The 113,646-nt window shown below is 54.7% G+C and carries 110 protein-coding genes, 2 tRNA genes, 1 other RNA gene, 1 pseudogene and 1 other annotated feature (2 of these 115 running past the window's edge); of the genes and pseudogenes, 67 read left to right on the top strand and 47 right to left on the bottom strand.

From position 1 onward, the window contains the following. Both E0L16_RS11820 and E0L16_RS11815 read left to right on the top strand, forming a co-directional pair. Nucleotides 1-1,268, top strand: the 3' portion of a protein-coding gene (locus tag E0L16_RS11820) for a nitrate reductase (RefSeq protein ID WP_131636986.1). It extends 1,210 nt beyond the left edge of the window; the window shows 1,268 of its 2,478 coding nt (coding positions 1,211-2,478); the start codon falls outside the window, past its left edge; it ends in the stop codon at nucleotides 1,266-1,268. Nucleotides 1,269-1,449: 181 nt separating this feature from the next. Further along, the gene (locus E0L16_RS11815) at nucleotides 1,450-2,868 is read left to right on the top strand and encodes a YchO/YchP family invasin (protein ID WP_131636985.1); all 1,419 of its coding nucleotides are present in this window, start codon (nucleotides 1,450-1,452) and stop codon (nucleotides 2,866-2,868) included. 1 nt (nucleotide 2,869) lies between these two features. On the opposite strand, the gene narL is transcribed toward E0L16_RS11815, so the two are convergent. After that, complete coding sequence (gene narL, locus E0L16_RS11810) at nucleotides 2,870-3,520, bottom strand: two-component system response regulator NarL (protein WP_003856701.1); 651 nt, start codon at nucleotides 3,518-3,520, stop codon at nucleotides 2,870-2,872. After that, nucleotides 3,513-5,309, bottom strand: a complete 1,797-nt coding sequence (gene narX, locus E0L16_RS11805; RefSeq protein WP_107535489.1) for a nitrate/nitrite two-component system sensor histidine kinase NarX — start codon at nucleotides 5,307-5,309, stop codon at nucleotides 3,513-3,515. Before narX ends, narL begins: the two co-directional genes overlap by 8 nt. 309 nt (nucleotides 5,310-5,618) lie before the next feature. Here narX and E0L16_RS11800 point away from each other — a divergent pair, with 309 nt between their 5' ends. From E0L16_RS11800 to narI, 5 genes are all read left to right on the top strand, one after another. Then, the gene (locus tag E0L16_RS11800) at nucleotides 5,619-7,016 is read left to right on the top strand and encodes a NarK family nitrate/nitrite MFS transporter (protein WP_063452236.1); all 1,398 of its coding nucleotides are present in this window, start codon (nucleotides 5,619-5,621) and stop codon (nucleotides 7,014-7,016) included. Nucleotides 7,017-7,397: 381 nt separating this feature from the next. Then, nucleotides 7,398-11,141: a nitrate reductase subunit alpha gene (locus tag E0L16_RS11795; protein WP_131636984.1), complete on the top strand. Its 3,744-nt coding sequence runs from the start codon at nucleotides 7,398-7,400 to the stop codon at nucleotides 11,139-11,141. Next, nucleotides 11,138-12,673 (top strand): nitrate reductase subunit beta, encoded by a 1,536-nt coding sequence (narH, locus tag E0L16_RS11790; protein WP_063452238.1) that lies wholly within the window; start codon nucleotides 11,138-11,140, stop codon nucleotides 12,671-12,673. The genes E0L16_RS11795 and narH overlap by 4 nt, the downstream gene beginning before the upstream one ends. Then, nucleotides 12,670-13,380: a nitrate reductase molybdenum cofactor assembly chaperone gene (gene narJ, locus E0L16_RS11785; protein WP_063866535.1), complete on the top strand. Its 711-nt coding sequence runs from the start codon at nucleotides 12,670-12,672 to the stop codon at nucleotides 13,378-13,380. The genes narH and narJ overlap by 4 nt, the downstream gene beginning before the upstream one ends. Beyond that, a complete protein-coding gene (narI, locus tag E0L16_RS11780) occupies nucleotides 13,380-14,057 on the top strand; it encodes a respiratory nitrate reductase subunit gamma (RefSeq protein ID WP_063452240.1) in 678 nt (225 codons plus the stop codon). The genes narJ and narI overlap by 1 nt, the downstream gene beginning before the upstream one ends. Nucleotides 14,058-14,296: 239 nt before the next feature. On the opposite strand, the gene E0L16_RS11775 is transcribed toward narI, so the two are convergent. From E0L16_RS11775 to E0L16_RS11755, 5 genes are all read right to left on the bottom strand, one after another. Next, a non-coding RNA gene (locus E0L16_RS11775) (RtT sRNA) lies at nucleotides 14,297-14,427 on the bottom strand. A 45-nt stretch (nucleotides 14,428-14,472) separates the two neighbouring features. After that, nucleotides 14,473-14,557: transfer RNA gene (locus E0L16_RS11770), tRNA-Tyr, on the bottom strand. A gap of 34 nt (nucleotides 14,558-14,591) precedes the next feature. Beyond that, nucleotides 14,592-14,676 (bottom strand) — tRNA-Tyr (locus E0L16_RS11765). Between the two features lie 157 nt (nucleotides 14,677-14,833). Then, nucleotides 14,834-15,676 (bottom strand): formyltetrahydrofolate deformylase, encoded by an 843-nt coding sequence (gene purU / locus E0L16_RS11760; protein ID WP_063452241.1) that lies wholly within the window; start codon nucleotides 15,674-15,676, stop codon nucleotides 14,834-14,836. Between the two features lie 41 nt (nucleotides 15,677-15,717). Further along, entirely contained in the window at nucleotides 15,718-16,182 is a 465-nt protein-coding gene (locus tag E0L16_RS11755) for a YchJ family protein (protein ID WP_063866536.1), read from the bottom strand. A 113-nt stretch (nucleotides 16,183-16,295) separates the two neighbouring features. On the opposite strand from E0L16_RS11755, the gene rssA reads away from it, so the two are divergent. The 3 genes from rssA to galU all read left to right on the top strand — a co-directional run bounded on the left by rssA (nucleotide 16,296) and on the right by galU (nucleotide 19,406). Then, on the top strand, nucleotides 16,296-17,198 hold the full coding sequence (rssA, locus tag E0L16_RS11750) for a patatin-like phospholipase RssA (RefSeq protein ID WP_063866537.1): 903 nt from the start codon (nucleotides 16,296-16,298) through the stop codon (nucleotides 17,196-17,198). Nucleotides 17,199-17,287: 89 nt separating this feature from the next. Beyond that, the gene (gene rssB / locus E0L16_RS11745) at nucleotides 17,288-18,301 is read left to right on the top strand and encodes a two-component system response regulator RssB (RefSeq protein ID WP_063866538.1); all 1,014 of its coding nucleotides are present in this window, start codon (nucleotides 17,288-17,290) and stop codon (nucleotides 18,299-18,301) included. A 199-nt stretch (nucleotides 18,302-18,500) separates the two neighbouring features. Continuing rightward, nucleotides 18,501-19,406: a UTP--glucose-1-phosphate uridylyltransferase GalU gene (gene galU / locus E0L16_RS11740; protein ID WP_063452245.1), complete on the top strand. Its 906-nt coding sequence runs from the start codon at nucleotides 18,501-18,503 to the stop codon at nucleotides 19,404-19,406. A gap of 202 nt (nucleotides 19,407-19,608) precedes the next feature. On the opposite strand, the gene hns is transcribed toward galU, so the two are convergent. After that, complete coding sequence (gene hns / locus E0L16_RS11735; protein WP_003856724.1) at nucleotides 19,609-20,022, bottom strand: histone-like nucleoid-structuring protein H-NS; 414 nt, start codon at nucleotides 20,020-20,022, stop codon at nucleotides 19,609-19,611. Between the two features lie 320 nt (nucleotides 20,023-20,342). Here hns and E0L16_RS22050 point away from each other — a divergent pair, with 320 nt between their 5' ends. Both E0L16_RS22050 and tdk read left to right on the top strand, forming a co-directional pair. Beyond that, complete coding sequence (locus tag E0L16_RS22050; RefSeq protein WP_165498412.1) at nucleotides 20,343-20,531, top strand: hypothetical protein; 189 nt, start codon at nucleotides 20,343-20,345, stop codon at nucleotides 20,529-20,531. Nucleotides 20,532-20,572: 41 nt separating this feature from the next. After that, nucleotides 20,573-21,187: a thymidine kinase gene (gene tdk / locus E0L16_RS11730; protein ID WP_063452325.1), complete on the top strand. Its 615-nt coding sequence runs from the start codon at nucleotides 20,573-20,575 to the stop codon at nucleotides 21,185-21,187. Between the two features lie 70 nt (nucleotides 21,188-21,257). On the opposite strand, the gene adhE is transcribed toward tdk, so the two are convergent. After that, nucleotides 21,258-23,939, bottom strand: coding sequence for a bifunctional acetaldehyde-CoA/alcohol dehydrogenase (gene adhE, locus E0L16_RS11725; protein WP_131636983.1), 2,682 nt, complete (start codon nucleotides 23,937-23,939; stop codon nucleotides 21,258-21,260). Nucleotides 23,940-24,419: 480 nt separating this feature from the next. On the opposite strand from adhE, the gene E0L16_RS11720 reads away from it, so the two are divergent. Next, nucleotides 24,420-25,067: a YchE family NAAT transporter gene (locus E0L16_RS11720; protein ID WP_063452247.1), complete on the top strand. Its 648-nt coding sequence runs from the start codon at nucleotides 24,420-24,422 to the stop codon at nucleotides 25,065-25,067. 38 nt (nucleotides 25,068-25,105) lie between these two features. Here the strand turns inward: E0L16_RS11720 and E0L16_RS11715 are convergent, their stop codons facing one another. Continuing rightward, nucleotides 25,106-25,390 (bottom strand): hypothetical protein, encoded by a 285-nt coding sequence (locus E0L16_RS11715; RefSeq protein WP_131636982.1) that lies wholly within the window; start codon nucleotides 25,388-25,390, stop codon nucleotides 25,106-25,108. Between the two features lie 446 nt (nucleotides 25,391-25,836). On the opposite strand from E0L16_RS11715, the gene oppA reads away from it, so the two are divergent. The 6 genes from oppA (at nucleotide 25,837) to E0L16_RS11685 (ending at nucleotide 32,299) form a co-directional block, all read left to right on the top strand. After that, the gene (oppA, locus tag E0L16_RS11710; protein WP_131636981.1) at nucleotides 25,837-27,468 is read left to right on the top strand and encodes an oligopeptide ABC transporter substrate-binding protein OppA; all 1,632 of its coding nucleotides are present in this window, start codon (nucleotides 25,837-25,839) and stop codon (nucleotides 27,466-27,468) included. Between the two features lie 82 nt (nucleotides 27,469-27,550). Continuing rightward, nucleotides 27,551-28,471: an oligopeptide ABC transporter permease OppB gene (oppB, locus tag E0L16_RS11705; protein WP_063452249.1), complete on the top strand. Its 921-nt coding sequence runs from the start codon at nucleotides 27,551-27,553 to the stop codon at nucleotides 28,469-28,471. A gap of 12 nt (nucleotides 28,472-28,483) precedes the next feature. Continuing rightward, nucleotides 28,484-29,392 (top strand): oligopeptide ABC transporter permease OppC, encoded by a 909-nt coding sequence (oppC, locus tag E0L16_RS11700; RefSeq protein ID WP_003856740.1) that lies wholly within the window; start codon nucleotides 28,484-28,486, stop codon nucleotides 29,390-29,392. 11 nt (nucleotides 29,393-29,403) lie between these two features. Then, nucleotides 29,404-30,417 (top strand): ABC transporter ATP-binding protein, encoded by a 1,014-nt coding sequence (gene oppD / locus E0L16_RS11695; RefSeq protein ID WP_131636980.1) that lies wholly within the window; start codon nucleotides 29,404-29,406, stop codon nucleotides 30,415-30,417. Next, nucleotides 30,414-31,418 carry a murein tripeptide/oligopeptide ABC transporter ATP-binding protein OppF gene (oppF, locus tag E0L16_RS11690; protein WP_003856743.1) on the top strand — a complete coding sequence of 335 codons (1,005 nt, stop codon included), beginning with the start codon at nucleotides 30,414-30,416 and terminating at the stop codon, nucleotides 31,416-31,418. The genes oppD and oppF overlap by 4 nt, the downstream gene beginning before the upstream one ends. 14 nt (nucleotides 31,419-31,432) lie before the next feature. Beyond that, nucleotides 31,433-32,299 (top strand): ion transporter, encoded by an 867-nt coding sequence (locus tag E0L16_RS11685; RefSeq protein ID WP_207388504.1) that lies wholly within the window; start codon nucleotides 31,433-31,435, stop codon nucleotides 32,297-32,299. Nucleotides 32,300-32,330: 31 nt separating this feature from the next. Here E0L16_RS11685 and E0L16_RS11680 read toward each other — a convergent pair whose 3' ends face one another. Both E0L16_RS11680 and cls read right to left on the bottom strand, forming a co-directional pair. Continuing rightward, nucleotides 32,331-32,660 carry an HI1450 family dsDNA-mimic protein gene (locus E0L16_RS11680; RefSeq protein ID WP_006810881.1) on the bottom strand — a complete coding sequence of 110 codons (330 nt, stop codon included), beginning with the start codon at nucleotides 32,658-32,660 and terminating at the stop codon, nucleotides 32,331-32,333. A 33-nt stretch (nucleotides 32,661-32,693) separates the two neighbouring features. Further along, the gene (gene cls, locus E0L16_RS11675; RefSeq protein ID WP_063452252.1) at nucleotides 32,694-34,154 is read right to left on the bottom strand and encodes a cardiolipin synthase; all 1,461 of its coding nucleotides are present in this window, start codon (nucleotides 34,152-34,154) and stop codon (nucleotides 32,694-32,696) included. A gap of 143 nt (nucleotides 34,155-34,297) precedes the next feature. Between cls and E0L16_RS11670 the strand changes: the two genes are divergently transcribed. Further along, a complete protein-coding gene (locus tag E0L16_RS11670; RefSeq protein ID WP_017384232.1) occupies nucleotides 34,298-34,471 on the top strand; it encodes a YciY family protein in 174 nt (57 codons plus the stop codon). Between the two features lie 134 nt (nucleotides 34,472-34,605). Then, nucleotides 34,606-35,241, top strand: a complete 636-nt coding sequence (gene leuE, locus E0L16_RS11665; RefSeq protein ID WP_063866543.1) for a leucine efflux protein LeuE — start codon at nucleotides 34,606-34,608, stop codon at nucleotides 35,239-35,241. 32 nt (nucleotides 35,242-35,273) lie between these two features. On the opposite strand, the gene E0L16_RS11660 is transcribed toward leuE, so the two are convergent. Continuing rightward, a complete protein-coding gene (locus tag E0L16_RS11660; RefSeq protein WP_063452254.1) occupies nucleotides 35,274-35,570 on the bottom strand; it encodes a YciI family protein in 297 nt (98 codons plus the stop codon). Nucleotides 35,571-35,791: 221 nt separating this feature from the next. Between E0L16_RS11660 and tonB the strand changes: the two genes are divergently transcribed. Continuing rightward, nucleotides 35,792-36,520, top strand: a complete 729-nt coding sequence (tonB, locus tag E0L16_RS11655) for a TonB system transport protein TonB (protein WP_074177750.1) — start codon at nucleotides 35,792-35,794, stop codon at nucleotides 36,518-36,520. A 46-nt stretch (nucleotides 36,521-36,566) separates the two neighbouring features. On the opposite strand, the gene yciA is transcribed toward tonB, so the two are convergent. From yciA to E0L16_RS11630, 5 genes and pseudogenes are all read right to left on the bottom strand, one after another. Next, nucleotides 36,567-36,962 (bottom strand): acyl-CoA thioester hydrolase YciA, encoded by a 396-nt coding sequence (gene yciA, locus E0L16_RS11650; protein ID WP_063866544.1) that lies wholly within the window; start codon nucleotides 36,960-36,962, stop codon nucleotides 36,567-36,569. Nucleotides 36,963-37,060: 98 nt separating this feature from the next. Beyond that, nucleotides 37,061-39,247, bottom strand: coding sequence for a TonB-dependent siderophore receptor (locus E0L16_RS11645; RefSeq protein WP_107535484.1), 2,187 nt, complete (start codon nucleotides 39,245-39,247; stop codon nucleotides 37,061-37,063). Between the two features lie 179 nt (nucleotides 39,248-39,426). Next, entirely contained in the window at nucleotides 39,427-39,966 is a 540-nt protein-coding gene (locus E0L16_RS11640) for a septation protein A (protein WP_063452258.1), read from the bottom strand. A 13-nt stretch (nucleotides 39,967-39,979) separates the two neighbouring features. Further along, the gene (locus tag E0L16_RS11635; RefSeq protein ID WP_045347760.1) at nucleotides 39,980-40,723 is read right to left on the bottom strand and encodes a YciC family protein; all 744 of its coding nucleotides are present in this window, start codon (nucleotides 40,721-40,723) and stop codon (nucleotides 39,980-39,982) included. Nucleotides 40,724-40,748: 25 nt separating this feature from the next. Next, a pseudogene (locus E0L16_RS11630) lies at nucleotides 40,749-40,829 on the bottom strand (YkgJ family cysteine cluster protein); the annotation flags it as partial. A 275-nt stretch (nucleotides 40,830-41,104) separates the two neighbouring features. On the opposite strand from E0L16_RS11630, the gene ompW reads away from it, so the two are divergent. Continuing rightward, nucleotides 41,105-41,737: an outer membrane protein OmpW gene (ompW, locus tag E0L16_RS11625; RefSeq protein WP_063866546.1), complete on the top strand. Its 633-nt coding sequence runs from the start codon at nucleotides 41,105-41,107 to the stop codon at nucleotides 41,735-41,737. Between the two features lie 39 nt (nucleotides 41,738-41,776). Here the strand turns inward: ompW and E0L16_RS11620 are convergent, their stop codons facing one another. Further along, nucleotides 41,777-42,058 (bottom strand): hypothetical protein, encoded by a 282-nt coding sequence (locus E0L16_RS11620; protein ID WP_370551720.1) that lies wholly within the window; start codon nucleotides 42,056-42,058, stop codon nucleotides 41,777-41,779. A gap of 217 nt (nucleotides 42,059-42,275) precedes the next feature. Between E0L16_RS11620 and ymcF the strand changes: the two genes are divergently transcribed. Continuing rightward, complete coding sequence (ymcF, locus tag E0L16_RS22375; protein WP_486599011.1) at nucleotides 42,276-42,497, top strand: cold shock small protein YmcF; 222 nt, start codon at nucleotides 42,276-42,278, stop codon at nucleotides 42,495-42,497. Nucleotides 42,498-42,536: 39 nt separating this feature from the next. On the opposite strand, the gene yedF is transcribed toward ymcF, so the two are convergent. From yedF to trpL, 8 genes are all read right to left on the bottom strand, one after another. Beyond that, nucleotides 42,537-42,770, bottom strand: coding sequence for a sulfurtransferase-like selenium metabolism protein YedF (gene yedF / locus E0L16_RS11615; RefSeq protein ID WP_003856774.1), 234 nt, complete (start codon nucleotides 42,768-42,770; stop codon nucleotides 42,537-42,539). Then, nucleotides 42,767-43,978 carry a selenium metabolism membrane protein YedE/FdhT gene (gene yedE, locus E0L16_RS11610; RefSeq protein ID WP_131636977.1) on the bottom strand — a complete coding sequence of 404 codons (1,212 nt, stop codon included), beginning with the start codon at nucleotides 43,976-43,978 and terminating at the stop codon, nucleotides 42,767-42,769. Before yedE ends, yedF begins: the two co-directional genes overlap by 4 nt. A 174-nt stretch (nucleotides 43,979-44,152) precedes the next feature. Beyond that, nucleotides 44,153-44,962: a tryptophan synthase subunit alpha gene (trpA, locus tag E0L16_RS11605; protein ID WP_063452263.1), complete on the bottom strand. Its 810-nt coding sequence runs from the start codon at nucleotides 44,960-44,962 to the stop codon at nucleotides 44,153-44,155. Further along, complete coding sequence (gene trpB, locus E0L16_RS11600; RefSeq protein WP_131636976.1) at nucleotides 44,962-46,155, bottom strand: tryptophan synthase subunit beta; 1,194 nt, start codon at nucleotides 46,153-46,155, stop codon at nucleotides 44,962-44,964. Before trpB ends, trpA begins: the two co-directional genes overlap by 1 nt. 10 nt (nucleotides 46,156-46,165) lie before the next feature. Then, nucleotides 46,166-47,524 (bottom strand): bifunctional indole-3-glycerol-phosphate synthase TrpC/phosphoribosylanthranilate isomerase TrpF, encoded by a 1,359-nt coding sequence (gene trpCF / locus E0L16_RS11595; protein WP_131636975.1) that lies wholly within the window; start codon nucleotides 47,522-47,524, stop codon nucleotides 46,166-46,168. Nucleotides 47,525-47,527: 3 nt separating this feature from the next. After that, nucleotides 47,528-49,123: a bifunctional anthranilate synthase glutamate amidotransferase component TrpG/anthranilate phosphoribosyltransferase TrpD gene (gene trpD / locus E0L16_RS11590; protein WP_063452266.1), complete on the bottom strand. Its 1,596-nt coding sequence runs from the start codon at nucleotides 49,121-49,123 to the stop codon at nucleotides 47,528-47,530. Next, nucleotides 49,123-50,685: an anthranilate synthase component 1 gene (locus tag E0L16_RS11585; RefSeq protein WP_131636974.1), complete on the bottom strand. Its 1,563-nt coding sequence runs from the start codon at nucleotides 50,683-50,685 to the stop codon at nucleotides 49,123-49,125. Before E0L16_RS11585 ends, trpD begins: the two co-directional genes overlap by 1 nt. A gap of 23 nt (nucleotides 50,686-50,708) precedes the next feature. Further along, nucleotides 50,709-50,802, bottom strand: a sequence feature (Trp leader region). After that, a complete protein-coding gene (trpL, locus tag E0L16_RS11580) occupies nucleotides 50,779-50,823 on the bottom strand; it encodes a trp operon leader peptide (protein ID WP_071524153.1) in 45 nt (14 codons plus the stop codon). Its footprint overlaps the feature before it by 24 nt. Nucleotides 50,824-50,950: 127 nt before the next feature. On the opposite strand from trpL, the gene rnm reads away from it, so the two are divergent. From rnm to rluB, 3 genes are all read left to right on the top strand, one after another. Beyond that, a complete protein-coding gene (gene rnm / locus E0L16_RS11575) occupies nucleotides 50,951-51,844 on the top strand; it encodes an RNase RNM (protein ID WP_131636973.1) in 894 nt (297 codons plus the stop codon). Continuing rightward, the gene (locus tag E0L16_RS11570) at nucleotides 51,841-52,461 is read left to right on the top strand and encodes an L-threonylcarbamoyladenylate synthase (protein WP_003856793.1); all 621 of its coding nucleotides are present in this window, start codon (nucleotides 51,841-51,843) and stop codon (nucleotides 52,459-52,461) included. The genes rnm and E0L16_RS11570 overlap by 4 nt, the downstream gene beginning before the upstream one ends. A gap of 97 nt (nucleotides 52,462-52,558) precedes the next feature. After that, nucleotides 52,559-53,434 carry a 23S rRNA pseudouridine(2605) synthase RluB gene (gene rluB, locus E0L16_RS11565; protein ID WP_003856794.1) on the top strand — a complete coding sequence of 292 codons (876 nt, stop codon included), beginning with the start codon at nucleotides 52,559-52,561 and terminating at the stop codon, nucleotides 53,432-53,434. 35 nt (nucleotides 53,435-53,469) lie between these two features. Here the strand turns inward: rluB and cobO are convergent, their stop codons facing one another. After that, complete coding sequence (cobO, locus tag E0L16_RS11560; protein ID WP_063866556.1) at nucleotides 53,470-54,060, bottom strand: cob(I)yrinic acid a,c-diamide adenosyltransferase; 591 nt, start codon at nucleotides 54,058-54,060, stop codon at nucleotides 53,470-53,472. Next, nucleotides 54,057-54,818, bottom strand: coding sequence for a YciK family oxidoreductase (locus E0L16_RS11555; RefSeq protein WP_112791786.1), 762 nt, complete (start codon nucleotides 54,816-54,818; stop codon nucleotides 54,057-54,059). The genes cobO and E0L16_RS11555 overlap by 4 nt, the downstream gene beginning before the upstream one ends. Nucleotides 54,819-55,069: 251 nt before the next feature. On the opposite strand from E0L16_RS11555, the gene sohB reads away from it, so the two are divergent. Further along, a complete protein-coding gene (sohB, locus tag E0L16_RS11550) occupies nucleotides 55,070-56,116 on the top strand; it encodes a protease SohB (RefSeq protein ID WP_063452271.1) in 1,047 nt (348 codons plus the stop codon). A gap of 36 nt (nucleotides 56,117-56,152) precedes the next feature. On the opposite strand, the gene E0L16_RS11545 is transcribed toward sohB, so the two are convergent. Further along, entirely contained in the window at nucleotides 56,153-56,404 is a 252-nt protein-coding gene (locus E0L16_RS11545; RefSeq protein ID WP_063452272.1) for a YciN family protein, read from the bottom strand. Between the two features lie 398 nt (nucleotides 56,405-56,802). Between E0L16_RS11545 and topA the strand changes: the two genes are divergently transcribed. From topA to acnA, 6 genes are all read left to right on the top strand, one after another. After that, a complete protein-coding gene (gene topA / locus E0L16_RS11540; protein ID WP_063866559.1) occupies nucleotides 56,803-59,400 on the top strand; it encodes a type I DNA topoisomerase in 2,598 nt (865 codons plus the stop codon). 186 nt (nucleotides 59,401-59,586) lie between these two features. Then, complete coding sequence (cysB, locus tag E0L16_RS11535) at nucleotides 59,587-60,561, top strand: HTH-type transcriptional regulator CysB (RefSeq protein WP_006810844.1); 975 nt, start codon at nucleotides 59,587-59,589, stop codon at nucleotides 60,559-60,561. A gap of 336 nt (nucleotides 60,562-60,897) precedes the next feature. Next, nucleotides 60,898-61,038, top strand: coding sequence for a YmiA family putative membrane protein (locus tag E0L16_RS11530; RefSeq protein WP_216636322.1), 141 nt, complete (start codon nucleotides 60,898-60,900; stop codon nucleotides 61,036-61,038). A 2-nt stretch (nucleotides 61,039-61,040) separates the two neighbouring features. Then, nucleotides 61,041-61,211 (top strand): hypothetical protein, encoded by a 171-nt coding sequence (locus E0L16_RS22045; RefSeq protein ID WP_165498411.1) that lies wholly within the window; start codon nucleotides 61,041-61,043, stop codon nucleotides 61,209-61,211. Nucleotides 61,212-61,345: 134 nt separating this feature from the next. Then, a complete protein-coding gene (gene ymiC / locus E0L16_RS22215; RefSeq protein ID WP_063452276.1) occupies nucleotides 61,346-61,447 on the top strand; it encodes a small membrane protein YmiC in 102 nt (33 codons plus the stop codon). Nucleotides 61,448-61,612: 165 nt separating this feature from the next. Beyond that, a complete protein-coding gene (gene acnA / locus E0L16_RS11525) occupies nucleotides 61,613-64,288 on the top strand; it encodes an aconitate hydratase AcnA (RefSeq protein WP_131636972.1) in 2,676 nt (891 codons plus the stop codon). A gap of 37 nt (nucleotides 64,289-64,325) precedes the next feature. On the opposite strand, the gene ribA is transcribed toward acnA, so the two are convergent. Next, nucleotides 64,326-64,916, bottom strand: a complete 591-nt coding sequence (ribA, locus tag E0L16_RS11520; protein ID WP_013096372.1) for a GTP cyclohydrolase II — start codon at nucleotides 64,914-64,916, stop codon at nucleotides 64,326-64,328. A gap of 197 nt (nucleotides 64,917-65,113) precedes the next feature. Here ribA and pgpB point away from each other — a divergent pair, with 197 nt between their 5' ends. From pgpB to yciH, 5 genes are all read left to right on the top strand, one after another. Further along, entirely contained in the window at nucleotides 65,114-65,881 is a 768-nt protein-coding gene (pgpB, locus tag E0L16_RS11515; protein ID WP_063866562.1) for a phosphatidylglycerophosphatase B, read from the top strand. Nucleotides 65,882-66,029: 148 nt separating this feature from the next. After that, nucleotides 66,030-66,338 (top strand): LapA family protein, encoded by a 309-nt coding sequence (locus E0L16_RS11510; RefSeq protein WP_006810839.1) that lies wholly within the window; start codon nucleotides 66,030-66,032, stop codon nucleotides 66,336-66,338. Nucleotides 66,339-66,344: 6 nt separating this feature from the next. Beyond that, nucleotides 66,345-67,514 carry a lipopolysaccharide assembly protein LapB gene (gene lapB / locus E0L16_RS11505; RefSeq protein WP_063452279.1) on the top strand — a complete coding sequence of 390 codons (1,170 nt, stop codon included), beginning with the start codon at nucleotides 66,345-66,347 and terminating at the stop codon, nucleotides 67,512-67,514. Nucleotides 67,515-67,699: 185 nt separating this feature from the next. Further along, the gene (pyrF, locus tag E0L16_RS11500) at nucleotides 67,700-68,437 is read left to right on the top strand and encodes an orotidine-5'-phosphate decarboxylase (RefSeq protein WP_131636971.1); all 738 of its coding nucleotides are present in this window, start codon (nucleotides 67,700-67,702) and stop codon (nucleotides 68,435-68,437) included. Next, nucleotides 68,437-68,763 carry a stress response translation initiation inhibitor YciH gene (gene yciH / locus E0L16_RS11495; protein ID WP_063866564.1) on the top strand — a complete coding sequence of 109 codons (327 nt, stop codon included), beginning with the start codon at nucleotides 68,437-68,439 and terminating at the stop codon, nucleotides 68,761-68,763. The genes pyrF and yciH overlap by 1 nt, the downstream gene beginning before the upstream one ends. Before the next feature lie 105 nt (nucleotides 68,764-68,868). Here the strand turns inward: yciH and osmB are convergent, their stop codons facing one another. The 7 genes from osmB to E0L16_RS11455 all read right to left on the bottom strand — a co-directional run bounded on the left by osmB (nucleotide 68,869) and on the right by E0L16_RS11455 (nucleotide 75,368). Beyond that, nucleotides 68,869-69,087 carry an osmotically-inducible lipoprotein OsmB gene (osmB, locus tag E0L16_RS11490; protein ID WP_017384212.1) on the bottom strand — a complete coding sequence of 73 codons (219 nt, stop codon included), beginning with the start codon at nucleotides 69,085-69,087 and terminating at the stop codon, nucleotides 68,869-68,871. A 262-nt stretch (nucleotides 69,088-69,349) separates the two neighbouring features. Next, nucleotides 69,350-70,102, bottom strand: a complete 753-nt coding sequence (gene yciT, locus E0L16_RS11485) for a DNA-binding transcriptional regulator YciT (protein ID WP_107535470.1) — start codon at nucleotides 70,100-70,102, stop codon at nucleotides 69,350-69,352. A gap of 37 nt (nucleotides 70,103-70,139) precedes the next feature. Next, nucleotides 70,140-70,322, bottom strand: a complete 183-nt coding sequence (locus E0L16_RS11480; protein ID WP_165498410.1) for a YciZ family protein — start codon at nucleotides 70,320-70,322, stop codon at nucleotides 70,140-70,142. Between the two features lie 418 nt (nucleotides 70,323-70,740). Next, nucleotides 70,741-72,675 carry an exoribonuclease II gene (locus tag E0L16_RS11470; RefSeq protein ID WP_063866567.1) on the bottom strand — a complete coding sequence of 645 codons (1,935 nt, stop codon included), beginning with the start codon at nucleotides 72,673-72,675 and terminating at the stop codon, nucleotides 70,741-70,743. Between the two features lie 88 nt (nucleotides 72,676-72,763). Next, the gene (locus tag E0L16_RS11465) at nucleotides 72,764-73,750 is read right to left on the bottom strand and encodes a CMD domain-containing protein (protein WP_131636968.1); all 987 of its coding nucleotides are present in this window, start codon (nucleotides 73,748-73,750) and stop codon (nucleotides 72,764-72,766) included. 152 nt (nucleotides 73,751-73,902) lie between these two features. Further along, entirely contained in the window at nucleotides 73,903-74,691 is a 789-nt protein-coding gene (fabI, locus tag E0L16_RS11460; protein WP_003856831.1) for an enoyl-ACP reductase FabI, read from the bottom strand. A 260-nt stretch (nucleotides 74,692-74,951) separates the two neighbouring features. After that, nucleotides 74,952-75,368 (bottom strand): RidA family protein, encoded by a 417-nt coding sequence (locus E0L16_RS11455; protein ID WP_063866569.1) that lies wholly within the window; start codon nucleotides 75,366-75,368, stop codon nucleotides 74,952-74,954. 133 nt (nucleotides 75,369-75,501) lie between these two features. On the opposite strand from E0L16_RS11455, the gene E0L16_RS11450 reads away from it, so the two are divergent. Further along, nucleotides 75,502-76,092, top strand: a complete 591-nt coding sequence (locus E0L16_RS11450) for a TetR/AcrR family transcriptional regulator (protein WP_063866570.1) — start codon at nucleotides 75,502-75,504, stop codon at nucleotides 76,090-76,092. Here the strand turns inward: E0L16_RS11450 and sapF are convergent. From sapF to pspF, 6 genes are all read right to left on the bottom strand, one after another. Then, nucleotides 76,089-76,895 (bottom strand): putrescine export ABC transporter ATP-binding protein SapF, encoded by an 807-nt coding sequence (gene sapF, locus E0L16_RS11445; protein ID WP_003856838.1) that lies wholly within the window; start codon nucleotides 76,893-76,895, stop codon nucleotides 76,089-76,091. The genes E0L16_RS11450 and sapF overlap by 4 nt on opposite strands. A gap of 1 nt (nucleotide 76,896) precedes the next feature. Further along, entirely contained in the window at nucleotides 76,897-77,889 is a 993-nt protein-coding gene (gene sapD, locus E0L16_RS11440; protein WP_063866571.1) for a putrescine export ABC transporter ATP-binding protein SapD, read from the bottom strand. Continuing rightward, nucleotides 77,889-78,779, bottom strand: coding sequence for a putrescine export ABC transporter permease SapC (gene sapC, locus E0L16_RS11435; protein WP_063452289.1), 891 nt, complete (start codon nucleotides 78,777-78,779; stop codon nucleotides 77,889-77,891). Before sapC ends, sapD begins: the two co-directional genes overlap by 1 nt. Further along, the gene (gene sapB / locus E0L16_RS11430) at nucleotides 78,766-79,731 is read right to left on the bottom strand and encodes a putrescine export ABC transporter permease SapB (protein ID WP_063452290.1); all 966 of its coding nucleotides are present in this window, start codon (nucleotides 79,729-79,731) and stop codon (nucleotides 78,766-78,768) included. Before sapB ends, sapC begins: the two co-directional genes overlap by 14 nt. Then, nucleotides 79,728-81,368 carry an ABC transporter substrate-binding protein SapA gene (gene sapA / locus E0L16_RS11425; RefSeq protein ID WP_107535465.1) on the bottom strand — a complete coding sequence of 547 codons (1,641 nt, stop codon included), beginning with the start codon at nucleotides 81,366-81,368 and terminating at the stop codon, nucleotides 79,728-79,730. The genes sapB and sapA overlap by 4 nt, the downstream gene beginning before the upstream one ends. 88 nt (nucleotides 81,369-81,456) lie before the next feature. Beyond that, complete coding sequence (gene pspF / locus E0L16_RS11420; RefSeq protein WP_131636967.1) at nucleotides 81,457-82,434, bottom strand: phage shock protein operon transcriptional activator; 978 nt, start codon at nucleotides 82,432-82,434, stop codon at nucleotides 81,457-81,459. Nucleotides 82,435-82,600: 166 nt separating this feature from the next. On the opposite strand from pspF, the gene pspA reads away from it, so the two are divergent. The 15 genes from pspA (at nucleotide 82,601) to E0L16_RS11345 (ending at nucleotide 97,021) form a co-directional block, all read left to right on the top strand. Continuing rightward, nucleotides 82,601-83,269 (top strand): phage shock protein PspA, encoded by a 669-nt coding sequence (gene pspA, locus E0L16_RS11415; RefSeq protein WP_131636966.1) that lies wholly within the window; start codon nucleotides 82,601-82,603, stop codon nucleotides 83,267-83,269. A gap of 49 nt (nucleotides 83,270-83,318) precedes the next feature. Further along, nucleotides 83,319-83,543: an envelope stress response membrane protein PspB gene (pspB, locus tag E0L16_RS11410; RefSeq protein ID WP_063452294.1), complete on the top strand. Its 225-nt coding sequence runs from the start codon at nucleotides 83,319-83,321 to the stop codon at nucleotides 83,541-83,543. After that, nucleotides 83,543-83,902: an envelope stress response membrane protein PspC gene (gene pspC, locus E0L16_RS11405; RefSeq protein ID WP_063452295.1), complete on the top strand. Its 360-nt coding sequence runs from the start codon at nucleotides 83,543-83,545 to the stop codon at nucleotides 83,900-83,902. Before pspB ends, pspC begins: the two co-directional genes overlap by 1 nt. 12 nt (nucleotides 83,903-83,914) lie before the next feature. Further along, nucleotides 83,915-84,139 (top strand): phage shock protein PspD, encoded by a 225-nt coding sequence (gene pspD / locus E0L16_RS11400; RefSeq protein ID WP_063866575.1) that lies wholly within the window; start codon nucleotides 83,915-83,917, stop codon nucleotides 84,137-84,139. A 184-nt stretch (nucleotides 84,140-84,323) separates the two neighbouring features. Next, nucleotides 84,324-86,021 carry a sugar phosphorylase gene (locus E0L16_RS11395; protein ID WP_131636965.1) on the top strand — a complete coding sequence of 566 codons (1,698 nt, stop codon included), beginning with the start codon at nucleotides 84,324-84,326 and terminating at the stop codon, nucleotides 86,019-86,021. A 13-nt stretch (nucleotides 86,022-86,034) separates the two neighbouring features. Further along, complete coding sequence (locus E0L16_RS11390) at nucleotides 86,035-87,327, top strand: ABC transporter substrate-binding protein (RefSeq protein ID WP_112791799.1); 1,293 nt, start codon at nucleotides 86,035-86,037, stop codon at nucleotides 87,325-87,327. A 21-nt stretch (nucleotides 87,328-87,348) separates the two neighbouring features. Next, nucleotides 87,349-88,230, top strand: coding sequence for a carbohydrate ABC transporter permease (locus tag E0L16_RS11385; RefSeq protein ID WP_102750156.1), 882 nt, complete (start codon nucleotides 87,349-87,351; stop codon nucleotides 88,228-88,230). After that, nucleotides 88,217-89,059: a carbohydrate ABC transporter permease gene (locus E0L16_RS11380; protein WP_063866579.1), complete on the top strand. Its 843-nt coding sequence runs from the start codon at nucleotides 88,217-88,219 to the stop codon at nucleotides 89,057-89,059. Before E0L16_RS11385 ends, E0L16_RS11380 begins: the two co-directional genes overlap by 14 nt. Before the next feature lie 28 nt (nucleotides 89,060-89,087). Further along, a complete protein-coding gene (gene ycjQ, locus E0L16_RS11375; protein WP_063866580.1) occupies nucleotides 89,088-90,140 on the top strand; it encodes a D-guloside 3-dehydrogenase in 1,053 nt (350 codons plus the stop codon). 17 nt (nucleotides 90,141-90,157) lie between these two features. Then, the gene (gene ycjR, locus E0L16_RS11370; protein WP_131636964.1) at nucleotides 90,158-90,946 is read left to right on the top strand and encodes a 3-dehydro-D-guloside 4-epimerase; all 789 of its coding nucleotides are present in this window, start codon (nucleotides 90,158-90,160) and stop codon (nucleotides 90,944-90,946) included. 11 nt (nucleotides 90,947-90,957) lie between these two features. Next, entirely contained in the window at nucleotides 90,958-92,016 is a 1,059-nt protein-coding gene (gene ycjS / locus E0L16_RS11365; protein ID WP_131636963.1) for a D-glucoside 3-dehydrogenase, read from the top strand. Next, nucleotides 92,010-94,289: a glycoside hydrolase family 65 protein gene (locus tag E0L16_RS11360; RefSeq protein WP_131636962.1), complete on the top strand. Its 2,280-nt coding sequence runs from the start codon at nucleotides 92,010-92,012 to the stop codon at nucleotides 94,287-94,289. The genes ycjS and E0L16_RS11360 overlap by 7 nt, the downstream gene beginning before the upstream one ends. Then, a complete protein-coding gene (pgmB, locus tag E0L16_RS11355; protein WP_131636961.1) occupies nucleotides 94,279-94,944 on the top strand; it encodes a beta-phosphoglucomutase in 666 nt (221 codons plus the stop codon). The genes E0L16_RS11360 and pgmB overlap by 11 nt, the downstream gene beginning before the upstream one ends. Nucleotides 94,945-94,957: 13 nt before the next feature. Beyond that, the gene (locus tag E0L16_RS11350; RefSeq protein ID WP_063866585.1) at nucleotides 94,958-96,040 is read left to right on the top strand and encodes an ABC transporter ATP-binding protein; all 1,083 of its coding nucleotides are present in this window, start codon (nucleotides 94,958-94,960) and stop codon (nucleotides 96,038-96,040) included. Nucleotides 96,041-96,106: 66 nt separating this feature from the next. Beyond that, nucleotides 96,107-97,021, top strand: coding sequence for an OmpG family monomeric porin (locus tag E0L16_RS11345; protein ID WP_063866586.1), 915 nt, complete (start codon nucleotides 96,107-96,109; stop codon nucleotides 97,019-97,021). A gap of 33 nt (nucleotides 97,022-97,054) precedes the next feature. Here the strand turns inward: E0L16_RS11345 and E0L16_RS11340 are convergent, their stop codons facing one another. Further along, entirely contained in the window at nucleotides 97,055-98,065 is a 1,011-nt protein-coding gene (locus E0L16_RS11340) for a LacI family DNA-binding transcriptional regulator (RefSeq protein WP_131636960.1), read from the bottom strand. Between the two features lie 155 nt (nucleotides 98,066-98,220). On the opposite strand from E0L16_RS11340, the gene E0L16_RS11335 reads away from it, so the two are divergent. From E0L16_RS11335 to tyrR, 3 genes are all read left to right on the top strand, one after another. Next, on the top strand, nucleotides 98,221-99,618 hold the full coding sequence (locus E0L16_RS11335; protein WP_131636959.1) for a YcjX family GTP-binding protein: 1,398 nt from the start codon (nucleotides 98,221-98,223) through the stop codon (nucleotides 99,616-99,618). Beyond that, on the top strand, nucleotides 99,615-100,667 hold the full coding sequence (locus E0L16_RS11330; protein ID WP_131636958.1) for a YcjF family protein: 1,053 nt from the start codon (nucleotides 99,615-99,617) through the stop codon (nucleotides 100,665-100,667). The genes E0L16_RS11335 and E0L16_RS11330 overlap by 4 nt, the downstream gene beginning before the upstream one ends. 111 nt (nucleotides 100,668-100,778) lie before the next feature. Further along, nucleotides 100,779-102,320, top strand: a complete 1,542-nt coding sequence (tyrR, locus tag E0L16_RS11325) for a transcriptional regulator TyrR (protein ID WP_131636957.1) — start codon at nucleotides 100,779-100,781, stop codon at nucleotides 102,318-102,320. A gap of 34 nt (nucleotides 102,321-102,354) precedes the next feature. On the opposite strand, the gene tpx is transcribed toward tyrR, so the two are convergent. Beyond that, entirely contained in the window at nucleotides 102,355-102,861 is a 507-nt protein-coding gene (gene tpx, locus E0L16_RS11320) for a thiol peroxidase (RefSeq protein WP_063452311.1), read from the bottom strand. A gap of 106 nt (nucleotides 102,862-102,967) precedes the next feature. Here tpx and ycjG point away from each other — a divergent pair, with 106 nt between their 5' ends. Further along, nucleotides 102,968-103,933, top strand: coding sequence for an L-Ala-D/L-Glu epimerase (ycjG, locus tag E0L16_RS11315; protein ID WP_131636956.1), 966 nt, complete (start codon nucleotides 102,968-102,970; stop codon nucleotides 103,931-103,933). Here ycjG and mpaA read toward each other — a convergent pair. Then, nucleotides 103,924-104,637 carry a murein tripeptide amidase MpaA gene (gene mpaA / locus E0L16_RS11310; protein WP_131636955.1) on the bottom strand — a complete coding sequence of 238 codons (714 nt, stop codon included), beginning with the start codon at nucleotides 104,635-104,637 and terminating at the stop codon, nucleotides 103,924-103,926. The two genes, ycjG and mpaA, sit on opposite strands and share 10 nt — an antisense overlap. A 183-nt stretch (nucleotides 104,638-104,820) precedes the next feature. On the opposite strand from mpaA, the gene E0L16_RS11305 reads away from it, so the two are divergent. The 8 genes from E0L16_RS11305 to tssH all read left to right on the top strand — a co-directional run. Then, on the top strand, nucleotides 104,821-106,437 hold the full coding sequence (locus tag E0L16_RS11305) for a peptide ABC transporter substrate-binding protein (RefSeq protein WP_131636954.1): 1,617 nt from the start codon (nucleotides 104,821-104,823) through the stop codon (nucleotides 106,435-106,437). Nucleotides 106,438-107,047: 610 nt separating this feature from the next. Further along, nucleotides 107,048-107,539, top strand: coding sequence for a type VI secretion system contractile sheath small subunit (tssB, locus tag E0L16_RS11300; RefSeq protein WP_063452315.1), 492 nt, complete (start codon nucleotides 107,048-107,050; stop codon nucleotides 107,537-107,539). Nucleotides 107,540-107,579: 40 nt separating this feature from the next. After that, complete coding sequence (gene tssC / locus E0L16_RS11295; protein WP_131636953.1) at nucleotides 107,580-109,115, top strand: type VI secretion system contractile sheath large subunit; 1,536 nt, start codon at nucleotides 107,580-107,582, stop codon at nucleotides 109,113-109,115. A 15-nt stretch (nucleotides 109,116-109,130) separates the two neighbouring features. Beyond that, complete coding sequence (gene tssK / locus E0L16_RS11290; RefSeq protein ID WP_131636952.1) at nucleotides 109,131-110,471, top strand: type VI secretion system baseplate subunit TssK; 1,341 nt, start codon at nucleotides 109,131-109,133, stop codon at nucleotides 110,469-110,471. Next, entirely contained in the window at nucleotides 110,468-111,160 is a 693-nt protein-coding gene (gene tssL / locus E0L16_RS11285) for a type VI secretion system protein TssL, short form (RefSeq protein ID WP_131636951.1), read from the top strand. Before tssK ends, tssL begins: the two co-directional genes overlap by 4 nt. Then, nucleotides 111,157-112,863 (top strand): OmpA family protein, encoded by a 1,707-nt coding sequence (locus E0L16_RS11280; protein WP_131636950.1) that lies wholly within the window; start codon nucleotides 111,157-111,159, stop codon nucleotides 112,861-112,863. Before tssL ends, E0L16_RS11280 begins: the two co-directional genes overlap by 4 nt. Before the next feature lie 5 nt (nucleotides 112,864-112,868). Continuing rightward, on the top strand, nucleotides 112,869-113,360 hold the full coding sequence (gene hcp / locus E0L16_RS11275) for a type VI secretion system effector Hcp (RefSeq protein ID WP_009653685.1): 492 nt from the start codon (nucleotides 112,869-112,871) through the stop codon (nucleotides 113,358-113,360). A gap of 172 nt (nucleotides 113,361-113,532) precedes the next feature. After that, a protein-coding gene (gene tssH / locus E0L16_RS11270; RefSeq protein WP_131636949.1) for a type VI secretion system ATPase TssH crosses the window boundary here: on the top strand, nucleotides 113,533-113,646 show its beginning. Its footprint extends 2,532 nt past the window's final position; only the first 114 of its 2,646 coding nucleotides appear in the window; it begins with the start codon at nucleotides 113,533-113,535; the stop codon falls past the right edge of the window.

Raw genomic sequence — 113,646 nt, 5'->3', positions numbered from 1 at the left:
CCAGCCGGTTTGCCCATATCCGTTTTCCCGCCCTGGGGTGGGGCGAGAAAAACGGCACGGTGACGAACTCTGAACGCCGTATCTCCCGCCAGCGCGCCTTTCTGCCTGCGCCCGGCGAGGCCAAACCGGACTGGTGGATCGTCGCCCGGATCGCAGACCAGCTAGGCTATGGCGAGGCCTTCGCCTGGGAACATCCTCAGGAGATCTTTTGTGAGCATGCGGCGCTGACGGCGTATGAAAATAACGGCGAACGGGCCCTGAACCTGCACGAACTGGCGTCGTTGACGCGAGAGGCATGGGACGATCTGGCGCCGTACCAGTGGCGCGCCGGTGATTTCCCGCAAAGAACGATTGTTCCGGTTGAGCCCTCAACACATGGCGCCTGCGTTAACGAACTGTACCCGTTAATACTGAACAGCGGGCGCATCCGCGATCAGTGGCACACCATGACGCGCACGGGGTATGTTCCGCGCCTGATGCAGCATATCGACGAGCCATTTGTTGAGATAAGCGCAGCCGATGCGGCGCGCGCGGCCCTGACGGACGGCCAGCTGGCGCGGATAAGCTCCCCGCGCGGAGTGATGGTTGCCAGAGTCCGTATTTCCCCCTCACAGCGTGCAGGCGAGCTGTTTGCGCCGATGCACTGGAACGCGCAGTTTGCCCGGCAGGGGAAAGTCAATGCGCTGGTGGAGGGACGGGTGGATGCCTGTTCCGGCCAGCCTGAGAGTAAACAAACGGCGGTAAGGATCATGCCCTGGCTCCCCGCCTGGCAGGGAGAACTGTATGCCCGCGAGCTGCCGGCGTTGCCGCCGTCGGTCTGCTGGTGGCGTAAAGCCTCACGTCTGACGGTAGCGGGAGATCGGCCTCTGCTGTCGTGGATTATGGCGTATGCCAGCGCCCGGGGCTGGCAGCTACAGGTGGCTCAGACAGGGGAACGCAGCAGCATACTGGCCTGGCATCTCGGCGAGCTGATGCTTGGCTACTGGGAGGGCCATACGCTGCCGGCGCTGGCGCATGCGTTTATTGAAGAAGCCTTTGCTTCTGCGCCCGTACACGTCGCTGAACGCCATGCGCTGCTGCACGGACAACGGCCGGGTGAAGGTGCCGATCCCGGTCGAATTATCTGTAGCTGCTTCAGCGTGGGTGAAAACACGATACGCCAGGCGATAGCCGGAGGCTGTGATTCTGCGACAGCGCTGGGAGTGAAGCTGCGCTGCGGGACTAACTGCGGCTCCTGCGTGCCGGAGCTGAAAGAACTGTTGGGATAATAGCGTCGGGTGGCGGCTACGCCTTACCCGACCTACACATTCGTACCGGCCCGTAGGTCGGGTAAGGCGTAGCCGCCACCCGATAAATCTTTTCAGGATATTCCTGAAATTTATTTTAAGGCTGGTTTTCAGGGCTTATGGCGTTAACATATAAGTGTTTGTTCAAAAACACAGGTTCTTATTGACGACGTTGAAGGCTGTATCGTCCCGCATCCGTTTTTTGCTGTTACTCCCCCTTATTTCGGCTGGAGCCGTTCACGGTGCGCCGAAATCCTTCGTGCAGCAGGCGCAAAACCCGTTTGATAACAACGGCGATAGCCTGCCGGATCTGGGTATGGCGCAACCGACGAGCGAGGGCGAAAAGCACCTGGCTGAAATGGCAAAAGCCTTCGGTGAAGCCAGTATGACCGATAACGGCCTGACCGCCGGGCAGCAGGCGCGAGAGTTCGCGTTTGGCAAAGTGCGGGATGCCGTGAGCGGGGAAGTTAACGAGCAGATTGAATCCTGGCTTTCGCCCTGGGGGAATGCCAGCGTCAACGTGCTGGTGGATGACGAAGGGAACTTCAACGGCAGCAGCGGCAGCTGGTTTATCCCCTGGAACGATAACAACCGTTATCTGAGCTGGAGCCAGTTGGGCCTGACGCAGCAGACGGATGGGCTGGTGAGCAACGTGGGGATTGGTCAGCGCTGGGTGGCCGGAAAGTGGCTGCTTGGCTACAACACCTTTTACGACAACCTGCTTGAAGACAACCTGCAACGCGCCGGATTGGGCGCAGAGGCGTGGGGAGAAAACCTGCGCCTGTCGGCCAATTACTACCAGCCGTTTGCCGGCTGGCAGCCGGGTTCCGACATTCGGGAGCAGCGCATGGCGCGCGGGTACGACGTAACGGCGAAAGCCTGGCTACCCTGGTTTCATCATCTGAACACCAGCGTCAGCTTTGAACAGTATTTCGGCGATAACGTCGATCTGTTTAACAGCGGTACGGGGTATCACAACCCGGTCGCGGTCAACCTGGGGCTGAACTATACCCCCGTTCCACTGGTCACCCTGACGGCTGCCCATAAGCAGGGGGAGAGCGGGGTTAGCCAGAATAACCTCGGGCTAAAGCTCAACTATCGTTTTGGCGTGCCGCTGGCGAAACAGCTTTCCGCCGGGGAAGTGGCGGCGACGCGCTCGCTGCGGGGAAGCCGCTATGATTCACCTGAGCGCGATAATCTGCCCGTCATGGAGTTTCGTCAGCGAAAAACCCTCTCGGTCTACCTGGCTACGCCGCCGTGGGATCTTAAGCCGGGTGAAACCGTCATGCTGAAGCTGCAAATTCGCAGCACCCACGGTATCCGTCAGATCCACTGGCTGGGTGATACCCAGGCGCTCAGCCTGACCTCACCGGCAAACAGCAACAGCAGCGATGGCTGGAGCGTGATTATGCCCGCCTGGAACGACGCGGAAGGGGCGAAAAACGAATGGCGGCTTGTGGCCGTGGTGGAAGATAAGGATGGGCAGCGTGTCTCCTCCAATGAGATCACGCTTTCCGTGGTGCAACCGCTCGTCGCAATGCCTGACGACGATCCACGGTGGAAGTTGCTGCCGGACGACTAAGTTAAAAAATGCGTTCCTGATGCACCCAGACGGCAGCTTCGACGCGGGATTTTAGCTTCATTTTCTTCAGCATGTGTTTGACATGCACCTTGACCGTACTTTCAGTGATGTCCAGACGGCGGGCGATCATTTTGTTAGGCAGACCCTGGGCAATCAGCTTCAGAATGTCGCGCTCGCGCGGGGTCAGCTGGCTGACGTCACGATCGGACGTGGCGCGGTTCGCACGCAGGCTGGCGGCCAGCACCGGCGTTAACGCTTCGCTCAGCACCATCTCGCCTGCGGCAGCCTGTTGCAGCGCCTTGAGCAGATCTTCCGGCTCCATATCCTTCAGCAGATAGCCGTCTGCCCCACGCTTGAGGGCGGTGACCACGTCTTCCTCGTGGTTGGAGACGCTGAAGACCACCACCCGGCCAGAAAGGGATTTCTCCCGCAGCTTGTCGAGGGTTTCCAGGCCATTCATGCCCGGCATGTTGAGATCGAGCAAGATCAAATCAGGATCAAGCGATTCGGCAAGTTCAATCCCCTGTTCACCGTTGCTGGCTTCACCGACGACGGTGATATCCGGCGCCATACTGACAAGCTGTTTAACGCCAGTGCGCAGCATCGGGTGATCGTCAATCAGCAGGATCGATGCCGGTTCCTGATTAGTCATGGTTTTCTCCTTGAGCAGTTATTAGGGACTTTTCGGGTATAAAGGTGACCACGACTTCGGTGCCACCTGACTCTCCCCGGCGAACCTGGCAATCACCGCGCAGGCTTTGCGCGCGGTCTCGCATGATAATTAAACCATAATGGTTCGTTCGTTCGGCATTTTCCGGCACGCCGCGACCGTTATCCTGAACCCTGAGCTTCACCTGATTATCCTGGCAGCTGACGGTGACCGTAACGGCCGTTGCCTCGGCATGCTTGAGCACGTTGCTCAGGGCTTCGCGGGCAATTTGCAGCACATGGATCGCCTGGTGAGAGGGGACAAAACGCGGCGGCAGCTGGTAATCCAGCTTCACCGGGAAGCCCAGCCGGGCGCTAAATTCCTGGCAGCTGGATTCCAGCGCCGGGCGCAGCCCCGGCTCGGTGAGCTGCAAACGGAAGGTGGTCAGCAGCTCGCGAAGCTGAACCCATGAAGTGTTAAGCTCGTTGCGGATCTGGCTGAGCAGCTGTTTGTTGCTTTCGGGCATGCCTTCGTCCTGCATTTGCAGGCAGCTCACCTGCATCTTCATGCAGGAGAGGGACTGGGCGATGGAGTCGTGCAACTCGCGGGCGATGGTGGCGCGCTCCTCCATAACAATCAGCTGCTGCTGTTTCTCCTGGTGGCGATCGAGCGCGAGGGTGGCCGTGAGCTGCTCAACCAGGGTATCCACAAGCTGCTGCTGGTCGTGGCTGAGGTGACGCCCGGCTGGCAGGGTTGCCAGCAGAATACCGTACTGGGTATGGCTGTCCATCAGCCGCCACTTGAGGGTCGTGCCGCTGGTGGTCAGCGGAGGCAAGCCGCGCGGGCACAGATGACACCCTTTATCGTCGCAGGAGATGTCCGACTGACAGGTAAATTCCTGGTGGTTTTCTTCGTCTTCAACGTCGTAAACCCGTAGCTCAAGATCGCGGAGCAGGGTCAGGTTTTGCAGGCCGTTCAGTACCGGCGAGAGACGCTCGCAAAGCGGCACCTGCATATGCAGGCGACGGTTCGCCTGCCACAGGAAAGAGAGGATCTCGTTTTTCTGCTCAAGCCCGGCGGTTTTCTCCTGGACGCGTTTTTCCAGTACCGCATAGCTTTCCGAGAGTTCAGCCGACATGGTATTGAGCGCCTCGCCGAGCATCGCCATTTCGTTGCGCCCGCTGATGTGCGTGCGTTGGGTAAAATCGCGTTGAGTGACGGCGCGGGCCATCGCCAGAAGCTGTTTCCAGGGGTTCAGCAGCCGCGCGCGCAGCCAGATAACCGTGAAAATCAGCAGCAAACCCATAAACAACGCCATCGCGCGGTGAACCATCACCACACGGTCAATGCGTAACTCTGTCGTGCGATCGAAAGAGCTGACAAGATGGTCGATGCGTGACACAAACCCGGCGACATCCTGCGCGACCGTTTCCCGATTTTCCGCCCGCTTTAGCCCGGGCGCCAGCTGGGTGTGCCAGTAGCCCTGAAGCGCCTTAAGCTGAGATTGTTGGCCGTCACGAATAGCGGCTCTTTCCAGCTCAGGGCTGAATGCGGTACGCTCCATTTCGTCGATAAGCGGCTGGTCAGCCTGCGTCAGCGGAACCGATGCCAGCAGCCGGTAACTCTGCATGCGTAGCGAGCCTGCCTCGTTGATGGCATGCGCATTACCCTGTACGCCCTGTACCAGCCAGCCAGAAATAGCCATGCCGGTCACACCGATAGCGGTGGACAGCAGAACGATAAGCGCCAGCTGGTTAACCAGCGTTAGCGGAGATAAACATCTTTTTAACATAGAGTTGACGGGCTCCTGACGTGACCTGCTTGCAGGAATGGCGCTATTCTGGTGCATACCCCGGAGTATACCCATACCAATAAAGGATTACCTCTAAATTGCCGGAGGGGTAACGGTTAGTGGGTGGACGAAGCAGGGATGCGTCAGCACCGTGAAAAACCACACCTTTTTTACGTTTTGCATCTACTCACTAAGAGTGATGGCTTTTTTTTCACCGCGAAACCTCCCACTTTTCCTTTGATTTATATCAACTTACCGCCGCTCTAAAGCCCTAATGTTTGCAGCATCATTCGAGAATCAGAGGTGTCTATGAGTCACTCTTCCGCTCCCGAAAGGGAAACTGGTGCCGTAATTACAGACTGGCGTCCAGAGGATCCGGCGTTCTGGCAACAGCGCGGCCACCGTGTAGCAAGTCGTAATCTGTGGATTTCCGTTCCATGTCTGTTACTGGCGTTTTGCGTCTGGATGTTGTTCAGTGCGGTTGCGGTTAACCTGCCTAAAGTGGGCTTTACCTTTACCACCGATCAGCTGTTTATGCTGACCGCGTTGCCGTCGCTTTCAGGTGCGCTGCTGCGCGTGCCTTACGCATTTATGGTGCCTGTCTTTGGCGGTCGTCGCTGGACGGCTTTCAGTACCGGGATCATGATCGTCCCGTGCGTATGGCTCGGTTTTGCGGTGCAGGATACCTCCACGCCGTTTAGCGTGTTCGTGATTATCTCTCTGCTGTGCGGTTTTGCGGGTGCGAACTTTGCGTCCAGCATGGCGAACATCAGCTTCTTCTTCCCGAAAGCGAAGCAGGGCGGTGCGCTGGGCATTAACGGCGGTCTGGGTAACATGGGCGTGAGCGTGATGCAGCTGCTTGCGCCGCTGGCGATCTCCGTCTCCATCTTTGCCGCCTTTGGTGGCGGTGGCGTGACGCAGCCTGACGGTTCAATGCTGTTCCTGCAAAACGCAGCCTGGATCTGGGTGCCGTTCCTGGTGGTCTTTACGCTGGCGGCGTGGTTCTTCATGAACGATCTGTCCGCGTCCAAAGCTTCCCTGAGCGAGCAGCTGCCGGTGCTGAAACGCGGCCACCTGTGGGTGATGGCGCTGCTGTATCTGGCAACCTTTGGCTCGTTCATCGGTTTCTCTGCGGGCTTTGCGATGCTGTCGAAAACCCAGTTCCCGGACGTGCAGATCCTTCAGTTTGCCTTCTTCGGTCCGTTTATTGGCGCGCTGGCACGTTCGCTGGGCGGGATGATCTCCGACCGTCTGGGTGGGACCCGCGTTACGCTGGTGAACTTTGTTGTGATGGCTATCTTCTGTGCGCTGCTGTTCCTGACGCTGCCTGTTGATGGTCAGGGCGGTAACTTCTTTGCCTTCTTCGGCGTCTTCATGGTGCTGTTCCTGACGGCCGGGCTGGGCAGTGCGTCTACCTTCCAGATGATCTCTGTCATCTTCCGCAAGCTGACCATGGACCGCGTGAAAGCGCAGGGTGGGAGCGACGAGCAGGCGATGCGTGAAGCCGCCACCGATACCGCTGCGGCACTTGGGTTTATCTCTGCAATTGGCGCGATTGGTGGCTTCTTTATTCCAAAAGCGTTTGGTATCTCACTGGATCTGACCGGCTCTCCGGCGGGTGCGATGAAAGTCTTCCTCGTCTTCTATATCGCCTGCGTGGCCATCACGTGGCTGGTATACGGCCGTAATACCAAGAAAAACAAGTAAGCTTGATTATCCGTTTGCGCGGCCTCAGTGCCGCGCTTTTTTTCATGCTTCATTAGTTACAACATACTAAAAAACGTATTCACGTTCACTCGCAGGTAACACTGTGATCGCCATCGCTTTACAGGTGTTTCTACCCCTTAATACCTAAGATGTTAAATTTTGCTTCTTCTTTTGTACGATAAATAAAAAATATCCATATAAATCATGTATATAAAAAATAATAACAGATACCGCTTTGGTGGTATTTGATCTAATACCCCCCGTGACAGACCCCCTTCGCCTTGATCGTTATCAATTCTCACCATCTTTCATAGCGTTACCTTCGCTGCAAATCAGCAATGTCGATTTAGAGAGCCACAGGCTCCATACAGGAGATACCCGATGAGCAAATTTTTGGACCGGTTTCGCTACTTCAAACAGAAGGGTGAAACTTTTGCCGATGGGCACGGCCAGGTTCTGGATACCAACCGGGACTGGGAAGACGGTTACCGTCAACGCTGGCAGCATGACAAAGTTGTCCGTTCTACCCACGGCGTAAACTGCACTGGCTCATGTAGCTGGAAGATTTTCGTTAAAAACGGTCTGGTGACCTGGGAAATGCAGCAGACCGACTATCCGCGTACCCGTCCGGATATGCCGAACCATGAACCGCGCGGCTGTCCGCGTGGGGCCAGCTACTCCTGGTATCTCTATAGCGCCAACCGTCTGAAATATCCGCTGATGCGTAAACGCCTGATGAAAATGTGGCGTGAAGCGAAAGTGCAGCACAGCGATCCGGTTGATGCGTGGGCCTCTATCATTGCAGATGCCGACAAAGCGAAAAGCTTCAAGCAGGCGCGCGGTCGCGGTGGTTTTGTTCGCTCTTCCTGGAAAGAGGTGAACGAGCTGATTGCCGCCTCCAACGTCTATACCGTGAAAACCTACGGTCCTGACCGCGTGGCGGGCTTCTCGCCAATCCCGGCGATGTCGATGGTCTCTTACGCTTCCGGCGCGCGCTACCTGTCGCTTATCGGCGGGACCTGCCTGAGCTTCTACGACTGGTACTGTGACCTGCCGCCTGCGTCACCGCAGACCTGGGGTGAGCAGACCGACGTGCCGGAATCTGCCGACTGGTACAACTCCAGCTACATCATCGCCTGGGGCTCTAACGTGCCGCAGACCCGTACCCCGGATGCGCACTTCTTCACTGAAGTACGTTACAAAGGGACGAAAACCGTCGCGGTAACGCCGGACTACGCGGAAATCGCCAAGCTGTGCGACCTGTGGCTGGCCCCAAAACAGGGTACCGATGCCGCAATGGCGCTGGCGATGGGCCACGTCATGCTGCGTGAGTTCCACCTCGACAAGCCAAGCCAGTACTTCACTGATTACGTCCGTCGCTACACCGACATGCCTATGCTGGTGATGCTCGAAGAGCGCGACGGCTACTACGCGGCGGGCCGTATGCTGCGTGCTGCGGATCTGGTGGACGCGCTGGGGCAGGAAAACAACCCAGAGTGGAAAACGGTCGCCTGCAACAGCAACGGCGAGCTGATGGCACCTAACGGTTCTATCGGCTTCCGCTGGGGCGAGAAAGGCAAATGGAACCTGGAGCAGCGTAACGGCACCACCGGCGAAGAGACGGAACTGCGCCTCAGCATGCTGGGCAGCCAGGACGAGATCGCCGATGTCGGCTTCCCGTACTTTGGCGGTGAAGGTTCCGAGCACTTCAACAAGGTTGAGCTGCAAAACGTCCTGATGCACAAACTGCCGGTTAAGCGCCTGCAACTGGCGGACGGCTCTACCGCGCTGGTCACGACGGTCTACGACCTGACCATGGCGAACTACGGCCTGGAGCGCGGTCTGAACGACGAAAACTGCGCAACCAGCTACGACGACGTGAAGGCCTATACCCCGGCCTGGGCGGAGCAGATCACCGGCGTGCCGCGCGCGCAGATCACCCGTATCGCGCGTGAATTTGCGGAAAACGCCGACAAAACTCACGGTCGTTCGATGATCATCGTGGGTGCCGGTCTGAACCACTGGTATCACCTCGATATGAACTATCGCGGCCTGATCAACATGCTGATCTTCTGCGGCTGCGTCGGTCAGAGCGGCGGCGGCTGGGCGCACTACGTGGGCCAGGAAAAACTGCGTCCGCAGACCGGCTGGCAGCCGCTGGCGTTTGCCCTTGACTGGCAGCGCCCGGCACGTCACATGAACAGCACCTCCTACTTCTATAACCACTCCAGCCAGTGGCGCTACGAGACGGTTACCGCGCAGGAGCTGCTGTCGCCGATGGCGGATAAATCCCGCTACAGCGGCCACCTGATTGATTTCAACGTGCGCGCTGAACGTATGGGCTGGCTGCCGTCGGCGCCGCAGCTGGGCACTAACCCGCTGCGTATTGCACAAGAGGCGAAGAAAGCGGGCATGTCGCCGGTGGATTACACCGTGAAATCGCTCAAGGAAGGCTCAATTCGTTTCGCGGCAGAACAGCCTGAAAACGGTAAAAACCATCCGCGCAACCTGTTCATCTGGCGCTCCAACCTGCTCGGCTCGTCCGGTAAAGGCCACGAGTACATGCTGAAATACCTGCTGGGCACCGAGAACGGTATTCAGGGTAAAGACCTCGGCAAGCAGGGCGGCGTGAAGCCAGAAGAAGTGGAATGGAAAGACAACGGTCTGGACGGCAAGCTGGATCTGGTGGTGACGCTGGACTTCCGTCTGTCCAGCACCTGCCTTTACTCCGATATCGTGCTGCCAACCGCCACTTGGTACGAAAAAGACGACATGAATACCTCGGACATGCATCCGTTTATTCATCCGCTGTCTGCCGCCGTTGACCCGGCGTGGGAATCGAAAAGCGACTGGGATATCTACAAAGACATCGCGAAGAAATTCTCCGAAGTCTGCGTAGGTCACCTGGGCAAAGAGACCGACGTGGTGACGCTGCCAATCCAGCACGACTCCGCTGCCGAACTGGCGCAGCCGCTTGACGTGAAGGACTGGAAAAAAGGCGAATGCGACCTGATCCCGGGCGTGACCGCGCCGCACATCATTCCGGTTGAACGTGATTACCCGGCAACCTACGAGCGCTTTACCTCTGTCGGCCCGCTGATGGAGAAAATCGGTAACGGCGGCAAAGGCATCGCCTGGAATACCCAGAGCGAAATGGACCTGCTGCGCAAGCTCAATTACACCAAAGCAGACGGCCCGGCCAAAGGCCAGCCAATGCTGAACACGGCAATTGATGCGGCGGAGATGATCCTGACCCTGGCACCGGAAACCAACGGCCACGTGGCGGTGAAAGCGTGGGCGGCCCTGAGTGAATTTACCGGTCGTGACCACACGCATCTGGCGAAGAATAAAGAGGAAGAGAAAATTCGCTTCCGCGATATTCAGGCCCAGCCGCGAAAAATTATCTCCAGCCCGACCTGGTCTGGTCTGGAAGATGAGCATGTGTCCTATAACGCTGGTTATACCAACGTTCACGAGCTGATCCCCTGGCGCACGCTTTCTGGTCGTCAGTCTCTGTATCAGGACCACCAGTGGATGCGTGACTTCGGTGAAAGCCTGCTGGTGTACCGTCCGCCAATCGACACCCGCTCCGTGAAAGCGGTAATGGGCGCGAAATCGAACGGTAACCCTGAGAAGGCGCTGAACTTCCTGACGCCGCACCAGAAGTGGGGTATCCACTCCACCTACAGCGACAACCTGCTGATGCTTACGCTGTCACGCGGCGGTCCGATTGTCTGGATGAGCGAAGCGGACGCCAAAGATCTGGGTATCGAAGATAACGACTGGATCGAAGTGTTCAACAGTAACGGTGCCCTGACGGCACGAGCCGTGGTGAGCCAGCGCGTGCCGGCCGGGATGACCATGATGTATCACGCGCAGGAACGTATCGTTAACCTGCCGGGTTCAGAGATCACCGAGCAGCGCGGCGGTATTCACAACTCCGTGACCCGTATTACGCCGAAGCCGACCCATATGATTGGTGGCTATGCCCAGCTGGCCTACGGCTTTAACTACTACGGCACCGTAGGATCGAACCGCGATGAGTTCGTGGTGGTACGTAAGATGAAGAATATTAACTGGTTAGACGGCGAAGGTAATGACCAGGTACAGGAGAGCGTAAAATGAAAATTCGTTCACAAGTCGGCATGGTGCTGAATCTGGATAAATGCATCGGCTGTCATACCTGCTCGGTCACCTGTAAAAACGTCTGGACCAGCCGTGAAGGTATGGAGTACGCCTGGTTTAACAACGTGGAAAGCAAGCCGGGCACCGGCTTCCCGACCGACTGGGAAAACCAGGAGAAGTGGAAGGGCGGCTGGATCCGTAAAATCAACGGCAAACTGCAACCGCGCATGGGTAACCGTGCGATGCTGCTCGGTAAAATCTTCGCTAACCCGCATCTGCCGGGCATCGACGATTACTACGAGCCGTTTGATTACGACTATCAGAACCTGCACAACGCGCCGGAAAGCAAACACCAGCCGATCGCCCGTCCTCGCTCGCTGATCACCGGTAAGCGCATGGACAAAATTACCAGCGGTCCAAACTGGGAAGAAATTCTGGGCGGCGAGTTCGAAAAACGCGCGAAGGACCAGAACTTCGAGAACATGCAGAAGGCGATGTACGGCCAGTTCGAAAACACCTTCATGATGTATCTGCCGCGCCTGTGCGAACACTGCCTGAACCCGGCGTGCGTCGCGACCTGCCCGAGCGGCGCCATCTACAAGCGTGAAGAAGACGGCATCGTGCTGATCGACCAGGACAAGTGCCGCGGCTGGCGTATGTGCATCACCGGCTGTCCGTACAAAAAAATCTACTTCAACTGGAAGAGCGGTAAGTCAGAGAAGTGCATCTTCTGCTATCCGCGCATCGAAGCCGGTATGCCGACCGTCTGCTCCGAGAGCTGCGTAGGCCGTATCCGCTACCTCGGCGTGCTGCTGTACGACGCGGACGCGATTGAGAATGCCGCAAGCACCGAGAACGAAAAAGACCTCTATCAGCGTCAGCTGGACGTCTTCCTCGATCCGAACGATCCGAAGGTGATTGAGCAGGCGCTGAAAGACGGCGTACCGCAGAGCGTGATCGACGCCGCGCAGCAGTCTCCGGTGTACAAAATGGCGATGGACTGGAAGCTGGCCCTGCCACTGCACCCGGAATACCGCACGCTGCCGATGGTCTGGTACGTGCCGCCTCTGTCGCCGATTCAGTCTGCGGCGGACGCGGGTGAGCTGGGCAGCAACGGTATTCTGCCGGACGTGGAAAGCCTGCGTATCCCGGTTCAGTACCTGGCCAACCTGCTGACCGCCGGAGATACCCAGCCGGTGCTGCTGGCGCTGAAACGTATGCTGGCAATGCGTCACTTCAAACGTGCGGAAACCGTTGACGGTGTTAACGATACCCGCGCGCTGGAAGAGGTCGGCCTGACCGAAGCGCAGGCGCAGGAGATGTACCGCTATCTGGCAATCGCTAACTACGAAGATCGTTTCGTGGTGCCAAGCAGCCACCGCGAGCTGGCGCGCGAGGCCTTCCCGGAGAAAAGCGGGTGTGGCTTTACCTTTGGCGACGGTTGCCACGGGTCAGACAGTAAATTCAACCTGTTCAACAGCCGCCGCATCGACGCGATGGATGTGACCAGCAAAACGGAGCCGCACCAATGATTGAACTCGTCATTGTTTCGCGTCTGCTCGAGTACCCTGATGCTGCGCTTGCGCAGCATCAACAGGAACTCTTTGATGCACTCGCGTCATCTGAAAACCTGGATAAAGAGGATGCCCAGAAGCTGGGCGTTTTCCTCCGCGACCTGCTGGCGCGCGATCTTCTCGACGCGCAGGCGGACTACAGCCAGCTGTTTGACCGTGGTCGTGCGACGTCTCTGCTGCTGTTTGAACACGTTCACGGTGAATCCCGCGACCGTGGTCAGGCGATGGTGGATCTGATGGCCCAGTACGAACAGCACGGTCTGCAACTCGACAGCCGCGAGCTGCCGGATCACCTGCCGCTGTACCTGGAGTATCTGGCGCAGTTGCCGAAAGAAGAGGCCCTGGGGGGGTTGCAGGACATCGCTCCCATTCTGGCGCTGCTCGGCGCACGTCTACAGCAGCGTGAGAGCCGCTATGCCGTACTGTTCGATCTGCTGGTGAAGCTGGCGAACGCCTCGGTCGACAGTGAAAAAGTGGCGGAAAAAATCGCGGATGAAGCTCGCGACGATACCCCACAAGCGCTGGACGCCGTCTGGGAAGAAGAGCAGGTGAAATTCTTTGCTGACCAGAACTGTGGCGAGTCTGAAATCTCTGCGCATCAGCGTCGTTTTGCCGGAGCGGTGGCTCCGCAATATTTGAATATCTCTAACGGAGGACAGCACTAATGCACTTCCTGAATATGTTCTTCTTTGACATTTACCCGTATATCGCGGGCACCGTGTTCCTGGTGGGAAGCTGGCTGCGTTATGACTATGGCCAGTACACCTGGCGTGCTGCCTCCAGCCAGATGCTGGATCGTAAGGGGATGAACCTGGCGTCAAACCTGTTCCACATCGGGATTTTGGGGATTTTCGCCGGTCACTTCCTGGGAATGCTGACGCCGCACTGGATGTACGAAGCGTGGCTGCCGATTGAAGTGAAGCAGAAGATGGCGATGATCGCCGGGGGTGCCTGCGGCGTGATGACCCTGGTGGGTGGTCTGCTGCTGCTGAAACGTCGTCTGTTCAGCCCACGCGTGCGGGCTACCACCACAGGCGCGGACATCCTGATCCTCTCCCTGCTGATGGTGCAATGCGCGCTGGGTCTGCTGACTATTCCATTCTCTGCGCAGCATATGGACGGCAGTGAAATGATGAAGCTGGTGGGGTGGGCGCAGTCCGTCGTGACCTTCCACGGCGGTGCATCTGAGCATCTGGACGGCGTGGCGTTTATCTTCCGCGTTCACCTGGTGCTGGGTATGACCCTGTTTGTGCTGTTCCCTTTCTCCCGTCTGGTGCATATCTGGAGCGCGCCGGTGGAGTACCTGACGCGCAAATATCAGGTAGTGCGTGCTCGTCGCTGATTTCGTTGTTTTGAAGAACCCCGCTTTTGCGGGGTTTTTTTTGGCCTGGTGCCTGGGTTTAGCGCGGATGTCGCGGTCGGATGCCGGGTGGCGGCTGCGCCTTACCCGGCCTACGAATATGTTTGTAGCCCCGGTAAGCGAAGCGCCACCGTGGAAAACAGGCAGGGAAGGCTTACTTCCGGCATCGGAAAACATGGCGCATTGTGCTTATGGAGAGTGCTGAAGGATCTGGAAAGTGATGGTGGTGGGGGAAGGATTACTCGGCGCGTTGCGCCTCGCCCTTCGGGTCGTTGCCTGCGGCAACGCTTTCTCGCTACGCTCGAATCGAACCTTGGTCGAAGCTTCTCATCCTTCCCCGCACTGGAGAAACATGGCGCATTGTGCTTTTGGAGAGTGCTGAAGGATCTGGAAGTGATGGTGGTGGGGGAAGGATTCGAACCTTCGAAGTCGATGACGGCAGATTTACAGTCTGCTCCCTTTGGCCGCTCGGGAACCCCACCAGGGGTAATTCATAATTTGAGGTAAAACTGAAGATGGTGGTGGGGGAAGGATTCGAACCTTCGAAGTCGATGACGGCAGATTTACAGTCTGCTCCCTTTGGCCGCTCGGGAACCCCACCACGGGGTAATGCTTTTTACTGGCCTGCTTCCTGTTGGAAGCGGGGCGCATCATATCAAATGAGACGCCCCTGTAAAGCATTCCTTTAGGTAAATGACGCTGTTTGCCTGCTTTTTATCCGTAAAGGCGTAAAGCTAATCAATTCATTTTACAAAGGATTAAAGAATAATCGTTCTGTTGCCGTACACGAAGACGCGCTGGGCAAGAACCTGATACAGCGCACGGCTCAACACGTTCTTCTCAACGTCACGGCCCGCTCGCATCATATCTTCTGCCGTGTAGGTGTGATCCACGTGAATCACGTCCTGCATGATGATTGGACCTTCGTCCAGATTATCATTCACGTAGTGGGCGGTCGCACCAATGATCTTCACCCCACGCTCGTAAGCCTGGTGATATGGACGCGCGCCAATGAAGGCTGGCAGGAACGAATGGTGAATGTTAATTATTTTATTCGGGAAGCGTGCCACGAAGGACGGCGTCAGGACGCGCATGTATTTTGCCAGCACAACGTAGTCCGGGTTATGCGCCTCGATGGCCTGCGCCATGAGGTTGTCGTGTTCTTCACGGGTATGGCCTTCATGGCTGACCAGCTCGAACGGAATGTCGAAGCGCTCAACCAGAGTACGCAGCGTTTCATGGTTGCCGATGACGGCAGCAATTTCGACGTCCAGGCCACCGTAGTTGGCTTTCATCAGCAGATCGCCCAGGCAGTGCGCCTCTTTGGTGACCAGAATCACGATGCGGCGACGACCCGCCGGGTTCAGTTCGCGCACCGAGCCTTCCGGCAGGGCGCTGTCCAGATCGGCAAGCAGGGTGGTGTCGTTGAAAATGCCTTCCAGCTCGGTACGCATAAAGAAGCGACCGGTACGGTGGTCAACGAACTCGTTGTTCTGCACGATATTCAGTTCATGTTTGTAGCAAATGTTGGTGATTCGTGCGATCAGCCCTTTTTGATCGGGACAGATGGTGCGCAGAACTTTACGTTGTAGTGATTGCATCGCCGGGAAATCCTGTTTATGTATTTGCGAAGTCTGAGTTGTCAGGCATTACTGCCGCAACACTTTTTAAATTTTTTTCCTGAACCACAGGGGCAGGGATCGTTACGACCGAACTGCGGACGTGTGCCGTCAATATAATACCATTGCCCGCTGTCCTTTAAGAACCGGGAGCGTTCAATGATGGCGCCAGGTCTGTTTTGTTCACTAAAGCGGGCGACAAAACTGACATAGCCTTCGTTGGCATCGCGGCCGGGAGCGGCATCAAAGACGGTGAGGCCCAGCCAGACGGTGTTGGCAAATCCGGCTTCAATCTCTTGACGAAAATCGGCCGCATGGCAGGACGGATGCCAGGTTTTAATCAGGTAGTCTGCGTTTTTGATCACAAAAGCAGTATACCGTGAGCGCATAAGGTGTGACGGGTCTGGTGCAACCTGCTCGCCAGAAAGATATCGCTGGCAACATAGGCTATACTCCAGAGCGCTACCACAGGGGCAGAGTTGAGACACAATTCTTTTCCTGGAACAAAAAATAAGGCGTTAAACGCTTAAGGTAGCAATATGTTAACTGAGCAGTTACGTTGACGCTATGTCGGGAATCCAGGGGAAGTAAAACAGGGCTAATGAGAAAGGTAAAAATTGGACTGGCGTTGGGCTCAGGTGCCGCCCGGGGCTGGTCACATATTGGCGTTATTAATGCTTTAAAGCAGATGGGAATTGACGTTGATATTGTTGCAGGGTGTTCGATAGGGTCGCTGGTCGGATCCGCGTACGCCTGCGGTAAGCTTCCGGAGCTTGAAAGCTGGGTGCGCTCCTTCAGTTACTGGGATGTGCTGCGCCTGATGGATCTCTCCTGGCAGCGTGGTGGCCTGCTGCGCGGCGAACGCGTGTTCAATCAGTTTCGTAAGATAATGCCTCTCGCTGACTTCAGTCACTGCCAAATGCCTTTTGGTGCCGTTGCAACCAACCTCAGTACGGGCAGGGAGTTATGGCTCACTGAAGGGGATATCCATCTCGCCGTACGTGCCTCCTGTAGTATACCTGGGTTAATGGCGCCTGTGCCTCATAACGGCTACTGGCTCGTTGACGGTGGCGTAGTGAATCCTGTCCCTATCTCACTGACGCGGGCCTTGGGCGCGGATATCGTCATCGCCGTGGATTTACAACACGACGCTCACCTTATGCAGCAGGATTTGATGTCGGTTAATCTTCACAGCAATGATGCCGAAGAAGAGAAACTTGCCTGGCATGCGCGTTTACGCGGCAGAATAGGGCGCCTGACTGCGCGTCGTGCGGTGACCGCACCGAACGCCGTTGAAATCATGACGACTTCGATACAAATTCTCGAGAATCGCCTGAAGCGAAACCGTATGGCGGGCGATCCTCCGGATATTCTTATTCAACCCTATTGTCCGCAAATCTCTACACTTGATTTCCACCGTGCTGAGGCCGCCATAGCAGCGGGCTCGTTAGCCGTCGAAAAGAAAATAGATGAACTGTTGCCTTTTGTGCGTACAGCACGTTAAGCACTTTTTTGATTACTTCAGCAAAATCTGACAGGCGATAGTACTAATAGCATGCCACTATTGAGTAACTGTCAGCCAGGGGAGGAACCATGACACAGCCATTGGCCGGAAAACACATTTTGATAGTTGAAGACGAGCCCGTTTTCCGATCGCTACTGGATTCGTGGTTATCCTCGCTGGGTGCAACCACGTCCCTTGCCGAAGATGGCGTCGAGGCGCTGGAAAAGATGGCCAGCATTGCGCCTGACCTGATGATCTGCGATCTCGAGATGCCGCGGATGAACGGCTTAATGCTGGTGGAAAAACTGCGTAATGAAGGTTATCAGACACCGATACTCGTGATTTCAGCCACCGAAAATATGGCCGACATTGCCAGGGCATTGCGTTTGGGGGTGCAGGATATCCTGCTCAAACCGGTCAAAGATTTAAACCGACTGCGTGAAACGGTATTGGCCTGCCTGTATCCCAATATGTTTAATTCCCGCGTTGAAGAAGAGGAGCGTCTTTTTCAGGACTGGGATGCCTTAGTCAGTAATCCGCTCGCGGCGGCAAAGCTGCTTCAGGAACTCCAGCCGCCGGTGCAGCAAAATATTTCTCATTGCAGAGTAAATTATCGCCAGCTGGTAGCGGCTGACCAGCCTGGACTGGTGCTGGATATTGCACCGTTATCGGATGCCGACCTCGCCTTTTATTGCCTGGATGTTACCCGAGCGGGAGATAACGGCGTTTTGGCGGCCTTATTACTGCGAGCGCTCTTTAATGGATTGCTACAGGAACAATTATCCCATCAGGGGCAACGGCTTCCTGAGTTAGGCAGTTTGCTAAAACAGGTGAACCAACTTTTTCGCCAGGCCAATTTACCGGGGCAGTTCCCGCTTCTGGTTGGCTATTATCACAGCGGGTTGAATAACCTTATTCTGGTGTCTGCGGGTTTAAATGCCACACTCAATACTGGAGAACACCATATTCAGGTGAGTAACGGCGTGCCGTTGGGCACGCTGGGTAATACTTACCTTAATCAAATTAGCCACCGCTGCACCTCATGGCAGTGCCAAATTTGGGGGGCAGGAGGGCGGTTACGCTTAATGTTGTCCACAGAGTAAGCAGTCAAATTTTATTTTTCAGATTGCTTTACCTGTGTTTTTGCTGGCGGTGCTACTATCGCGGCAAGTTTCATGCGTATTTGTCTTAATTGATCGGCAACGCGTTCTTTTCAGACCCCTATTAGTGGCTGAGACTGTATACTCAACGCGTTATTCAATGCATAAAAGTTCAAAACTTGAACAGTTCAGGAGAATTTCAATGGCTGCCCTAAATTCGAAAGTCAGAAAGGCCGTTATCCCGGTGGCGGGATTGGGTACCAGGATGTTGCCAGCAACGAAGGCAATCCCAAAAGAGATGCTGCCTCTGGTTGATAAGCCATTAATCCAGTATGTCGTGAATGAATGTATTGCAGCAGGCATCACCGAAATTGTGCTGGTTACGCATTCATCTAAAAACTCTATCGAAAACCATTTTGATACCAGTTTCGAACTCGAAGCGATGCTGGAAAAACGCGTTAAGCGCCAGCTGCTGGAGGAAGTGCAGTCTATTTGCCCTCCGCACGTTACCATTATGCAGGTTCGTCAGGGCCTGGCGAAAGGTCTGGGGCACGCAGTACTGTGTGCACACCCGGTAGTGGGTGATGAGCCGGTCGCGGTTATTCTGCCGGACGTGATTCTTGATGAGTACGAGTCCGATCTTTCCCAAGAAAACCTGGCAGAGATGATTAAACGCTTTGATGAAACCGGCAGCAGCCAGATTATGGTTGAGCCAGTTGACGACGTGACCGCTTACGGTGTGGTTGACTGCAAAGGTGTTGCTCTGAAGCCTGGCGAAAGCGTACCGATGGTTGGCGTTGTTGAAAAACCTAAAGCTGACGTCGCGCCGTCTAACCTCGCTGTTGTGGGTCGTTACGTACTGAGCGCTGAAATCTGGGCGCTGTTGGCGAAAACGCCTCCAGGTGCGGGCGATGAGATCCAGCTGACGGATGCTATCGATATGCTGATCGAGAAAGAGACCGTAGAAGCCTACCATATGAAAGGTAAGAGCCATGACTGCGGGAATAAACTCGGTTATATGCAGGCCTTCGTAGAATATGGTATTCGCCATAACAGCCTGGGTGAAGAATTTAAAGCCTGGCTCAAAGGCAGCATGGGTATTAAGTAATAAACCCACAGGCTGTTGAACAAGACCGGTGTGGCGATGCCCACCGGTTTTTTTATGCCTGTCGCCTGGTAATTGTCGGCGGATTGTCAAGGACGTTAAATAGTGAATCTCGCAATATGACAGAATGTAAGGAGATGTTCGGGCGAATATTACGGGCATAAAAAATCCCGCACCAGGCGGGATTTTTCAGAATCTTTCCAGATTAATCCTTGATCAGGAAGTCATCCAGTTGTTTACCTTGTTCGTCCATCGCTTTCTTGATTACAGCAGGAGTACGACCCTGGCCAGTCCAGGTTTTCTCTTCGCCGTTTTCATCGATGTAGCTATATTTAGCTGGACGTGCTGCACGTTTTGCTTTGGTGCCGGTTTTAGCCGCAGCCATGCTGTTCAGCAATTCGTTTGGATCGATACCATCGGCAATCAGCATTTCGCGGTACTGTTGCAGTTTACGTGTACGTTCTTCGATTTCAGCCGCAGCTGCGCTTTCTTCTTCACGACGTTCGTTAACGACAACTTCTAATTTTTCGAGCATTTCTTCAAGCGTCTCAAGGGTACATTCTCTTGCCTGCGCACGAAGAGTACGGATGTTGTTCAGAATTTTAAGTGCTTCGCTCATTGTAGTAATCTCAAACTTATAATGGGGGTGGGTTTGTTGTCCTAATAATAGAGCGTTAATTTCACTTGTGCAATAGGTGGGAATGTAAGGAATTCAAAAAATACAAAATAAACGACGCTATTATTAATTACGCTAACTTAAATTTCATTGTTTGCTCGGTCTGTGAGATATCGTTTCAAACGGCAAAAGCTTGTCATTTGCATGTTTGTTTTGTGACTTTTACCTCAGGAATTATAGTTGCGGTTGATAAATATCAGCCTTTTGTATTACCCCCGCTAAGCGTAGCGAGGGCCGGAATAGTTAATAAATAGTGAATTTTAATGAACGAAGAAGCCACTATAAAAAGAAGTGTTATCTCTGGTTCCAGGCTCGCCTTATTGTCCGTGCTTAATGCCTTTACTACCTGTTTTAACGCATTATTTTGCGCTAACCACAAAGGGTTTATTGGTAAAGAAGAGCCTTGCGCGCGCAGCCCACGGCTGATGACGGTACAAAATATGGTACAATGATTCATCGGGAATATTACACATTGATTAGGGTTCTTTGGCCAATGGCACAACTTTATTTCTACTATTCGGCAATGAATGCAGGGAAATCGACGGCGTTACTGCAATCCTCATACAATTATCAGGAGCGGGGGATGCGTACCGTTGTTTATACCGCCGAAATCGACGATCGCTTCGGGGCGGGGAAGGTAAGCTCTAGAATAGGCCTCTCGTCGCCTGCAAGGCTGTTTAACCCTGAAACGGACCTGCTGGAGGACATTCGTGCTGAGCACGCCTCTAAGCCTGTCCATTGCGTCCTGGTAGACGAAAGCCAGTTCCTGACCCGTGAGCAGGTCCATGCGCTTTCTGAGGTCGTGGATGAGCTGGATATTCCCGTTCTTTGCTATGGTTTACGCACCGATTTTCGTGGTGAGCTATTTGCCGGCAGCCAATATTTACTTGCCTGGTCGGATAAACTGGTGGAGCTAAAAACGATCTGCTTTTGTGGCCGTAAGGCAAGCATGGTTCTTCGCCTTGACCAGTCCGGTAAACCTTATGCTGATGGCGAGCAGGTGGTGATAGGGGGCAATGAACGCTATGTCTCGGTCTGCCGCAAGCATTATAAAGAGGCGCTGGTTGTAGGCTCGCTGACGGCGTTACAGGGCGACAGTCGAAAGTAACAGGAATTTTTTACTCTTTTTAAGATATAAAAAAACCCGCCATCGGCGGGTTTTTTTGTCACACTGTCAATTAAGCGTTTTTCTTCGCTTTCTTGTCAGCCTTTACCACTGCGGGGATGTCAGCTTTCACAGCAGCGATATCGCTTTCAGTGAAGTTACGACCGTAATAAGTATCCAGCAGGATCTGTTTCAGTTCGGAAATCAGTGGGTAGCGTGGGTTAGCACCGGTACACTGGTCATCGAATGCATCTTCAGACAGCTTATCTACGTGAGCGAGGAAGTCAGCTTCCTGAACGCCCGCTTCGCGGATAGATTTAGGAATACCCAGTTCAGCCTTCAGGCTTTCCAGCCATGCCAGCAGTTTCTCGATCTTCGCGGCAGTACGGTCGCCCGGTGCGCTCAGACCCAGGTGGTCTGCGATTTCAGCGTAGCGACGACGAGCCTGTGGGCGGTCGTACTGGCTGAATGCAGTCTGCTTGGTTGGGTTGTCGTTGGCGTTATAGCGGATAACGTTGCTGATCAACAGGGCGTTCGCCAGACCGTGAGGAATGTGGAACTGTGAACCCAGCTTGTGCGCCATGGAGTGACACACGCCCAGGAAGGCGTTAGCAAACGCGATGCCCGCGATGGTTGCAGCACTGTGTACACGTTCACGCGCAACAGGGTTTTTTGAACCTTCGTTGTAAGAGGCTGGCAGGTTTTCTTTCAGCAGTTTCAGCGCCTGCAAGGCCTGACCGTCAGAGAACTCGGAAGCCAGTACGGAAACGTAAGCTTCCAGAGCGTGAGTCACCGCATCCAGACCACCGAACGCACAAAGTGATTTCGGCATATCCATCACCAGGTTGGCGTCAACGATAGCCATATCTGGCGTCAGCGCGTAGTCGGCCAGCGGGTATTTCTGACCCGTTGCGTCATCCGTCACAACCGCAAATGGCGTGACTTCTGAACCGGTACCGGAAGTGGTGGTGACGGCGATCATTTTCGCTTTCACGCCCATTTTCGGGAACTTGTAGATACGTTTACGGATATCCATAAAGCGCAGCGCCAGTTCTTCGAAGTGAGTTTCCGGATGCTCGTACATGACCCACATGATTTTCGCGGCGTCCATTGGGGAACCGCCACCCAGTGCGATGATCACATCGGGTTTGAAGGAGTTCGCCAGTTCAGCACCTTTACGGACAACGCTCAGGGTTGGGTCAGCTTCAACTTCAAAGAAGACTTCAGTTTCGACGCCAGACGCTTTCAGAACAGAGGTGATCTGGTCTGCATAGCCATTGTTGAACAGGAAACGGTCAGTCACGATGAGCGCACGCTTGTGGCCATCAGTAATCACTTCATCCAGCGCGATTGGCAGAGAGCCACGACGGAAGTAGATAGATTTCGGAAGTTTGTGCCACAACATGTTTTCAGCTCGCTTAGCAACGGTTTTCTTGTTGATCAGGTGTTTTGGACCAACGTTTTCAGAGATGGAGTTACCACCCCATGAACCACAACCCAGAGTCAGGGAAGGTGCGAGTTTGAAGTTGTACAGGTCACCGATACCACCCTGAGAAGCCGGGGTGTTAATCAGGATACGTGCCGTTTTCATCTTCTGACCGAAGTGTGCAACACGCTCAGGCTGGTTATCCTGGTCGGTGTAAAGGCAAGAGGTGTGACCGATACCGCCCATGGCAACCAGTTTCTCTGCTTTTTCTACCGCGTCATCGAAATCTTTCGCACGGTACATGGCCAGCGTCGGAGACAGTTTTTCGTGAGCAAACGGCTCGCTTTCATCAACGACGTTAACTTCACCAATCAGGATCTTGGTGGAAGCAGGAACGCTAAAGCCGGCGAGTTCGGCAATTTTATAGGCTGGCTGACCCACGATAGCGGCGTTCAGCGCGCCATTTTTCAGAATCACGTCCTGAACGGCTTTCAGCTCTTTACCCTGCAACAGGTAGCCGCCGTGGCTGGCGAAACGTTCACGAACGGCGTCGTAGACAGAATCAACAACGACAACGGACTGTTCAGATGCACAAATAACGCCGTTATCGAAGGTTTTAGACATCAGCACAGACGCGACGGCGCGTTTAATGTCAGCGGTTTCGTCAATAACAACCGGGGTGTTACCCGCGCCTACGCCGATAGCAGGTTTACCGGAGCTGTAAGCGGCTTTAACCATGCCAGGACCACCGGTCGCCAGGATCAGGTTAATGTCCGGGTGATGCATCAGGGCGTTGGACAGCTCAACAGAAGGTTGGTCGATCCAGCCGATCAGATCTTTTGGTGCGCCCGCCGCAATAGCCGCCTGGAGCACGATATCGGCTGCTTTGTTAGTGGCGTCTTTCGCACGTGGATGCGGGGAGAAAATGATTGCGTTACGTGTCTTCAGGCTGATAAGAGATTTGAAGATGGCGGTAGAGGTTGGGTTAGTGGTTGGAACGATACCGCAAATGATGCCGATCGGTTCTGCTATGGTGATGGTGCCGAAAGTATCGTCTTCTGACAGCACGCCGCAGGTTTTCTCATCTTTATAGGCGTTGTAGATATACTCTGAAGCAAAGTGGTTTTTAATCACTTTATCTTCAACGATACCCATGCCGGATTCGGCAACGGCCATTTTAGCGAGAGGGATTCGAGCATCAGCAGCAGCCAGAGCGGCCGCGCGGAAGATTTTATCAACCTGTTCTTGGGTGAAATTGGCATATTCACGCTGGGCTTTTTTAACGCGCTCGACGAGGGCGTTCAGTTCAGCGATATTGGTAACAGCCATAATGCTCTCCTGATAATGTTTAAACTCTTTTAGTAAACCAGCGCTCGATACGTCTGACAGTATAGTCAGTGCCGATCCCACTTGCGTAACACACAGTAAAACAAAGGATTACGCACTGCTTATGCTCACTAATTTACTAAAAGAGCCTTACCTTAGCATCATACCTTTTTGATAGGTGATCTCCCTGGCGGCGTAACCAAGATTACTCACTTCTGAGTACGAAAATTATGATCAGGATCAATTTTGTCCTAAGCTGATACCTTTCAGCAGGGTTATTTCGTGCTAATTTTTCCAGTGTTAAATAATTAAGTAACTATTGGAAGTGGCGCTATCATTGATTATACAAACGTTTAACATCATGAATTGATAACGTTTTAGAACAGATTTCTGGTGAAGTGTGCGGCTAAAAAGCGTATCTTCAGCGCGGATTTATCATGACACGCTGTTTCTCCCTGGCCATGCTCATTTGCGGAGCTTAATGTGATTCAAACGCTCTTTGATTTCCCTACATATTTTAAGTTTTTTATCGGTTTGTTTGCGCTGGTCAACCCGGTAGGGATCATCCCTGTCTTCATTAGTATGACCAGCTATCAAACGGCCGCCGCAAGAAACAAAACCAACCTGACGGCAAACCTGTCGGTGGCTATCATCTTGCTGACCTCTCTTTATCTGGGGGACGCCATCCTTCAGGTCTTCGGCATCTCGATTGATTCGTTCCGAATAGCGGGTGGGATCCTGGTGGTGACGATTGCCATGTCGATGATCAGCGGCAAGCTGGGGGAGGATAAACAGAACAAGCAGGAGAAATCAGAGACCGCAATCCGCGAAAGCATCGGCGTTGTGCCGCTGGCATTGCCGCTGATGGCAGGCCCGGGGGCAATCAGTTCAACCATCGTCTGGGGAACGCGCTATCACAGCCTGATGCATCTGATCGGCTTTTCTGTCGCCATTGCGCTGTTCGCGCTGTGCTGTTGGGGCGTTTTTCGCATGGCGCCATGGCTGGTTCGCTTGCTGGGACAAACGGGCATCAACGTGATCACCCGTATCATGGGCCTGCTGTTAATGGCATTGGGCATCGAATTTATCGTTACCGGTATAAAAAGCATATTCCCAGGATTATTACATTGACTTTCATTTGAAAGAGCGGAGCCGACGGCTCCGTTTTTTTACGTGATTATCAGCAAATCATATAAATAAAGTTGAATTACGGTCCAGCCATAATAAGTTCTACTAATAACGCTCTCTTGTTGTTTTTCAAGAGGTTGTTTATTTTCAGCTTCCCCCTCTGCGTATAAATCCTTCGAACCCTCTGTTATTTTACTCACATGATACTCTGGGGCTTGCTGACAGATAACCGAAATGATATTAGTAATTTCGAGGCTGACCCAGACGAATGTGCTAAATAATAACCAATTGTTAAATTTTCGTGAAAAATCGTTGAGATTGGTCATGGCATTACGTTTTCAGTGAGTCATTCTTGTAACCCTTTGATTGCAAGTGTTTTTATTTTGTATTGGTGGGGTTTAAGATTTATGGCTTAGGTGAGCCATCCACCGTAAAAGAGAAATGCTTAACAAATTTGCAAAATGTATTGGCGAGAGTTGGCACCATTTGGTACTTTCCGGCCTTATATTTCGCAGCATTAATCAAGTTGATGAGAACTATTTTCATATAGACCTCACGAAAGATATCCAATGCATCTCTCTGACAGGGGAGAGGTGTAAAGAATCGACGCAAGATCGCCGTACGAGCGGTCAGTAATAATGAAGTCGGTGATAGCAAGAAGTAAAAAAAGAACCTGACAGTAGCAAAAAAAACTCCTGCGCTGTACAGGCCCCGACAGGGGATTACACAACTGGCGAAGGCCAGTCATTATAATGAGTGGAGTATCAACACAATGTCCATCATCACAAAAAAAAGTCTGGTAGCGGCGGGGATTTTAACTGCGCTAATCGCGGGCAACGCTGCAATGGCTGCGGACGTTCCTGCCGGTGTTCAGCTGGCTGAGAAGCAAACGCTGGTGCGTAATAACGGTGCGGAAGTGCAGTCTCTCGATCCGCACAAAATTGAAGGTGTTCCAGAGTCTAACGTTAACCGCGATCTGTTTGAAGGTCTGTTGGTGACGGACGTAGACGGCCACCCGGCACCGGGCGTGGCGGAAAAATGGGACAATAAAGATTTTAAAGTCTGGACCTTCCATCTGCGTAAAGATGCCAAATGGTCCGACGGTACGCCGGTTACCGCCGAAGATTTCGTTTACAGCTGGCAGCGTCTGGCGGATCCGAATACCGCCTCCCCGTATGCGAGTTACCTTCAGTACGGTCATATTGCCAATATTGATGACATCATCACGGGCAAAAAGCCTGTTACCGATCTGGGCGTAAAAGCCATTGATGCCAACACCTTTGAAGTAACGTTGAGCGAGCCTGTTCCGTACTTCTATAAGCTGCTGGTTCACCCGTCTGTTTCCCCGGTACCAAAATCCGCTGTAGAAAAATTTGGTGAAAAATGGACGCAGCCTGCGAATATCGTGACCAACGGTGCGTACAAGCTGAAAAGCTGGGTCGTTAACGAACGTATGGTACTGGAGCGCAACCCGCAGTATTGGGATAACGCGAAGACCGTAATCAATCAGGTCACCTACCTGCCAATTGCTTCAGAAGTGACCGACGTCAACCGCTACCGCAGCGGTGAAATCGACATGACCTATAACAACATGCCGATTGAACTGTTCCAGAAGTTGAAAAAAGAGATCCCGAAAGAAGTGCACGTCGATCCTTATCTGTGCACCTACTACTACGAAATTAACAACCAGAAAGCACCGTTCACCGACGTGCGCGTGCGTACCGCGCTGAAGCTGGCTCTGGATCGCGATATTATCGTTAATAAAGTGAAGAATCAGGGCGACCTGCCAGCTTACAGCTACACCCCGCCTTATACCGACGGTATGAAACTGGTTGAGCCTGAGTGGTTCAAATGGTCCCAGGAAAAACGTAACGAAGAAGCGAAAAAACTGCTGGCTGAAGCCGGATACACCGCTGATAAGCCGCTGACGTTTAACCTGCTGTACAACACCTCGGATCTGCATAAAAAACTGGCTATCGCCGTGGCGTCAATCTGGAAGAAAAACCTGGGCGTGAACGTGAAGCTGGAAAACCAGGAATGGAAAACCTTCCTCGATACGCGCCACCAGGGAACGTTTGACGTGGCGCGCGCCGGCTGGTGTGCGGACTATAACGAACCGACCTCCTTCCTGAACACCATGCTCAGCGACAGCTCAAACAACACGGCACACTATAAGAGCCCGGCGTTTGATAAGCTGATTGGCGAGACCCTGAAAGTGGCAGATGACGCCCAGCGCGCCGATCTGTACGCGAAATCAGAACAACAGCTCGATAAAGACTCTGCGATCGTGCCGGTTTACTACTACGTCAACGCCCGCCTGGTGAAACCGTGGGTAGGGGGTTATACCGGTAAAGACCCGTTGGATAATATTTCCGTTAAGAATCTTTATATTATCAAGCATTAATGGCAATACGTGGGGCGAGCGAGCTTGCCCCACTGTGTCTACTTTGTAACATTCATCAGGCACACGCCAGAAGGTACGGGCAATGTTGAAATTTATCCTGCGTCGCTGTCTTGAAGCGATTCCAACGTTATTTATTCTAATTACAATTTCCTTCTTCATGATGCGCCTTGCGCCGGGCAGTCCATTTACCGGTGAACGTACGCTGCCGCCAGAAGTCATGGCCAACATCGAAGCGAAATACCATTTAAACGATCCCATTACCACGCAGTACTTCAATTATCTGAAGCAACTTGCACACGGTGATTTTGGACCGTCATTCAAATATAAAGACTATTCCGTTAACGACCTGGTGGCGTCCAGCTTCCCGGTATCGGCTAAATTAGGGGCTGCTGCATTTATCCTGGCCGTTGTTCTCGGGGTCACTGCGGGCGTTATCGCCGCGCTAAAACAAAATACCCGATGGGATTATACCGTCATGGGGGTCGCAATGACCGGGGTGGTTATTCCCAGCTTCGTTGTCGCGCCGTTGCTGGTCATGATATTCGCCATCACCCTGAAATGGCTGCCCGGTGGCGGCTGGAACGGCGGAGCCCTGAAGTTCATGATACTGCCGATGGTGGCATTATCTCTGGCGTACATTGCCAGCATCGCGCGTATTACCCGCGGTTCAATGATTGAAGTTCTGCACTCGAACTTCATCCGTACCGCCCGTGCGAAAGGGCTGCCGATGCGCCGGATCATTTTCCGTCATGCGCTCAAGCCTGCACTGTTACCGGTGCTCTCCTACATGGGGCCTGCTTTCGTCGGCATTATCACCGGTTCAATGGTAATTGAAACCATTTATGGCCTGCCGGGCATCGGACAGCTGTTTGTTAACGGGGCGCTTAACCGTGACTACTCGCTGGTGCTGAGCCTTACGATCCTCGTGGGCGCGCTGACCATTCTGTTTAATGCCGTTGTCGATGTGCTGTATGCCGTTATCGACCCGAAAATCCGTTACTAACTGGAGCACGCCATGATGTTGAGTAAGAAAAACAGCGAGGCGCTGGAAAACTTCAGTGAAAAGCTGGAGGTTGAAGGTCGTAGCCTTTGGCAGGACGCCCGCCGTCGTTTTATGCATAACCGCGCCGCCGTTGCCAGCCTGGTCGTGCTGGTGCTTATCGCGCTGTTCGTCACCCTGGCGCCAATGCTGTCGCAGTTCACCTATTTCGATACGGACTGGGGCATGATGTCCAGCGCGCCGGATATGGAATCCGGGCACTATTTTGGTACCGATTCATCTGGCCGTGACCTGCTGGTGCGCGTGGCGATCGGTGGCCGCATTTCCCTGATGGTCGGCATCGCGGCGGCGCTGGTGGCGGTAATCGTCGGCACGCTTTACGGTTCGCTTTCCGGTTACCTTGGCGGGAAAGTGGACTCCGTAATGATGCGTCTGCTTGAAATCCTGAACTCCTTCCCGTTCATGTTCTTCGTTATTCTGCTGGTGACCTTCTTTGGTCAAAATATCCTGCTGATCTTCGTGGCCATCGGGATGGTCTCCTGGCTGGACATGGCGCGTATTGTCCGCGGCCAGACGCTGAGCCTTAAACGTAAAGAGTTTATCGAAGCGGCACAGGTTGGTGGGGTTTCTACCGCCAATATCGTGGTGCGTCATATCGTTCCTAACGTGCTGGGCGTGGTCGTGGTGTACGCCTCCCTGCTGGTGCCAAGTATGATCCTGTTTGAATCCTTCCTGAGCTTCCTGGGATTAGGTACGCAAGAGCCGCTGAGCAGCTGGGGCGCGCTGTTAAGCGATGGCGCAAACTCCATGGAAGTATCACCGTGGCTACTGCTGTATCCGGCGGGCTTCCTGGTGGTTACTCTGTTCTGTTTCAACTTTATCGGCGATGGCCTGCGTGATGCCCTCGACCCGAAAGACCGTTAAGGAGCGCCGTCATGACCATTATTGAAACGGCAACCGCGCCACAGGCGCAACAGCGGTCCAGCGCACTGCTGGACGTAAAAGACCTCCGTGTAACGTTTAAAACCCCCGACGGTGATGTGACTGCCGTTAACGATCTCAACTTCGACCTGCGTGCCGGTGAAACGCTGGGCATTGTGGGCGAATCCGGGTCCGGTAAATCCCAGACCGCATTTGCGCTGATGGGCCTGCTGGCGTCAAACGGTGCGATCGGCGGTTCGGCGAAATTCAACGGGAAAGAGATCCTGAATTTGCCGGAGCATGAGCTGAACAAGCTGCGCGCCGAGCAAATTTCAATGATTTTCCAGGATCCGATGACCTCCCTGAACCCCTATATGCGTGTGGGCGAGCAGCTGATGGAAGTGCTGATGCTCCACAAGGGCCTGGGCAAAGCCGAAGCGTTTGAAGAGTCTGTCAAAATGCTGGATGCGGTGAAGATGCCTGAAGCACGCAAGCGCATGCACATGTACCCGCACGAATTCTCCGGCGGCATGCGTCAGCGCGTCATGATCGCGATGGCGTTGCTTTGTCGGCCAAAACTGCTGATCGCGGATGAACCGACCACCGCCCTGGACGTGACCGTTCAGGCGCAGATCATGACGCTGCTGAACGAGCTTAAGCGTGAGTTCAACACCGCGATAATCATGATCACCCACGATTTGGGCGTTGTTGCCGGGATCTGCGACAAAGTATTAGTCATGTATGCAGGCCGCACGATGGAATACGGTAATGCACGCGATGTCTTCTACCAGCCCGCTCATCCGTACTCTATTGGCCTGCTGAATGCCGTACCGCGCCTTGATGCGGAAGGGGAGTCCCTGCTGACCATCCCGGGCAACCCGCCAAACCTGCTGCGTCTACCGAAAGGTTGTCCGTTCCAGCCGCGTTGTCCGCACGCGATGGAAATTTGTAACAGCGCACCGCCGCTGGAAGCGTTTGCCCCAGGCCGTCTGCGCGCCTGCTTTAAGCCGCAGGAGGAGCTGGTATGAACGCAATCGACGAAAAAAGAAATGTGCTGCTCGAAATCGCTGACCTGAAGGTCCATTTCGATATCAAAGACGGCAAACAGTGGTTCTGGCAGCCTGCCAAAACCCTGAAGGCAGTGGATGGCGTTACGCTGCGCCTGTACGAAGGGGAAACTCTGGGCGTGGTGGGCGAATCCGGCTGCGGCAAATCGACGTTTGCACGTGCGATCATCGGCCTGGTGAAAGCCACCGACGGCAAAGTGGCCTGGCTGGGCAAAGATCTGCTGGGGATGAAGCCGGATGAGTGGCGCGACGTGCGCAGCGATATCCAGATGATTTTCCAGGATCCTCTGGCGTCCCTGAACCCGCGTATGACCATCGGTGAAATCATTGCCGAGCCGCTGCGTACCTATCATCCTAAGATGCCGCGTCAGGAAGTGCGCGACCGCGTGAAAGCGATGATGCTCAAGGTGGGTCTGTTGCCTAACCTCATCAACCGCTATCCACACGAGTTTTCCGGCGGTCAGTGTCAGCGTATCGGCATCGCACGTGCGTTGATCCTTGAGCCGAAACTGATTATCTGTGATGAGCCGGTTTCGGCGCTGGACGTTTCCATTCAGGCTCAGGTTGTTAATCTGCTCCAGAAACTGCAACGGGAAATGGGGCTATCGCTGATCTTCATCGCCCACGATCTGGCGGTGGTAAAACATATTTCAGACCGTGTGCTGGTAATGTATCTGGGGCACGCCGTGGAGCTGGGCACCTATGATGAGGTGTACCACAATCCGCTGCACCCTTACACCAAAGCGCTGATGTCTGCGGTTCCCGTTCCGGATCCCGATCTGGAAAAGAATAAAACCATCCAGCTTCTGGAAGGTGAACTGCCTTCGCCAATCAATCCGCCTTCAGGCTGCGTATTCCGTACGCGGTGCCCCATCGCCGGGCCGGAATGTGCAAAAACGCGTCCGGTTCTGGAAGGCAGTTTCCGACATGCGGTTTCCTGCCTGAAAGTAGACCCGTTATAATCGCAAGGGCTGACATGATGTCAGCCCTTATTTTCGAGGTTAATGTGTCGCGATTACTCACGTCGGCCCGTCAGCGGCTGTATCATTTCTTATTTGATCCTCAAACGGTTTCCGGTCGCCGCTTCGAAGGACTGTGCGGTTTATTTGCGCTGATTAGCGTCATTATTATCTTTATCGAATCCGGCGCCGGCACGCAGTACCACATGACGTATGAGGAGTGGCACGTATTTGTCTGGCTGGAATTAATCGTCACGCTGGTGTTTACCGCAGAATATGTGCTCAGGGTCATTAGCTGGCCAAATCCGGCAAAATATGTTTTTAGCTTTTGGGGTTTTATTGATTTAGCCACCATTCTGCCGCTGTACGTTATGTGGCTGTGGCCGGAAATAAGCCTGAACTATGTGTTTGCCTGGCGCGCAATGCGGGCGATTCGCGTGTTGCGCATTCTGAAGCTGCTGCGCTTTATGCCGTCGCTGCGGGTGTTTTGTGTCGCGATTGTTAGCGCCCGCCACCAGCTTATTCTCTTCTATTCGTTTATTGCCATCGTGATGATCGTGTTTGGCTCTCTGATGTATTTAATTGAAGGGCCGAAGTACGGGTTTACCACGCTTAATGCTTCCGTTTACTGGGCCATCGTCACGGTGACGACCGTGGGCTACGGGGATATTACGCCGCATACGCCGCTCGGAAGAATCGTGGCATCCGTTCTGATCCTGATCGGCTATTCGGTTATAGCGATCCCGACGGGGCTAATTACCACCCACATGAGCAGCGCGTTTCAGGGCAGCAAACGGCAGCGTAAATGCACGCGGTGTCAGCAGGGGAATCATGAACCCGGCGCGCGGTTTTGTCACCGCTGTGGAAATGCCTTACCGGATTAATTAAAAAAGGCTGCGATGGCAGCCTTTTTTATTATTCGCGCCAGAGAATATGGCACAGCTTGTGGTCTTTTTCGCGGCACAGCAGCACGCGCGCAAAGATGTCGTTAATTTCGCCGCCGTCTTCGTCCGCCAGCCCAATCACCACTTCGGCGAAGAAATCCGGGTTGAGGTCAAAATCGACGTGTTCGGCCCAGTCTTCAGACGGATCGAACAGCTCGGCGCCGCCACGCTCTTCAAATTGCAGGTTGAAAAGAATCACGTCAGCCGGGTCGAGATTATCGACCGCCAGTTCGAGAAAAATATCGTAGGCCTGCTCGAGCGTTTCGTCTTCGGTCAGGCGATTGTTCAGATCCATTTCCATGATGACTACCTGTTAAACATCGTTGGGCACGTTTTACAGCAACGGACTAAAGAAGTAAAACAGTCGTTCGGCAATTCGCTGCCACAGCGGACGTTTCGCCCACAGCCTGGCGTCCAGCAGGCGTGAACGGGAAATATAATCGTCCTGAACCGCCGCCAGATCGCCGCCAAACCCGGCGTCATCAATGACCAGCGTAATTTCAAAATTCAGCCACAGGCTCCGCATATCGAGGTTGACGGTGCCCACCAGGCTGAGCTCTCCGTCCACCAGCACGCTCTTGGTGTGCAGCAGCCCACCTTCAAACTGATAGATTTTCACGCCCGCGGCCAGCAGCTCGCTGAAAAACGCACGGCTTGCCCACCCGACCAGCAGCGAATCGTTCTTGCGCGGCATAATAATGCTCACATCCACTCCGCGCTGCGCCGCCGTACAGATGGCATGCAGAAGGTCGTCGCTGGGAACGAAATAGGGCGTGGTCATGATCAGATATTCACGCGCTGAGTACGCGGCGGTAAGCAGTGCCTGATGGATCAGATCTTCCGGGAAGCCAGGACCGGAGGCAATGGTATGAATAGTGTGCCCGCTGGCTTCCTCAAACGGCATGATATTGCCGTCCGGCGGCGGGGGAAGAATGCGTTTGCCGGTTTCGATTTCCCAGTCGCAGGAGTAGACGATGCCCATAGACGTTGCCACCGGGCCTTCCATGCGAGCCATCAAATCAATCCATTGCCCCACGCCGGAATCCTGTTTGAAGAAGCGGGGGTCAACCATATTCATGCTGCCAGTGTAGGCGATATAGTTATCGATCAGAACCATTTTTCGGTGCTGGCGGAGATCCATGCGCCGCAGAAATACGCGGAAAAGATTCACCTTCAGCGCCTCGACCACCTCGATACCGGCATTGCGCATCATGCCGGCCCACGGACTGCGGAAAAAGGCCACGCTGCCGGCGGAGTCCAGCATCAGGCGGCAGTGGATACCGCGACGTGCAGCCGCCATCAGCGATTCGGCTACCTGGTCCGCCATGCCGCCCGGCTGCCAGATGTAAAACACAATCTCGATATTATGTCGGGCAAGTTGAATGTCCCTGATCAGCGCCTGCATCACATCATCGGAAGAGGTCATCAACTGGAGCTGGTTGCCTTTTACACCGGCGATCCCCTGGCGGCGTTCGCACAGCTTGAACAGGGACGACGCCACGCTGCTGTTCTCTTCGGCAAAGATATGCTTGCAGGCTTTGAGATCGGCAAGCCATTTCGCCGTGGAGGGCCACATGGCGCGGGCGCGTTCGGCCCGGCGTTTACCCAGATGAAGTTCACCAAAAGAGAGATAGGCGATTATGCCCACCAGCGGGAGAATGTAGATAATCAGAAGCCAGGCCATGGCGGAAGGGACCGCTCTGCGCTTCATCAGAATGCGCAACGTCACCCCGGCAATTAACAGCCAGTATCCTAAAATGACCAGCCAACTCACCACGGTGTAGAAGGTTGTCATAAATAAAAAATCCTTTTGAAAGCGTATTGTTATGAGTTTACGCATCAGGATTCATCTGGCAAATAAAAACGGCAGATAAAAGCGCTGGTTTGCCGCCCGCTTAGGCTTATAATGGCATCTCTGTTAGAGAAAGAGTTGTAGACATGAAGCGCAGTAGAACTGAAGTCGGGCGCTGGCGCATGTTGCGACAGGTGAGTCGTCGTAAGGCTCGTTGGCTGGAAGCACAATCCCGCCGCAATATGCGTATCCACGCCATCAGAAAATGTGGGCTGAACAGACACCGTAATGCGCTGTTGTTCGCGGTCCAGGACATCTGATAACCCTGAGGGCACCGAAAGGTGCCCGTTGTTTAACTGACGCGGTTTGCGGCTTTAACGGTATACAGTTTCAGATTTCGGGAATATCGACGTTGCGGCGATATTCCCTTTGTTTTGAGCAAAAGGAGTGAGACGTGTTTGCGGAGTTTGGTGTACTGAATTTCTGGACCTATGTTGTCGGCGCGTTTTTTATCGTGCTGGTTCCAGGACCGAACACCTTGTTTGTGCTAAAAACAGGGATTGGCCACGGCGTGAAAAAAGGGTATCTGGCCGCCACCGGTGTATTTATTGGTGACGCGGTGCTGATGTTTCTGGCCTGGGCGGGCGTCGCCGCGCTAATCCAGACCACGCCGGTGTTATTCAATATCGTCCGCTACCTCGGGGCGTTTTACCTGCTGTGGCTGGGTGGGAAAATGCTCTGGTCCGTTATTAACCGTCAGAATAATACACATGATAACAGCGCCGAACCGGCAAGCGCGATCCTCAAGCGTTCGCTGGTATTGAGCCTGACGAACCCGAAAGCGATTCTCTTTTACGTGTCGTTCTTCGTCCAGTTCATCGATGTAAACGCGAAGAATACCGGCACGTCGTTCCTGATCCTCGCCACAACGCTTGAGCTGATTAGCTTCATGTACATGAGCTTCCTGATTTTCTCAGGCGCGTTTGTGACGCGTTACCTGAAAACCAAAAAGAAACTGGCGAAGCTGGGGAATGGGCTGATCGGTCTGCTGTTTGTCGGCTTTGCGGCGAGGCTGGCGTCGCTGCACTGAATGAAGAAAAGGCTCCTGAGGGAGCCTTTCTTTTAGAACACTTTTTTATACGGACGAACCGTGACTTTCTCGTACACGCCGGCTGCGACGTACGGGTCTGCTTCTGCCCACGCCTGCGCGGCTTCCAGAGATTCAAATTCGGCAATCACCGTGGAGCCGGTAAAACCTGCCGCTCCCGGATCGTTGCTGTCAACGGCAGGCATCGGGCCCGCGGTCAGCAAACGGCCTTCATCCTGTAGCAATTGTAAGCGCGCCAGATGGGCAGGGCGAACGGAAAGACGTTTTTCCAGAGAATCATGTACATCTTCAGCGTAAATCACGTAAAGCACGGCAAAGCTCCTTAACCGGTGAAAGTGACAATTACGTTATGTGAAAGCACAAATGACTGCAATGTAAAGATAATCACATTGTTAAAACCCTGATCTGGATGCCCCTTTTTTGCCCGCTTACGCGCTTAAATTGCGCCAGGACAAAGTGTCTTATTGAATATGATTGCTATTTGCATTTAAAATCGAAGTTCGGTTTTTTAACGTTGATGATTATGACTTCGATGACCCTTGATTTACCTCGCCGCTTTCCATGGCCGACGCTGCTTTCCGTCGTTATTCACGGTGCTGTCGTGGCGGGTCTGCTCTATACCTCGGTTCATCAGGTTATTGAAATGCCGGCGCCAGCGCAGCCAATTTCTGTGACCATGGTATCGCCTGCGGATCTTGAGCCGCCGCAGGTTGCGCCGCCGCCGCCACAGCCCGTTGTTGAACCGGAGCCCGAACCCGAGCCAGTTCCTGAGCCGCCGAAAGAAGCGCCGGTGGTGATCCATAAGCCAGAGCCAAAACCTAAACCTAAACCGAAGCCAAAACCCAAGCCGGTTAAAAAGGTGGAAGAGCGTCCTAAACGTGAAGTGCGTCCGGTAGAGCCACGCGCCACGCAACCGGTTGAAAATGCCGCGCCGTCGCGTCCGCTGATGAATAACACCGCGACCGCGACGAAACCGACGGTAACCGCGCCAGCGGGCCCGCGCGCGCTGAGCCGTAATCAGCCGCAGTACCCGGCGCGCGCGCAGGCGTTACGCATTGAGGGGCGCGTAAGGGTGAAATTTGACGTCACCGCCGACGGTCGCGTTGATAACGTGCAAATCCTCTCCGCCCAGCCGGCGAATATGTTTGAACGTGAAGTGAAATCGGCCATGCGCAGGTGGCGCTACGAGGCCGGTAAACCCGGCAGCGGGCTGGTTGTGAACATTGTCTTCCGCCTGAACGGCGGGGCGCAGATGGAATAACGGCCAAAAAGAAGCCTCCGCAAGGAGGCTTTTTTTATACCTGAAGCTAACTCCGGGGAAGCTGGCGCGGTTTCCCGTCGCTATCCACCGCCACATAGATGAATAATGCCTCCGTCGCCTTATAGCGCTGACCAATCGGTTCAGAAGAGACTTTTTTTACCCATACCTCAATGTTGATGGAGATAGAGGTATTGCCGCGTTTTACGCAGCGCGCGTAACAGCAAACCACATCTCCAACCGCAACCGGACGCAGGAAGGTCATGCCATCAACCCGGACGGTGACTACGCGCCCGTGGGCAATCTCTTTAGCCAGAATTGCGCCGCCCATATCCATTTGCGACATTAGCCAGCCGCCAAAAATATCGCCATTGGCATTGGTGTCAGCGGGCATTGCCAGTGTGCGTAAAACCAGTTCGCCCTGAGGGGCGTCAATTGTTGTCATTGTTTTTAAACTCGTAACTGAAGACTTCAGGCGGGATGCTACTATGATTTCTGGCTGGAGAGAATAGGGTGAGCGCCCGCAGCGCGGGCGCCTGAGGGTCAGAAGGACATGGTTACGCCGGCGTAATACGCGCGGCCCGGTTCGTTATAGGTCGATGCACCGTCATTTTCACGGTAAATCTGCTTGTCAAAGAGGTTGCTGATGCCAGCATTCAGGCGCAGGTTTTTGGTCAGCTGATAATTACTGCCGATACCCACGATGGAATACGCGCCGATCTCTCTGTTGGACATCGCATTCTCCTCTTTGCGGATTTCAGCGTTCTCTCTGGGCTTCTGGCGACCGTACATCGTCCAGCTTACGTTGGCTGAAAGTTTGCTGTTAACCTCCCAGTCCAGCATGGTGTTGACGGTATATTTGGGGATGATAGACAGCGGGTTGCCGGTGTCTTTACTTTCAGACTGGATCATATACGTCGCATTGGTACGCCAGGTCAGCGTGTCGCGAATAACCGGCACGGTGAGGTTACCTTCCAGCCCTTCAACAACGGCCTTGCCGCCGTTCTCCCATTGCAGGATATTTACGTCGTTGCTTGTCTGCCCCAGCACGTCCGTTCCTGAAACGATCTTGTTTTTGTAATCGTTGCGGAACCAGGTAATTCCAGCCTCGTAGCCTTCCAGGGCAAAGGCCAGGCCGATCTCTTTGTTCACGCTGATTTCCGGATCCAGATCCGGGTTGCCTAACAGGTAGCAGCTTCCCTCGGAAATGTTGTTTGGACAACCGTTCCCGCGGGTGGAAAGCAGATAGCCTTCGCTGGACTGATACAGGTTCGGCGCTTTAAATACCCGAGCGATACCCGCCTTCACCTTGAACATGTCGCCTAAATCCTGTGAAACGTTAAGGCTTGGGCTCCAGTTGCTGCCAAATTTATTGTGATAATCGAAGCGGATCCCCGGGATCAGGTTGGTCCCCTGACGCGCTTCAATATTGTCCTCAAGATAGATCCCGGTGAGATCGGCGCTGTTTTTGCTGTTGCGCTCGGAAGCGGTGCCGGAAACGCCGTTAATCACTTCTCCCGACACGTCCGTCGCCTGCATTGACGCCGGGTCGTTGAGCTCATCGCGGTTCCACTCCGCGCCGATGGTCAGCGTCTGGTCCACCAGCCAGAACAGCGGAATGTTCAGCTCGCCTGTGGAACGGTACGACTCAAGCCGGCTGGTGTCGTACTTGTCGCTGTTGATCATACCCTCAACTCTGCCCGTCGACCCTTCCTGCAAGCGGGTGTTGTTAGTTTTCTCGTAATAGACGCCAAACTTCGACTGGCCCCAGTCCCAGATGCCGTTGTGCGTGATGCCGTATGACTGGCGGTACATACGGTTAGTTTCGTGACCGTACAGGGACGATACCAGGCCACCAGGGCTGACGTTGCCGTTGCTGTACTGCGTATCGCCCGCGTAGATATTGCCCTGGCGGCTGTAGCTGTAGTCGAAGTCGATAATCTGCTGCGGCGTGAGTTTCCAGGAGAGAAGGGCGTTGATGTCTTTGTTTCGTACGCCTTCGCGTCCGGCGGCGTAAGAGCCGTTTTGCGCGGTGTTAATATCCTCGGCGTCCGCGTCGGTTTTGTTGATGTTCCCGTAAAGGCGCATCGTTAACGCATCGCCTGCGAGAGGACCGCTCAGATCGAAGTTAGCGCGTTTTGTCGCTCCCTCTTTATCATTTTCAGGCTGGTTGGTGTAGAGCGAGAGCGAGCCGTGCCAGTCGTTGGTCGGGCGTTTGGTAATGATGTTGACGACGCCACCGGCAGCCCCGGAGCCATAGCGAGCGGCGGCAGGCCCGCGGAGCACTTCAATGCGCTCGACCATTTCTGGCGGAACCCAGTTGGTGTCCCCGCGGGTGTCGCGCTCGCCGCGCCAGCTGTAGCGCACCGAGTTACGGGACGTCACCGGCACGCCGTCAATCAGGATCAGGGTATTTTCCGGCCCCATACCGCGAATATCGATCTGGCGGTTGTTACCGCGGCTGCCCGTCGCGCTGTTGCCGGTGAGGTTTACCCCGGGCATTTTACGAATGATTTCAGAAAGATCGTTTACCGGCGGATCCTTTTCGATGTCCTTCGCCGTAATAACCGAGACGCCAGGCTGCTGCTTCAGCGCCTCTTCAGCCGTCGCCTGAACCACCATGGTTTCACCGTCGTCGAGAGTCTCTTCTGCTGCGTGCGCGCCCTGGCCCAGTGCCGCAAGGATGGCCAACGTAAGTGAAGCGGGGGCAAATCTTATTATGCTTTTCATCAACTCATTTCCATTTGTTAAAATGCGATGACGAATATTAATGATAGTGATTCTCATTACAATGAGAAGGGAGCAATCTCCATAAAATCTTCATGATTCAGTCATTTTTGAAGAAGGGGGGCGGAATGTGAAAGAAAAGTGAAAAAAGGCCAGATCGCATTGCGATCTGGCCCGTAGGGTTACTGCTTATCGTCCTGCGGCATGTGCCGGTAGATGTACACGCCGCTTAGCAGCGTAAACACGAGCGTCAGGGCCGTCAGGCCAAATACCTTGAAGTTGACCCAGATATTCTGCGGCAGCCAGAAAGCGATGTAGATATTGGCAAGACCGCACAGGATAAAGAACAGCGCCCAGGCCAGGTTCAGACGCCCCCAGACTGCCTGAGGCAGCGTCAGCTCTTTGCCCAGCATGCGCTGGATCAGCGGCTTTTTCATCACCCACTGGCTGATGAGCAGCGCGCCCGCAAACAGGCCATAAATCACCGTGACCTTCCACTTGATGAATTCATCATTGTGGAAGAACAGCGTCAGGCCGCCAAATACCGCCACCATCAGGAAGGTGATGAGTGCCATCTTCTCAACCTTGCGGTAGCGAACCCAGCTATAAATCAGCACCACAGCCGTGGCTACAATCAGCGCCAGCGTGCCGGCATAAATGTCGTACAGCTTATAAAAAGCGAAAAATACGATCAGCGGTAAAAAATCAAGAAACTGCTTCATTCTGCGATCCCGGTTACTGACGAATTAACATGTACAGGCGGAACAAATAGACCAGCAGCACGGCTGAAATCAGGTTGCTCAGCGTATTGGCGACAACCGCACCGACGTTTGGCGTTAACACCGCGAAATTCGGCGCAAACAGCAGTAGCAGCGTTTTGGCCAGTAACCAGCTGATAACGGCCGGCGCGACCAGTCGCATATTTGCCCACGCGAGCCTGATGCTGCTACGCATGGCGGTGAAAATGCCCATTTTGTCCTGCACCACCATGACTGGCGCGAATGAAAGAACGATAGCCAGCAACACGCCAGGAACGACAACCAGCATTATCCCCATCTGGACCAGCAGTGTGGTCAGGAAGATGAGGATAAACAGCTTGGGCAGCACCGGCGCGCTGGCGCCGATTGCACGTAACGCGCTGACGCGTTGCCCGGCAGACACCAGCTGGATCATCAGCAGCACGCCTCCGGCCAGAATGGCATTGCCAATCAGGCCCGAGAAGGTCGATGCCGCAGAGGCGCGCAGCAAGATTTGCTGTTGTTCTGGCGTCATATTCTGCACAAGGTCAAACAACCCCGCGCTGCCTGCAAGATGATCCCCCTGGCTCAGCGTGGCAATCTGTTCATCACTGGGTGAGAACGCATGACCCAGCACCACCGTAATAAAGGCGCACAACAACGCGATCAGTAAAAAGGTAATGAACTGATTGCGGAAAAAATTTCCCGTGTCACGGTAGACAGACTTCGCCGTGATAGACATGCACTCTCCTTGAGTATTGCAGGTGTTAATTAGCCGGCAATTGTACACCGGATATGGCGCTGGTGGCAGCATCAAGGCTTGTATGGAAAAGCATATCTTTGTAAAGCTGCAAAAGAAGGACCCACCCAATCAGACTGTGAGAGCGAGAAATTGTTCAGCCGCTACTGCAAGCGCAAGTGAGGAAAAGCAGAAATTTTTGTAACCGAGAAATGCCATAAATTGACGTGGTAACAACTTATTGCTTTATGTGGTGTCACCAAAAATTAACCTAGATCAATGAATGTTAACTTACTGGTTTTAATGTGATCTGTGTTAGATCACTTATTACTCTTTTGTGAGTATATTCTCCTCCGCAATTAAAACCACAACGATGGAGCGGATATGAAAAAATTAGCGGTGGCAGCCCTTATCTTAAGCAGTCTCTCTGGCGGCGCGTACGCGCATGAAGCAGGTGAATTCTTTATTCGTGCCGGTTCGGCAACGGTGCGCCCAACGGAAGGCTCAGACAGCGTGCTGGGGATGGGCGGTTTCAACGTCAGCAATAATACTCAGCTAGGCTTGACCTTTACCTATATGGCAACGGATAACGTGGGCGTTGAGCTTCTTGCCGCCACGCCGTTTCGTCACCGTGTCGGTTTGGGACCGACCGGAGACATTGCCACGGTGCACCATTTGCCGCCAACGCTGATGGCGCAATGGTACTTTGGGGATTCCAGCAGCAAGGTGCGCCCCTATATTGGCGCGGGCGTTAACTACACCACCTTCTTTGACGAGAAATTTAACGATACCGGGAAAGCGGCCGGTCTCTCCGACCTTAGCCTGAAGGACTCCTGGGGTGTGGCGGGGCAGGTGGGGCTGGACTATCTGATCAATCGCGACTGGCTGATCAACGCCTCGGTCTGGTACATGGATATTGATACCGACGTTCGCTTCAAGGCGGGCGGAGAGCAGCAGAGTATCAGTACCCGTCTGGATCCGTGGGTGTTTATGTTCTCTGCGGGTTACCGTTTCTGATTCGGTAAAAACTGGCCGCACAGCGGCCAGTGCCGGACGTCAAAAAGACGGATAAACGGGGCGTTCGTCCAGCTTCATGCAGTGGCTGAGCGTCGATTCGCCATCATACAGGTAGCTGAACGCATCGCGTGAAATGGAGTGGAACAGAACATCGCCGTTTGCAAAGGGAATAATTTCGGTATCGCCGACACGCTTATGGCCAGCGCCGGTTTCAAAATGCCCGGGCCACTTTTCCTGGGTGTGGTCGTAGACGTGCAGAATAATTTCGACCAGGCCGCGTTCCGGGCAGTTCAGCCGCAAAAACGTCGATGAGAAATTCAAAGACGAAGCGTGAAACGAGATAAAAACAAGCAAAAATCCAATACATCTAAAAAACATCAACGCGTCAAAACCCTACTCAAACCAGACGTAAGATTTTACTTAAGTGTAAATCTTTCCTGTTGCTGTGGATCAATAAGAGTTAAGTTTCAAAAGCCTATGTTAAGTCTTCCTCGCCTTTTGTTCTCGCGGGGACGATATATCCCTGTAAGTCCGTGAATTGCTGTATGGTGGTTCTTCCATACATCTGGCTGGAGGGGATATCCCCAACATCAAATTTGAGTGTCCGGTATGTGCAGGCAAACAGTTTTATTTCACCACGTTTAGCCCGACGCACAGCCAACCTCACGGTGCGGTCTGTTCAGTTTGCGGAACCCGCCTCACCACCCATTCATGCCTCCCGAAACTCAAAAGGCGACGGTGGCTAAAGCCAGCAAGTTGAAACAAGGCCTCTCGTAGAGGCCTTTTTCGTACCTGCGAGCTACTTCTGAATCAAATACCGTATGGTTGGCCCGTCCTGCTGGATATCCAGCACGGTATAGCCGTGGTTTTTAGCATCAAGCGGAATGTTGTTGATGGACTGGGGGCAATCGCTCACCACTTCCAGAATTTCACCTTTTTTCAGCTGCGGTAACGCCTCAAGCGTGGCAACGGCCGGGTAAGGGCAGGGTTCACCCACCATATCGAGACGATAGTCAGGCACGATCTCTTTCATGCGGCATTCTCCTGAGTTTCAGTTTTGACGGTAGCCCGGCGGAAGAAACGCTTCTCTTGTGCAACCACCAGCAAGAAGGCGACAAGCAGCAGGGCGTAGGTCACTATGAGCCCCCCGAGTGGACCAAAGGTATTCAGCAGATTGACCTTGTCCCAGTTGGTTGCCAGCATCGGAGAGACGTCATCCCAGTAGTACGCGAGGAGGGTTGAGCCAATCACGTTACCCAGACCGACCCACCAGTAATGCACCTGGCCTTCCACGGCGCGATACATCCAGCCGGTTTCGCACCCGCCGGCCAGCACGATGCCAAAACCAAACAGCAATCCGCCAATGACCGCATTTGGACCAGCCCACATGATTTTCGGCTCCACGCCAAGCTGCACATAGCTAAAGATGCCGATCGCGCTGACCGCCATACCGGCAATGATTGCCTTCGCCATCATCGTTCGTCCGGTGATCCACATATCGCGAAACGCGGAGGTAAAGCAGATCTGCGCGCGTTCAATCAGCAGGCCGAAACCGACGCCGAACAGCATTGCCAGGCCGAGTTTTGGCTGATTCATCGCCGTGCACATCGCCCATGCAACCATGGCAAAAAAGACCAGCATACCGAGGCGGAAGCGACGACGGGCCTGATCGGGCTTTTGAGTCAACGGAGAGGCAGCGCTCACTTTCGTCATTTTCACCGGAATGCGGAACAGCGGCAGCAGGGTGAACTTTGCGCCGAAGTATGAGCCGATGGCGGTGGCGACGGCAAAGAACCACGCATGCAGCGAGAACTGCGGAATACCGGTAAAGAACGCGGCAAGGTTACAGCCCATCGCCAGGCGGGCGCCAAACCCGGCAATGATACCGCCGACCACGGCCTGCATAATGCGGATGCGGCTTTTCGGCATGCGTAACTTAACGTTGTTGGCCCACAGCGCGGCCGCAAAACAGCCGCCGAACATGCCGATGATCATCATCCCGTCAACGCGGGTCAGCGGTGTGCCCTCAAGATGGATCAGCTTAAAGTAGCCCCACTCTTCGGCATGAACGCCAGCAAGCTGCAATAGCTGTCCACCCCAGCGAGTAAACTCGCCCGTAACGGCCCAGAAGGTGCCGGTAATACCGAAATAATAAGTAGAGAGAATGCCTGCCGCGATAACGGCCGGAACAGGTGACCAGAACTTAACCAGGTAAGTCTGCTTGAAGTAATGCCAGGACATGAATAACCTCTGAACTCAGAAGGATAACGCTAAAAAGAGCCCAGATCATACGCTTACGCGAAAGATTGGAAAGTCATTCACACCGAAAATATCGACAGGATCAATTTTGACAGGTTGCTCTCAGGGAGCAAGGGGGGAAAACCGCCTGGCGCCGGGGCCAGACGGTTGTAACGGTTACGCCCTGCGCGTGGCCGCCTTCATGGATGTGACGAACGTTTTCAGCTCAGCCAGCATCTGCTCAGGTTTATCCACGTTTTTCTCGATAATTTTAACGATAGCCGAACCGGAAATGGCCCCGGCGGCCTTCGCGTCAATGGCCGCAGTAACCTGATCCGGAGACGAAATCCCGAAGCCCTGAAGCGGTGGTGCGGCATGGTATTCTGCCAGCTTCTCCACCAGGTGATGCAGCGGCAGCGCGGCTTTGTTCTCCGCGCCGGTCACGCCCGCACGGGAGAGCAGGTAGGTGTACCCTCGTCCGTAAGAGGCAATCTGGCGCAACAGGTCGTCATCGGCATTCGGCGGACAGATGAAAATCGGCGCGACGTTGTGGCGCATCGCCGCCTGACGGAACGGCGCGGACTCTTCAACGGGCACGTCAGCCACCAGCACGGAGTCGACACCCACGCGGGCGCACTCGGCGTAAAATGCATCAATACCGCGGCTGAAGACCAGGTTGGCGTACATCAGCAGGCCAATCGGTATGGTCGGGTGTTTCTGGCGGATCGCCGCCAGCATTTCAAAGCACTGGGTCGGCGTCACGCCTGCCGCAAAGGCGCGCAGGGTGGCGTTCTGGATGGTCGGGCCATCCGCCAGCGGATCGGAGAAGGGAATACCGAGCTCCAGCGCGTCGGCGCCGGCTGCGATCAGGGTGTCGATAATCTTCAGCGACTGCTCGGGGCCGGGGTCGCCCAGCGTCACGAAGGGAACGAACGCGCCTTCCTGGCGGGATTTCAGTTCAGCAAATACGTTGTCGTAGCGTTCCATCAAATTTCCCCTCGTGCTTTCAGAATATCGTGAACGGTAAAGATATCTTTATCCCCGCGGCCGGAAAGGTTCACCACCAGCAGTTGCTCTTTTTCCGGGTTTTCCTTCATCATTTTCAGCGCGTGCGCAAGGGCGTGGGAGGACTCCAGCGCCGGGATGATCCCTTCATTGCGGCACAGCGTTTTGAAGGCCTCCAGCGCTTCGTCATCGGTGATGGAGACGTAATCCGCGCGCCCCGTGCTGTTCAGGAAGGCGTGCTGTGGCCCAACGGACGGGAAATCCAGCCCGGCAGAAATCGAGTAAGACTCTTCGATCTGTCCTTCGTCGGTCTGCATCATCGGGGCTCTCATGCCGAAGTAGATCCCCACGCGGCCATGCTTCAGCGGCGCGCCGTGCTCGCCCGTTTCAATGCCGTGACCGGCAGGCTCGACGCCAATCAGCCCAACGCGGGTTTCGTCGATAAAATCGGCAAACATGCCGATGGCGTTAGACCCGCCGCCGACGCAGGCAATCACCGCATCCGGCAGGCGACCCTCTTTTTCAAGGATCTGCGCTTTGGTCTCTTCACCGATCATGCGCTGGAATTCGCGCACGATGGTCGGGAACGGGTGCGGGCCCGCCGCGGTGCCGAGCATATAGTGGGCGGTTTCGTAACTGCCAGACCAGTCGCGCAGCGCTTCGTTACAGGCATCTTTCAGCGTGGCGGAGCCGCTGTGCACCGGGATCACCTCCGCGCCCATCAAACGCATACGGAACACGTTCGGCGACTGGCGCTCAACGTCTTTGGCACCCATATAGATGCGGCACTTCAGGCCGAGCAGGGCACTGGCGAGGGCAGAGGCCACGCCGTGCTGGCCCGCGCCGGTTTCAGCGATAATTTCGGTTTTACCCATGCGCTTAGCGAGCAGCGCCTGGCCCAGCACCTGGTTAGTTTTGTGCGCGCCGCCGTGCAGCAGATCTTCACGCTTAAGGTAGAGCGTGGTTTTTGTGCCTTCGGTCAGGTTACGGCATTTGGTCAGCGCCGTCGGACGGCCCGCGTAGTTTTTCAGCAGGTCGGTAAACTCCGCCTGAAACGCCGGATCTTTTTGCGCGCTCACGAACGCTTCTTCCAGCTGGCGCAGCGCGGGCATCAGGATTTGTGGGACGTACATCCCACCGAACTCACCAAAATACGGGTTAAGTAATGTCGTCATCTTCTCTTCCTTAATATGCACGCAGAGTTTTGAATACCGATGCCAGCTTGCTGGCGTCTTTTATGCCCGGTTGGGACTCTACGCCTGAATTGAAATCGAGGCCGGCGCAGCCGGTTTTGGCCGCTTCCACACAATTATCGGGGCTTAATCCCCCCGCCAGCAGGACATTGTCCAGCGCTTCTCCACGCAGCAGCGACCAGTCGAAGCGCTGCCCCGTACCGCCCTGACCGTTGTCGAGCACGTATTTATCAACATGATTCAGGTTACGCGCGGGCAGGGTGTCACCGACGCTCTGCGCTTTCCAGATCTGAACCTGTGGCGCCAGAACATGTCGCAGAGCATCGATATACGCCTGATCTTCGTCGCCATGCAGCTGGACCGCGCTCAGGGATAACGCGTCCGTTTTTGCTGCAATGTCGGTGATATCCGCATTGCGGAATACGCCCACATAGCTGAGTGGTGCAGCCGCAATCACCCTGCGCGCCTGCTCTTCACTAACCACGCGAGGAGAGGACTCAACAAAGATCAGGCCTCCATAGATGGCGCCCGCTTCATACGCGGCCTGCGCGTCCTGTTCGCGGGTCAGGCCGCAGACTTTGTTCTCACCCAACAGCACGCGGCGCACGGCAGCATTGAGATCGTCGTGTTCCATCATCGCGGAGCCGATCAGGAAACCGTTAGCAAAGTGGCTCAGCTCGCGCACCTGGGCGTAGCTGTTAATGCCGGATTCGCTGATCACCGTGACGCCCGCGCCCAGACGCGGCGCAAGCTGGCGCGTACGGTTGAGGTCAATCGACAGGTCGCGCAGATCGCGGTTGTTAATGCCGACCACTTTCGCCTCCAGCGCGATGGCGCGCTCCAGCTCCTCTTCGTTGCTCACTTCGGTCAGGACGCCCATGTTCAGGCTATGCGCGACGGCGGAGAGCTGGCGATACTGTTCGTCGTCGAGCACGGAGAGCATCAGCAGGCAGGCATCGGCCTGATAAAAACGCGCCAGCCAGATCTGATACGGGTCGATAATAAAGTCTTTGCAAAGAATCGGCTGCGGGGCGATGCCGCTGACGACGGGCAGAAAATCAAAGCTGCCCTGGAAATATTTTTCATCCGTCAGCACGGAGATGGCAGACGCATGATGCTTGTAGATACCGGCAATACGCGCCGGGTCGAAATCGTCACGGATCACACCCCTGGAGGGAGACGCTTTTTTACACTCCAGAATAAACGCAGTGCGCGCGCCCCGGAGGGCATCATAGAAACGACGGCTGCTCGGCACGACGTCATTCTGGAAACTGGCAAGCGGCTGCTGTTGCTTGCGGGCTTCCACCCAGATGGCCTTATCGGCAACGATTTTCGCTAAAACGGTCTGCATTATTTACCCTCTTGCCGCAAGTGCGGTAACGCGATCGTAAGCTGCACCGGAGCGCAGTACGTCCAGAACTTTTTGGGCGTTGGCTTTCAGATCTTCCTCGCCATGTAAACGCATCAGCATGGCAACGTTGGCCGCCACGGCGGCCTCATGGGCAGCCTCACCTTTACCTTGTAATAAGCGCGTGAGAATGTCACGGTTTTCTTCCGGCGTACCGCCAGCCAGCGCATCCTGATGATACGGGGTCAACCCGAAGTCAGCGGCATCAAGCTGATAGTTCAGCACTTCACCGTTATTCAGTTCGGCCACCAGCGTAGGCGCATGCAGAGAAACCTCATCCATTCCGCCGCTATGTACCACGGCGGCACGTTTGTAACCCAGAACGCGCAGCGTCTCGGCAATCGGCAGCACCAGCTCCGGGCTGTAAACGCCAATCAGCGCCAGCGGCGGGTGCGCCGGGTTAATGAGGGGACCGAGCACGTTAAACAGCGTGCGGGTTTTAAGCTGCTGGCGAACCGGCATCGCGTGGCGGAAACCGGTGTGGTACTTCGGCGCAAACAGGAAGCAGACGCCAAGATCGTCCAGCGCTTCACGGGAACGCTCGGCGTTCATGTCCAGGTTGATGCCGAAAGCGGCCAGCAGGTCGGACGAACCGGACCGGCTGGAGACGCTGCGGTTGCCGTGCTTGGCCACCTTCAGGCCGCAGGCCGCCGCCACAAAGGCGCTGGCGGTCGAAATGTTGATGCTGTTGCTGCCGTCGCCACCGGTCCCGACGATATCCGCAAACTGGTAGTCCGGACGCGGGAACGGGGCGGCATTTTCCAGCAGCGCGGTGGCCGCACCGGCAATCTCCTGCGGGCTTTCGCCGCGCACTTTCATGCTCACCAGCGCAGCGGCCAGCTGCTCAGGCTTCAGCTCGCCCCGCACGACGGCGGAGAAAAGCTGGTGGCTCTCCTGCTGGCTCAGGGTCTGGGCCTGATACAGTTTTTCCAGAATCGGTTGCAGGGTATTGGTCTGCTCCAGCTTTTGCAGCGCCCAGTCGAGCGTTTGCTCCAGCAGGCGCGCGCCATTGGACGTCAGGATAGATTCCGGGTGGAACTGCATCCCGCAGACGCGATCCGCATCATGACGAACCGCCATCACCATTCCTTCAAACGAGGCGTTGATGGTCAGCCCGGCCGGAATATTGCTGCCGACAAGCGAGTGGTAACGCGCCACTGGAAGCGGGTTCGGCAGTCCGGCAAACATCGCCTGACCGTCATGTTCAATGCTCGACGCTTTACCATGCAGGATCTCACCCGCCTGACCGACGTAACCGCCGTAGGCTTCCACGATTGCCTGGTGGCCGAGGCAGATACCGATAATCGGCAGCTTGCCGCGCATGCGTGTCAACAGTTCAGGCATACAGCCCGCTTCGCTCGGCGCGCCTGGGCCCGGGGAGAGCATCAGCACCGGGTTTTGCATGGTCGCCAGACGGTCAATCAGCGTCTGAGCCGGAACGTGGTTGCGATAGATAACAACGTTATGACCATTCGCACGCAGCTGATCTGCCAGGTTGTAGGTAAAGGAGTCGATATTATCGAGCAGCAGAATGTCAGCCATCAGAAAATCTCCTGTGCATGGTGTGCGGTAGCAATGGCGCGCAGTACCGCGCGTGCTTTACTGCGGGTTTCGTCAGCTTCAGACTGCGGAACAGAATCAAGAACAATCCCGGCCCCGGCCTGGACGGTAGCAATGCCGTCCTCAACGTAGGCGGAGCGGATCACGATGCAGGTATCAAGATCGCCGTGAGCGGTGAAATAGCCCACCGCACCACCGTAGCTGCCGCGACGGCGTCCTTCCGCTTCGGCAATCAGCTGCATGGCGCGCACCTTCGGCGCGCCGCTCAGGGTGCCCATATTCATGCAGGCGCGGTAGGCATGCAGAACGTCGAGGTCGTGGCGCAGCTCACCGACCACGCGGGAAACCAGATGCATGACGAAGGAGTAGCGGTCTACTTTGGTCAGATCCGCTACGTAACGGCTGCCCGGCGTGCAAATTCGCGCCAGATCGTTACGCGCCAGGTCAACCAGCATCAGGTGCTCGGACAGCTCTTTGTGGTCGGTACGCATTTCCAGTTCGATGCGGCTGTCGAGATCGCGGTCCAGGGAACCATCGGCACGACGGCCGCGTGGACGGGTGCCCGCAATCGGGTAGATCTCAATCTGTCGGCTGGTGGCGTCGTACTTCAGGGAGCTTTCCGGCGACGCGCCAAACAGCGTGAAGTCATTGTCCTGCATAAAGAACATGTACGGGCTTGGGTTGCTTTTTTTCAGCACATCGTAAGCCGCCAGCGGCGACGGGCAGGGCAGTGAGAAGCGACGGGACGGCACCACCTGGAAAATTTCCCCGGCGCGAATCGCTTTTTGCATCTGACGTACCACCGCGCCGTATTGATCGTCGGTCTGACTTACCTCGCAGGTCATCTCCTCAATGCGCTGCACCGGCAGCGCAGGCGGTGCTTCCGACATCTGCTGTTGCAGTTGCGCGATGCGCTGCTCAAGGCGGTTTTTCTCAGACCCCGACGGAGTGAACAGGCTGGCCTGGATGCGGGTATATTTTTTCTGATGGTCGATCACCAGCAGGGTTTCGGCCAGGTAGAAGCAGTAGTCCGGGCAGCGGTTGCCCTGCTCGGTTGCCGGTAAATCTTCAAAGCCGGCTACCAGGTCGTAAGCAAACAGCCCGCCAAAGAACATCGCTTCGCGCTCATCTTCCGGCACGGTGACCAGATTTTGCAGCAGGCGGAAGGCATCGAAAACGGACAGCGAGCAGAGGCGGGCATCTTCATCCAGCAGCTGGCTCACCGGCGGGAAATGCAGAATACGCAGGTCCGGGTGCCGTTCATTTTCAATGCCTGAAGGCAGCGCCGCATCCAGCAGCGGCAGCAGCGACGCGCCATTGTCAGACAACGCCTTGATGGTGACGGTGTCACCTAACGCGGTAATGCGCAGCGCGCTGTCAACCAGCAGCAGGCTTTTGAGGTCGTCCTTGCTGTCGATATCCGCAGACTCCAGCAGCAGCGTCGCGGGACGTGCGCCGCACACCTGATGAAACAGCGCGGTAGGGTTATGGCGATAGGCCGCCTCGCAGGTCAGCAGTTCGAGGTGTGGTTTGGCTGTTTGCATGGTGTTGTTCTCATATTTTGTTCAAAAAAAAGCCCGCTGGGTAGCGGGCGGGTATCTGTTTGCATTTCGCAGACGCGTGACACTGCCCGAAGATCAGGAAGTACGCCACCAACCGTGCAGAGCGAAATGTGCTGTCATTTTAAGATACCTTTCTCGTGTGAACTTGCGTACTAGTTAACTAGTTCGATGGCGTGTTGTCAACCCCTGATTTCAGTATTTCACGGTAAGTCGGTATCATAGGGGCTTCGGATGTCTCCAGACTGTTATGGGAAGTGCTTTGAGCGATACCACCTACGCCGTAATTTATGATTTACACAGCCATACGCAGGCTTCAGATGGCCTGCTGACGCCCGAAGCCCTGGTCCATCGCGCCGTTGAAATGCGAGTCGGCACGCTGGCAATAACCGATCACGACACAACCGACGCCATCCCCGCCGCGCGTGCGGAGATTGCCCGCAGCGGACTGGCGCTAAATCTCATACCCGGGGTTGAGATCTCCACGCTCTGGGAAAACCACGAAATTCATATCGTTGGCCTGAACATCGATCCAGAACATCCGGCAATGCGTGCTTTTTTGCAAGAACAAAAAGCACGCCGCAATCAGCGCGCAGAGATGATCGGCGAACGTCTTGAGAAGGCACATATTCCCGGTGCGCTGGAAGGCGCGCGTAAGCTCGCGAACGGCGGGGCGGTAACGCGCGGCCATTTCGCCCGTTTTCTGGTTGAAGCCGGTAGAGCGACGACCATGGCGAATGTTTTTAAAAAGTATCTGGCGCGCGGGAAAACCGGATACGTTCCCCCCCAGTGGTGTACAATAAAACAAGCTATTGATGTCATTCATCATTCTGGTGGTAAGGCCGTACTGGCCCATCCGGGGCGGTATAATCTTTCTGCTAAATGGCTGAAAAGGCTGCTGGCGCACTTTGCTGAATGCGGCGGTGAGGCGATGGAAGTTGCCCAGTGTCAGCAGGCTCCCAATGAGCGTTCGCAGCTTGCGACATACGCCCGCCAGTTTGGCCTGCTTGGGTCACAGGGTTCAGATTTCCATCAGCCCTGCGCGTGGATTGAACTGGGGCGCAAGCTCTGGTTACCCGCGGGCGTTGAGCCTGTCTGGCAGCTCTGGGAACAGCCACAGCAAATTGAAGAGAGGGAAGTATGAGTCAGTTTTTCTATATCCATCCGGATAACCCGCAGCCACGCCTGATTAATCAGGCTGTGGAAATCGTCCGCAAAGGCGGCGTAATTGTCTACCCAACCGATTCCGGCTACGCGCTGGGCTGTAAAATCGAAGACAAAGGGGCGATGGAGCGTATCTGTCGCATCCGTCAGCTGCCGGATGGCCACAACTTTACCCTGATGTGTCGCGACCTCTCCGAGCTGTCGACCTACGCGTACGTCGACAACGTGGCCTTTCGTCTGATCAAAAACAACACGCCGGGTAACTACACGTTTATCCTGAAAGGCACGAAAGAGGTGCCGCGCCGGCTGTTGCAGGAAAAACGCAAAACCATCGGGATGCGCGTGCCGTCTAACCCGATCGCCCAGGCGCTGCTGGAAACCCTCGGCGAGCCGATGCTCTCCACATCGCTGATGCTGCCGGGGAGTGAATTTACCGAGTCCGACCCGGAAGAGATCAAAGATCGTCTGGAGAAGGTGGTGGAGCTGATTATTCACGGCGGCTATCTCGGCCAGCAGCCGACCACCGTGGTGGATCTCACCGAAGATGCGCCAGAAGTCATTCGTGAAGGCGTGGGCGATGTTAAGCCTTTCTTGTAAGGGTGTAAGCAGATATACTACGCGGCCATCAAAGCAGGGCGCTGCCCTGTTTTTGACCTGATTCGACGCCTGTGAAGGCGACACCTGAGGAAGCTCAATGAGCGAGAAGTTACAGAAAGTGCTGGCGCGCGCCGGCCACGGTTCGCGCCGTGAAATCGAAGCCATTATTGAAGCAGGCCGCGTGAGCGTGGACGGCAAAATTGCCACGCTCGGCGACCGCGTAGAAATCGTACCGGGGCTGAAGATCCGCATCGACGGTCATCTTATCTCCGTGAAAGAGTCTGCTGAACAGATCTGTCGCGTACTGGCGTATTACAAGCCGGAAGGCGAACTGTGTACCCGCAACGACCCGGAAGGCCGCCCGACGGTGTTTGACCGTCTGCCAAAACTGCGTGGCGCCCGCTGGATTGCCGTGGGGCGTCTGGACGTAAACACCTGCGGTTTGCTGCTGTTCACCACCGATGGTGAACTGGCAAACCGCCTGATGCACCCGAGTCGTGAAGTGGAGCGTGAATACGCCGTGCGCGTCTTCGGCCAGGTTGATGAGAACAAACTGCGCGATCTGTCGCGTGGCGTTCAGCTTGAAGACGGCCCTGCGGCGTTCAAAACCATCAAGTTTACCGGTGGTGAAGGCATTAACCAGTGGTACAACGTAACCCTGACAGAAGGACGTAACCGCGAGGTTCGTCGTCTGTGGGAAGCGGTAGGCGTACAGGTGAGCCGACTGATCCGCGTCCGCTATGGCGACATTCTGCTGCCGAAAGGCCTGCCACGCGGTGGGTATACCGAACTGGATCTGACGCAGACCAACTACCTGCGCGATTTGGTTGGCCTGACGCCAGAAACCACCTCGAAAGTGGCGGTGGAAAAAGATCGTCGTCGCATGAAGGCAAATCAGATCCGCCGTGCGGTGAAGCGTCACAGCCAGGTCAGCAGCAATCGCCGCTCTGGCAGCCGCAATAACAACGGCTAATCGAAAAGCCCGGTAAAGATACCGGGCTTTTTTCTTTAGTAATCAATCCCTATCTGCGCTTTGATACCCGCATCGAACGCATGCTTAACCGGACGCAGCTCGCTGACGGTATCTGCAATCTCCAGAATATCCCGATGACAGCCGCGCCCCGTGACGATCGCCGTCTGGTGTGCAGGGCGATTCCTGAGCGCCTCCAGCACGGCTTCCAGCGGCAGGTAGTCATAGGCCACCATATAGGTGATCTCATCCAGCAACACCATATTCAGCGTCGGATCTGAGAGCATTCTTTTGGCATGCTCCCAGACGGCGAGGCAGGCTGCGGTATCCGTTTCCCGGTTCTGGGTATCCCAGGTGAAACCGGTCGCCATAACCTGGAACTCAACGCCATGCGGTTCGAGTAGATTACGCTCGCCGTTGGGCCATTCTCCCTTGATAAACTGGATCACGCCCACTTTCTGCCCATGGCCAACGGCGCGGGTGGCGGTACCGAAGGCGGCTGTGGTTTTGCCTTTGCCGTTACCGGTGAACACGATGAGGATCCCGCGTTCGTCCTGGGCGGCGGCCACACGTGCGTCAACCTGTTCTTTCAGACGCTGCTGGCGCTGCTGATGGCGGTCTTCACTCATTGCGATATCCCCGGTTTACGGCCTGGCTGGGCATCGAAGGTCATCCCGGTTTTGCGACGGCTGTCGTCACCCATCAGCCACAGGTAAAGGGGCATGATATCGGCCGGGGTTTTAAGCTTCTGCGGATCTTCTGTGGGGAACGCGCTGGCACGCATTTTGGTGCGCGTACCGCCAGGGTTAATGCAGTTTACCCGCAAAGGGCGGTTTTGATACTCTTCAGCCAGCACCTGCATCATTCCTTCGGTGGCAAATTTTGAGGCTGCGTAAGCTCCCCAGTTCGCACGGCCCTGACGACCTACGCTGGAGGAGGTAAACACCAGCGAGCCGGAATCTGACTTGAGTAATAAAGGAAGCAAGGCCTGAGTCAGGAAAAACGTCCCGTTGACGTTAACCTGCATCACCTGCTGCCAAATCTCCGGATCCTGTTCATCCATCGGGCGCACTTCGCCCAGCAATCCCGCGTTGTGCAGCACGCCGTCAAGACGGGGATAATGCGTGCTGATGCGCTGGGCAAGGGCCTGGCATGACGCTGGCGTGCAGGTCAGCAGATCGAGCGTATACCAGGGCGTGGGCGTACCGCCGGCGTCTTCGATTTCACGGGCAACGGATTTTAGCTTTTCTTCATTACGTCCCAGCAGAATAAGGCTCGCACCGTATTCAGAATAGGTCAGCGCCGCTTCGCGACCAATCCCGTCGCTGGCACCGGTAACCAGAATGATGCGGTTCTGTAGAAGGTTTTTTTGTGGCTGATAATGCACGGTGGCTCCTCAGGCGCATTGAGCGTGACTTGCACCTTTATTTATGACTTTTCGGCTTTATGCCCGAAACAGCGTCAGAATTCAATCAGTCTACAGGACAGAACGCTGGGAAATTAACAATTTGCAAAGATTTAAACCAGAACAGGGGGATTCCTGAAGCCGCCTCGCAGAGGTAATGTCCAGAGCGAGACGCCCGCGCAGGGCTGTTGTACACTGGCGGGAAAGATTCGTGGTTAAATCAAGGTGGACGCGTGGAATTACTTTCTCAATATGGGTTGTTTTTGGCGAAAATCGCGACGGTGGTTATTGCTATCGCGGTGATTGCCGCTCTGATTGTCAACCTGACGCAGCGTAAGCGTCAGCGTGGTGAGTTACGCATTACCCGCCTGAGCGAGCAGTATAAAGAGATGCAGGAGGAGATGTCTCTGGCGCTGCTGGACGATCATCAACAGAAGCTGTGGCTAAAAGCCCAGAAGAAAAAACATAAACAGGAAGCCAAAGCGGCGAAGGCGAAAGCAAAGCTCGCCGCGCCGCAGGCTGATGCAAAGCCGCGCGTTTATGTGCTCGATTTTAAAGGCAGTATGGACGCGCATGAAGTCTCCTCTTTGCGCGAAGAAGTGACGGCGGTACTGGCCGTGGCGACACCGCAGGATCAGGTTGTAGTACGCCTTGAAAGCCCCGGCGGCGTCGTGCATGGGTATGGACTGGCGGCGTCGCAGTTACAGCGTCTGCGTGATAAACAGATCCCGCTCACCGTAGCGGTAGATAAAGTCGCGGCGAGCGGCGGCTACATGATGGCGTGCGTGGCGGATAAAATCGTCGCAGCACCTTTTTCAATTATCGGCTCGATAGGGGTGGTCGCGCAGATCCCTAACTTCAATCGTTTCCTGAAAAACAAAGAGATCGATATCGAACTGCATACGGCGGGTCAGTACAAACGTACGCTCACGCTGCTCGGCGAGAACACCGAAGAGGGACGGCAGAAGTTCCGGGAAGATCTGAACGAAACCCACCATCTGTTCAAAGATTTCGTGCACCGCATGCGCCCAACGCTGGACATTGAGCAGGTAGCTACGGGTGAACACTGGTACGGCACGCAGGCGCAGGAGAAAGGGCTGGTGGATGAAGTGGGCACCAGCGACGATCTCCTGATAAACCTGATGGAAGGCCGTGAGCTGGTGGGGGTGCGCTTCACCCGTCGTAAGCGCCTCCTCGACCGTTTTACCAGTAGTGCGGCAGAAAGCGCGGATCGCCTGCTGCTGCGCTGGTTGCAGCGCGGACAAAAGCCGTTGCTCTAAAGAAAAACGCGAGGCATATGCCTCGCGTTTTTACTTTTAATCGACCAGGTGATACTTCTCTGAGAGGGCATGCGCCAGGTATTTAAACATGTTAAATACGGCGGTGCTTTTCGGGGTTGGCAACCCCTGTTCATCAAGGAAATATTCACCGCTGAACACCAGCACGCCATTACGCTGTTCCACGCCAGTCGCTTCGATCCCCGCCAGGGTGTCTTCATGGTCGCGAATGAGTTTGTTTGCTTCGATAAGCAGAGAAGCTCGGTCAATGGGTTGGGTCGTTTTCTGCATATTCCACTCCTTAAACAGTGACAATAGTCTACGCCTGGGTCGCTTCAGGGGCAAATTTTCCCTGTTATCCGAGGGGATAAGGAAAGGGGATTGGCTGGCGGGAATTGCTTTTGCATGCTAATAAAGTTGCGTAACGAATTTTATCAGGTACAGTGTGCGCTTTCGTCATTCTGGCAACAGAATTGCTTGACATTCGACCGGGAATTCGTCACGAATGAACTTTGATGTGAGAAAAATACCCGAAAACTCAATGACCTGGATGTCGCCATTCTGACGTTCGGTAAGACATAGGGGTTGATATCCCCTGACGACGTCGCAATATCAATGGCTCGTCGTCAGCGGAAGGGAAATCAACGTGCGGCGTATTCCTGGAAGAATTAAATTAGGTAAAGGTGAATATGGGTAAAGCTCTCGTCATCGTTGAGTCCCCGGCAAAAGCCAAAACGATCAATAAATATCTGGGCAATGACTACGTGGTTAAGTCCAGCGTTGGTCACATTCGCGATTTGCCGACCAGTGGCTCAGCCAGCAAAAAGAGCGCAGACTCTACCTCCACCAAAGGGGCTAAAAAGCCTAAAAAGGATGAACGTAGCGCGCTTGTCAACCGCATGGGTGTTAACCCATGGCACAACTGGGATGCACAATACGAAGTGCTGCCAGGCAAAGAAAAAGTCGTTAACGAGCTGAAGCAGCTTGCTGAAAAAGCAGACCACATTTATCTCGCAACCGACCTTGACCGCGAAGGGGAGGCCATCGCATGGCACCTGCGGGAAGTGATCGGGGGTGATGACAAACGCTACAGCCGCGTAGTGTTTAACGAAATTACAAAGAATGCGATTCGTCAGGCGTTTGAAAAGCCGGGTGAACTGAATATCGACCGCGTCAACGCTCAGCAGGCGCGTCGCTTTATGGACCGCGTTGTAGGCTACATGGTCTCGCCTCTGCTGTGGAAAAAGGTCGCGCGCGGCCTGTCTGCGGGGCGCGTGCAGTCCGTGGCCGTTCGTCTGGTTGTTGAACGCGAACGCGAAATCAAAGCGTTCGTCCCGGAAGAGTTCTGGGAAGTGGATGCCAACGTCACCACGCCGGGCGGCGATGCGCTGCCGTTGCAGGTGAGCCACCACAACGACAAGCCGTTCCGTCCTGAAAATCGCGACCAGACCATGGCCGCCGTGGCGCTGCTGGAAAAAGCACGTTATCAGGTTCTGGATCGTGAAGACAAACCGACCAGCAGCAAGCCTGGCGCACCGTTTATCACGTCAACGCTCCAGCAGGCGGCAAGCACGCGTCTGGGTTACGGCGTTAAGAAAACCATGATGATGGCCCAGCGTCTGTATGAAGCGGGTTACATTACCTACATGCGTACTGACTCCACCAATCTGAGCCAGGACGCTGTCAGCATGGTGCGTGGCTATATTGAGGATAACTTCGGTAAGAAATACCTGCCGGACAGTCCTAATCAGTACGCCAGCAAAGAGAACTCTCAGGAAGCGCACGAAGCGATTCGTCCTTCTGACGTTTCCGTCCTGGCCGAATCACTGAAGGATATGGAAGCGGACGCGCAGAAGCTGTATCAGCTGATCTGGCGCCAGTTCGTGGCCTGCCAGATGACGCCAGCGAAATACGACTCCACCACGCTGACCGTTGGCGCGGGTGATTTCCGCCTGAAAGCGCGCGGTCGTATCCTGCGCTTCGACGGCTGGACAAAAGTAATGCCTGCGCTGCGCAAAGGCGATGAAGACAGAACGCTGCCTTCCGTGAACAAAGGGGACGAGCTGTCGCTGGTCGATCTGGTCCCGGCTCAGCACTTCACCAAGCCGCCTGCGCGTTTCAGCGAAGCATCGCTGGTAAAAGAGCTGGAAAAACGCGGCATCGGTCGCCCGTCTACCTATGCGTCAATCATTTCGACCATTCAGGATCGTGGATACGTTCGCGTTGAGAACCGTCGTTTCTATGCTGAAAAAATGGGTGAGATTGTCACCGACCGTCTGGAAGCTAACTTCCGTGAGCTGATGAACTATGACTTCACCGCGCAGATGGAAGACAGCCTCGATGAGGTTGCCAGCCATAAGGCCGAGTGGAAGAAAGTTCTCGACAGCTTCTTCAGCGATTTCACCAGCCAGCTTGAGAAAGCTGAGAAAGATCCTGAAGAAGGCGGCATGCTGCCTAACCAGATGGTGCTCACCAGCATCGACTGCCCAACCTGTGGCCGTAAAATGGGAATTCGTACCGCAACAACGGGCGTATTCCTCGGTTGTTCTGGTTATGCACTATCTCCAAAAGAGCGCTGCAAAACCACCATTAACCTCGTGCCGGAGAACGAAGTTCTCAACGTGCTGGAAGGGGACGATGCGGAAACCAACGCGCTGCGCGCCAAACGCCGCTGTAAGAAATGCGGCACGGCGATGGACAGCTATCTGATCGATCCGAAACGTAAGCTGCACGTTTGCGGTAATAACCCGACCTGCGACGGTTATGAGATCGAAGAAGGCGAGTTCCGCATTAAGGGCTATGACGGTCCGGTCGTGGAGTGTGAGAAATGTGGTTCCGAAATGCACCTGAAAATGGGACGCTTCGGTAAGTACATGGCATGTACCAACGACGACTGTAAAAACACGCGTAAGATCCTGCGTAACGGTGAAGTTGCGCCGCCGAAGGAAGATCCGGTTCCGCTTCCGGAGTTGCCGTGCGAAAAGTCAGACGCCTATTTCGTCCTGCGTGACGGCGCTGCCGGGGTGTTCCTGGCCGCTAACACCTTCCCGAAATCGCGCGAGACTCGCGCGCCGCTGGTCGAAGAGCTGTACCGCTTCCGCGACCGTCTGCCGGAGAAACTGCGTTACCTGGCCGATGCGCCACAGCAGGATCCGGAAGGTAACAAAACCGTGGTGCGTTTCAGCCGTAAAACGAAGCAGCAGTACGTGGCGGCAGAAAAAGAGGGTAAAGCGACCGGCTGGTCAGCCTTCTTTGTTGACGGTAAATGGGTTGAAGGCAAAAAATAATCTTCTCTTACCGTAACTTACCTGTGAAAGGGCCGGATCTCCGGCCCTTTTTTATTACCTCGTTATTATTTTTTGTTCCGTACTATACAGCCTGGCTATAAATGATATAGTGGTTATAGTTAACCCGTTTCTTATTATTAAATCGTCTTAAGCGATTGTCGCGTGCGTTAAATCGGATGGTCTGGCATGAAATTACAGCAGCTTCGCTATATCGTTGAGGTCGTTAATCACAACCTTAATGTCTCTTCCACCGCAGAAGGCCTTTATACCTCGCAGCCCGGCATCAGCAAGCAGGTGCGTATGCTCGAGGATGAGCTGGGTATTCAGATATTTGCCCGCAGCGGTAAGCACCTGACGCAGGTCACGCCGGCAGGACAGGAAATTATCCGCATTGCGCGGGAAGTGCTTTCCAAAGTTGATGCCATTAAATCCGTTGCAGGGGAACACACCTGGCCGGATAAAGGCTCACTGTATATTGCCACCACGCACACCCAGGCGCGTTACGCGCTTCCCGGGGTGATTAAAGGTTTCATTGAACGCTATCCCCGCGTTTCCCTGCATATGCATCAGGGATCGCCGACACAAATTGCCGAGGCCGTGTCCAAAGGTAATGCCGATTTTGCCATCGCGACGGAAGCCCTTCATCTGTACGATGACCTGGTTATGTTGCCGTGCTACCACTGGAACCGCTCCATTGTCGTGACTCCTGACCATCCGCTGGCGGGGAAGGGTGAAGTGACAATAGAAGAGCTGGCGCAATACCCGCTGGTGACCTATACGTTCGGTTTTACGGGCCGTTCTGAGCTGGACACCGCTTTTAACCGCGCCGGATTAACGCCTCGGATTGTCTTCACCGCGACGGACGCGGACGTCATAAAAACCTACGTGCGTCTGGGCCTGGGCGTGGGGGTTATTGCCAGCATGGCGGTGGATCCTGTCTCAGACCCGGATCTGGTGCGTCTGGACGCGCATGATATTTTCAGCCACAGCACCACCAAGATTGGTTTTCGTCGCAGCACGTTCCTGCGCAGCTATATGTATGATTTTATTCAACGCTTCGCGCCCCATTTAACGCGTGACGTGGTAGATACGGCCGTAGCGTTACGCTCCAACGAAGATATCGAAGAGATGTTTAAAGACATCAAACTTCCCGCCAAATAATCACATCCGGTATCTTTCTCCTGCGGAAAGATACCGCCATTCCTCTTTAACCTAAATTAGAATTAACCGCATTTGCGCCGACTGTCATATATCGTCATAACCCATTTGATGATTGGGGTTTTACTGTCGCAAATTTGCGACAAAAGTAGAAACTAATTTACAGGTGTGCAAATTATTCTTTTCAATTATTTATTTCTGGTCAAAAGATTGAATTTTTCCCAGGTCCAGATGCGTAAATTCACTGGCTTTTCGGCTAAAGTTTCTTTAGGATTTATCTCATCAGATGATTACTTGTGCCAATTGTTTGGTCTCTAAATGATAAGCGATGTCGATTGTATGAGGTTAGCAATGCCGTCAGGAAGTGAAGAACCGCAAAGGGATCCCGCACTTAAGCGTAAAGCCTGGCTGGCGGTCTTTCTTGGCTCTGCCCTGTTCTGGGTGGTGGTTGCTCTCCTTGTCTGGAAATTCTGGGGTTGAATATGGTCATGACGGTGCGTACGGAAGTGCGAAAAGAGATATGTCAGCTTCGTGACAATGCTCACAAAGCGCGCAAGGTGCCAGCAACCAGCGTGCCAGCCTCCTGGAAACTGACGCCACAGCAGCAGGCCTTTATTGATGCGTTCGCGGAAGACGAGCCCAAAAAACAATAATTTTGCTTTTTGCGTAATGATGCAAATAGTCTGAATAAAGACTGTGCGCTTTTGTACTCTTTAATAAATACACATCAGCAATATAGATCGAGGGCAGACCTCGGAACCTCAAATAATTAAAGACTGGTGTCCCTATGACAAATAACATGACAACCGTAAAATACTGGTCATGGCTCGGTGTATTCTCAGCGTCGATCCTCTTCTGGTGTCAGCTTATCTGGCTGGCTCTCCACTAAATCGTAAAACCTCGCCACGGCGGGGTTTTTTGTTTTATCCCTCGCGTTGGACCATTCCGAAATTTATCAATTTGGGTTGTTATCAAAACGTTACGACATCTTTGTGTTATCTTTAATTACAGCCCTGATGATTGTCAGGACATCCCTGTTTTTAAGGAGGAGCTTATGTCGTTAACCCTACGCGAAGCCAGTAAGGACACGTTACAGGCGGAAAATAAAACCTGGCACTACTACAGCTTACCGCTGGCTGCCAGGACGCTTGGGGACATTTCGCGGTTACCCAAGTCGTTGAAAGTCTTACTGGAAAACCTCTTACGCTGGCAGGATGGCGACTCGGTTACCGAGGAGGATATCCAGGCTCTTGCAGGGTGGCTTAAGAATGCACATGCAGACAGAGAAATTGCCTATCGCCCGGCCAGGGTGCTGATGCAGGACTTCACCGGCGTGCCGGCGGTTGTGGATTTGGCCGCCATGCGTGAAGCCGTCAAGCGGCTCGGGGGCGATACCGCTAAGGTTAATCCACTCTCCCCGGTAGACCTCGTCATCGACCACTCCGTCACCGTCGACCACTTCGGTGACGACGATGCTTTCGGCGAAAACGTCCGTCTGGAAATGGAACGTAACCATGAACGCTACGTATTCCTTAAATGGGGTCAGCAGGCGTTCAGCCGCTTCAGCGTCGTTCCACCGGGCACCGGAATTTGCCACCAGGTGAACCTGGAATATCTTGGTAAAGCCGTCTGGAGTGAATTGCAGGATAAGGCGTGGGTTGCGTACCCAGATACGCTGGTGGGCACCGACTCTCACACGACCATGATTAATGGCCTCGGCGTACTGGGCTGGGGCGTGGGCGGTATCGAAGCGGAAGCGGCCATGCTTGGCCAGCCGGTATCAATGCTCATTCCCGATGTGGTGGGCTTTAAGCTCACCGGTAAGCTGTCCGAAGGCATTACCGCCACGGATCTGGTCCTGACGGTCACCCAGATGCTGCGTAAGCATGGCGTGGTAGGCAAATTCGTTGAATTTTATGGTGATGGCCTGGATTCTCTGCCGCTGGCGGACCGCGCCACCATCGCCAATATGGCACCGGAATATGGCGCAACCTGCGGCTTTTTCCCGATTGATGGCGTAACGCTTGAGTACATGCGTCTCAGCGGTCGCAGCGAGGAGCAGGTTGCCCTCGTCGAGGCTTACACTAAAGCGCAGGGCATGTGGCGTAACCCGGGCGATGAGCCGGTATTTACCAGTACGCTGGAGCTGGATATGGGCACCGTTGAGGCAAGCCTCGCAGGGCCGAAACGTCCTCAGGACCGCGTCGCGCTGAGCAACGTACCGAAAGCTTTTGCCGCCAGCAATGAGCTGGAGGTCAATGCCGCGCAAAAAGATCACCGTCCGGTGGACTACGTGCTCAACGGGCATCAGTATCAGCTCCCTGACGGCGCCGTGGTAATCGCCGCTATTACCTCCTGTACCAACACGTCTAACCCCAGCGTGCTAATGGCCGCCGGGCTGCTGGCGAAAAAGGCGGTCGAGCTGGGGCTTAAGCCACAGCCGTGGGTGAAAGCGTCTCTGGCGCCGGGCTCGAAAGTGGTGTCTGATTATCTGGCGCAGGCCAGACTCACGCCTTATCTCGACGAGCTGGGCTTTAACCTGGTGGGCTATGGCTGTACCACCTGTATCGGTAACTCGGGTCCACTGCCTGAACCTATTGAAGTGGCGATCAAGCAGGGGGATTTGACCGTTGGCGCGGTGCTTTCCGGTAACCGAAACTTTGAAGGGCGTATTCATCCGCTGGTGAAGACCAACTGGCTGGCCTCGCCGCCGCTGGTTGTGGCTTACGCTCTGGCCGGAAACATGAACATTAACCTGGCGACCGATCCGATTGGTCTCGATCGCAAGAATGAACCGGTCTATCTGAAAGACATCTGGCCATCATCGCGTGAAATTGCGCGTGCGGTCGAGAAAGTCTCCACCGAGATGTTCCGCAAAGAGTATGCGGAAGTGTTTGAGGGGACGCCGGAGTGGAAAACGATCGACGTGGTGGGTTCTGATACCTATGACTGGCAGGATGATTCCACCTATATCCGCCTGTCGCCATTCTTCGATGAGATGCTGGCAGAGCCCGCACCGCTGAAGGATATTCAGGGCGCGCGGATCCTGGCGATGCTGGGGGACTCCGTCACGACAGACCATATCTCCCCGGCGGGAAGCATCAAGGCGGATAGCCCTGCGGGACGTTATCTGCAAAGCCGGGGCGTGGAGCGACGTGATTTTAACTCCTACGGCTCGCGTCGCGGTAACCACGAAGTGATGATGCGCGGGACTTTTGCCAACATCCGCATTCGTAATGAAATGGTGCCGGGTGTGGAAGGGGGCATGACGCGCCACCTGCCGGATACGGAGGTCATTTCAATTTATGACGCTGCCGTGAAGTATCAGCAGGAGGGGACGCCGCTGGCCGTGATTGCCGGGAAAGAGTACGGCTCCGGCTCCAGCCGCGACTGGGCTGCGAAAGGTCCGCGTCTGTTGGGGGTTCGCGTGGTCATTGCCGAATCCTTTGAGCGTATTCACCGTTCAAACCTGATCGGGATGGGGATCCTGCCGCTTGAGTTTCCGCAGGGCGTGACGCGTAAAACGCTGGGGCTGACCGGGGAAGAGCAGATTGATATCAGCGGTCTGCAAAACCTGCAACCGGGTAAAACGGTGCCCGTGAAGTTAACGCGTGCAGACGGTCGAACGGAGGTGCTGGAGTGCCGGTGTCGCATTGATACCGCAACAGAACTGACCTATTACCAGAACGACGGCATTTTGCATTATGTGATTCGTAAGATGCTGGACTGATAAAACTCGCCCGGCAGACGTGCCGGGCGTTTTGCGATTACTCGCTCAGCAGATGGCCCATTTTGGCGGCTTTGGTATCGAGGTAGTGCGCGTTTTTCGGGTTGCGGCCAACAATCAGCGGCACGCGTTCAACGATGTTGATGCCCGCTTCAGTAAGGATCTCTACTTTTTTCGGGTTGTTGGTCAACAGACGCACTTCGTCCACGCCCAGCAGCTTGAACATATCCGCGCACAGGGTGAAATCGCGCTCGTCAGCAGCAAAGCCGAGCTGATGGTTGGCTTCGACCGTATCGTAGCCCTGATCCTGCAACGCATAGGCGCGGATTTTATTCAGCAGCCCGATATTGCGTCCTTCCTGGCGGTGATACAGCAGTACGCCACGACCTTCCTCTGCGATATGAGAAAGGGCGGCTTCGAGCTGGAAACCGCAGTCACAGCGCAGGCTGAACAGCGCGTCACCGGTCAGACACTCTGAATGAACGCGAGACAGTACCGGCGTCTGTCCTGAAATGTCACCGTATACGAGCGCGACGTGATCTTGTCCGGTTGCCAGTTCTTCAAAACCCACCATCAGGAAATCGCCCCATGGGGTTGGCAGTTTGGCTTCTGCCACACGTTTAAGCTGCATGTGATTCTCCAGAGAAGGCTGACACGTTTCGTGCCTGTGCCCCATTTTGCTTTCTGTATTCGCCTATTTTGCCACAAGCCCGGCAACTTCACCTAATCACCACCACGCTATACGGACGTTAAACGCACGATCCGACATATCCACCAGAATGATGAAATTCAGTTATGATTGTGGTGCTTAGTCAAAAAGGAGAGGACATGCTTTCAATTGCCAGACGTACGGCCGCCGGGGCCGCCGTATTGCTAGTTATACCCCTTGTCGTTTGGTTCTCCGGCTGGATGTGGCAGCCTGGACATAACGGGACATGGCTGAAAGCCTTATACTGGATAACCGAAACGGTTACCCAGCCGTGGGGGATTATTACGCATGTGCTGCTCTGTGCATGGTTTCTGTGGTGCCTGCGCTTTCGCCTTCGCGCGGCGCTGGTGCTGTTTGCCATTCTCGGTGGCGCCATTCTTGTGGGGCAGGGTGTGAAGTCATGGGTGAAGGATCGCGTGCAGGAGCCCCGTCCCTTTGTTGTCTGGCTGGAAAAAACGCACCATATTCCGGTAGATGAGTTCTACACTTTAAAGCGTAAGGATCGCGGGGCGCTGGTGAAAGAACAGCTTGCGGAACAGCAGGATATCCCGGCCTTTTTACGCAAACACTGGCAAAAAGAGACCGGCTTTGCCTTTCCTTCCGGTCATACAATGTTTGCTGCCAGCTGGGCGTTACTCGGCGTGGGGCTTCTGTGGCCGCGTCGGCGTACCCTCACGATTGCGATTTTGCTTGTCTGGGCGACAGGCGTAATGGGCAGCCGAATGCTGCTCGGGATGCACTGGCCGCGTGATTTGGTGGTGGCAACGCTGATCTCGTGGATACTGGTGACGCTGGCGACCTGGCTTGCACAACGTTTTTGTGGACCACTGACGCCGCCGCCGCAAGAGGAGCAAGAAATAGCCGAAAGGGAGTCTGGCGGAACCTGAAGGTTGATATTCCGCAATTTGACCATAAATCCATGAAGGGCGCGTCACTTTTTCCATTTCGCGCCCGCCACTAAAATGGTAGCTTATAAGGCTGATTGCAGTGAGTTGAACACGCTTTATACGCTCGAACCACATAACGGGAAGTCATGTGAAATATTTACTCATTTTCTTACTGGTACTGGCGATTTTTGTCATTTCAGTCACATTGGGCGCGCAAAACGATCAACAGGTCAGTTTCAACTATCTGCTGGCGCAGGGCGAGTACCGGGTGTCGAGCCTGCTTGCCGTGTTGTTCGCAGCGGGTTTTGTCATTGGCTGGCTCGTATGCGGCCTGTTCTGGCTTAAGGTTCGTGTTTCTCTTGTTCGCGCTGAACGTAAAATTAAACGACTTGAACATCAACTTACGCCTGCGACTGACATTCCGGCGAGCTCTGGTGTGCCGGTAGTCAAGGAATAATCGAATATGCTGGAGTTGTTGTTTCTGCTTTTGCCTGTCGCCGCAGCCTATGGCTGGTATATGGGCCGCAGAAGCGCGCAACAAACAAAACAGGATGAAGCAAACCGACTCTCTCGTGACTACGTTGCGGGGGTGAACTTCCTGCTGAGCAATCAGCAGGATAAAGCGGTCGATCTGTTCCTCGACATGCTCAAAGAGGATACCGGCACCGTAGAGGCGCATCTCACCCTGGGAAACCTGTTCCGCTCGCGCGGAGAGGTTGACCGTGCCATCCGTATCCACCAGACCCTGATGGAAAGCGCGTCGTTGACCTATGAGCAACGGTTGCTGGCCGTGCAGCAGTTGGGCAGAGATTACATGGCGGCGGGGCTTTACGATCGCGCTGAAGACATGTTCTCCCAGCTGGTGGATGAGACCGATTTCCGTATCGGTGCGCTTCAGCAGCTTCTGCAAATCTACCAGGCTACCAGCGACTGGCAAAAAGCGATTGATACCGCTGAACGGCTGGTCAAACTCGGCAAAGACAAACAGCGCGTTGAGATTGCCCACTTTTACTGCGAACTGGCCCTTCAGCAAATGGGTAGCGATGACATGGATAAAGCCATGGCATTGCTCAAGAAAGGCGCCGCGGCCGATCGCAACAGCGCCCGCATCTCGATCATGATGGGGCGGGTCTTTATGGCAAACGGTGATTACGCTAAAGCGGTGGAAAGCCTGCTTCGCGTTATCGATCAGGACAAAGAGCTGGTCAGCGAAACGCTGGAAATGCTGCAAACCTGCTATCAGCAGTTAGGTAAGCAGGATGAATGGGTTGCGTTTTTGCGCCGCTGCGTTGAAGAGAACACCGGGGCTACCGCCGAGCTGATGCTGTCCGACGTCGTTGAACAGCACGAAGGGAGTGATACCGCCCAGGTGTATATTACCCGTCAGTTGCAGCGCCATCCGACGATGCGCGTCTTCCACAAGCTGATGGATTACCACCTTAACGATGCAGAAGAGGGGCGCGCTAAAGAGAGCCTGATGGTGCTGCGAGACATGGTGGGCGAGCAGGTGCGGAGTAAACCGCGCTATCGCTGCCAGAAATGTGGCTTTACCGCTTACTCGCTCTACTGGCATTGCCCTTCATGCCGAGCGTGGTCCACCATTAAGCCAATCCGTGGTCTGGACGGGCAGTGAATTTTTTAAAACACCTCATTTTAGTTACAACATACTAATAACTAAATTCATGCCGTCAGCACCGTGCGTTCTGTGGTTCAGCAGGAAAAGCATTCGATTCTGTTCATTTATGCCGATGGCAGGTAGAATGCACGCCGTTTATCTGTTCCGCGCCGCTGTGCGCCCATAGACGAAAAGGGCTGGTCATGACGTCTGTTACTTCCTCCACTTCCCGCGTAGTTACCGATTCTCCCGTTGTTGTTGCTCTGGATTACAATAACCGTGACGCCGCACTGGCCTTTGTTGATGGTATTGATCCCCGCGACTGCCGTCTGAAAGTCGGCAAAGAGATGTTTACGCTGTTCGGCCCGCAAATCGTTCGCGATCTGCACCAGCGTGGTTTCGACGTTTTCCTCGACCTGAAATTTCACGATATTCCTAATACCACTGCGCACGCCGTTGCTGCGGCGGCTGAACTGGGAGTGTGGATGGTTAACGTTCATGCTTCCGGCGGGGCACGGATGATGACAGCGGCGCGCGAAGCGCTGATGCCGTATGGCAATGACGCACCGCTTCTGATCGCCGTCACCGTCCTGACCAGTATGGATGAATCCGACCTGCGCGACCTGGGTGTGACGTTGTCACCTGCCGAACATGCGGAGCGTCTCGCTCGCCTCACGCAACAGTGTGGGCTAGATGGGGTGGTCTGTTCCGCTCAGGAGGCGGTTCGCTTCAAAACTGAGTTAGGCCGCGACTTTAAGCTGGTGACGCCGGGTATTCGTCCGGCGGGCAGTGAGTCAGGGGATCAGCGACGCATCATGACGCCAGAGCAGGCGCTGGGCGCGGGTGTAGACTATATGGTGATTGGTCGCCCGGTGACGCAATCTGCTCATCCGGCAGAGACCCTGAAAGCGATTAATGCATCACTGAAAAAGGGGGCATAATGCGTGACGCTAACAGTCGTCTGGTCTATTCAACGGATACCGGGCGCATCGAAGAGCCAAAAGAGAAAGCGGAACGCCCGAAAGGCGACGGCATCGTGCGGATCCAGCGCCAGACCAGCGGCAGAAAGGGCAAAGGCGTTTGCCTGGTCACCGGCGTCGATCTGGATGATGCAGAGCTGGTAAAACTTGCCGCTGAGCTTAAAAAGAAATGCGGATGCGGTGGGGCAGTGAAAGACGGCATTATTGAAATTCAGGGCGATAAACGCGATTTAATTAAATCGCTGCTGGAAGCCAAAGGCATGAAAGTCAAACTGGCGGGCGGTTAAAATAAATGAGCCACGGACATTGCCGTGGCTCTTTTTTTTTACGTGCGTAAGTCAGACCTGAAAATACAAAATATATTATTATACCGGTGAGAACCGTTATGGTGATTATTTGCCCACCTGGTGCCCGATAACACCACCTACGGCAGCACCACCTAAAGTACCCAGCGTACTACCATCCGTTAACACTGCACCACCAAGCGCACCAGCACCGGCACCAATTGCGGTGTTACGGTCACGTTTAGACCAGTTAGAGCAAGCGCTCAGGGACATTGCTACAGTGATTGCCAGAACAGCGGCGGCTAATTTTTTGCTGGTAAAGGTCATAATACTTTCTCCTGAATTATCGATTCACGGAAAGGAGTGCATATTAAGTATAGACAATATTCATACCTAAATTCTGTTTCCGTGAAAGCTGGTCGCGCAGGCGTTTCATCATCACGCAGGTGATAGTCACTTCCTGTTATATCGCTAATATTAATTGTACGTATTTAGAAAGGTTTCAACAGGTAAAAACTCTTAAAGGAGGGATCGGAATAATCTCAGAGAATGGTTTAAGTGCGCCCTTTATTCGGGCGCAACAGGATAATCAGGCCGTTTTTTTCACAATATCAACAGTCAGGCCGTCCTGTTCTAATTGCTGGCGGTATTCCTCGCGCAAGCGCTCATCCGTAATTACGCGGCTGAAGCGCGAAGCAGGCCCCATCGTATACGGGTGCACTGCGCCAAACTTAGAGCTGTCGGTCAGCACAATCGCTTCACACTCTTTGGCGAGCACGGCGTTAACCACATCGGAGCGCATCATGTCGCGGCCGGTAAAACCGGTGTCAGGCTGCCAGCCGTCAATACCAATAAAGGCTTTGCTGAAGTGAACCTGCTGAACGTATTGACGCGTTAAAGGCCCGACCATGCTTTCGCTTTTCTTCTGGTAAATACCGCCCAGCAGGATCACCTCGCAGCGAGTTTCCTTCAACAGGTGGGCGATATAGCTGCTTACGGTGATGATGGTAATGTCTTTTTGATCGGCAAGCGTGCGTGCCAGAAGGGCGTTGCTGCTGCCATTTTCAATAAAGACGGTCTCACCGTTATTCACTAAGGATGCCGCAAACTCCGCAAGCTCCCGCTTGAGCGCATAATTGTTCATCATGCGGGTTTCGACGTCGTCACTGTCCAGTGGAACGGCATAACCGTGCGCACGACGCAGGTAGCTCTGTTTTTCCAGAAGATTCAGATCCTGACGGATGGTGACTTCAGAAACGCCGGTGGCTTTAGCGAGATCGACCACGCTAACGCGTCCCTGATCGATCACCATCTGCAAAATGATTTGTTGTCGGGAATTCATAGCATCCATTTAAAAGACAAAGGCGGAAAAGACGTGGTTACACTTCCCACGGGGCTTTTGGTTGAGTGGAGTCTGGTGCGTTATCGGCGCCGTTCTCAGCCAGCAGTTCAGACTTGAGGATCTCAAGATTACGGATAGCAGAGTGATAATCGCCCGCGACAAGAATATTCAGCACGGTATCGATACGCTGTGCCACGGCTGCTGCATCAATGTTAGACATAAGCTCACCCTGAAGCGAAAAGTTAATATTATCAATGATGCAGAAAATTGATTCAAAAGAGAAGGTAAAAAATGCAATAACCAAATTCGTTAAATGAAAGTGAGAAATGTAAACCCTTAGGCTGCGGGTTCCAGGGGGGATTAGTGTAAAACGGCGCTAACGGGCATTCCTGGCCTGATAGTGCTTTAGCCATCGTTCGAATTCGGCAGCAGGCATGGGCTGAGCAAAAAGATAACCCTGCCGTTCGTTGACGCCGTTCTTCGTCAGAAAGGCGTCTTCTTTCGCGCTCTCCACCCCGCGGTATACATGGCGGTGGGATACTGAAAAGTGTGAGTAAAAACGATAATTTTGCGGGAGAGAGTACGGGAGAGAAGTATCGGCCATCCGTTCAGAAGATGGCCGATATTCCAGGTGATTATCAGGCGACAGGGCGCGCGATAATGCTGCGGGTTTCCATACGAACTTCAGCGATGGTGACATCAATCACGTCAGTGACCTTATAAACCGTTTCGCCTTTAATTTGCACGGTCCCGTTTTCCTGGCTGCAAACCAACTCGTCGCGAACGGCATGCAGGAACGGGGCAGGGATAAAGGCTACGGCGCCATTATCCACCAGACGTACGCGCATACCGCCTCGGCTGATGTCGATAATTTCAGCCGGGAAACGGGTGTCAGTTCCCGCCTTATCATTCAGGAAGCGCGCGTATAACCAGTCACCGACATCACGCTCCGCCATACGGTTCAGACGGCGACGCTCTGCCATCTGCAACGTCGTATCATCCTGTGGGCGGGCAACGGATTCCCCTTTAACGATCGCTTTCAACAGACGATGGTTAACCATGTCGCCGTACTTACGGATCGGGGAGGTCCAGGTAGCGTACGCCTCAAGGCCGAGACCAAAGTGCGGGCCTGGCTCGGTGCTGATTTCCGCGAAGGACTGGAAACGGCGAATACGGCTGTCAAGGAACCCTGACGGCTGCGCGTCCAGCTCGCGGCGCAGTTTGCAAAAACCTTGCAGGGTCAGCACTTCCTCAGGATCAACGTGTACGTCATGGGTTTTCAGCAGGGCAGCCAGCGCTTCGGTGTTCGCCGGATCGAACCCGGTGTGCACGTTGTAAATGCCAAAGCCTAATTTGTCGCGCAGCACGCGTGCGGCACAAATGTTGGCGGAAATCATCGCTTCTTCAACGATGCGGTTGGCAATACGGCGTGGCTCAGCGACGATGTTCAGCACTTCGCCTTTTTCACCCAGCACGAAACGGTAGTCTGGGCGATCCTTGAAGACCAGCGCGTGGGTCTGACGCCATTCGCTGCGGCTCAGGCAGACGCGGTGCAGCAGGCGAATTTGCGCGGCAATATTCTCAGAGTCAGGTGTCCAGTTACCGGTGTTCTCCAGCCAGTTGGAGACGTTGTCATAGGCCAGCTTGGCTTTGGATTCGATGGTGGCGGCGAAGAATTCGATATCTTCTTCAATGGTACCGTCAGCCGCGATGGTCATGCGGCACGCCAGTACTGGACGCACTTCATGGGGACGCAGGGAGCAGAGGTCGTCAGAAAGTTCGCGCGGCAGCATCGGGATGTTGAAGCCCGGCAGGTAGTTGGTGAACGAACGCACTTTGGCCATCTCGTCCAGCTTGCTGCCTTCGACAATCCATGCGGTAGGGTCGGCGATGGCAACGGTCAAATGCAGTTTGCCATCCGCGGCTTCTTCCGCGTACAGCGCGTCGTCCATATCCTCGGTGCTGGCGCTGTCGATGGTGACAAAGTCCAGCCCGGTCAGATCGCGACGCTCCAGGCCCTCGTCCTGCATTTCTGTCGCCACGCCATCCGGCGCCTCTTTTTCCAGGTTATGGCGCGCCAGCGTCACCCACCACGGCACGAAGTGATCGTCGCCAAAGGTGATGAACTGGGTCAGTTCGGCGTAAAAGCCGCGATCGCCTTTTAACGGATGACGGCGCATCTCAGCAACGGCCCAGTCACCCTCTACAAAATCATGCTCAACGCCACGCGCGGCGCGGCACGGAATAGCCTCTTTCAGGAGAGGATGATCCGGCACGATAGAGAGACGATCGTCTTTTTTATGCACTTTCCCGACAAAGCGGGTCAGGAAAGGTTCGATCAGTGCTTCCGGCTCGGCAGACTCTCGTTCCTTTTCGGTATGAATAACGGCCGAAATGCGGTCGCCATGCATCACTTTCTTCATCTGAGGAGGCGGAATGAAGTAGCTCTTTTGTCCGTCAACTTCCAGAAAGCCAAAGCCCTTTTCCGTGGCTTTTACGACCCCTTCTGCACGCGGCGTCTGGGAATGCAGTTGCTGTTTAAGCTGCGCAAGCAGCGGGTTGTCCTGAAACATAATGTTCTATTTTCGTAGCCATTGAGCGGCTGACAGTTTTACGCGATTCTCACTGCTACAGCAAGCGCTCTTTAGGTAAAGAGTACGGTTATTCCTCTCTGCCGAGCGCCACGCGCAGACGGTCCAGCCAGCCGTAAAACGCGTGTCGGGTGAGCAAATTAATGGCGATTTCTGGCGGGATACCCGACTCGGTCAGGGGCGTTAACTGGGCGGCGCTAAAGCGATCCGGCGAAGCGGCGAGCAGCGAATGGGCGGCTGAGAGCATCGAAGAGGCGTGGTCTTCGCTTTGCGGATGGTTAACCAGAATGTCGCCCGTCAGATTAAGCAGCATCGGTTCATGGCACAGCACCGGCGTGAGCGCCTGTAGCGCCGGTTCCGCCTGCCAGCGTGAAAGTGCCTCAAGCTGAAGCGCGCTGGCATATTTTAGTTCAACCGCGGGTAGCGTGGCGGCCCATCTGCGAAAGCTGACTGGTAGCGTATGGGGCTGAATGTGGTGTCCGGGCAGCCAGCGTACCGGATGGCCGAGCAGCGCCTGAAACACCGCAACTACGCGTGCCTGAAAACCGATAAAACCGATGATCTGGTTGATAAGCACAATGTCATACGTCGTGAGTCCAACCTCATCAAGCTGGTGTTGGGCTTTATCGTCGATGACATCGGGCGAGCTGGCTAACTGGCGGGCATACTGGGTGATTTCTGCAAGGCGTCGATTGCTTTCCCGGGAAGAGTCGGGGCCCGGAAGGGGGGCGAGCAGCGCCGCGTAGTGGTTACAGAGCCGCTGGACGCCACACGCCTGCGCAACCGTTAAGGCCGTGCTCAGCCTGTCGTAGGCGCTAAGCGTGTGCAGACGGTTAACAGGAGAATCAAGCGGGAACAGGAGGTGACAGAGAGCTCGTGCAGGTGTGAGCCAGCCAGCGCAGCTTGCGAGGATCTCATCAGGCAGGGCTAAATCGAGCAAAAAACGATCGTCGACGTTAGCGGCTTCAGGCACCAGCGGCAGAACATCCGTCTGCGAATGATTCGACTGGGTTTCATGATACCAGTGGCCTTTGCCGGAAAAACGGCGTTGTTCCATGGGCGTTCCTTGATCTCAAAATGGCGATCAATATCCTGGCGTAAGGCGGAAGAGGGGAAAAATATTGTTAGGTGATAACAAATAGCAGAACGGAATAACGACGTGCGGGGAAGGAGAAAACTCTCTTCCCTGGCGGGAAGAGAGTAACAGGCTTATTTGATTTCCAGCTCGTTCATTGCAGCGATGTTGAAGCCGCCGTCAACGTGAACCACTTCGCCGGAGATACCCGCGGAAAGGTCAGAGCACAGGAATGCCGCAGAGTTACCCACATCTTCAATGGTAACGGTACGACGAATCGGGGTAACCGCTTCGCAGTGCGCCAGCATTTTACGGAAATCTTTGATGCCGGAAGCGGCCAGGGTACGGATTGGACCCGCAGAAATGGCGTTAACACGCACGCCTTCAGGACCCATTGCGTTCGCCATGTAGCGTACGTTGGCTTCCAGAGACGCTTTCGCCAGACCCATCACGTTGTAGTTAGGGATAGCACGTTCTGCGCCCAGGTAGGACAGGGTCAGCAGGGCTGCGCCCGGGTTCAGCATTGCGCGGCAGGATTTTGCCATCGCAACGAAGCTGTAAGAGCTGATGTCGTGCGCGATTTTGAAGCCATCACGGGTAACCGCGTTCACGTAGTCGCCGTCCAGCTGGTCGCCTGGAGCGAAGCCGATGGAGTGAACAAAACCGTCGAATTTCGGCCATGCTTTTGCCAGTTCAGCAAACATGCCATCAATGCTTTCGTCTTGTGCAACGTCACATTCCAGAACAATGCTGGAACCCAGCTGCGCGGCAAATTCTTCAACACGGCCTTTCAGCTTGTCGTTCTGGTAGGTGAACGCCAGCTCAGCGCCTTCGCGATGCATAGCCTGTGCGATGCCGTATGCGATGGACAGTTTGCTGGCAACGCCAGTCACCAGAATGCGCTTACCGGAAAGAAAACCCATAGCTTTAATCCTTATATTCATTGCTTATTTTGCCTTGTAATTCATAGCGTTACAGGCAGTATTTCAAAATCATTCGAAATTAGCTCGAAATTATAGCCCACTCACAGCCCCTTGTGTCACGATATTTCTCGCTTCAGGGCGTTGACTGGGCTCATGGAAGACGTTGAACTGACGCTTCATCAGGCTGTTTCGTGCGTATTCCAGCAGTATATCACCGGGTGCTGGGTTCGCCTCATCCAACCAGAAGCTGGCCTTCACGCTTACAGGGGCGGATATTCATTCGCTGGCGAGGGGATTCGGGCAATAACCTTAATTTCAAAATCAAATCCGGCCAGCCAGTTAACGCCGATAGCCGTCCAGTTGGGATAAGGTGGCTGCGGAAAGGCCCGTTTTTTCGCCTCCATGATGACGGGGAACTGGTTTTCAGGATCGGTATGAAACGTTGTGACATCAATCAGATCGTCAAACGTGCATCCTGCGGCGGCCAGAGTCGCCTGTAAATTATCGAATGCGAGTTGCACCTGAGCGGCGAAGTCAGGTTCAGGCGTGCCATCGCTGCGGCTGCCGACCTGACCGGAAACAAATAACAGATCGCCAGAGCGAATGGCAGCCGAATAGCCATGCTCCTCATAAAGGGCATGTCGACTGGCAGGGAAGACTGGATTACGTGGAGGCATGGCATTTCCTTTTCTGTCAGAGGTGTTGTTGTGGTTACTTAAGAGAAGTAACATACGCGATGTATGTGAAAAAAAGGTAATTCACATACGCCGCGTATGTCAAATTAAAAATACCGCTTTTATAGGAAGTTCTATGGCTACAAAACGTCGTGCTGAAACGGCTCAGGAAAATCGCGAAAAAATGATTCAGGCGGCGCGGAAGGCTTTTGCTGAAAAAGGCTATGCCGCAGCGTCGATGGATGAACTGACGGCAAGCGTGGGGTTAACGCGCGGCGCGCTGTATCATAATTTTACCGATAAGAAAGGATTACTGGCGGCGGTGGTCGCGCAGATAGACAGCGAAATGGCGGCCAACGCGAAAGCCGTTGCCGCGGCCGCAGACGATGACTGGGAGCGACTGCTGGCGGAAGGTATCGCCTACATCAACATGGCGCTCGTTCCGGAAGTTCAGCGCATCGTGCTGCTTGACGGCCCGGCCGTTCTGGGCGATCCGGCGCAATGGCCCAGCCAGAACAGCTGTCTTGAGTCCACCCGCCAGACCATCGAAACATTAATCGAACGCAACGTGCTTAAAAAAATGGATGCGAAAGTCGCAGCCCATTTGCTAAACGGCGCTGCGCTGAATGCTGCTTTGATGATTGCCGCGAGCGACGAGCCGCAGAAGACGCTGCCGCATGCTATTGAGGTGTTTACTCTGCTGGCAAGCGGGTTACGCAACGGCTAACGATCTTTCCGCCACGCGTCCGCCGTCAACGCTTCACCAAAGTGTCCGGCAATCAGGCGTTTTGTCAGATCGTGGAGCGGGGAGGCCAGCACGTCAGCGGTACTGCCGCGCTCAACCACTTCACCCTGGTGCATCACCAGGACCTGATCGCTGATGTGCTTCATCATGCCCAGGTGCTGGGTCACGTAGATGTACGAGATCCCCTGCTTTTCCTGTAGCTCCAGCATCAGGTTGATGAGTTGCGAACGCATCGACATATCCAGCGACGCCAGCGCTTCGTCGGCGATAATCACCTTCGGGCGCAGGATCAGCGCGCGGGCCAGACCGAGACGCTGCTTTTGGCCCGGAGCCAGCATGTGGGGGTAATAGCTCACGTGGTCGGGCAGGAGGCCTACCAGACGCAGGGTTTCGACAATCCGCTTGCGACGCGCTTCCGGCTCCAGGTCAGTATTCAACCGCAGCGGGAAGTCCAGAATCTGGGAAATACGCTGGCGCGGGTTGAGGGACGTCGACGGATCCTGAAATATCATCCGGATGCGCTGACTGCGGAAAGAGTAGTCACCAAATTCCAGAGGATGATCGTCAATCAGTATTTCACCGCCGCTCGGCTCTACCATGCCCGCGAGCATTTTTGCGAGGGTCGATTTGCCCGAACCATTTTCACCGATAATCGCCAGCGTCTGCTTTTCGCGCAGCGTGAAGCTCAGCGGTTTAACCGCCTCGACGGTCTGGCGGTGAAACAGGCCTGTACGATAGCGAAAGGTCTTACTCAGGTTACGCACTTCCAGTAAGGTTTCGACCATTTCACTCTCTCTCCATGTTCAGCGGGAAATGACAGGCAAACAGATGGTTTTTCGGCCCTGTCAGGCGCGGTGTTTCAATACATTTACGCTGAGCATACGGGCAACGCGGCCCCAAACGGCAGCCAATGGGCAGCGACTCCAGCAGCGGGATCGCGCCGGGCAGGGTATTCAGACGGCTCTTGTGCGGCATCGCGCTGCCAAAGTCAGGGATCGCCCGAATCAGCGCCTGCGTGTAGGGATGATGCGGCGTCGTCACCAGGTCTTCACTTGGCGCGGTTTCTACCGTCTGTCCGCAATACATCACGTCAATTTTATCCGCCCACTTGCTGAGCATTTGCAGGTCATGGCTGATCAGCAAAATGGTGGTGTTGTTATTCTGATTCAGACGCGTGAGCAGGCGAAAAATCTGCGCCTGGGTCGTTGGCTCCATCGCGTTCGTCGGTTCATCCGCAATCAGCAGACGTGGCTGATTGGCCAGGGCGATAGCTATCATCACTTTCTGGCATTCTCCGTCGGTCAGTTCATACGGAAAGCTGCGCATTGCGTCTTTATGATCTTTGATCCCGACGCGGTGCAATAGCTCAACGGCACGGCGCTTACGCCAGCCGAAACGCTGCCACCAGCGGCCTTTATAGGTCCAGCCGGGAATGTTCTGCATCAGCTGTTTGCCCACGCGCTCGGACGGGTCAAGACAGGATTGCGGCTCCTGGAAAATCATCGAGACGTTATGGCCCACCAGCTTGCGGCGTTCGCGCGGTGAGAGACGCAACAGATCGATGTCGTCGAAGCGCATACGGTCGGCTGTGACGCGCCAGTTGTCTTTCGACACGCCGCAAATGGCTTTGGCGATCAGGCTTTTACCTGAACCCGATTCGCCCACCAGACCGCGGATTTCGCCTTCTGCAAGGGTAATGCTGATGCGATCCACGGCTTTAACCCAGCCTTCACCCGTTTTGATTTCGATGGTGAGGTTGCGGATATCAAGTAACGGCATTATTGCACCCCCGCATTGATTGCGCGGCGGATCCCGTCGCCCAGCAGATTGATAAGCAGAACGCTCACCATAATGGCCGCGCCCGGCAGCATGACCGTCCACGGCGCAACGTATATCAGCTCCAGCGCATCGCCGAGCATAGCGCCCCATTCAGGAGAAGGGAGCTGCGCGCCCAGGTCAAGGAAGCCCAGCGCCGCGATATCCAGAATCGCCATCGACAGGGCGCGGGTGATCTCCGTCACCAGCCCGGCGGCAATATTAGGCAGCACGGCAAACCACAGAATATTGAACGTAGTGGCACCGTCCAGACGGGCAGCGACGACATACTCTTTCTCCAGTTCGTCATGAACCAGGCTGTAAACCGAGCGCACCATGCGCGGCAGAATCGCCAGCCAGACGGCAAACATCGCGTGCGTCAGGTGCGGCCCCGCGAAGGCCACGACGATAATCGCCAGCAGCAACGAAGGAATAGAGAGCAGGGTATCCAGAATGTGGTTAAGCACGGCTGACCGCAGCCCGTGGGTTGATCCGGCAAAAATACCCAGCGCCAGGCCGCAGATCGCCGCGGCAAGCGTCACCACAAATGCGCCGCCTACCGTGGGGGCCGCGCCGCTCAGCAGGCGGCTTAGCACGTCGCGTCCGAGATCGTCAGTACCGAGGAAGAAAGAAACCTCCCCGTAGCGCGACCATGACGGCGGTAAAAGCTGGTAGCCAAGGAACTGCTGATCGATGCCATACGGCGCAAACCACGAACCCAAAACGCACAGCAACACGAGGCCAATGCAGCCGTAAAAGCCGATCATTGCCGTGGTGTCGCCGTAAAAATTACGCCACACGGTACGTAGCGCACCGGGTGTGCGCTTTTCGCTGTAGACGTTATCGTAAGGCATACCATTCCTTATGCTTCAACGGGTTGGCCATGGCACCCAAAATATCGGAAACAACGTTAACAATAATAACCAGTGAGCCAATCACCATCACGCCGGCGGAGATAGCCGCATAGTCCTGCTGGCGAATCGCGTTGATCATCCAGCGCCCAAGGCCCGGCCAGCTGAAGACCATCTCGGTGATCATCGCCAGCGTCAGCATGGTTGAGAATTGCAGCCCGAGACGGGGGATCACCGGCGGCAATGCATTGTGCAGCACGTGGCGGCGCAAAATCGTCAGACGAGACAGTCCGCGCGTGGCCGCGGCTTTAACATAGTTTTGCTCGAAGACTTCGATGGTGCTGATACGCATCAGGCGGATCACTTCGGTGGTGGGCGCGACGGCCAGCGTGAGCACCGGCAGCACCATGTGGCGCAACGCGCTTACAATCATTTCGTCGCGCCAGACGGAATCAGAAAGCCAGGCGTCAACGATGGCGAAGCCGCTCACCGTTTGCACGTTATACAGCAGATCAAAACGCCCCGACACCGGCAACCAGCCCAGCGTCAATGAGAAGAAGAGGGTTAGCAGCAGCGCCAGCCAGAAGACTGGGATAGAGAAGCCAATTAAGGCAAGCGCGCTGATGAATTTATCCTGCCATTTATTGCGATAAATTCCCGCCAGCATCCCCACCGGGATCCCCACCATAAGGGCAAAGCCGAAGGCGAGTATACACAGCTCCATGGTGGCCGGGAACACCACCTTAAGCTGCTCGGAGATGAGCTGTCCGTTGATGCTGGACACGCCAAAATCCCAGTGCAGCAGGCCGTTAAACCAGAACAGCCAGGCGTCCCAGAGGGATGAGCCCTGAAGCGGAGCGTGCGGCGTAAAGTAGCTAAGGCTAAAGCCGACAAAGGTCAGCAAGAACAGGGTGACCAGCAGTAACAGCAGCCGACGCAAGGTAAAGATAATCATGGCTTTTTCACCTCTTGCTCTTTCTCACGGGTCACGCCCGCGAAGGAGGCGTTACCAAACGGGCTAAGTACCAACCCTTTAATATCGTAACGGTAGGCCTGAAGGCGCAGGGAAGAGGCAAGCGGCAATACGGGCAGCTCTCTGGCCAGAATATTTTGCGCCTCATCGTAGGCTTCAATGCGTGACGCAAGCTGCTGGGACGCCAGCGCTTTTTGCAGCACGGCATCAAATTCACGGTTACACCAGTGGGCATAGTTGGTCTGGGAATTTATCGCTGCACAGCTCAGTAGCGGACGGAAGAAGCTGTCCGGATCGTTACTGTCGGTAGACCAGCCAGCCAGCGTTAAGTCGTGGTTCATGTCCATCAGCCGCGCCTCCTGGAAACGGCCTTCGACCGGAACGATGATCACCTTAACGCCCACCTGCGCCATATCTGCCTGCAACAGTTCGGCGGTTTTCAGCGGGCTGGGGTTCCACGCCTGAGAGCTGGTAGGCACCCAAAGCTGTAGCGTCAGGTTTTCTGCCCCCAGCGCTTTAAGCTGTTCGCGCGCTTTGGCCGGATTATATTCCGTGATCTTCGCCTCGCCGTCATAGGCCCATGAGGCACGCGGCAGAATCGAGGCGGCGGTTTCCGCGGTACCGTAGTAAATCGACTGCATCAGACGCTGATTGTTGATCGCTAACGCCAGCGCATGGCGCACGGCCGGATTATTCAGCGGCGGCTTATCGGTGTTAAATGCCAGATAAGCGATGTTCATTCCCGGGCGCAGGGTCAGGCGCAGGCGGGGGTCGTCGCGCAAAATCGTTAACTGGCTGGCCGCAGGCCACGCAAGGACGTCGCACTCGCCGGTCAGCAGTTTGGAGAGACGGCCAGTTCCTCCTGAACCCAGATCAACGATAACCTGCGGCATCAGCGGTTTGCCGCGCCAGAAATTATCGTGACGTTGCAGGCGAATGTATTGCCCGGCGCGGTACTCAGCCAGCTGGAACGGCCCTGTGCCCACGGGCTCGCGATCGAGGCGTTCCTGACGATCCTTTTTCGTCAGCTGATCCGCGTACTCCGCTGACATGACGGAGGCGTAGTGCGTCGCCAGGTGCCAGAGGAAGGAGGCGTCCGGGTGCGTCAGGCGAAACTCAACGGTGCGGTTATCCAGCTTGCGCACGCTTTTGACCGTGTCCGCGAATTGCAGACTGTCGAAATAGGGGAAGTTACTGCCGTTGACGTTATGCCAGGGATGATTGCGGTTGAAGATGCGCTGGAAGGTGAAAACCACGTCATCCGCGTTGAGCTTGCGGGTTGGCGTAAACCACGGGGTGTGCTGAAAAGCAACATCATCGCGTAGACGGAAGCGGTACGTGGCGCCGTTATCCATTACTTCCCAGCTTTCAGCAAGCTCCGGAACCAGCCGATAGGTATAAGGATCGACGTCGAGCAGGCGATCGTAGAGCTGTGCGGCCAGCGTATCAACAATCAGGCCGCTCCCCGCTTTTTGCGGATTAAAGGTATCAACTTGCCCGCTGACGCAATAGACGAAACCACTCTCACGGATATCAGGGGGCACAGCGCGATCGGGCGCAGCAAAGGCCAGATTGCTGAACAGACCGAGTGCAAACAGGGACGATAAAACCAGGCGCATAGTTTTTAAGGTTTTTAGATTCGATCTGCAAAGTGTATCGCACTTACGCCTGCTTCGTAAAAATGTCTGGGGGTAAGTGCTGATAATGTCAGCGCATTTGATGTTTTTTGAGCAATGCCCTTAACTGATGGTAGGTCAGACCCAGCAGTTCAGCCGCCCGTTTCTGATTATATTTCGCCTCTTTCAGGCTCTGCTCGAGCAACTGCTGCTCCTGCTGATGCTGGAACTGGCGTAAATCGAGCGGCAACGCAGGACCCTGCTGGCGCACTGCCGGAGCAGGGGCATGTTGAACCTCGCGCCGAAACGGATCGAGTATAATGTTGTCCAGCTCGGACTCGCTGCTGCCATGACGGTAAACGGACCGTTCCACCACGTTTTTGAGTTCACGAATATTTCCCGGCCAGTGGTAACCGAGCAGGGTCTCGGTGGCCTGTTCGCTAAAGCCCCGAAAGAGCGGCAGGCCCAGTTCCCGGCACATCTGAATGGCAAACTGATCGGCCAGCAGCATGATATCGCTACGTCGCTCCCGCAGCGGCGGCAGCTGAACGACATCGAAAGCCAGCCTGTCCAGCAGGTCGGCGCGGAATTTGTCCTCTGCCACCATCGCGGGCAGATCGGCGTTAGTGGCGCACACCAGGCGAACGTTGACCTGGAGCGGCTGACTACCGCCAACGCGTTCCAGTTCGCCATACTCTATGACGCGCAGCAGCTTTTCCTGCACCAGCATCGGCGCGGTGGCCAGCTCGTCGAGGAAAAGCGTTCCGCCATCGGCGCGCTCAAAACGGCCGGGATGGCGTTTTTGTGCGCCGGTAAAGGCGCCGGCTTCATGACCGAAAAGCTCCGTGTCGAGCAGATTTTCATTCAGTGCCGCGCAGTTAAGCGAAATAAAGGGACCGTCCCAGCGGCCAGACAGAAAGTGCAGGCGGTTAGCAATGAGTTCTTTACCGGTTCCACGCTCCCCGATGATTAGCACCGGTTTATTCAGCGGCGCGAGGCGTGACACCTGTTCAAGCACTTCCAGGAAGCTGTTCGCTTCGCCAAGCAAATTGTCTTTGTATTCAGCCATGATGAAATTAACCACTCCTTAGTGATATTCACCAGGTGAGAATAGTCTCTGGCTGGGTAAATATCAATCAGATTCAGTAAAATCAATAAGATAAAAAGTTGGCACGGGAATTGTATTTACTATTCAGCAGGGCATCGCCCGATAACAGAACTATGAGGATTGAATTATGGGTATTTTTTCTCGTTTTGCCGATATCGTGAACGCCAACATCAACTCGCTGCTGGAGAAAGCGGAAGATCCGCAGAAGCTGGTGCGCCTGATGATTCAGGAAATGGAAGACACGCTGGTTGAAGTACGCTCCACCTCCGCCCGCGCGCTGGCAGAGAAAAAGCAGTTAACGCGTCGTATTGAGCAGGCGACTGCCCAGCTCAACGAGTGGCAGGAAAAAGCTGAACTGGCGCTGCGCAAAGATAAAGAAGATCTGGCCCGCGCTGCGCTGATTGAGAAGCAGAAGCTGACCGAGATGGTTGCCACGCTGGAACATGAAGTGACGCTGGTGGATGATACCCTGGCCCGCATGAAGAAAGAGATCGGTGAGCTTGAAAATAAACTCAGCGAAACCCGTGCGCGTCAACAGGCGCTGGCGCTGCGCCATCAGGCTGCAAGCTCGTCCCGCGACGTGCGTCGCCAGCTGGACAGCGGCAAACTGGATGAAGCGATGGCGCGTTTCGAATCGTTCGAACGCCGTATCGACCACATGGAAGCGGAAGCCGAAAGCCACAGCATCGGTAAGCAGAAAACTCTCGATCAGCAGTTTGCTGACCTGAAAGCCGATGATGAAATTAGCGAGCAACTGGCTGCGTTGAAAGCCAAAATGAAACAAGATAATCAATAATAATTCCTGCGGCACCTGAGCGTGCCGCATCGCAAGACAAGGAGTACACATGAGCGCGCTTTTTCTGGCAATACCCCTGACAATTTTTGTGCTGTTTGTTCTGCCCATCTGGTTATGGCTGCACTACAGCAACCGCACTTCACGCGGTGAGCTGTCGCAGAGTGAACAGCAGCGGCTGGCGCAGCTCTCTGCTGAGGCAAACAAAATGCGCGAACGTATTCAGGCGCTGGAAGCTATCCTGGATGCGGAACACCCAAACTGGAGGGAGCGTTAATGGCTGGACTGAATCTGAATAAAAAACTGTGGCGCATTCCACAGCAGGGCATGGTACGGGGCGTTTGCGCCGGGCTGGCACACTATCTGGATGTCCCGGTAAAACTGGTGCGCGTGGTCACCGTATTGTCGATTTTCTTTGGCCTGGCCTTTATTACTCTGGTGGCATACATCATTCTGTCGTTTGTACTCGATCCTATGCCGGACGGTGAACTGGATGCAGAGAACACGCCAACCAGCAGCGATCTCCTCAATGCGGTAGACGAGCAGCTGAGCGCAGGGGAGAAGCGATTGCGCGAGATGGAACGTTACGTCACCTCCGATACCTTTACGCTGAGAAGTCGTTTTCGTCAGCTTTAAGAGAGAACATACATGAAACAAAACTGGCAACAGGCCGGTCAGAAGGTAAAACCCGGCCTGAAAATCGCAGGTAAACTGGTTCTGATGACGGCATTACGTTATGGTCCGGCGGGTGTGGCTGGCTGGGCGATCAAGTCTGTTGCCCGTAAGCCGGTCAGAATGGTGCTGGCGGTCGCACTGGAGCCGCTATTAAAGAAACTGGCGAAACGCGTTTCCCGCCGCTACCTTTCACGCTAATCCCTCGCGCAAAAGCCCTTTCTCGCTCAGAGAGAGGGCATGAATTTCCCCTCTGCTTTTTCTCGTTCTTTGCGGCAGCTCACATTACTGCGTTGCGCTGCTTTGAGAATGCCTTTTTCAGCCCACAGGTGCGTTGACAGATATTTTTCATGGGAGTAGATTGCCAGTCCGTGGGACCGCTACCATGGAAAATAAAGTGAACGCAAAAATTAAAAAACTCATCAATCATATTTACGGTGAATCATTTTCAGATGCACACCTGAACGTGTTATTAACGAAGCTTGAACAGGCGGCGGTTAATATTACGGAAAAGCGTAAGTCAGGCTGGGATGAAAAAGACGTTGTTCTGATTACCTATGCCGATCAGTTCTCCGCGAAAGGGGAGAAGGCATTACCGGTATTTACCCGGTTCTATAATGAATGGCTTTCTCGCACCTTTTCCCATGTCCATCTTTTACCTTTTTATCCGTGGTCGTCAGATGATGGATTTTCCGTTATCGATTATCACAACGTTGCACCTGAAACGGGTACCTGGCAGGATGTCGCGGAATTAAAACAGTCAGCCAGCTTAATGTTTGACTTCGTTTGCAACCATATGTCAGCGAAAAGCGAATGGTTTGCTCATTATCTGGCGCAGAAGCCCGGCTATGAAGATTTCTTTATTTCAGTCGACCCCGAAACCGATTTATCCGCAGTGACGCGTCCACGTGCCTTGCCGCTGCTGACGCCGTTTACGCTGCATGATGGCAGCGTTCGTCATCTATGGACCACATTCAGTGAAGACCAGATCGACCTTAACTTTGCCTCGCCGCAGGTGCTGATTGCCATGGTGGACGTACTGCTCCATTACCTTGCAGAAGGGGCGCGTTACATCCGACTGGATGCGGTCGGGTTTATGTGGAAGATCCCTGGAACAAGCTGCATCCATCTGGAACAAACCCATTGCCTCATCCAGTTATTCCGCGCCATTACGGATGCCGTTGCACCCGGAACGGTGATCATCACTGAGACAAATGTTCCGCACAAAGACAATATCTCTTACTTCGGTGATGGTGAAAATGAAGCCCAGATGGTCTATCAGTTCTCCTTACCTCCGCTGGTGCTGCATGCCGTTCATTGTCAGGACGTTAAAGCCCTCAGCCAGTGGGCGGGGTCGCTGGCGCTGCCTTCAACACACACCACCTGGTTTAACTTCCTGGCCTCGCATGATGGTATCGGTTTGAACCCGCTGCGCGGCATTCTTCCGGAATCAGAGATCCTCTCGCTGGTCGAGAAGCTTCAGCAGGAAGGCGCGCTGGTCAACTGGAAAAATAACCCTGATGGAACGCGAAGCCCCTACGAAATTAATGTCACCTATCTTGATGCCTTAAGTTTACAAGACAGTTCAGATGATGAGCGTATTGCCCGGTTCATCCTCGCGCATGCCGTGTTGTTAAGTTTTCCAGGTGTACCGGCCGTTTATATTCAGAGCATTCTTGGTTCGCGTAACGATTATGAAGGTGTTGAACGCCTTGGCTATAACCGCGCGATTAACCGGAAAAAATACACGGCGGGGCAGGTCGATAGCGAACTGAATAATAAGAAGAGTATTCGTTCTCAAATTTATTCTCGTTTGAGTGAGCTTATCGCTATTCGTCGCGGGGAAAGTGCATTCCATCCAGACAGTCAGGCTGTTTTCGACGCAGTGGGTGAACAAATTCTTAAAATTATCCGCGTTGCTGAAAATGGCGAACGTATTACAGCATTATTTAATTTTAGCAATAAAATGCAGACCGTTTATGAGCAAACGCTATCTGGTAAGGAATTATTATCAGGACAACATATTAGCGGTACGGATCTGACCCTCAATCCATGGCAGGTAATGTGGATTAAAGAAAACTAAAAAGGACCCTAAAATGAAAATGCCCAAAATTGTGCTGTTATCAGCACTGGTTTCGTGCGCCCTGTTATCAGGCTGTAAGGACGATAAAGCATCTCAGGTCACCATTGAGTTTATGCACTCGTCGGTGGAACAGGAACGCCAGGCGGTGATAACGAAACTGATCGAGAAATTCGAGAAAGAAAACCCGTCGATTACGGTGAAGCAGGTACCCGTAGAAGAAGATGCCTACAACACCAAGGTTATTACGCTGGCTCGTACCGGTGCGCTGCCGGAGGTGATTGAGATCAGCCATGACTACGCCAAAGTCATGGATAAAGAGCAGCTGCTGGATCGTGACGCCATCGGCCGCGCCATCAAGGCGGTGGGCGAGGAGACATTTTACGACGGCATTTTACGCGTAGTTCGCACGGAAGATGGCAGCGCATGGACGGGGGTGCCGGTTAGCGCCTGGCTGTCCGGCATCTGGTATCACAAAGATGCGCTCGGAGCCGCGGGTATTGAAGAGCCGCACAACTGGGAGCAACTGCTGAAAGCCAGTCAGGCGCTCAACGATCCGGCTAAAAAACATTACGGTATCGCGCTTCCAACCGCAGAAAGCGTTATGACCGAGCAGGCCTTCTCGCAGTTTGCCTTGTCGGGCGGTGCCAACGTCTTTGATGCAAACGGCAACGTGGAAATCGATACCCCTGAAATGTCGAAAGCGCTGGCGTTTTATAAGGCGCTGGCCGCGACCACGATGCCGGGTTCGAACGATGTCATGGAGATCAAAGACGCCTTCATGAACGGCTCTGCGCCTATGGCCGTGTATTCCACCTATATCCTGCCTGCGGTCTACAAAGATGGCTCGCCGGCCAACCTGGGCTTCGTGGTCCCGACGGAAAAATCCTCCGCCGTCTACGGCATGATCACCTCGTTGACCATCACTACCGGTCAGACCGAAGAAGAAACGCAGGCCGCCGAGAAATTTGTCACCTGGATGGAGCAGGCGCAGAACGCCTCTGACTGGGTCATGATGTCTCCTGGCGCCGCGCTACCGGTCAACAAACTCGTGGTGGGCACAGATTCCTGGAAAAACAACGACGTGATCAAGGCCTTTGGTCAACTGCCATATGAGCTGATTGCGCAGTTCCCGAACGTCCAGGTGTTTGGTGCCGTGGGCGACAAAAACTTTACCCGCATGGGAGACGTTACCGGGTCCGGCATTATCAGTTCCATGGTGCATAACGTGACGGTGGGACAAAAAGATCTCAATGCGACTTTAAGCAACAGCCAGAAAAAACTGACTGACCTGATATCACAACGATAGGAGCGCTTTGCGAAGGGAATTATGAAGACGTTGTTTTCTGGTCGTTCAGATATGCCTTTCGCCATGCTGCTGTTGGCCCCCAGCCTGATTTTGCTGGGGGGCCTGGTGGCCTGGCCAATGATTTCCAACATTGAAATCAGTTTTTTACGTTTACCGCTGAACCCGCGTATTGATGCGGCGTTCGTCGGCCTGGATAACTACATTCGCATTTTGGGCGATGCCGCGTTCTGGCACTCCCTGTGGATGACGTTCTGGTACACGGCGCTGGTAGTGATCGGCAGCACCGGGCTGGGGCTGGCCGTGGCGATCTTCTTTAACCGTGAATTCCGTATGCGGAAAACGGCGCGTTCGCTGGTGATTCTGTCCTACGTGACGCCGTCTATTTCCCTGGTGTTTGCCTGGAAATACATGTTCAACAACGGCTACGGGATTGTGAACTATCTGGGCGTTGACCTGCTGCATCTCTATGATCAGGCACCGTTATGGTTCGACAATCCGGGCAGCAGCTTTGTGCTGGTGGTGCTGTTCGCCATCTGGCGCTACTTCCCGTATGCCTTTATCTCGTTCCTCGCGATTTTGCAGACCATTGATAAATCACTGTACGAAGCGGCAGAGATGGATGGCGCCAACGCCTGGCAGCGTTTTCGCATCGTCACGCTGCCCGCCATCATGCCGGTGCTGGCTACGGTGGTTACGCTGCGAACCATCTGGATGTTCTACATGTTCGCGGATGTTTATCTGCTGACCACGAAGGTCGATATTCTGGGCGTGTATCTCTACAAAACGGCCTTCGCATTCAATGACCTTGGCAAAGCGGCTGCGATCTCCGTTGTGCTGTTTGTGATCATCTTCGCCGTCATTCTGCTGACCAGAAAAAGGGTAAACCTCAATGGCAACAAATAAACGCGTACTGGGCCGCATCGGTTTTTATCTGGGGCTGGCGGTATTTCTGATTATCACACTGTTTCCGTTTTTTGTGATGTTAATGACGTCGTTTAAAAGCGCGAAAGAGGCGATATCGCTGCATCCGACCATTCTGCCGCAGGAGTGGACGCTTCAGCATTACGTCGACATTTTTAACCCGCTGATTTTCCCGTTTGTGGATTACTTCCGTAACAGCATGGTGGTGTCGCTGACCTCCTCGGTCATTGCGGTGTTTCTCGGCACGCTGGGCGCTTATGCGTTGTCCAAACTGCGCTTTAAGGGGCGCACGACGATCAATGCGAGCTTTTACACCGTCTATATGTTCTCCGGGATCCTGCTGGTGGTGCCGCTATTCAAAATCATCACCGCGCTCGGCATTTATGACACCGAGCTGGCGCTGATCGTCACTATGGTGACTCAGACGTTGCCGACAGCGGTCTTTATGCTGCGCAGCTACTTCGACACCATCCCGGACGAAATTGAAGAAGCCGCCATGATGGACGGCCTGAACCGCCTGCAAATTATCTTCCGCATCACCGTGCCGCTGGCGATCTCTGGCCTGGTGTCGGTCTTTGTTTACTGCTTCATGGTGGCGTGGAATGACTATCTGTTCGCCTCCATTTTCCTGTCCAGCTCCAGCAACTTCACGTTGCCGGTTGGGCTGAACACGCTCTTCAGTACGCCAGATTACATCTGGGGCCGAATGATGGCGGCATCGCTGGTGACGGCGCTCCCGGTCGTCATTATGTATGCCCTGTCTGAACGTTTTATTAAAAGTGGTTTGACCGCCGGCGGCGTGAAGGGCTGAGGCGGCCGATTTTAACAAGGAGTGAGTCATGAAAAAATTAGTTGCGACAGCGCCCCGTGTAGCGGCGCTGGTGGAATACGAAGATCGTCCTGTTGCAGCGCATGAGGTGAAAATTCGTGCCCGTTATGGCGCGCCGAAGCACGGCACCGAAGTCGTGGATTTTCGTGCGGCAAGCCCGTTTATCGATGAAGAGTTCAACGCCGAGTGGCAGATGTTTACCCCACGTGAAGAAGGGGCAGCGCGCGGCATCGAATTTGGCAAATTTCAGCTGGGGAACATGATTGTCGGCGACATCATTGAGTGTGGTGCTGACGTGACGGAATACCAGATCGGCGACAGCGTCTGCTGCTACGGCCCATTGCAGGAGACGGTCATCGTCAACGCGGTGAACAACTATAAGCTGCGCAAAATGCCGCAAGGCGCGTCCTGGAAAAACGCCGTTTGCTACGATCCGGCGCAGTTCGCCATGAGCGGCGTGCGTGACGCAAACGTCCGCGTGGGGGATTTCGTTGTGGTTGTCGGGCTGGGCGCGATTGGCCAGATCGCCATTCAGCTGGCGAAAAAGGCCGGTGCGTCCGTGGTGATTGGTGTCGATCCTATCGAACATCGCTGTGACATCGCCCGCCGTCATGGTGCTGACCACTGCCTGAACCCAATCGGTACCGATGTCGGTCTTGAAATTAAGAAACTGACCGGCAAACAGGGTGCGGATGTGATCATCGAAACCAGCGGTTTTGCGGATGCGCTGCAATCTGCGCTGCGCGGGCTCGCCTACGGCGGCACGATCTCTTACGTGGCGTTCGCCAAACCGTTTGCGGCGGGCTTCAACCTGGGCCGCGAAGCACACTTCAACAACGCGAAGATTGTCTTCTCCCGCGCGTGCAGTGAACCGAACCCGGACTATCCGCGCTGGAGCCGCAAGCGCATTGAAGAGACCTGCTGGGAACTGCTGATGAACGGTTATCTCAACTGTGAAGATCTCATCGACCCGGTCGTCACTTTCGCCACCAGCCCGGACAGCTATATGAAGTATGTCGATCAGCATCCGGAACTGAGCATCAAAATGGGCGTCACTTTTTAAGCTAAGGACAGCAAATCATGAAGATCGCAACACAAAACCAGGCCTTTTTCCCGACCAACATCATGGAAAAATTCAACTACATCAAAGCGATGGGATTTGATGGCTATGAAATTGATGGCCGCCTGCTGGTGGAAAATCTCGATGAAGTGAAAGCCGCTATTAAAGCCACCGGCCTGCCGGTGACCACGGCGTGTGGCGGATACGACGGCTGGATCGGGGATTTCATCGAAGAACGCCGTCTGAACGGTTTACAGCAGATTGAACGCATTCTGGAAGCGCTGGAGGAAGTGGGCGGAAAGGGGATCATCGTGCCGGCGGCCTGGGGGATGTTTACCTTCCGTCTGCCGCCAATGACCTCGCCACGCAGCCTGGACGGTGACCGCAAAGCGGTTAGCGCCTCCCTGCGCTGGCTGGATGAGGTCGCCGCGCGTACCGGGACCACCGTCTACCTGGAGCCGCTGAACCGCTACCAGGATCATATGATCAATACCCTGGCCGACGCGCGTCGTTATATCGAAGAGAACGGCCTGAAGCACGTGCAGATCATCGGTGATTTCTATCATATGAACATTGAAGAAGACTCGCTGACGGATGCGCTGCATCAGAACCGCGATCTGCTGGGCCATGTGCACATTGCTGATAACCACCGCTATCAGCCGGGCAGCGGCAGCCTCGATTTCGCCAGCCTGTTCGATCGACTGCGTGCCGATAACTATCAGGGTTATGTAGTGTACGAATGCCGGGTTCGTGCCGACGATCCGGCCAAGGCCTATCAAGACTCACTCAATTACCTGCGTGAATGCTAAGGATGACGAGCGTGATGAGTGCTTCTACACCTTTGCCTCTGCGCGTCGCCATCATTGGCGCCGGGCAGGTTGCAGACAAAGTGCATGCCTCGTATTACGCCTCGCGCAGTGATGTTCAAATGGTGGCTGTCATGGACAGCCGCCCTGAACAGGCACAGGCGTTCGCGGAACGTTATGCTATTCCATCGGCATGGCAGGACGCTCACGAGATGTTGCAGACAGTAAGACCGGATGTGGTGAGCGTCTGTTCGCCTAACCGGTGCCATTTTGAACACGTCATGGCGGCCCTCGAAGCGGGTTGTCATGTGATGTGTGAAAAGCCGCCGGCGATGACGCCGGAACAGGCCGACCAGATGCGTATTGCGGCGCGTAAGGCTGGAAAAGTCCTCGCGTATGATTTTCATCATCGCTTTGCCCTGGATACCCAGCTGCTGCGTGATGCGGTGATGAACGGCACGCTCGGCGAAGTTTACTTTACCTCGGCGCAGGCGCTGCGCCGCTGCGGTGTACCGGGTTGGGGCGTATTTACCAACAAATCGCTCCAGGGCGGTGGACCGCTTATTGATATTGGCATTCATATGCTGGATGCCGCCATGTACGTCCTGGGTTTCCCGGCGGTGAAGCGGGTGACCGCGCACAGCTTCCAGAAGCTCGGAAACCAGAAACACAGCGGCCAGTTTGGCGAGTGGGATCCCGCGCAGTTTACCGTAGAAGATGCCCTGTTTGGCACGATCGAATTCTGCAACGGCGGCGTTCTGCGTCTGGATACCTCCTTTGCGCTTAACATCCGCGAGCAGTCCATCATGAACGTCTCTTTCTGCGGTGAAAAGGCGGGCGCAACGCTGTTCCCGGCGCATATCTATAACGACGAAGCCGGTATTTTGGAAACCCTTGCCCAGCGTGAAGAGGCGGACGATCGGCGCCATCTGCGCAGCATGGATGCCTTCGTGCGGCATGTGCTGGGTGAGCCTGTGATGATCGCTGACGCAGAGCAGGGACTGGTTATTCAACAGCTTGTCGCCGCGCTTTATGAATCCGCAGAAACAGGGGAAAGCGTGACATTATGCTGAACGTATCTGTATTAACCGATCCGGGATTTTGTCCTCACAGCCTGAATAAATATGCCTCAGTCATGACCTGCGGTAATGGCTACATGGGCATTCGCGCTGCGCATGAAGAAGATTACACCCTGCAAACCAGGGGCATGTATCTTGCCGGCCTTTATCATCGCGCGGGTCGCAACGAGACCACTGAACTGGTCAACCTGCCGGATATCACTGGTATTGATGTTGAGCTGGACGGCGTCAATTTCACCCTCCTTTCAGGGGAAATACTTGAGTGGCAGCGCGAGCTGGCCTTTGCAAACGGCGAACTGCATCGCAACGTTGTCTGGCGTTCACCCAACGGCAAACGCTATCGGCTGGAGAGTCGCCGTTTTGTGTCGCTGGACCAGCTGCCTTTAGTGGCTATGCAGCTCGCAATCACTCCCCTTGATGCTCCCGCGCAGGCCGTGCTGAAAACCGGTATTGATGCAACGCAAACGAACAGCGGCAGGCAGCATCTGGATGAAATCTCGGTCAGGGTCTTTGACCAGCATTACATGCAGGGCGTGTATGAAACGCAGGACCGGGCGTCTGAGATTGTGGTTTCGGCGTTTTGCAAGCTCTCGACGAAGAGCGACAGCTGCTTCACCGCTAAAAATCGTCGGCTCAGCGTGCATCATTCGCTGACGATTGCTCAGGGTGACACTGTCACGCTTGAGAAGATCGTCTGGGTGACACATCGCAGCGATAAAGCGCTATCGCAGGAAACTTTCGCGCGCAATGCGCTGGCCGATCTCAAAGTCTGTGCGGCAAGGGGCTACGAGGCGCTGCGTGAGAGCTCAGCGTATGCCTGGAAAGACGTCTGGCGCGACGCCCGTGTGGAAGTGACTTCCCCGGAGCAACAGGATCAGCTGGCGCTGGATTACGCCGTCTGGCACCTGACGACAATGACGCCTGCCCATGATGAGCGAAGCAGTATCGCCGCAAAAGGGCTGACGGGTGAGGGGTACAAGGGGCACGTCTTCTGGGATACCGAAATTTTCCTGCTGCCGTTCCATCTGTTTACCCGTCCAAAGATTGCCCGCAGCCTGCTGCGCTATCGCTGGCTTAATCTCTCAGGCGCCCGTGAAAAAGCGCGTCGTAACGGCTGGCCTGGCGCGCTGTTTCCGTGGGAAAGCGCCGCCAGCGGACAGGAAGAGACGCCTGAGTTCGCGGCAATTAACATTCGTACCGGGGTTCGCCAGAAGGTGGCTTCCGCACTCGCTGAACACCACATCGTGGCAGATATCGCCTGGGCCGTCGTCGCTTACTGGCAGGCGACGCATGATGATGCCTTTATGCGTCACGAAGGCCTGACGTTGCTGATGGAAACCGCTTCGTTCTGGATGGGACGCGCGACGGACGTCAATGGTCGTCTGGAGATCCATGACGTGATCGGACCGGACGAATACACCGAGCATGTCAACAACAACGCCTACACCAACTACCTGGCCTGGCACAACGTGGCCTGTGCGCGCCAGTTTATGGCGATGTTTGGGCGTGACGATGCGCGTTTTACGGAAAATGCCGAGACGTTTCTGGCGCGTTTGTGGTTACCGGAGGCCGATGCAGAGGGTGTGATCCCGCAGGATGATACCTTTATGACAAAACCGGCTATCGATCTGAGCCGTTACAAGGCCAAAGCGGGTAAACAGACCATTCTGCTCGATTACTCCCGCGCGGAAGTGAACGAGATGCAGATCCTGAAGCAGGCCGATGTCGTGATGCTTAACTACCTGCTGCCGGAACGGTTTACGCCGCAGCAATGTGCCGCCAATCTGACGTTCTACGAGCCGCGCACGATTCATGATTCGTCGCTGAGTAAAGCCATTCACGGCATTGTGCTCGCGCGCTGCGGTGACACCGAGGGGGCGTATGCCTTCTGGCGTGACGGTATCGCCATCGATCTGGGGGACGACCCGCACAGCAGCGATGACGGTATACATGCTGCGGCCACCGGTGCGATCTGGTTGGGTGCCATTCAGGGGTTTGCCGGGATGCACATTAGCGACGGGGAACTGCATCTTGCGCCGAAGCTGCCCGCTCACTGGCGGAAACTCGCCTTCCCGCTGCGGTGGCGGGATGCAACTATGCACATCACCTTTGAAGATGATCTGTTAACCATTGAAACTACCGCCCCCGTCACGTTGACGCTGTGGGGTCAAACGCTGAACGTATCGGGGCGGAAGGTATGTGCGCATCAGGACTTTCTTGCACCTGTTAATGGGACCGCTACCACGGAGGGGCGCCATGATGCTTAACGCTGTTGTATTCGATCTGGACGGGGTGATCACCGATACCGCGCATCTTCACTTTCTGGCCTGGCGTGCCGTGGCCCAGGAGATCGGGATCACCTTCGACGAAGTGTTTAACGAACAGCTGAAGGGGATAAGCCGCATGGATTCTCTTCAGCGCATCCTGAAGCACGGTGGGAAAGCGGGGATGTTCAGTGAAGAGCAGTGTCTGGCGCTTGCAGCCAGGAAAAACGCGCTCTATGTCCAGTCGCTGGCGTCTCTGACGCAGGATTCGCTGCTTCCGGGTATTCGCGAGGTGCTGGCGGATATTCGTGCTGCGAAGGTCAAAATTGGGCTGGCATCCGTATCGCTTAACGCCCCGGGGATTTTGCATGCGCTGGGTATTCATCAGGCCTTCGATTTTTGCGCCGATGCTTCCAGGATCCGCCGCTCAAAGCCGGACCCGGAGATCTTCCTCGCGGCATGTAAAGGTCTGAACGTGCGTCCTGAAGAGGCCATCGGTATAGAAGATGCCGCCGCGGGTGTGGATGCGATCAACGCCGCAGGAATGCTGTCGGTCGGGATTGGACCTGGCCTGGACCATGCGGGATTACAACTTCATTCAACGCAGGAACTGACCTGGGAACGCCTGACGGCGTTCTGGGCATCCCGGGCGTATTGATAAGGAATTTATAATGGCTCAACTGTCTCTGAAACACATTCAGAAAATCTATGATAACCAGGTCCACGTGGTTAAGGATTTCAATCTCGAAATTGAAGACAAAGAATTTATTGTCTTCGTCGGTCCATCGGGCTGTGGTAAATCCACTACGCTGCGAATGATTGCCGGCCTTGAGGAGATCAGCGCAGGTGAACTGATTATTGACGGGGTTTGCATGAATGATGTTCCCGCCAAATCCCGTGATATCGCGATGGTTTTCCAGAACTATGCGCTCTATCCGCATATGACGGTCTACGACAACATGGCGTTTGGCCTGAAGATGCAAAAAATTGCCCCCTCCATCATCGAAGAACGTGTTAGCTGGGCGGCCCAGATCCTGGGCTTACGCGACTATCTCCAGCGTAAGCCCGGCGCGTTGTCCGGCGGTCAGCGCCAGCGCGTGGCGTTAGGCAGGGCGATAGTGCGCGAAGCCGGGGTTTTCCTGATGGATGAACCGCTGTCAAACCTTGATGCCAAGCTTCGTGTGCAAATGCGCGCTGAAATCAGCAAGCTGCACCAGAAGCTCAATACCACCATGATTTACGTGACGCACGATCAGACGGAAGCCATGACGATGGCGACCCGCATCGTGATTTTAAAAGACGGCATCATCCAGCAGGTGGGCGCGCCGAAACAGGTCTACAACGAGCCCGCGAATATGTTCGTGGCAGGGTTCATTGGTTCACCTGCGATGAACTTTATTCGTGGCGCGATCGACGATCGCTATTTCGTGACGGAAACGCTGCGCCTGGAGATCCCGGAAGACAAGCTCGCCATACTGAATGCGCAGGGTTACCAGCGTAAAGCGGTCGTCTTTGGGATCCGTCCTGAAGACATTCTTACTCTACAGCGTAGCGGTGAAAACGTTACGGCGAAAATCAGCGTCGCGGAACTCACCGGGGCAGAATTTATGCTGTATGCCACCGTGGGTGGGCATGAACTGGTGGTCCGTGCGGGTGCAGCGGATGATTACGTCGCAGGAGATATTATCGGCATCCAGTTCGATATGAGTAAGTGCCATTTCTTCGATGCTGAAACTGAAGCAGCAATTAGATAAGAAAGGTGTTCGCCGGAAATGAAAATTTCCGGTTTTTTTGTGAGTTAATTATAAAGGAATATTTTAATGAGTACTCTACTAAGAAGTGCTGCGCTCGTTCTGTGCGCAGGGGTTAGCTGCGCGCAAGCAACAGAAACAGCAAAACACTGGGAGTTTAATATTGGTGCCATGTATGAAATTGAAAACGTCGAAGGGCAGGGTGACGATAAAGATGGATTATATGAACCTTCCGTGTGGTTTAACGCCACGTATGATGCGTGGACCATTTCACTGGCTATGTATCAGGAAGGCCCGGTTGATTACAGCAGCATGACGCGCGGCACCTATTTCGATCGCCCTGAATTCGAATTACGGTATCGCTTCATTGGCACCGATGATTTTACGCTGGGTCTTACGGGCGGTTTCCGTAATTATGGATATCATTTTAAAGATGAACACGGTGCGAAAGACGGCAGTGCTAATATGCAGCGCTACAAAATTCAGCCAGACTGGGATCTGAAATTAACCGATGACTGGCGTTTTAGCGGTTGGTTTGCCATGTACCAGTTTGCGAATGACCTGGGAAAAACCGGTTATTCTGACAGCCGTGTTGAAACGGAAACCGGTTTTACCTGGACAATAAACGAAACCGTCTCTGCAAAAGTTAACTACTATTTAGAGCGTGGTTTCAATATGGACAGTTCACGTAATAACGGTGAATTCTCCACCCAGGAAATTCGTGCCTACCTGCCTGTTTCATTAGGCCAGACAACGCTTACGCCTTACACCCGTCTGGGGCTCGATCGCTGGTCAAACTGGGACTGGCAGGACGATCCAACCCGTGAAGGGCATGACTTCAACCGACTGGGGCTGCTCTACGCTTACGACTTTGCGAATGGACTTTCCATGACGCTGGAGTATGCCTACGAATGGGAAAATCATGACGAAGGTGACAGCGACCGCTTCCACTATGCGGGTGTCGGCGTGAATTACGCGTTCTGATGACGTGATACCAGGGGCGTTTGCCCCTGGTTTTTAGCGTAACGAAGCCGCATCTGTAAAGTGGGTTTCAACCAACACCTTATGCGGCGCAGGTTTACTTGCAATGCACTTGAATAAAAGAGTGCAGCTCTCTTCGCCCAGCTTTCTCGTTGGGATATCAAAGCCGCCGGGTGCAGGGGTCAAGATGAGAGACAGCATCGGATCGCTGTATCCTGCCATGGCAACCTGCTCCGGGATCGTCAGATTTAGCGCATCCGCGGCACGATAAAGACTCAGCAATTTCATGCTGTCAGTTGCAAAAACCGCATCGGGCGGGTTGGCTGAGGAGAGGAGCTGGCTGGCCGCCTTAAGCGCGCTTTCGTGGGTATATCCGCCATCGATAACCCAGGCCGGGTTAATATCGATGCCGTGTTTCTCAAGGCTGAACTTATAACCCGCCAGGCGATCGATAGAAACGTGATAATCGAGCGGGGCATGCAGGCAGGCAATTTTGGTGCGGCCATGCTTGATAAACGAGTCTGTTAATATGGCGCTGTCGCGGAAATTATCCGTATCGACAGAATAGATATTCTGGTAATTCCCTTCCACTTTACCAATAACAACCACGGGCACACCGTATTCATCCAGCGTCGAGAAAAAAGACTCGTTCGCCGGCGAGCTTAGCATGATGATCCCTTTGATCATCTTCTGCTTTATTTTACCCACGCATTTTTGCAGATCGTCTTCACTGCTTTTGGACGTTTGTAAAATAACATCAAAACCTTCCTCTTCTGCTTTTGCCGTTATGGCATGCAATACATCAGAGAAAAAGGGATTTCCAGCAGTGGTTTTGGTTGAGCGGGTCGAAATAACCATAATGGCGTCGAAGCCAGAAGAGGTGAGTGCGCGGGCAAGTTTATTAGGCTGGTAATTTAATTCATCTATCGCCTTCAACACCTTTTCACGCGCTTCAGGAGAAATATTCGTTTGCTTATTCAGAACGCGTGACACGGTTGATTTCGAAACGCCAGCAACGCGGGCAATATCATAGATGGTGGGTGACATACACCTTACTCACTCCAGACGGACAGCAATTGCGCCCATCTTACTGGAGAGAAAACGGCAATAGCAATAATTAAGAATTGATAATCAACGATCTGCCCCAATTTACTGTATTCTGAAGTGACTCTTTTCAGGGTTCCAGGCAATGAAGGACGGCGATGAAGCGACTTAAAAACGAATTCAGTTCTCTGGTGAACCGTGGCGTTGATCGCCACCTGCGTCTTGCCGTGACGGGGCTGAGCCGCAGCGGTAAGACGGCATTCATTACGGCGATGGTCAATCAGCTGATGAACCTGCATGCGGGAGCGCGGCTGCCGCTGCTAAGCGCGGTGCGTGAGGAGCGGCTGTTGGGCGTGAAACGCGTACCGCAACGTGATTTTGGCATCCCCCGTTTCACCTATGATGAAGGTCTGGCGCAGTTGTACGGGGAGCCTCCCGCCTGGCCCACCCCGACGCGTGGCGTGAGCGAAATTCGCCTTGCGCTTCGTTTTCGCTCGAATGAATCCCTGATGCGTCACTTCAAAGAAACGTCCACGCTGTATCTCGAAATTGTGGATTATCCGGGTGAATGGCTGCTTGATTTACCGATGCTGGCGCAGGATTACCTGAGCTGGTCCCGACAGATGACCGGCCTGTTGCAGGGGCAGCGGGCAGAGTGGTCGACCAAATGGCGCCAGCTTTGCGAAGGGCTGGATCCGCTGGCGCCGGCGGATGAAAATCGGCTGGCCGTCATAGCCGAAGCCTGGACGGATTACCTGCACCAGTGCAAACAGGAGGGGCTTCATTTTATCCAGCCGGGCCGTTTTGTTCTGGCGGGTGATTTAGCCGGTGCCCCCGCGCTCCAGTTTTTCCCGTGGCCGGACGTTGACAGCATCGACGAATCGAAGCTGGCGCAGGCGGACAAGACCACCAACGCCGGTATGCTCCGCGAGCGATACAACTACTACTGTGAAAAGGTGGTTAAGGGCTTTTATAAAAATCACTTTTTGCGCTTTGACCGCCAGATCGTGCTGGTGGACTGCCTGCAACCGCTCAACAGCGGGCCGCAGGCGTTCAATGATATGCGGCTGGCGCTGACGCAGCTGATGCAGAGTTTCCATTACGGACAGCGCACCCTGTTTCGCCGTTTGTTCTCTCCGGTCATCGATAAGCTGTTGTTTGCCGCCACAAAAGCCGACCACGTGACGGTCGATCAGCACGCCAATATGGTCTCCCTGCTGCAACAGCTGGTGCAGGATGCCTGGCAGAATGCGGCTTTCGAAGGGATCGGCATGGATTGTCTGGGGCTGGCGTCCGTACAGGCTACGCAAAGCGGTTTGATTGACGTTAACGGCGAGAAAATTCCGGCCCTTCGGGGCAACCGCCTCAGCGACGGGGAGCCGCTCACGGTCTATCCAGGGGAAGTTCCCGCGCGTCTGCCGGGCCAGGCCTTCTGGCAAAGCCAGGGGTTTCAGTTCGAAGCCTTCCGTCCGCAGAGGATGAACGTTGACCAGCCACTGCCGCACATCCGTCTGGATGCGGCGCTGGAGTTTTTGATTGGAGATAAATTGCGATGACGGAACCGTTGAAACCACGCATTGATTTTACCGGTCAGCTTGATCAGACCCCGCATGAAGCGTTCAAAACGGCGCAAACCTTCAGCGGCCCGCAGGCCGACAACTTTGCTCCCGTGCTGACAGAGGAACCGCTGGTTGAAGAGGGGCAGGCGGAAGCGGTCGTTGACGCGGCACTGCGCCCGAAACGCAGCCTGTGGCGCAAGATGGTCACCGCCGGGCTGGCCCTTTTTGGCGCGAGCGTAATCGGGCAGGGCGTGCAGTGGGGCATCAATGCCTGGCAAACCCAGGATTGGGTGGCGTTGGGTGGCTGTGCCGCCGGAGTGTTGATCGTTGGTGCGGGCGTAGGCTCAGTCGTCACCGAGTGGCGTCGCCTATGGCGTCTGCGTCAGCGCGCGCACGAACGCGAAGAAGCGCGGGATTTGCTGCACAGCCACGGTACGGGAAAAGGGCGTGCATTTTGTGAAAAGCTGGCAGCTCAGGCCGGGATAGATCACTCTCATCCGGCGCTACAGCGCTGGTATGCGGCGATCCACGAAACCCAGAATGATCAGGAGGTGGTCACGCTGTATGCCCATATTGTCCAGCCTGTACTGGATGCGCAGGCTCGCCGTGAGATCAGCCGTTCGGCGGCGGAATCCACGCTGATGATCGCCGTTAGCCCGCTGGCGATGGTGGACATGGCCTTTATCGCCTGGCGCAACCTGCGCCTGATTAACCGCATCGCCAGGCTGTACGGCATTGAGCTTGGCTATTACAGCCGTCTGCGCCTGTTCAAACTGGTGTTGCTGAATATCGCCTTTGCCGGGGCCAGCGAACTGGTGCGCGAGGTCGGAATGGACTGGATGTCGCAGGATCTCGCGGCGCGTCTCTCCGCGCGGGCGGCGCAGGGGATCGGTGCCGGTCTGCTGACAGCACGCTTAGGCATTAAAGCGATGGAGGTCTGTCGTCCGCTTCCCTGGATCGACGGCGACAAGCCGCGATTGGGCGATTTCCGCCGCGAGCTGGTAGGTCAGCTTAAAGAGACGCTCAGTAAAAAACCTGTGCAGTGAGGATTTGTTTACTAATCGTGCGGGCTGTCAATATTTGTTGACAGCCACCTTCCCGAACACCGTGATCTGACATATCATTTTACTGTTAATGGCTTAAACGGTGAATTTCCCATGCGTCTGGAAGTCTTTTGTGAGGACCGTCTCGGTCTGACCCGCGAGTTACTCGATCTTCTTGTTTTACGTAGCATTGATTTACGTGGCATTGAGATCGACCCTGTCGGGCGAATTTACCTCAACTTTGCCGAAATTGAATTTAATACCTTCAGTAGCCTGATGGCGGAAATCCGCCGTATCGCTGGCGTTACGGATGTTCGCACCATCCCCTGGATGCCGTCCGAGCGAGAACATCTCGCGCTGAGCGCGCTGCTGGAAGCGATGCCGGAGCCGTTTCTGTCTCTCGATCTGAAAAATAAAGTCGAGCGCGTTAACCAGGCCAGCTGCCAGCTGTTTGCGCAGAGCCAGGAAAAGCTCATCGGTCACCACGCTACGCAGCTGATCCCGGGGTTTAATTTCCAGCGCTGGCTGGACAGCAGCCCGCAAAATACCCATAGCGAGCACGTCGTCATTAACGGACAGAATTTCCTGATGGAGATCACGCCGGTCTACCTGAAAGGCGAAAATGCTGCGCGGGTGCTGACCGGCGCAGTGATCATGCTGCGCTCCACGGTGCGCATGGGCCGCCAGTTGCAAAATCTGTCCAGCCAGGACGTTGGCGCTTTCAGCCAGATTATTGCGGTAAGCCCGAAGATGCGTCACGTGATCGACCAGGCGCGCAAGCTGGCTAATCTGACCGCGCCGCTGCTGATTACCGGTGATACCGGCACGGGGAAAGATCTGCTGGCGCATGCTGTGCACATGGCCAGCCCGCGCGCGGCAAAACCGTATCTGGCGCTGAACTGTGCATCGATTCCGGAAGATGCGGTGGAAAGCGAGCTGTTCGGGCATGCGCCGGAAGGTAAAAAAGGCTTCTTTGAACAGGCAAACGGCGGTTCGGTGCTGCTGGACGAGATTGGCGAAATGTCGCCCCGCATGCAGGCGAAGCTGCTGCGCTTTCTGAATGACGGCACGTTCCGTCGCGTGGGGGAAGATCATGAAGTGCACGTGGATGTGCGCGTCATCTGCGCCACCCAGAAAAACCTGGTGGAGCTGGTGCAGAAAGGGGTATTCCGCGAAGATCTCTACTATCGTCTGAACGTTCTGACGCTCAATATTCCGCCGCTGCGCGATTGCCCGCAGGACATCATGCCGTTGACGGAGCTGTTCGTCGCCCGTTTTGCCGACGAGCAGGGCGTGCCGCGTCCGAAGCTTTCTGCCGACCTCGGCACCGTGCTGACGCGTTACGGCTGGCCGGGCAATATTCGTCAGCTAAAAAATGCGGTTTATCGCGCATTAACTCAGCTTGAAGGGTATGAACTGCGTCCTCAGGATATTTTGTTGCCGGATTACGATGCCGGGACGGTATTGGTAGGCGAAGAGGCAATGGAGGGCTCGCTGGACGACATCACCAGTCGTTTCGAGCGTTCGGTGTTAACGCAGCTCTATCGTAGCTATCCGAGCACGCGCAAGCTGGCGAAACGTCTTGGGGTCTCACATACCGCGATTGCGAATAAGCTGCGTGAATATGGGTTGAATCAGAAGAAGGGTGACGAATAAACAAAAAAGCCTCTTTGCAGAGGCTTTTTTACGTTTAGGCTTTAAGTGCCTCAAGTGCAGCGGTGTAATCCGGTTCGGTGGTGATTTCGTTAACCAGCTCGCTGAAAACAACGTTGTCGTTTTCGTCGATGACCAGCACCGCACGTGCAGCCAGACCTTTCAGCGCGCCTTCTGAAATGGCAACGCCGTATTGCTCCAGGAAATCCGGGCTACGCAGAGTGGAAAGGGTGATGACGTTGCTCAGGCCTTCAGCGCCGCAGAAGCGGGACTGGGCAAACGGCAGGTCAGCAGAAATGCACAGCACCACGGTGTTGTCCATTTCGGTCGCCAGCTGGTTGAATTTACGCACGGATGCCGCGCAAACGCCCGTATCGATGCTTGGGAAAATGTTCAGGACTTTACGTTTGCCAGCAAACTGGCTCAGCGTGACGTCAGACAGATCTTTAGCCACCAGAGTAAAAGGCTGTGCTTTGCTGCCAGACTGAGGGATGGAACCTGCAACAGCTACCGGGTTGCCCTGGAAATGAACGAGTTGTGACATAGATATCTTCCTGTTTACAAATAGTTAACGTCGTAGCTAGTGTATGTCATCCGCAGTTAGCACGGCAAACCAATTTTATGCCTTACCGGCCTGCAAGGAGTCAGTGATGAGAAGCGTTAAGGTCTATGAAGAAGCCTGGCCATTGCACACCCCGTTTGTGATCTCGCGCGGCAGCCGTAATGAGGCCTGCGTGGTGGTGGTTGAATGTGAAGAGGATGGCGTAAAGGGCGTCGGGGAATGTACCCCTTATCCTCGCTACGGAGAAAGCCTGGCCTCAGTCATGGCGCAAATTATGACGGTGGTGCCCGACTTGCAGGCGGGCCTGACGCGTGAGGTCCTTCAGCAGCGGTTGCCGGCCGGCGCGGCACGCAATGCGATTGACTGCGCGCTCTGGAGTCTGGAAGCGGCGAAGCAACACAAACCGCTGCCTTCACTGCTGGACGTTACGCTGCCGCAATCGATCGTCACCGCGCAAACGGTCGTCATCGGTGAACCCGAGCAAATGGCGGCCAGCGCTCAGGCGTTATATGCCACCGGTGCAACCTTATTAAAGGTGAAGCTCGACGATCGTCTGATTAGCGAACGCATGGTCGCCATTCGGGCGGCGGTACCAGATGCCATCCTGATAGTCGACGCGAACGAGTCATGGCACAGCGAAGGGCTGGCGGCCCGCTGTCAGCTGCTTGCCGATCTGGGCGTTGCCATGCTGGAGCAACCTCTCCCGGCAGACGACGACGCCGCGCTGGCGAATTTTATTCATCCGCTTCCCGTCTGTGCAGATGAAAGCTGTCATACACGTGAAAGTCTGTCAGATCTCAAAGGCCGCTACGAGATGGTGAACATCAAACTGGATAAAACAGGGGGGTTAACCGAGGCCCTGGCGCTGGCAAAGCATGCGCAGGCGCAAGGCTTTACCCTGATGCTGGGCTGTATGTTGTGCACGTCCAGAGCGATCGGCGCTGCACTCCCGCTGGTGAACAGCGTGCGTTTTGCCGATCTGGATGGCCCAACCTGGCTGGCGGTTGACGTTTCACCCGCCCTGAGTTTTACCTCTGGCGTTCTTCATCTTTGAGGCTGCCAGCGCAGAAAATCTGTCATCGCTTTGAGGTATTTTTCACTCGCTTCATCCGAGGAGATCGGCGGAAATTCTGCGGTGATACAGTGCAGGCCGAGATCGGCGCACCAGCTTCCAAACGACCCGGGAGTTTCATAGCCGACGCTGGTTACCAGCGGAAGAGCAAACGCATCCGCCAGCCACTGCCCGAGCGCCGTATGACGAGGATCTTCAATACAGGCGAGGGGATCGTGGAAAGAGACTACCCAGGCCGGGTGGATCTTATGAATAAGCTGGCACAACGCCTGAGTCTCGGGCTCGGAACCCGGTTTGTCGCCCGTGAGCAGGACCACATCGCGTTCCTGCGCCGAACTGTTCCAGCGATACACCGTTTCACCCGCGCGCCAGTTTGCTGCCGGAAAATTCCTGTTAAGGTCAACGCCTCGTGCATTTGCCCGTAATCCAAGCTGGCAACCGTCCGGGTTGACGGTCAAAATCACATGATGTCGTCGTAAATCGGGGGCCAGCGTACGTAGCGCGCATGAAAGCGTCACGATGGACGAGTTTTCATCGCCATGCGTGCCCGCAATGATTAAGCCGCTGGTACGATCGGGCTCAGGTGCGGGAAACCAGATCAGTGGAGCGCCTAAAAATGAGCGGCCATAATGTTCAGTCCCGGGCGGGAAGGCGCCGCGTTGCGTTCTTGGTCGGGTGGTTGCCATAGTAAACCCTGATGATGAAGTCGCTTATGGCAGTGTTGTGCAAAACCCGCGCTTAATCAAATAGTTTCCGTCTGGATGGAAAATTGCCTGACATCAACTTTCCAGAGGAAGCATTTGCATTTCTCCGTGTCGAAACAAATAATTACGCATCTGCCTGTTACCTGACATCATTAAGGGGATCGTATGAAGCATCCTGTTTCGCTTCTTTGTACTGCGCTGTGGCTGTGCGGGCTTTCTTCACTTTCATATGCCGCGGAGGTTCCCAAAGGAACGGTTCTGGCGCAAAAGCAGGAGCTGGTTCGACACATTAAAGATGAACCCGCTTCGCTCGATCCGGCAAAAGCGGTGGGTTTACCCGAGATACAGGTGATCCGCGACCTTTATGAAGGGCTGGTGAATCAGAACGAAAAAGGGGAGTTGGTTCCCGGCGTGGCGACGCGATGGCAGAGCAATGATAACCGTGTCTGGACGTTCACGTTGCGGGATAACGCTAAGTGGTCTGACGGTAGCCCGGTGACGGCACAAGATTTTGTCTACAGCTGGCGTCGCCTGGTTGATCCCAAAACGACGTCACCTTTCGCCTGGTTTGCAGCGCTCGCAGGCATTAACAATGCGCAGGCCATTATTGATGGAAAAGCTGCTCCGGATACGCTTGGCGTGACGGCAGTTGATGCTAAAACGCTGCGCGTGCAGCTGGACAAACCGCTGCCATGGTTCAGCAACCTCACGGCGAACTTTGCGTTCTATCCGGTTCAAAAGGCAAACGTGGAAAGCGGTAAAGAATGGACGCGCCCTGGCGCGCTCATCGGCAACGGTGCATATATGCTGAAAGACCGCGTGGTGAATGAAAAGCTGGTGGTTGAGCCGAACACTCACTACTGGGATAACGCCAATACGGTGATAAAAAAAGTCACATTCGTGCCGATCAACCAGGAGTCCTCAGCGACCAAACGCTACCTGGCGGGCGACATTGATATCACGGAATCATTTCCCAAAAACATGTACCAGAAGCTGCTAAAGGATATTCCGGGGCAGGTATATACTCCGCCACAGCTTGGTACCTATTACTACGCGTTTAACACGCAAAAAGGCCCAACCGCAGATGCGCGCGTGCGTCTGGCGCTCAGCATGACTATCGATCGGCGCATTATGGCGGAAAAAGTTCTGGGAACCGGTGAGAAACCGGCCTGGCATTTCACTCCTGATGTCACTGCGGGTTTTACGCCGGAAACCTCGCCATTTGAGCAGATGTCACAGCAGGAGCTAAATGCTCAGGCAAAAACGTTATTGCAGGCGGCAGGCTATGGCCCCCAGCGCCCGCTGAAATTAACGCTGCTGTACAACACGTCTGAAAACCACCAGAAAATCGCAATTGCCGTCGCATCTATGTGGAAGAAAAATCTGGGCGTTGACGTTAAGTTGCAGAATCAGGAGTGGAAGACCTACATCGACAGCCGCAATACCGGGAATTTTGACGTGATCCGTGCGTCGTGGGTAGGGGACTACAATGAGCCGTCGACATTCCTGTCGCTGCTGACCTCCTCACACACCGGCAATATCTCCCGGTTCAACGATCCTGCTTACGATAAGATTCTTCACCAGGCGACGCTTGAAACGACTGAAAAAGCGCGTAATGCAGACTACAACATGGCCGAGAAGATCCTCACCGAGAAAGCACCGATTGCCCCTATTTATCAGTACACCAATGGTCGTCTCATTAAGCCCTGGGTTAAAGGGTATCCGATAAATAACCCAGAGGATGTTGCGTACAGTCGTACAATGTATATTGAAAAGCATTAAAACCAGGTAAGGCGCTTAAGTGGCTAAGGCAAATAGTCGTACATCGCTTAAGCGCCTGAACGCAGGGTTAATGCTATTTACAGGCGAGTTATTACCAAAAATCCTTCCATAAAAAGTGGCATTCATTCTTTTGATGAATGCTTCCAGCGAAATTACTCTTCCGGTTTATCGAAAAGCGCGTAACCATTAATTCATTATCTGTATAACAGCATGATTTCTGCTATTTAAAACCTGATTTCGTCCGGTATAGGACTTTTCCATATTCAGCAGGTTTATTGGATAAGATGATATTAGGTTGCGCTTCTGCGGCTGATGTTTAGAATCGCTTTGATAAAAATCAATTACTCAGCGACAGGGGGCAATGAATTCAATATTCTCTATTAACGCAGGCATTCCTGCTGGTTTATTGTGAATAAATGGTTAATACTTTCTACGTGCCATGTATGTCTGGTATTTATAAATACTAATGGTTAGTGGAAAATTCTTAAGAAAAGTCCAAATGTAGATCTTTGATCTGATTAGTTGATCTAGAATGGCCTTTTGTTCTAATATGGGTTTGTAAAGAACCGTCACTCACTTAACATTATTTCTTTTGAAGAAAGGGACTGCTATGGCCGATTCGTTCCAGAATGAGGTGCCCAAGGCACGCATAAATTTAAAGCTGGCGCTGCATACAGGTGGCGCGCAGAAGAAAGTTGAACTGCCGCTTAAACTCCTTACCGTCGGTGATTTCAGTAATGGAAAAGAGAATCGTCCATTATCCGAAAGGGAGAAAATCAACGTCAATAAAAATAACTTCAACAGTGTACTTTCGGAATTTAACCCGGGAGTTAATCTGACGGTTCCTAACACAATGGCAGGGGATGGTTCTGAAGAAAGTATAAAACTTAACTTCTCCGATATTAAGGATTTCGAACCTGAACAGGTGGCCCGCCAGATCCCTCAGCTCCGTGCCATGCTGGCTATGCGTAATTTATTACGCGATCTCAAATCCAATCTTCTTGATAACGCTACTTTCAGAAAAGAACTCGAGAAAATTCTTAAAGACCCAGCGCTGTCTCAGGAATTACGCGACGAAATGAGTGCACTGGCCCCGAAATAAGCGGCATGTGTAATTTAATGGATTAACCGGGAATATGCTGATGTCTGTGAATACTGAAACCGCCTCCGCGCAGGGGCAGACCACCGTACTGGAAAAAGAGGGCGTTTACGCCTCCCTGTTTGAAAAAATCAACCTCACTCCGGCCTCCAGCCTGGGTGATATCAATGCGTTTCTGGATGATGCCGCGCTTTCTGACACTCCGGCGGGTGAACGCCTGACGGCGGCGATGCAGGTATTTATGGACTGCATCCGCAAATCCGGTCAGCCCGTGGATAAGCTCGACAAGACGCTGATTGACCACCATATCGCCGAGCTGGATTTTCAGATTAGCCGTCAGCTGGATGCCGTAATGCATCATCAGGAGTTCCAGAAAGTGGAATCCCTGTGGCGCGGCCTGAAGCAGCTGGTGGACAGCACCGACTACCGCCAGAATGTGAAAACCGAGATTCTGGACGTCTCCAAGGACGACCTGCGCCAGGATTTTGAGGATGCACCGGAACTGATCCAGAGCGGCCTCTACTGGCACACTTATACCGCCGAATACGACACCCCGGGCGGCGAGCCGATTGGTTCAGTCATTTCATCCTATGAATTTGACGCCAGCCCGCAGGATGTGGCGCTGCTGCGCAACATCTCTAAAGTGTCTGCTGCCGCACACATGCCGTTTATTGGCTCTGTCGGCCCGAAATTCTTCCTGAAAGATTCTATGGAAGAGGTTGCTGCGATTAAGGATATCGGCAACTACTTCGACCGCGCTGAATACATCAAGTGGAAATCCTTCCGCGACACTGACGACGCCCGCTATATCGGCCTGGTGATGCCGCGCGTGCTGGGGCGTTTGCCGTATGGCCCTGATACCGTGCCTGTTCGCAGCTTCAACTACGTTGAGCAAGTGAAAGGCCCGGATCACGAGAAATACCTGTGGACCAGCGCGTCGTTCTCCTTTGCCTCTAATATGGTGAAGAGCTTCATCAATAACGGCTGGTGCGTGCAAATCCGCGGCCCGCAGGCGGGCGGAGCGGTGAAAGATCTGCCGATCCACCTGTACGACCTCGGTACCGGTAACCAGGTGAAGATACCGTCCGAAGTGATGATCCCGGAGACTCGCGAATTTGAGTTCGCCAATCTTGGCTTTATCCCACTGTCGTACTACAAAAACCGCGATTACGCCTGCTTCTTCTCGGCCAACTCCGCTCAGAAACCGGCGCTGTACGACACCGCAGATGCGACGGCCAATAGCCGCATCAATGCCCGTCTGCCTTACATCTTCCTGCTGTCGCGTATTGCGCACTACCTGAAGCTGATTCAGCGCGAGAACATCGGCACCACCAAGGACCGCCGTCTGCTGGAGCTGGAGCTGAATACCTGGGTGCGTAGTCTAGTGACTGAAATGACCGATCCGGGCGATGAGTTGCAGGCTTCGCATCCGCTGCGTGACGCGAAGGTGGTGGTGGAAGATATCGAAGACAACCCGGGCTTCTTCCGCGTGAAGCTGTATGCGGTTCCGCATTTCCAGGTGGAAGGGATGGACGTGAACCTGTCTCTGGTAAGCCAGATGCCGAAAGCGAAAGCGTAACGTAAGGCAGGAAGCATGAAAACGGAACAACCGTTATGGGGCAGGGGCCAGATGGTCTCTCCCCAGCACTTCCAGCAACAGGCCGCCTATGCGGCCTGGTCTGCGGAATGTATCGCCCGGCTGGGTCTCACCCATCCCTGGGGGGTAATTAATGCCACTTTCGAATCGGATATTCTCAAGCTGGGTCGTTTGCAGGCCCGTCATCTGCACATCCGGTTTCCTGACGGGACATTAATCGATACGGATAATGCTGACGACCTTCCCCCGGTGCTGGCGTTGGAGAGTGAATCACAGGATGTGGTAGTGGTATTGGCCCTTCCGCTGCTACGCGCGAATGGTGGCAACTGCCTTAAGCCCGATGAGGTCGCAGGGCGTCCTGTTCGCTATCGTCAGCGCTGGCAGGATGTCCGCAACCTTTTTGGAGATGACACTCGCCAGATTGCGGTAATGCGGCCAGAACTGACGTTGCGTTTCGCTCATCAAAACAACAGCGATTACCTGACCTGTCCGGTCGCTCACCTACAGCGGGATTCACAGGGAAACTGGGCACTTGATGAGACGTACCTTCCACCACTTTTGGCGCTGCTGGGCAGCCGCTGGTTGGTGACTCAGCTGGAGCAACTGTTGACGCAACTGCGCGCTCGTCTGGGCCGTCTGATGGACATGCGCCGGGAAAGTAATGAGCGTATGGCGGATTTTGCCGTAGCCGATGTCTCCCTGTTCTGGTTGCTTAATGCCCTTAACAGTGCTGAGCCTGTGCTGGGGCAGTTTCAGCGCAATCCACAAAGCCCGCCTGAGCGTCTGTATCCAGAGTTGGCTCGGCTTGCAGGAAGCCTACTGACCTTCTCGCTGGAGCATCAGGTCAGCGCGATCCCAGTATGGCAACATGAGCAACTAAATAACGTCTTCCCGCCGCTCTTTGATTTATTAGGTGACCTGCTCGAAGCTAGCCTGCCATCGCGTGTGGTAGCTATTGAACTAGAGCATGATGCCCGGCTTCACTTCTGGCAGGCTCGTCTGCACGATCCGCGTTTGCGCGAAGAAGCTGATTATTACCTCTCCGTGCGTTCACCGTTGCCGGTGGCACAATTGCAGGAGCAATTCCCGCGGCAGTGCAAGGTCGGCAGCCCCGATCATGTCAGGAGTATCGTCAACTCATCGCGGGTAGGTGTTCCTCTGACGCCGCTGCGTCATGTGCCGGCAGCCATCCCACTGCGTCTGGAAAATCAGTATTTCAGCCTTGATGTCTCTCATCCCCTGGCCATAGAAATGTTCCAGAGCGGAACCTGTATGTTTTACGTTCCTGGAATGCTTGCCGAGCCTGAACTTGAACTCTTTGCGGTACTGAGAACATGAGTGATCGTAAACGCGCTAATGCCGCGTTCATTGATATTGATGCTCTACTCCAGGACACCTGGCTACAGGTGATAAGCCTGCGTCACGGCCCGACATTCCAGGAAGGGGAAGGGCGAATCCTTTGGGAGCGTTGTATTGCTGATGTGGAACGTGTGCAACGTGAACTGAAAGCGAGAGAGCTCGATGAAGCCAGCTGCCAGCATATTCTCACGGCACAATGCGCGCTACTCGATGAGGCGGTCAAAGGTCGCGGTGTGGAGGATGACGCCTGTATACAGTGGTATGACATTCCCCTGCAAGGGTACTTCCTCGGCACTATGGATGCTGGTGACACGCTGTGCGACCGGATGCGTGATGTGCTGCGTGAACCGGCGCCAGACCACGCTGTCGTGACCTGTTTCCAGCGGGTCATGATGCTGGGTTTTCTCGGCAGTTACCGTTCACCGAATGACCCGGAGCGCCAGAAACTTGTCAGCGTCCTCAGCGAATATGTCACGCCGTTCAGCTATCCACAGTCCCACCCCGTACTTGCGGAGAGCCATACCGGGCGGGGAATTATGGGCGGCTGGCTGGCGTCATGGCCCGTACGTATTGGTCTGAGCGTGATGGTGGTCGTTGCACTCTGGTGGGGGCTGGATCGCTGGCTGGATCAGATGCTGCTGACCCTGTTGCCGGAGGCCGTGAAATGAGTCCTGCACAACAGCGCTGGCTTGCGTTGTGGGCCGTCCTGCTGAGTTCTGTGGTCTGCCTGGGTTTTCTGCCGGTATCCTGGCTGGTTTCTGTGCTCATTCTGCTGGCGGTAGTGGGGCTTATACTGGTGTTCTGGACTGTCGCCAGTCGCCGTGAACAGCATGATTCCACCCTGCGTCTGGAGGATCTGCCTGACGCCACTTACCGTCAGCCCGTGGTGCTGGTTTGTGGTGATCTGCCGCTAGCCTGGCCGCAACCGTCACCGGTACTCACTGTCACGCAGGGATGCTGGATCCGCGTGGAAGATTATCAGGATCTGGTGCAGGCTGCCCGTCAGATACTGTGGTTACGTCCTGACTGGGGTCGTCAGCTGTCGTTGATGGTCAGCGTCTGCCCCCAGCAGCACCCCGACAGCGAAGCCCTGACCAGTCGGCTGCTGACCCTGCGCTGGGAAATCAGCCGGTTGCGTAAAGAAACCGGTCATTCTATACCGCTGGTGCTGAATGGTCAGGTCGGCAGCGCGATGACGAATGACATACTCTGGCAGGCTGCTTTACCGGGAGAAGGCGTGAGGGTTTGGCGTGAATCTTCAGCCCCAGCTTCTATTGCTGCATGGGTTACTACCGGCGGAACGCCTGCGGTGCAGCAGCAGGTGCTGATGAACAGTCTGATGAACTGGTTCCAGCAGCACGTAGAGGCTGTATTTATAGATGAAAACCCCGATATTCCTGTGATTGCACCTGTTGCGATGCTTTGGGGAATGGGGCCGATCCTCGCCGGAAGCCTGGCCACATCGGCCTGGACAACGTGGCTTTCCCATCACACAGCGATGCAGCAGGTGTCTGGCTGGCAGCCGGTGGGAACGAACAGTACGGTTATCTCCCTGTACCCGGATTTTATCCTGCCATTACTGTCGGAAGGGCGGGGTCTGACACCGCGTGAGCGTACCTGGCGCTGCGCGCTCGGGATTTTCACGCTGGCGACTATCGCTGCGCTGCTCAGCAGTGGCTTGAATAATCGCCAGCTAATGCATCACGTGAGTTTCGATATTATCCGTTACGACCGCATTTCTATGGACGACTACGGTCCGAAAGCCGACGCCGTTGCGGTACTGCGCGAGGATGCGGCTTTACTGGACGACCATGCACGTAACGGCGTACCGGCCCGGCTGAGCCTGGGACTTTATCAAGGCGGGCGTCTGCGCATGCCCGTGCTGGATGCGATCCGCTCGTATGTGCCCCCACCTCCGCCGCCTGAACCGAAGCTCAAACCGATACCGAAAATTGTGCGGCTCGACAGCATGTCGCTGTTCGATTCCGGCAAATTTGAGCTCAAAACGGGCTCCATCCGAATGCTGGTAAATTCACTGGTTGGCATCAAAGCGAAGCCGGGCTGGCTGATTGTCGTGTCCGGGCATACCGATAACACCGGTAATCCACAACTGAACCAAACGCTGTCCCTGAAGCGTGCTGAAGCGGTGCGCGACTGGATGCGTGACACCGGCGATGTGCCGGAAAGCTGTTTTGCGGTGCAGGGCTATGGTGAAAGCCGTCCTGTCGCCACCAACGACACCCCGGAAGGGCGTGCGCTCAACCGCCGTGTCGAAATCAGTCTGGTGCCGCAGGCGAATGCCTGCCAGGCACCGGGCACTACCCATGCGTCATCGCAGGATGATGACGCTGATAATAATGTAACGGAGTAATTAACATGGCAATTCCAGTCTATCTGTGGCTGAAGGACGACGGCGGCGCGGACATTAAAGGGTCTGTGGACGTTCAGGATCGTGAAGGTAGTATCGAAGTGGTGGCCCAGGAGCACAACCTGTACATCCCGACCGATAACAACACCGGCAAGCTGACCGGCACGCGTATCCACACGCCATTCCTGTTCACCAAGGAAATCGACTCCTCCAGCCCGTACCTGTACAAGGCGGTGACCACGGGCCAGACCCTGAAATCTGCGGAATTCAAATGGTACAGAATCAACGACGCGGGTCAGGAAGTGGAGTACTTCAACACGAAGCTTGAGAACGTGAAGCTGGTGAAAGTGAATCCTAAGATGCATGACATCAAGGATCCTGCTTTCGAGAAGCATAACCACCTTGAGCAGATTGAGCTGCGCTACGAAAAAATCACCTGGACCTACAAAGACGGCAACATCATTCATTCCGATTCCTGGAACGAACGCGCCACTGCGTAAATGCCCGAGCAGACGGTCAGCCGTCTGCTTTTTTTGCTGAGCGTCTGTACTGACGGGCGTTCAGCAAAAAACTACACAATCTGCCTGCCTGACCTGATGCGCTTTGGGTTCCTGAATAACAGGGAACAGCGACGGGCGGTAGCGTGTCCGGAACTGATAAAGAGAGAGTCTCATGGAAAATCCAGCCATCCTGTTACGCCGTCTTAACCCATACTGTGCCCGCGCGATGGAAGGCGCCGCGTCCCTCTGCCAGACCCGCGCCCATGCGGAAATTTTGCCCGAACAC

It is taken from the genome of Enterobacter quasihormaechei (assembly GCF_004331385.1).
GTDB lineage: Bacteria > Pseudomonadota > Gammaproteobacteria > Enterobacterales > Enterobacteriaceae > Enterobacter > Enterobacter quasihormaechei.
This window is presented reverse-complemented; position numbering and strand designations above follow the sequence as displayed.

Excerpts from the sequence above, each read along its gene's own strand:
- pspB (WP_063452294.1), top strand. The coding sequence starts at position 83,319 with ATGAGCGCGCTTTTTCTGGCAATACCCCTGACAATTTTTGTGCTGTTT.
- E0L16_RS11685 (WP_207388504.1), top strand. The coding sequence starts at position 31,433 with ATGATGTCAGCCCTTATTTTCGAGGTTAATGTGTCGCGATTACTCACG.
- hns (WP_003856724.1), bottom strand. The coding sequence starts at position 20,022 with ATGAGCGAAGCACTTAAAATTCTGAACAACATCCGTACTCTTCGTGCG.
- tonB (WP_074177750.1), top strand. The coding sequence starts at position 35,792 with ATGACCCTTGATTTACCTCGCCGCTTTCCATGGCCGACGCTGCTTTCC.
- sapC (WP_063452289.1), bottom strand. The coding sequence starts at position 78,779 with ATGCCTTACGATAACGTCTACAGCGAAAAGCGCACACCCGGTGCGCTA.
- E0L16_RS11330 (WP_131636958.1), top strand. The coding sequence starts at position 99,615 with ATGACGGAACCGTTGAAACCACGCATTGATTTTACCGGTCAGCTTGAT.
- ycjG (WP_131636956.1), top strand. The coding sequence starts at position 102,968 with ATGAGAAGCGTTAAGGTCTATGAAGAAGCCTGGCCATTGCACACCCCG.
- oppD (WP_131636980.1), top strand. The coding sequence starts at position 29,404 with ATGACCATTATTGAAACGGCAACCGCGCCACAGGCGCAACAGCGGTCC.
- oppC (WP_003856740.1), top strand. The coding sequence starts at position 28,484 with ATGATGTTGAGTAAGAAAAACAGCGAGGCGCTGGAAAACTTCAGTGAA.
- E0L16_RS11795 (WP_131636984.1), top strand. The coding sequence starts at position 7,398 with ATGAGCAAATTTTTGGACCGGTTTCGCTACTTCAAACAGAAGGGTGAA.
- cls (WP_063452252.1), bottom strand. The coding sequence starts at position 34,154 with ATGACAACCTTCTACACCGTGGTGAGTTGGCTGGTCATTTTAGGATAC.
- E0L16_RS11570 (WP_003856793.1), top strand. The coding sequence starts at position 51,841 with ATGAGTCAGTTTTTCTATATCCATCCGGATAACCCGCAGCCACGCCTG.
- yedE (WP_131636977.1), bottom strand. The coding sequence starts at position 43,978 with ATGTCCTGGCATTACTTCAAGCAGACTTACCTGGTTAAGTTCTGGTCA.
- trpCF (WP_131636975.1), bottom strand. The coding sequence starts at position 47,524 with ATGCAGACCGTTTTAGCGAAAATCGTTGCCGATAAGGCCATCTGGGTG.
- narX (WP_107535489.1), bottom strand. The coding sequence starts at position 5,309 with ATGTTAAAAAGATGTTTATCTCCGCTAACGCTGGTTAACCAGCTGGCG.
- E0L16_RS11530 (WP_216636322.1), top strand. The coding sequence starts at position 60,898 with ATGAGGTTAGCAATGCCGTCAGGAAGTGAAGAACCGCAAAGGGATCCC.
- E0L16_RS11465 (WP_131636968.1), bottom strand. The coding sequence starts at position 73,750 with ATGGAACAACGCCGTTTTTCCGGCAAAGGCCACTGGTATCATGAAACC.
- pspC (WP_063452295.1), top strand. The coding sequence starts at position 83,543 with ATGGCTGGACTGAATCTGAATAAAAAACTGTGGCGCATTCCACAGCAG.
- yciA (WP_063866544.1), bottom strand. The coding sequence starts at position 36,962 with ATGACAACAATTGACGCCCCTCAGGGCGAACTGGTTTTACGCACACTG.
- ycjQ (WP_063866580.1), top strand. The coding sequence starts at position 89,088 with ATGAAAAAATTAGTTGCGACAGCGCCCCGTGTAGCGGCGCTGGTGGAA.
- E0L16_RS11280 (WP_131636950.1), top strand. The coding sequence starts at position 111,157 with ATGAGTCCTGCACAACAGCGCTGGCTTGCGTTGTGGGCCGTCCTGCTG.
- rssA (WP_063866537.1), top strand. The coding sequence starts at position 16,296 with ATGAGAAAGGTAAAAATTGGACTGGCGTTGGGCTCAGGTGCCGCCCGG.
- yciT (WP_107535470.1), bottom strand. The coding sequence starts at position 70,102 with ATGAATTCCCGACAACAAATCATTTTGCAGATGGTGATCGATCAGGGA.
- E0L16_RS11640 (WP_063452258.1), bottom strand. The coding sequence starts at position 39,966 with ATGAAGCAGTTTCTTGATTTTTTACCGCTGATCGTATTTTTCGCTTTT.
- rluB (WP_003856794.1), top strand. The coding sequence starts at position 52,559 with ATGAGCGAGAAGTTACAGAAAGTGCTGGCGCGCGCCGGCCACGGTTCG.
- tssK (WP_131636952.1), top strand. The coding sequence starts at position 109,131 with ATGAAAACGGAACAACCGTTATGGGGCAGGGGCCAGATGGTCTCTCCC.
- rnm (WP_131636973.1), top strand. The coding sequence starts at position 50,951 with ATGGGAAGTGCTTTGAGCGATACCACCTACGCCGTAATTTATGATTTA.
- oppF (WP_003856743.1), top strand. The coding sequence starts at position 30,414 with ATGAACGCAATCGACGAAAAAAGAAATGTGCTGCTCGAAATCGCTGAC.
- oppA (WP_131636981.1), top strand. The coding sequence starts at position 25,837 with ATGTCCATCATCACAAAAAAAAGTCTGGTAGCGGCGGGGATTTTAACT.
- yciH (WP_063866564.1), top strand. The coding sequence starts at position 68,437 with ATGCGTGACGCTAACAGTCGTCTGGTCTATTCAACGGATACCGGGCGC.
- tssC (WP_131636953.1), top strand. The coding sequence starts at position 107,580 with ATGTCTGTGAATACTGAAACCGCCTCCGCGCAGGGGCAGACCACCGTA.
- ycjR (WP_131636964.1), top strand. The coding sequence starts at position 90,158 with ATGAAGATCGCAACACAAAACCAGGCCTTTTTCCCGACCAACATCATG.
- E0L16_RS11585 (WP_131636974.1), bottom strand. The coding sequence starts at position 50,685 with ATGCAAACAGCCAAACCACACCTCGAACTGCTGACCTGCGAGGCGGCC.
- mpaA (WP_131636955.1), bottom strand. The coding sequence starts at position 104,637 with ATGGCAACCACCCGACCAAGAACGCAACGCGGCGCCTTCCCGCCCGGG.
- hcp (WP_009653685.1), top strand. The coding sequence starts at position 112,869 with ATGGCAATTCCAGTCTATCTGTGGCTGAAGGACGACGGCGGCGCGGAC.
- tdk (WP_063452325.1), top strand. The coding sequence starts at position 20,573 with ATGGCACAACTTTATTTCTACTATTCGGCAATGAATGCAGGGAAATCG.
- narH (WP_063452238.1), top strand. The coding sequence starts at position 11,138 with ATGAAAATTCGTTCACAAGTCGGCATGGTGCTGAATCTGGATAAATGC.
- lapB (WP_063452279.1), top strand. The coding sequence starts at position 66,345 with ATGCTGGAGTTGTTGTTTCTGCTTTTGCCTGTCGCCGCAGCCTATGGC.
- pyrF (WP_131636971.1), top strand. The coding sequence starts at position 67,700 with ATGACGTCTGTTACTTCCTCCACTTCCCGCGTAGTTACCGATTCTCCC.
- rssB (WP_063866538.1), top strand. The coding sequence starts at position 17,288 with ATGACACAGCCATTGGCCGGAAAACACATTTTGATAGTTGAAGACGAG.
- sapB (WP_063452290.1), bottom strand. The coding sequence starts at position 79,731 with ATGATTATCTTTACCTTGCGTCGGCTGCTGTTACTGCTGGTCACCCTG.
- sapF (WP_003856838.1), bottom strand. The coding sequence starts at position 76,895 with ATGGTCGAAACCTTACTGGAAGTGCGTAACCTGAGTAAGACCTTTCGC.
- E0L16_RS11335 (WP_131636959.1), top strand. The coding sequence starts at position 98,221 with ATGAAGCGACTTAAAAACGAATTCAGTTCTCTGGTGAACCGTGGCGTT.
- E0L16_RS11350 (WP_063866585.1), top strand. The coding sequence starts at position 94,958 with ATGGCTCAACTGTCTCTGAAACACATTCAGAAAATCTATGATAACCAG.
- E0L16_RS11360 (WP_131636962.1), top strand. The coding sequence starts at position 92,010 with ATGCTGAACGTATCTGTATTAACCGATCCGGGATTTTGTCCTCACAGC.
- tyrR (WP_131636957.1), top strand. The coding sequence starts at position 100,779 with ATGCGTCTGGAAGTCTTTTGTGAGGACCGTCTCGGTCTGACCCGCGAG.
- E0L16_RS11395 (WP_131636965.1), top strand. The coding sequence starts at position 84,324 with ATGGAAAATAAAGTGAACGCAAAAATTAAAAAACTCATCAATCATATT.
- pspF (WP_131636967.1), bottom strand. The coding sequence starts at position 82,434 with ATGGCTGAATACAAAGACAATTTGCTTGGCGAAGCGAACAGCTTCCTG.
- oppB (WP_063452249.1), top strand. The coding sequence starts at position 27,551 with ATGTTGAAATTTATCCTGCGTCGCTGTCTTGAAGCGATTCCAACGTTA.
- acnA (WP_131636972.1), top strand. The coding sequence starts at position 61,613 with ATGTCGTTAACCCTACGCGAAGCCAGTAAGGACACGTTACAGGCGGAA.
- E0L16_RS11670 (WP_017384232.1), top strand. The coding sequence starts at position 34,298 with ATGAAGCGCAGTAGAACTGAAGTCGGGCGCTGGCGCATGTTGCGACAG.
- E0L16_RS11545 (WP_063452272.1), bottom strand. The coding sequence starts at position 56,404 with ATGCAGAAAACGACCCAACCCATTGACCGAGCTTCTCTGCTTATCGAA.
- E0L16_RS11645 (WP_107535484.1), bottom strand. The coding sequence starts at position 39,247 with ATGAAAAGCATAATAAGATTTGCCCCCGCTTCACTTACGTTGGCCATC.
- E0L16_RS11305 (WP_131636954.1), top strand. The coding sequence starts at position 104,821 with ATGAAGCATCCTGTTTCGCTTCTTTGTACTGCGCTGTGGCTGTGCGGG.
- E0L16_RS11470 (WP_063866567.1), bottom strand. The coding sequence starts at position 72,675 with ATGTTTCAGGACAACCCGCTGCTTGCGCAGCTTAAACAGCAACTGCAT.
- sapD (WP_063866571.1), bottom strand. The coding sequence starts at position 77,889 with ATGCCGTTACTTGATATCCGCAACCTCACCATCGAAATCAAAACGGGT.
- E0L16_RS11455 (WP_063866569.1), bottom strand. The coding sequence starts at position 75,368 with ATGCCTCCACGTAATCCAGTCTTCCCTGCCAGTCGACATGCCCTTTAT.
- E0L16_RS11800 (WP_063452236.1), top strand. The coding sequence starts at position 5,619 with ATGAGTCACTCTTCCGCTCCCGAAAGGGAAACTGGTGCCGTAATTACA.
- cysB (WP_006810844.1), top strand. The coding sequence starts at position 59,587 with ATGAAATTACAGCAGCTTCGCTATATCGTTGAGGTCGTTAATCACAAC.
- tssL (WP_131636951.1), top strand. The coding sequence starts at position 110,468 with ATGAGTGATCGTAAACGCGCTAATGCCGCGTTCATTGATATTGATGCT.
- E0L16_RS11345 (WP_063866586.1), top strand. The coding sequence starts at position 96,107 with ATGAGTACTCTACTAAGAAGTGCTGCGCTCGTTCTGTGCGCAGGGGTT.
- pgpB (WP_063866562.1), top strand. The coding sequence starts at position 65,114 with ATGCTTTCAATTGCCAGACGTACGGCCGCCGGGGCCGCCGTATTGCTA.
- E0L16_RS11380 (WP_063866579.1), top strand. The coding sequence starts at position 88,217 with ATGGCAACAAATAAACGCGTACTGGGCCGCATCGGTTTTTATCTGGGG.
- E0L16_RS11385 (WP_102750156.1), top strand. The coding sequence starts at position 87,349 with ATGAAGACGTTGTTTTCTGGTCGTTCAGATATGCCTTTCGCCATGCTG.
- E0L16_RS11390 (WP_112791799.1), top strand. The coding sequence starts at position 86,035 with ATGAAAATGCCCAAAATTGTGCTGTTATCAGCACTGGTTTCGTGCGCC.
- tpx (WP_063452311.1), bottom strand. The coding sequence starts at position 102,861 with ATGTCACAACTCGTTCATTTCCAGGGCAACCCGGTAGCTGTTGCAGGT.
- ymiC (WP_063452276.1), top strand. The coding sequence starts at position 61,346 with ATGACAAATAACATGACAACCGTAAAATACTGGTCATGGCTCGGTGTA.
- cobO (WP_063866556.1), bottom strand. The coding sequence starts at position 54,060 with ATGAGTGAAGACCGCCATCAGCAGCGCCAGCAGCGTCTGAAAGAACAG.
- trpA (WP_063452263.1), bottom strand. The coding sequence starts at position 44,962 with ATGGAACGCTACGACAACGTATTTGCTGAACTGAAATCCCGCCAGGAA.
- adhE (WP_131636983.1), bottom strand. The coding sequence starts at position 23,939 with ATGGCTGTTACCAATATCGCTGAACTGAACGCCCTCGTCGAGCGCGTT.
- E0L16_RS11715 (WP_131636982.1), bottom strand. The coding sequence starts at position 25,390 with ATGACCAATCTCAACGATTTTTCACGAAAATTTAACAATTGGTTATTA.
- topA (WP_063866559.1), top strand. The coding sequence starts at position 56,803 with ATGGGTAAAGCTCTCGTCATCGTTGAGTCCCCGGCAAAAGCCAAAACG.
- E0L16_RS11480 (WP_165498410.1), bottom strand. The coding sequence starts at position 70,322 with ATGTCTAACATTGATGCAGCAGCCGTGGCACAGCGTATCGATACCGTG.
- osmB (WP_017384212.1), bottom strand. The coding sequence starts at position 69,087 with ATGACCTTTACCAGCAAAAAATTAGCCGCCGCTGTTCTGGCAATCACT.
- trpD (WP_063452266.1), bottom strand. The coding sequence starts at position 49,123 with ATGGCTGACATTCTGCTGCTCGATAATATCGACTCCTTTACCTACAAC.
- E0L16_RS11635 (WP_045347760.1), bottom strand. The coding sequence starts at position 40,723 with ATGTCTATCACGGCGAAGTCTGTCTACCGTGACACGGGAAATTTTTTC.
- fabI (WP_003856831.1), bottom strand. The coding sequence starts at position 74,691 with ATGGGTTTTCTTTCCGGTAAGCGCATTCTGGTGACTGGCGTTGCCAGC.
- narJ (WP_063866535.1), top strand. The coding sequence starts at position 12,670 with ATGATTGAACTCGTCATTGTTTCGCGTCTGCTCGAGTACCCTGATGCT.
- E0L16_RS11340 (WP_131636960.1), bottom strand. The coding sequence starts at position 98,065 with ATGTCACCCACCATCTATGATATTGCCCGCGTTGCTGGCGTTTCGAAA.
- ompW (WP_063866546.1), top strand. The coding sequence starts at position 41,105 with ATGAAAAAATTAGCGGTGGCAGCCCTTATCTTAAGCAGTCTCTCTGGC.
- E0L16_RS22050 (WP_165498412.1), top strand. The coding sequence starts at position 20,343 with ATGAACGAAGAAGCCACTATAAAAAGAAGTGTTATCTCTGGTTCCAGG.
- E0L16_RS11680 (WP_006810881.1), bottom strand. The coding sequence starts at position 32,660 with ATGGAAATGGATCTGAACAATCGCCTGACCGAAGACGAAACGCTCGAG.
- narL (WP_003856701.1), bottom strand. The coding sequence starts at position 3,520 with ATGACTAATCAGGAACCGGCATCGATCCTGCTGATTGACGATCACCCG.
- pspD (WP_063866575.1), top strand. The coding sequence starts at position 83,915 with ATGAAACAAAACTGGCAACAGGCCGGTCAGAAGGTAAAACCCGGCCTG.
- pspA (WP_131636966.1), top strand. The coding sequence starts at position 82,601 with ATGGGTATTTTTTCTCGTTTTGCCGATATCGTGAACGCCAACATCAAC.
- trpB (WP_131636976.1), bottom strand. The coding sequence starts at position 46,155 with ATGACGACATTACTTAACCCGTATTTTGGTGAGTTCGGTGGGATGTAC.
- narI (WP_063452240.1), top strand. The coding sequence starts at position 13,380 with ATGCACTTCCTGAATATGTTCTTCTTTGACATTTACCCGTATATCGCG.
- sapA (WP_107535465.1), bottom strand. The coding sequence starts at position 81,368 with ATGCGCCTGGTTTTATCGTCCCTGTTTGCACTCGGTCTGTTCAGCAAT.
- E0L16_RS22045 (WP_165498411.1), top strand. The coding sequence starts at position 61,041 with ATGGTCATGACGGTGCGTACGGAAGTGCGAAAAGAGATATGTCAGCTT.
- yedF (WP_003856774.1), bottom strand. The coding sequence starts at position 42,770 with ATGAAAGAGATCGTGCCTGACTATCGTCTCGATATGGTGGGTGAACCC.
- ribA (WP_013096372.1), bottom strand. The coding sequence starts at position 64,916 with ATGCAGCTTAAACGTGTGGCAGAAGCCAAACTGCCAACCCCATGGGGC.
- galU (WP_063452245.1), top strand. The coding sequence starts at position 18,501 with ATGGCTGCCCTAAATTCGAAAGTCAGAAAGGCCGTTATCCCGGTGGCG.
- pgmB (WP_131636961.1), top strand. The coding sequence starts at position 94,279 with ATGATGCTTAACGCTGTTGTATTCGATCTGGACGGGGTGATCACCGAT.
- tssB (WP_063452315.1), top strand. The coding sequence starts at position 107,048 with ATGGCCGATTCGTTCCAGAATGAGGTGCCCAAGGCACGCATAAATTTA.
- E0L16_RS11450 (WP_063866570.1), top strand. The coding sequence starts at position 75,502 with ATGGCTACAAAACGTCGTGCTGAAACGGCTCAGGAAAATCGCGAAAAA.
- purU (WP_063452241.1), bottom strand. The coding sequence starts at position 15,676 with ATGCAATCACTACAACGTAAAGTTCTGCGCACCATCTGTCCCGATCAA.